The organism is Pseudomonas mendocina, from assembly GCA_037482215.1.
GTDB lineage: Bacteria > Pseudomonadota > Gammaproteobacteria > Pseudomonadales > Pseudomonadaceae > Aquipseudomonas > Aquipseudomonas mendocina_E.
In genome coordinates this window covers 2016855-2132197 of record CP148074.1, presented here as the reverse complement: position 1 = coordinate 2132197, position 115343 = coordinate 2016855, and the positions used below count along the sequence as shown (strand labels likewise).

The window sequence follows — 115343 nt, the reverse complement described above, 5'->3', positions numbered from 1 at the left end:
CTCAAGCCGCAAACAAACAGCCCCTCTGAGTGACTTAGCCCTTCTTTCTTATACCCACAAGGCCAGGCCATGTTGGTTTATTGAGTGGATTGACTTCGGCTGCAAACAGCTTTACGTTTACGTAAAGGTAAATACGAGCCAGTCTATTCATGTCTGCAGTCACTTATTCAATCTCCGAACTGGCCCGCGAGCTGGACATCACCACCCGCGCCATTCGCTTCTATGAAGAACAAGGCATGCTCAACCCCGAACGCCGGGGTCAGGAGCGCATCTACAGCGCTAAAGACAAAGTCACCCTGAAGCTGATTCTGCGCGGCAAGCGCATCGGCTTTTCCCTGGCCGAGTGCAAGGAGCTGATTGAGCTGTACGACCCGGTTCACGGCAACCAGAAACAGCTGAACACCTTTATGAGCAAGATTGCTGAGCGCCGCGCTCAGCTCGAACAGCAGCTGCTCGATATCCAACAAATGCAACTGGAACTGGATACCGCCGAAGAGCGGTGCCTGGCAGCGCTCGCAGAAATCACAAAACGCTAACCCTACTCCCCTATCCAATAACAATTTCGCAGGTGGAATCATGAACTATCCGTCCCTCAACTTCGGTCTTGGCGAAACCATCGACATGCTGCGCGACTCGGTTCGCCAGTTTGCCCAAGCTGAGCTTGCGCCACGCGCAGCTCAGATCGACCGTGACAACGAATTCCCCATGGATATGTGGCGTAAATTCGGTGACATGGGCCTGCTTGGGATGACCGTAAAAGAGGAATACGGCGGAACCGACATGGGCTATCTGGCCCACGTGATTGCCATGGAAGAAATCAGCCGCGCGTCTGCTTCAGTTGGCCTATCCTACGGCGCGCACTCAAACCTATGCGTGAACCAAATTCATAAAAACGGCACCGAAGCACAGAAGCAGAAATACCTGCCCAAGCTCTGCTCCGGTGAGCATATCGGCGCCCTGGCCATGAGTGAGCCGAACGCCGGTTCTGACGTGGTGTCGATGAAACTGCGCGCCGAGAAGAAAGGCGACCGCTATGTGCTCAATGGCAACAAGATGTGGATCACCAATGGCCCAGATGCCAACACCTATGTGATCTATGCCAAGACCGACATCAACGCCGGTTCTAAAGGCATAACAGCGTTTATCGTCGAACGCGACTTCAAAGGTTTCTCCCGTCACCAGAAGCTCGACAAGCTCGGCATGCGCGGCTCCAACACCTGTGAGCTGGTGTTTGAAGATTGCGAAGTGCCAGAAGAAAACATCCTCGGCGCAGAAGGCCGTGGCGTGGCCGTGCTGATGAGCGGCCTGGACTACGAGCGCACTGTGCTGTCGGGCGGCCCGACCGGGATCATGACCGCGTGCATGGACGTGGTGGTGCCGTACATTCACGAACGCCGCCAGTTCAATCAGTCCATTGGCGAGTTCCAGCTGATTCAGGGCAAAGTCGCCGACATGTACGCAGGTATGAACGCCTCCAAATCCTACCTGTACAACGTCGCCAAGGCCTGTGATCGCGGCGAAGAGTCCCGCAAAGACGCTGCAGCAGTGATCCTCTACACCGCCGAAATGGCCACCAAAATGGCCCTGGACACCATCCAGATTCTTGGCGGTAACGGCTACACCAACGAATACCCGGCTGGCCGTCTGCTGCGTGACGCCAAACTGTATGAGATCGGCGCAGGCACCAGCGAAATCCGCCGCATGCTGATTGGCCGCGAGCTGTTTAACGAAACCAAGTAAGTCACTGGTCTCGAAATCTGCACACGCAGAAGAACGCTAAAAGCTGGTGGGTGAGCGAAGCCTCACCCACCCTACGAAAAGACGGATCAACGGAGCCGTTTCATGGCCATCCTGCACTCCCAGATCAATACCCGCTCGCCGGACTTCATCGCCAACACTGAAGCGATGCAAGCTCAGGTAGACGACCTGCGCACCCTGCTCGCCCGCATCCATGAAGGCGGCGGCGAGAAAGCCCAACTGCGCCACACCTCTCGCGGCAAATTACTGCCCCGTGAACGCATCAACCGCCTGCTGGACCCCGGCTCGCCGTTTCTCGAAATCGGCCAGTTGGCAGCCTATGAAGTCTATGGCGAAGACGTCCCAGCAGCCGGTGTCGTGGCCGGGATTGGCCGCGTGCAAGGCGTTGAATGCATGATCGTCGCCAACGACGCCACGGTAAAAGGCGGCAGCTATTACCCGCTGACCGTTAAGAAGCACCTGCGCGCCCAGACCATCGCCCAGCAGAACCGTCTGCCGTGCATTTATCTGGTGGACTCCGGCGGCGCCAACCTGCCACGTCAGGATGAGGTGTTCCCGGACCGTGAGCACTTCGGTCGCATCTTCTTCAATCAGGCCAATATGAGCGCCATGGGCATCCCGCAGATTGCCGTGGTGATGGGCTCCTGCACCGCCGGTGGCGCCTATGTGCCGGCCATGGCTGATGAAGCGATTATGGTGCGCCAGCAAGCCACCATTTTCCTTGCAGGCCCGCCGTTGGTGAAAGCCGCCACCGGTGAAGTGGTCAGCGCGGAAGATTTGGGCGGAGCCGATGTGCACTGCAAAACCTCGGGCGTGGCCGACCATTACGCCGAGAACGACGAACACGCCCTGGCCATCGCCCGCCGTTGCATCGCCAACCTTAACTGGCGCAAGCTCGGCAGCCTAAATACCCAAACGCCAATCGCTCCGCTGTACAGCAGCGACGAGCTGTACGGCGTGGTCCCGGCCGACTCCAAGCAGCCCTTCGATGTGCGCGAAGTCATCGCCCGCATCGTTGATGGTAGCGTGTTGGATGAATACAAGGCGCTGTTCGGCACCACGCTGGTCTGCGGCTTTGCCCATATTCACGGCTATCCGGTGGCGATTCTGGCCAACAACGGCATCTTGTTTGCTGAATCCTCGCAAAAAGGTGCGAACTTCATCGAACTGGCCTGCCAGCGCGGCATTCCGCTGCTGTTCCTACAAAACATCACCGGTTTTATGGTCGGGCAAAAATACGAAGCCGGTGGCATCGCCAAACACGGTGCCAAGCTGGTGAATGCAGTGGCCTGCGCCAAGGTGCCGAAATTCACCGTGATCATCGGTGGCAGCTTTGGCGCTGGTAACTACGGCATGTGTGGCCGCGCCTACGACCCACGCTTCTTGTGGATGTGGCCGAATGCGCGCATCTCCGTGATGGGAGCCGAGCAGGCTGCTGGCGTGCTGGTGCAGGTGAAGCACGAACAGGCCGCCCGCGCTGGGCAGACCTTTAGCGCTGAAGAAGAAGCCAGCCTCAAGCAGCCGATTCTTGAGCAGTACGAACGTCAGGGCCACAGCTACTACAGCAGTGCGCGCCTGTGGGATGACGGTGTGATCGACCCAGCGCAGACCCGCGAGGTATTGGGCCTTGCCCTCTCCGCCAGCCTCAACGCACCGATTGAGCCGACCACCTTTGGCGTGTTCCGCATGTAAGGCCATAGACCATGACCGAATTCACGACTGTACAACTGGAAAAAGACTCTCGCGGCTTTGCCACCCTGTGGCTGAACCGTGCGGATAAAAACAACGCATTTAATGCTGAGATGATTCGTGAGCTGATCCTCGCCATCGACGAGATCGCCGCGGATAAGAGCCTGCGCTTTCTGCTCCTGCGCGGACGTGGCAAACACTTCAGCGCCGGGGCCGATCTGGCTTGGATGCAACACGCTGCGACGCTGGATTACAACGCCAACCTCACCGACTCCCGCGAGCTAGCAGAGCTGATGTACAACCTCTATCAGCTCAAACTGCCAACCTTGGCTGTCGTCCAAGGGGCAGCCTTCGGTGGAGCGTTGGGTTTAATCAGCTGCTGCGACATGGCCATCGCCGCCCAGGATGCACAGCTGTGCTTGTCAGAAGTGCGCATCGGCCTCGCCCCGGCGGTGATCAGCCCGTTCGTGGTCAAGGCCATGGGCGAACGTGCCGCCCGCCGCTATGCAATGACTGCCGAGCGTTTTAACGGCGTGCGTGCTTATGAATTGGGTTTGGTGGATGAGTCCTATCCGGCTGACCAGTTGGATCAGGCTGTCGAAGAGTGGATCAACAATCTGCTGCTCAACAGCCCGCAAGGTATGCAGGTGACCAAAGACCTGATCCGCGAAGTCACCAGCAGCACCCTGCCCCCGGCGCTGCGCCGTTACACCGAAAACGCCATCGCCCGTATCCGCGTCAGCCCAGAAGGTCAGGAAGGCTTGCGTTCCTTCCTCGATAAACGCAAGCCCAGCTGGCAGGAGCCATCCGCATGAGCCTGAAGCACATTGATACCCTGCTGGTCGCTAACCGCGGCGAAATTGCCTGCCGCGTGATGCGTACCGCCTCCGCCATGGGCCTGCGCACCGTGGCCGTTCACAGCGCCATCGACGAGAACGCCCGCCATGTGCGGGAAGCTGACGTGGCGATCAACTTAGGTGGTGCCAAAGCCGCTGAAAGTTATCTGCTGGTGGACAAACTGATCGCCGCAGCCAAAGCCAGTGGCGCTCAGGCGATCCACCCTGGTTATGGCTTTCTTTCGGAAAACGCAGGTTTTGCCCGCGCCATTGAGCAAGCGGGTCTGATCTTCCTCGGCCCGCCCGCCAGCGCTATCGACGCCATGGGCAGCAAATCAGCCGCCAAAGCACTGATGGAAACCGCAGGTGTACCGCTGGTACCTGGCTATCACGGTGAAGCGCAGGATGTGGAAACGTTCCGCGCCGCCGCTGCGCGCATCGGCTATCCGGTATTGCTAAAAGCTGCGGCTGGCGGCGGCGGTAAAGGCATGAAGGTGGTCGAGCAGGAAAGCGAGCTGGCGGAAGCGCTGGCCAGCGCCCAGCGTGAAGCGCAGTCCTCCTTCGGTGACTCGCGCATGCTGGTGGAGAAATACGTACTCAAGCCGCGCCACGTAGAGATTCAGGTATTCGCCGACAGCCACGGTAACTGCCTGTACCTGAACGAGCGTGACTGCTCGATCCAGCGTCGCCACCAAAAAGTCGTGGAAGAAGCGCCAGCGCCGGGTCTGTCCCCCGAACTGCGCCGCGCCATGGGCGAAGCCGCTGTTAAAGCCGCACAGGCCATCGGCTACGTCGGTGCGGGCACCGTGGAGTTTTTGCTGGACTCCCGTGGCGAGTTCTTCTTCATGGAGATGAACACCCGCTTGCAAGTTGAGCATCCGGTCACCGAACTGATCACGGGGCTTGATCTGGTCGCCTGGCAGATTCAAATCGCCCGTGGCGAGCCGCTGCCAATCACCCAGGATCAGGTACCGCTGAACGGCCACGCCATTGAAGTGCGCCTGTACGCAGAAGACCCGGACAACGACTTCCTCCCCGCCACCGGCACGCTTTCGCTGTACCGTGAAGCCAAAGCGGGACCTGGCCGCCGTATTGATTCTGGCGTGGCCGAAGGGGATGAGGTCTCGCCGTTCTACGACCCAATGCTGGGCAAGCTGATCGCCTGGGGCGCTAACCGTGAAGAAGCGCGCCTGCGCCTGCTGGCCATGCTCAAAGAGACCTGTGTGGGTGGCGTCAAAACCAACCTGGCGTTCCTGCATCGCGTACTCGCACATCCGGCCTTTGCCAGTGCTGAACTGGATACCGGTTTTATCGCCCGTCACCACGAGCAACTGCTGCCACCGGTAGCCGAGCTAAGCGATGAGTTCTGGCAACTGGCTGCTGAGGCGATGCGCCAAAGCAGCGACAACGCTGTGCGCACAGATGATGCCAACTCCCCCTGGAGCCAACACAGCGGCCTGCGTTTGGGCCTGCCAGCAGAGACGGATCTGCACTTGAGCTGTCAGGGCCAGCGCCAAGTGGTGCGTTTGCGCCATGCCGCGCCGAGCAACATCCAGCTCAACGGTGAACTGCTGCAGGTTGAACACAACGGCCTGCGCCAGCAGCATCTGGCCATCCGCCGCGGTGATGCGCTGTTTTTGCACTACGCCGGTGAGCTGCGCTGCGTGCAGGCTGTCGACCCGATTGCCGAGGCCGAAGCCAGCCATCAGCAGCAAGGCGGCCTCACCGCGCCCATGAACGGCAGCATTGTTCGCGTTCTGGTGGAGCCAGGCCAGATGGTTGAGGCCGGTACCGCGCTGGTGGTGTTGGAAGCCATGAAAATGGAACACAGCATCCGCGCCCCGCAGGCCGGTACCGTCAGCGCGCTGTATTGCAGCGAAGGCGAAATGGTCAGCGAAGGCACTGTGCTCGTAGAATTGGCCGACACCGAACCGGCCTGACGTTCGCGGTTAAAACCGCTCCCACAGACATAGTGTTTGTAGGAGCGGCTTCAGCCGCGAATGGCAAGATTGAACACCCTCTTGATGCAACAAATCCCGCATCAGGCCAGCAGCACACAACGTAGGGTGGATAAGCGCGCAGCGTTATCCACCAATATTTGGCAGGCAAAACGCCGTCTGCCCACGGAGAATCCAGATGTCCTTACCCAAACAAGTCCGCCTGGTCGAAGTCGGCCCCCGCGACGGTTTGCAGAACGAGAAACAACCGATCAGCGTTGCCGATAAGGTTCGTCTGGTGGACGACCTGACCGCCGCAGGCCTGAGCTATGTGGAAGTCGGCAGCTTCGTATCGCCCAAGTGGGTGCCGCAAATGGCAGGCTCTGCCGACGTATTCGCGCAAATCCAACAAAAGGCTGGCGTCACCTACGCTGCGCTGGCGCCTAACCTAAAGGGTTTTGAAGACGCCCTGGCCGCTGGTGTTAAAGAAGTCGCGGTGTTTGCTGCGGCTTCCGAAGCCTTCTCGCAAAAGAACATCAACTGTTCCATCAGCGAAAGCCTGCAACGCTTCGTACCGGTGATGGACGCGGCCAAACAGCATGGCATCCGTGTTCGCGGTTATGTCTCCTGTGTACTGGGCTGCCCATATGACGGTGACGTTGCGCCTGAACAAGTCGCGGCGGTTTCCCGTGAGCTGTTTGCCATGGGCTGCTATGAAGTTTCCTTGGGCGACACCATCGGCACCGGCACCGCTGGCGCGACCCGTACACTGTTTGATGTGGTAGGCCGAGACATCCCACGGGACAAGCTCGCAGGCCACTTCCACGACACCTATGGCCAAGCCATGGCAAACATTTACGCCAGCTTGCTCGAAGGCATCAGCGTGTTTGACAGCTCCGTCGCTGGCTTGGGCGGCTGCCCTTATGCCAAAGGCGCCAGCGGTAACGTAGCCAGTGAAGACGTGGTGTACCTGCTTAATGGTCTGGGTATCCACACCGGCATTGATCTCGACCTGCTGATTCAGGCTGGCAGCCGCATTTGCGAGGTGCTGGGTAAAGCCAATGGCTCGCGGGTTGCAAAAGCCAAACTGGCCAGTGCCTGATGCTGTAAAGACAGCCTGACAGGCTGTAAAGCACTGCGATCAGGCTGTGCCCATCAGGCCTGATCCTTGGTGTGTAGTTGCTACAGCAACGGCGCAGTGCCTCCTGTCAGAACAGCTAAACGAGTCGCCAGCCCCACGAAACCAACCGCTAGGCTGCGCAGCCAAACGCCATAACAAGAATTTGAGGATGCGACATGCAACAGCCCCTCTGGACGCCTTCCGCCGAGCGCATTGCCGCTACACAAATGGATCGCTTTCGCCTGTTCGTCAATCAGCGCCACACGCTGCAATTGGGTGATTACCCTGCCCTGCACCAGTGGAGCGTGGCGCAACGGGAAGCCTTCTGGCAGGCGATTGTCGACTTCTTCAACATTCGCTTCACCGCGCAGCCAACTCAGGTGCTTGAAGAAGGCAGCCAGATGCCCAGCGCCAATTGGTTTCCCGGCGCCACACTGAACTTTGCCGAACACCTGCTGCGCCGCCGTGATGACCACGTGGCCATTGTTGCCATCGGCGAAGACGGCAGCCGCGAGCAATTAACCTACGCCGAGCTAGCCCGCCATGTTGCCGGTCTACAGCGCAGCTTGAGGGCAGCTGGGGTTAGTGTGGGGGATCGCGTTGCCGCCTTTATGCCCAATACGTGGCAAACCTTGGTCGGCATGCTGGCCACCACCAGCCTCGGTGCGACTTGGTCGAGCTGCTCGCCAGACTTCGGCACACAAGGTGTGATCGACCGTTTCGGCCAGATCGAACCTAAAGTGCTGATCGCCACCGCAGGCTACCGTTACGCGGGTAAAAATCTCGACACCACCGCCAAGCTGAACGAGATCCTGGCGCGCTTGCCTGACTTGCAGCAACTGGTTGTTGTGCCCTACTCCAACAGCAAGGTCCGCGCTGAAGATTTCACCAGCAGCGCCAGCGTCAGTCTCTGGGAGGACTTCTATCAAGCCGGTGGCGAGCCTGAGTTCACCCCGGTTCCGTTCGCCCATCCGCTGTACATCATGTACTCCAGCGGCACCACCGGCGTGCCTAAGTGCATTGTGCACGGCACCGGCGGCACGCTGCTTCAGCACGTCAAAGAGTTGGGGCTGCACACTGACCTGACGGCTGACGACACCCTGTTCTACTACACCACCTGTGGCTGGATGATGTGGAACTGGCTGGTCTCCGGCTTGGCCATCGGCGCTACGCTGGTGCTGTTCGACGGTTCTCCCTTCCACCCTGAGCCGACTCGGCTCATTGACTTGATCGACAGTGAGCAAATCAACGTTTTCGGCACCAGCGCCAAGTTTATTGCCGCACTGGAAAAAGCCGGAGCGAAACCCCGCGAAAGCCACAAGCTCAGCAGCCTTAAAGCGATTCTCAGCACCGGTTCACCATTGGCCCACGAAAGCTTTGAGTACGTTTATCGCGATATCAAAACCGATGTGTGCCTGTCCTCGATTTCCGGCGGGACCGATATCGTCTCTTGCTTCGCACTGGGCAACCCGGTTCTACCCGTTTATACCGGCGAGCTGCAATGCAAAGGGCTGGGTATGGATGTGCAGGTGTGGAACGACGCTGGCCAGTCAGTAGTGGGCGAGAAAGGAGAGTTGGTCTGCGCCAAGCATTTCACCAGCATGCCAGTCGGCTTCTGGAACGACGCCAGCGGTGAGAAGTTCCGCTCCGCTTACTTCGAGAACTTCCCCGGTGTCTGGGCCCATGGCGACTATGCAGAAGTTACCGACAATGGCGGCCTGATCATCCATGGACGTTCAGATGCCGTGTTGAATCCCGGCGGTGTGCGTATCGGCACGGCGGAAATCTACCGTCAGGTAGAGAAAGTCGAGCAGGTACTGGAATCCATTGCCATCGGCCAGGACTGGCAAGGGGATGTGCGCGTTGTACTGTTTGTGCGGTTGCGTGATGGACTGCAACTGGATGACGCCCTGCGCGATCAAATTCGCAGCATCATCCGCGCCAATACAACGCCGCGGCACGTCCCAGCCAAAATCGTCCAGGTCGCGGATATCCCACGCACCATCAGCGGGAAAATCGTTGAGTTGGCTGTACGTAATGTGGTCCATGGCCAACCGGTTAAAAACACCGATGCGCTGGCCAACCCACAAGCCCTTGAGCTTTACCGTGGCCTGCCTGAGCTAAACGACTAATCCTTATTGCTGTGGCTTTATGCGCAGGCTTTTACCGGCCTGCGCTGCAACCTCAAGCGCCTGACCATCCCGCTGCTTGCCCTGGCGGGCCAACCCCACCAATTGCGGGATCAGATCGCCTTCGGTGAGGTGTTGCCAGAACCGCCCCGGCATATGCTGACGCATCACATTCGGGTTTAAACGGGCCGGATTGAAGATGTGGCGGTAGTAGGTGCGCCACAGCTCTGCACCGGGATCATCCGCGTTTTTTGCCCACTCGCGCCATTCGTCCGGACACTGGCGACGGTAATCGAATTCTCCGTCATAGCGGATACCGTCGCGGTGCGTCGCAATCAGCCAGCGCTGTTTGCCCAACCGCTCGGCAAAGTGCTCGCAGGCTTCGGACAAAATATCGTGGGCTGGCTCGTAATATGCGACCAGATCAAGCTGCAACCGATCTGCCAGATCGGCAGGCAGTGGTGTAAAGCGCACATACGCATGCAAGTGATGGGCTTCGCGGCGCACCTGTTTAATCCGCCGGTGCAATTCAGAACCCAGGCTGTCACCCGGTAGCATGGCGGTGCGATCACCATGGGCGACACGCCAGAGCACCTCATACAGCAGATTCCAACGCTGCTCGCCGTGATAACGGGCGGCGGTTTGCAGGAGGTTGAGCAATTGCGCCGGAACCTGAGTGCGGTATGGCCCACGGCCCTCCGGTAGCGTAGCAGGCACAGCCAGCAGATCGTTGATCAAGCCTTGCGACCACGTCACCTGGGACGGATCAATCCCATGGCTGAGCAGGCTTCGTGCCTGATCGCGCCACAGCTCAAAAGTGTCATCGCAATCCAGCTCAATCATCCCCACAACCCCATTTGCTCCGGCGCTTGCGGATCACGCAGCTTCGCCCGCAATAGATGGCTTGAGACCTCACCAGTACGCGGCCGGTAATCACTGGTGACGATAAAGGGCTTTGCCTTATCCAGCACACAACGCAGGTGGATCAGGTCGTCATAGCGAATCCGCCGTTCACGGCGCAACTCCACTAGGCGTTTCACTGAGCGCAAACCGATACCAGGGATACGAGCCATCACAGCCGGTTCCGCGCGGTTCAGGTCAACCGGAAACTGCTCGCGGTTGGCCAGCGCCCAAGCCAGTTTAGGGTCGATATCTAAGGCTAGATGGTTGTCCTCAGTTACCAGCTCACCGGCTTTGTAGCCATAACCACGCAGCAGGAAGTCCGCCTGATACAGACGGTGTTCACGCAACAAGGGCGGCGCAGCCAGCGGTACGGTGTTGGGGCTGTCCGGAATCGGGCTGAACGCTGAGTAATACACGCGACGCAGGCCATAGCCGTTATACAGCGACTCCGCGTTTCGCAAGATGGTGCGGTCGTCCGAACCGTCTGCTCCGACAATCATCTGCGTGCTCTGGCCTGCCGGCGCAAAGCGTGGTGCCCTCGCCTCACCTGCAACGGCCTGCTGCCCCAAATGAATAGTGCCCATCGCCTGGCGGATGCTGACTACCTTTTTCTCTGGAGCCAATCGCTTCAGCCCCGACTCACTGGGGAGTTCGATGTTGACGCTGAGTCGATCAGCCAGCCTGCCCGCCTCTTCAATCAGCAGCGGGTCAGCATCTGGAATGGTTTTAAGGTGAATGTAGCCACGGAAGTTATGTTCCTCACGCAGCAGCCGCGCCACACGAATCAGCTGCTCCATGGTGTAGTCCGCAGAACGGATAATGCCTGAACTCAAAAACAGACCGCTGATGCAATTACGCCGGTAAAAATCCAAGGTCAAGCGAACGACTTCTTCAGGCGTAAAGCGGGCACGAGGAACGTTGCTTGAACGGCGATTAACGCAGTACTGGCAGTCATACAAACAAAAGTTGGTCAGTAAGACTTTGAGTAGGGAGACACAGCGTCCGTCAGGGGTAAAACTGTGACAAATGCCCATTCCGTTAGTCGAGCCTATGCCATCCTTGCCCTTGGAGGTCCTTGTCTGTCCTCCACTGCTGGCACACGAAGCATCATATTTAGCGGCATCCGCCAGAATGCCGAGCTTGGCGATGAGTTGCATAGCACAATCCAGAATACTGATTATTTATACAGTATTAAGAATTACCTTACGACTCAAGCATTTGACTACACCTTTCGTCTATATTTAATGGGACTGAATTCCCAGTCAAAATAAGCTGTCATATGAGTGGGACAACGGGCGGGTTCCAATCCTCAAGCAGTGCGCCTACTTATGCCTACACTTGAAGGAACTGTACGGAGGATGTGGGATGCGACTCGTTCGATACTGCCTAATCTATTTGGGCTGTCTTTCCGCATCTGTCCAAGCAGCTGAGACCATCCAGCTGTTCATTCCTGATGCTCCTCCGCTGACCTTTCAGCAGCACCAGCTCGGCTACGGTATAGCAGGCGATATGACCCTCGCCGCAATAGGCCGTGCGGGCATGACGGCCAACCTTATCAACTCACCTTGGGCACGTGCACAAATTACTGTGAGCGCTGGGCGAGACCAATTAATCACCCCGCTTTCGCGAACACCCGAGCGTGAGGAAGATTACACTTGGATCGCACCAATCATGGCGCTGGAGCGGGCTTTTTTCTCTTTGGGCACCCCTGTCAGCAGCTTTGAGGATGCGCGCAAACGCTATAACCGTATTGCGGTAGGCCATGGTACTCCGCAGGAGGAAACTTTGCTTCAAGCGGGTATCAGCAGGGAGCAAATTGTCAGCCTCAAACTGGGTGAAATTCCTATCACCATGCTCAAGCGAGGCCGGGTCGACGCTTGGTTTACCGGCGTGCCAGAAGCACTCTTCTTATGGCCTGAAGGTGGCCCAAAGCTGCGCCGCAGCCCGGTGCTGAACTCATCTGATATCTACCTGGCCTGCTCCAAGGACTGCAACCCTGAATTGGTACAGCGCCTGAGACAGGTTATCGAGCAATTGCACAAAGAGGGTGAGCTTAAGAAAATCATGGCCGTGTACTTGCCCGAGCGCTAAGCGCCCGGGCGCCCAGTCAAATGCCTATCCGGCCTGGATCATCAGTGGACTGTTCTTCCTCAATTTCCTCCAACTTCAACTCTAGCCCCCACTCAGGCTTACTTGCTGCGGTTGGTTGAGCAGCCGCGGGGGTAGCAGCACCTTGCTCAGCGGCTGCAGGAGTCGCTGAACGACTATCGCGGTGTAGTTTGAGTTGCAGACGCACGTTGTTCGCGGAGTCGGCATTTTTGACGGCCTCCTCCTCAGTGATAGCCCCCTCATGCACCAGCTCGATCAAGGCCTGATCAAAGGTCTGCATGCCCAGGTTTCGGGACTTTTCCATGATCTCCTTAATTTCTGACAGCTCGCTGCGCTTGATCAAATCGCGAACAGTCGGCGTGCCCAGCAGCACTTCCACGGCAGCACGGCGTTTGCCATCGACGGTTTTAACTAAGCGCTGAGAAATAAAGGCCTTGAGGTTGTTACCCAGATCATTGAGCAACTGCGGACGGCGATCTTCTGGGAAGAAGTTGATAATGCGGTCCAACGCTTGGTTGGCGTTGTTGGCGTGCAGAGTAGAAATAGCCAGGTGGCCGGTATCGGCGAACGCCAGTGCATGTTCCATGGTCTCCCGGTCACGGATCTCGCCAATCAGAATCACATCCGGCGCTTGGCGCAGCGTGTTCTTCAGTGCTGCATGAAAACTGCGCGTATCCACCCCGACTTCACGCTGGTTGATAATCGACTTTTTATGACGGTGCACATATTCAACGGGGTCTTCAATGGTGATGATATGACCGCCGCTGTTGCGGTTGCGGTAGTCGATAAGCGCCGCCAACGAAGTCGACTTACCTGACCCTGTACCCCCTACAAACAGCACCAGCCCGCGCTTCTCCATCACGGTTTTGAGAAGTACTTCAGGCAGTTTCAGGTCCTCAAAACGGGGAATCTCCATTTTGATGTTCCGTGCGACAATAGAGACCTCGTTGCGCTGTTTGAAAATATTGATCCGAAAACGGCCAACACTGGGAACTGAGATCGCCAGGTTCATCTCAAGCTCGCGTTCAAACTCCTCACGCTGAGCACTGTCCATGACCGAATCGGCAATAGCTGCCACCTCTCCAGACTTTAAAGGCTCTGCACTGAGCGCTTTTAGGACACCATTAAACTTGGCACAGGGAGGAGCGCCCGTGGATAGATATAGATCAGACCCGTCCTGAGAGGACAGGATTTTGAGCATGGCGTTGAGATCCATAACAAAACATCCGGCAGAAAGGATTTATTATTTTTCGTACCACGGCCGCAAGCATCCACGCACTTGAAGCCGTTCACTGTCTAAAACGAAACATACTAGATAGTGGCACATTTATCCCACTTTAAACGAGGAGCCTGTCATGCCCAAGGCAATGGCCCGTCATATTCTTGTTAAGACTGAAGCTGAAGCTGCAGCCTTGAAAAAACGCATCGCCGCTGGCGAAGCCTTCGATGCCCTCGCCCGCAAATACTCAACCTGCCCGTCCGGTAAAAAAGGCGGTGACCTAGGCGAGGTTCGTCCAGGTCAGATGGTTCGGGCCATCGACCAAATCATCTTCAAAAAGCCCCTGCGCGAAGTTCACGGCCCGGTGAAAAGCCAGTTCGGTTACCATTTGGTTCAGGTTTTTTACCGCGATTAAATCTGCCGCCCTTCAGTTATCAAGGAACCATAGGATGTCCAACAAAATCCGGGTCGTGCTGTTGCACGGGGGCCGTTCCAGCGAGCACGCCATTAGCTGTGTCACGGCCAAAGAAGTCCTCAAGGCCATTGATCGTGAGCGCTTTGACGTTATTCCGGTCGGCATTACCAAAGCGGGCAATATGGTGCTCGTGGCCGAAGAGGATATGAACTACGCCCTGATTGCAGGCGCACTGCCAGAGGTCACTGACAATGGCAGCCGTTTCCGTTGGCCTGAATCGGCTGAAAGCCGCGCTATTAGCGTCACGGAGGCTGACGGCAGCGTTCGCTCCCTTGGCGACGTCGATCTGGCTTTCCCGCTGCTGCATGGTCCATTTGGTGAAGACGGCACGCTGCAAGGCATGTTGCAACTACTGTCAATCCCCTTCGTGGGCAACGGTGTGCTGTCCTCTGCACTGTGCATGGATAAACACTTCACCAAGGCAGTGCTGGCCGCTGCCGGTATTGGCGTTGCACCAGGTCGTTCGGTAAGCCGCGCACAACTTCAGCGCGACCCGGCACTGATTGATCAATTGGACAATGGCCTGCGTTACCCGCTGTATATCAAGCCTGCACGCTCCGGCTCCAGTATCGGCGTCAGTCGTGTAGCCGATGCCAGCGCTCTTCGTGCTGCAATAGATGAAGCCCTTAAGTCAGACGATGTCGTGCTCATTGAGTCCGGCGTTATTGGCCGTGAGGTAGAAATTTCAGTGCTCGGCGGCCGTTCTGGTAACAGCCCGCGCACGTCCAGTGTTGTCGGCGAAATCATCTGTGATGGCCGCGACTTCTACGATTTCGAAGCCAAGTACTTGGGGGCTGCCGGTGTCACACTTGAGTTGCCAGCCAGGGTCAGCGACAGTGAACTGAAACTGCTGCAGGACACAGCCATCCGCGCATTCGAAGCCACTGACTGTGCGGGTCTGGCCCGTGTCGACTTCTTCCTTACACCAGAGGGCGCTATCGTAAACGAGATCAACACCCTGCCCGGCTTTACCCCGATTTCGATGTACCCGAAACTCTGGGAAGCCAGTGGCCTGAGTTATACAGACCTAGTAACCGAGTTGATTGAACTGGCGCTTGACCCTCTGTCCCGAGCACGCTGACGCGCTTGCGGCCGGTTAAAAACACCGGCCGCAGCCAAGCAGGTTTAACCATGAATGCCGAACAAGTCCGCGCTTTCTGCCTATCACTGCCCGGTGCCCGCGAGGACATCAAATGGGGCGGCGCCAGGGTGTTCTCCATCGCTGGCAACAAGATGTTTGCCGTCCAGCACATTAATGGCACCCCGACATTGGGCCTTAAAGTGGATCAGGACTTGTTCCTCGGCTACTGCGACCGCCCCGGCATTCGCCCTGCCCCTTATCTTGCGCGGGCGCACTGGATAAGCCTCACAGAACCTTATGCCGCGTCAGAAACAGAATTGATGACTCTGCTGACGCGCTCTCACCAACTGGTCGTGAGCAAACTGCCGAAACTAAAAAGGCCTGGGCTTTTGCTCTAAACCTCAGCGCACGTTGTACGAGTAATGCGCGCATTCCTGTTCTCTCGCGAGACAAGGTTCTCGCGGAGAGAACTAACACCTGATTGCGCTGCTGAATAGATGCATCCCAACAGGATTCATGCCTACCGTTTTTAGCGTTTTTTCATCTACTTACAGATAATCGAAAATACAAATACGACTGGCCAATGACATCACTGTTACTCAGCTGTCCAGTTGCCGGCCATTGAAGCGTGTACGCCCACCATACAACTACCCGCGTAGCTATGAGACAATTGCCGGATGTCCGGCTGACTCCGCAATTTTTGTTCAGCTACTGAACACCGTCTTAATTAAATACAACTGGGCAACATGCACAGGGCTAATTGCAAAGCAATCAGCCCTCACCCCAGCTTTACCTTGCTGCAAGCCCCGAGGAATACAGGCTTTGATCTCCACCGCTAACATCACCATGCAATTCGGGCCTAAGCCCCTGTTCGAAAACGTCTCCGTCAAGTTCGGTAACGGCAACCGTTACGGCCTGATCGGCGCCAACGGCTGCGGCAAGTCCACCTTCATGAAAATCCTCGGTGGCGACCTAGAGCCCTCCGCTGGCCAGGTCATGCTTGAGCCGAACGTGCGCCTCGGTAAGCTGCGTCAGGACCAGTTCGCCTACGAAACCTTCACCGTGATCGACACCGTCATCATGGGCCACGAAGAACTGTGGAAGGTCAAAGCCGAACGCGATCGCATCTACTCCCTGCCCGAAATGAGTGAAGAAGAAGGCATGGCAGTTGCCGAGCTTGAGACCGAGTTCGCCGAAATGGACGGCTACACTGCCGAATCCCGTGCGGGTGAGCTGCTGCTGGGGCTGGGCATTCCGCTGGAACAACACTTCGGCCCGATGAGCGAAGTAGCGCCGGGCTGGAAACTGCGCGTGCTTCTGGCTCAGGCGCTGTTCTCCGATCCTGACGTGCTGCTGCTCGACGAACCGACCAACCACCTAGATATCAACACCATCCGCTGGCTGGAAAACATCCTCACGGCGCGTAACAGCACCATGATCATCATTTCCCACGACCGCCACTTCCTGAACAGTGTGTGCACGCACATGGCTGACCTGGATTACGGTGAACTGCGCCTGTTCCCGGGCAACTATGATGAGTACATGACCGCTGCAACCCAAGCCCGTGAGCGCCTGCTGTCAGACAACGCCAAGAAGAAAGCTCAAATTGCCGAGCTGCAAAGCTTCGTCAGCCGCTTCTCAGCGAACGCCTCTAAAGCTAAACAAGCCACTTCCCGCGCCAAGCAGATCGACAAGATCCAGCTTGCCGAAGTTAAGCCTTCGAGCCGTGTCAGCCCGTTTATCCGTTTCGAACAGGCGAAAAAACTCCACCGTCAGGCCGTTACCGTCGAGCACCTGAGCAAAGGCTTCGACGACAAAGTGTTGTTCAAAGATTTCAGCTTTACGGTTGAAGCCGGAGAGCGTGTTGCCATCATCGGCCCCAACGGCATCGGTAAAACCACTCTACTGCGTACCTTGGTTAATGACTTGCAGCCCGATAGCGGCAGCGTGAAGTGGACTGACAGCGCCGAAGTCGGCTACTACGCCCAGGATCATGCCCACGATTTTGAAGATGACTGCAACCTGTTTGACTGGATGGGCCAGTGGACTCAGGGCGGTGAGCAGCTGGTCCGCGGCACCCTTGGCCGCATGTTGTTCTCCAGCGATGACATCCAGAAGTCAGTCAAAGTCATTTCCGGTGGTGAACAAGGCCGCATGCTGTTCGGCAAGCTGATTCTGCAGAAGCCTAACGTGCTGGTAATGGATGAGCCCACCAACCACTTGGACATGGAATCCATCGAAGCCCTTAACCTTGCTTTGGAGAACTATCCCGGCACTCTGATTTTCGTCAGCCATGACCGTGAGTTCGTAGGTTCGCTCGCAACGCGCATCATCGAGCTATCAGAGAATGGTGTAAGCGACTTCACCGGCACCTATGATGATTACTTGCGCAGCCAAGGCATTATCGTCTGATTCGCGACTGATCTTTAAACGAAAAAAACCGGCATTAAGCCGGTTTTTTTCTGCGTGGGATAAGCTGTCCGTTCTTAAACAGACTTACTTGAACAGTACTGAAGCCTGCTCCAAAGCAGCCTTAATGGAGTTAGCGCGAGCCTCATCCCCGTATGCCAGACCTTCGGCGCGAACAACCTGAATGTCTGTGATACCAAAGAAATTGAGCATCAACTTCACGTACTCTTCATGAGCGTAGCCACTCGGCTGACCTACGTGCTGACCACCTGCGGAAGTCGCTACGATCACCTTCTTACCACCAGCCAAACCTTTAGGACCAGTTTCGGTGTAAGTGAAGGCTTTACCTGCAACAGCCAGGCGGTCGAACCATGCCTTCAGTTGGCTGGAGATGCTGAAGTTGTACATCGGCGCACCAATCACAATCGCGCCAGCTTCCAAGAACTCCTTCATGGTGGCCTCGGAAATTGCGGCCTCATACTTCAGCGCATCATTACGCTGATCAGCAGGTGTAGCGCCTGCAGCCAGAGTCAGACCGGAGAAATGGCTGATCGGCTCCGCAGCAAGATCACGGTAGGTCACTTGGGCATTGGGCTGAGCAGCAGTCCATGCATCAACAACTGCACGGCTCAACTGACGGGAGGCAGAAGCTTCACCAAGAATGCTGGAATCAATGTGCAACAGTTTCATTTAGTACTCCTCAACGAGGCTAGCAAGGATTAGTTGATGGAGTGATGATAATCCTTAGCCAATTCGAGCATTAGACGGTAATAATGCAATACTTTGTCCTATTTATAGAACAGTGCCGATATGAACGACCTTAACGATCTCTTTTATTTCGCCAAAGTTGTCGAGTGTGGAGGCTTTGCCGCAGCAGAACGAATGCTGGGCATCCCAAAATCTCGCTTATCAAGGCGCATCGCCGAACTTGAGAAGCGGCTGAATGTGCGGCTGCTCTCCCGCACGACCCGGATGCTAGCGCTGACTGAGGTTGGTCAGCGCTACCTGCGTCACTGCCAAGCCATGCTGTTGGAAGCTGAGCGTGCAGAAGAAACCATTGCCAGTCTGACTTCGGAGCCGGCTGGACGCCTGCGCATAAGTGCTCCTAGCGGGCTGCGCCTTGCAGAAGTCATCAGTAGCTTTCTGAGCAGTCACCCCAAAGTACAACTGGAGCTTGTACAAACTAATCGACGTGTCGACTTACTCAATGAAGGCATTGATGTCGCATTACGCATTCGTACAACGGATGACGAAGAGCCAGATTTGATTTGCAGGCGCCTTCAACCTTCACGGGAGTATGTGGTTGCTGCGCCGCAGTTGCTGCATGGCGCCAGTATCCAGACACCAGTCGATCTTCACCAACTGCCTGCACTGGGTTCACAACGTGCAGATCGAAAAATCCATCTACTTTTTCAAAACGAACAAGGCGAGCACTACGAAGCAGAACTCGAGCCACGTCTGGCCTGCGAAGACTTCAACATTCGCAAACAAGCCGCATTGGATGGGCTGGGCTTCACCATGCTCCCCGAAGCCTGGTGCCAGAATGAACTCGCCGATGGCCAGTTAATCCGCCTGCTGCCTGACTGGTTCCTGGCGTCAGGCAATTTGCAGGCCGTCTATACCCATCGCCGAGGCATGCTGCCGGCAGTACGAGCGTGGATTGAACACTTAACCGACAGCTATAGCAGCCAACTGCTACACACCCATCAGTAGCGCAAGACGCTTTGCAGAACCTCACCAAACAGGCGGCCATCCAGGACAAGCCAGTCAGCCCATACGACCTGGTGAGCAATAACAATCAACCAGAAAACAGCCTGAAAGGAAGCCTTTCGCGTTTTATGCCTAAACACCTGCTGGGCCACAAATGCCCCTGGCCATCCACCGGCTAACTCAACCACATGTAGAGCGTTTTCAGGCGTGCGCCAACGTCCTCCTCGAGCACTGCTTTTGTCATGCCAGTACTGGATAAAACTGATACAGCTCGCCACCGGATAGGCCAATAGCGCCCAGATGACCCCGCTTTTAGTAAACAGCGCTAGGGCGCCGAAAACGGGCAGCACACATAGCAGCAGTAGAAGCGAAAGCTTGCCAGTCATGTTGCGTATTCCGTGCGGCACTGCGCCCGGCTGTGACCGAGGACTCGCAACCTTACGGGCGACTCCAGGTTTACTTTCGGCTCTTGGCTTGCGCCGGATTGCGGGCCGATCCAAGCTCAACTCACCTGCAAGACGAACATGCTCTGCCCGATCTCTTCCACGCTCATCCTTGCCTTGCACATACATAACCTGATCGCCCTTCTGTGGTCGCCGGTCACCTCGCATAGCAGATATATGCGCGAAAACATCGGGCCCACCTTTCTCGGGTGTGATAAAGCCAAACCCCTTAGCGTCATCCCAGCTACGCACCACCCCACGGCGTTCCATCTACTCCCCCCACAACCTGATCGAGTCAGAAACAAAAACGGCAGACCGAAGCCTGCCGTAACACGATTATCCACAAGCTCATCAGCCTTGGGCTGTACTCCAGTCAATCCAACTCAATTGCCAAGTCGCCAGAATGAGCAGGCCGAAACCAATGCGGTACCAGGCAAAAACAGCGTAACTATGGTTGCCGATAAACTTCAGCAAGGCCCGCACTGCGATCATGGCAAAAATAAACGAGGTGACAAAACCGACTGCAAAAATCGGCAAGTCACTCATTACAAATATATCCCGATACTTCCAGCCGGAATAAACTGCGGCCCCGACCATGGTTGGCATTGCCAAGAAGAAAGAAAACTCAGTCGCGGCCTTACGTGACAGACCGAACAGTAACCCGCCAATGATGGTAGCTCCGGAGCGTGACGTCCCAGGAATCATTGCCAGGCACTGAGCAAACCCCACTTTCAATGCATCTTTCCAACTCATGTCGTCGACTGTTTCAGCATGTACCGCGTGGTTGCGGCGCTCAGCCCACAGCATGATCACACCACCAACTACCAGTGCAATTGCCACCGTAATTGGGTTGAAGAGGTACTCATGAATTTGATCAGCGAAAATAACCCCAAGAATTGCGGCAGGTAGGAAGGCCAGCAACAGGTTGCCCGTAAAACGCTGGGCCGAGCGCTGAGTAGGCAGACCAATAACGACATCCAGTATCTTGCGTCGATACTCCCAGACAACCGCCAGAATGGCTGCAAGCTGAATGATGATGTTGAAGGCAATTGCCCGCTCACCGCCAAAGCCAATCAGATCCGCAACAATGATCTGATGCCCCGTACTGGAGATCGGCAAGAACTCGGTTATCCCTTCCACCACGCCCAGAATGAAGGCCTGAAAAGCGCCCCAATAATCCATCACACTCCCCATTACGCGCCCTGATCGACGCGGATAAAAACACGATTTAAAATGCAACGCTTCTTAGTGCATGCAACATGCGTGCTGATGCACAGCAAAAGCTACGGCATTTGCAGGGGGGAAATCCTAACAGAGAACGCAGTTCACGTCGGTAATGTGACGAAACATCAGCATCATTTTGTCTTAAACAGACGCGAAACTTGGCAGCCAGTAATGGGCTTAGTACCAGAGGGAAAGGGGTTTTACAGGGATAGAGCACAGCCCTTAGGCTTGCTTGAAATGGAGGCGACCCCACCAGCCACACCCCGGCACTCGATGTCACCGCTACGGCTGCTCCCTTCCGGGCCTGACCGGGTTCACGGCTGATCAATGCGAGGGGACCGGCAGGGCCACCATAACGCGACTCACGATAAGTGAGCCGCGACATTGTACCGGCTTATGCTGAACTTACAACCGTTTCAATCACTTAGCTGCAAAATAGCGCATCAGACTCGGAACCTTGATACAAGTCGAGCCAGGTCACGGGACAAGTCCGATAGATGTCGGCTGGCTTGAGCACTGCGCTCCGAGGTTTGCAGCGCATCATTGGAGAGGTCACGAATATCGCTGATATTCCGTGCAATTTCCTCAGTCACACTGCTCTGCTCTTCACACGCTGTAGCAATCTGCGCTGTCATGTCGTTGATACGAAGCACTGAATCCCCCGTATCGGCAAGCGACTGATCAACACCTGCCGCCTGTTCAACACTTTGCCGCGCCTTAAGGCTACCAGCATGGGTTGCTTTGACAGCATCTTGAACGCCTAGCTGCAAGCGCTCAATCATCGTCTGAATGTCTTTGGTCGACTCCTGAGTGCGAGCAGCCAGTGCCCTGACCTCATCAGCGACGACAGCGAAGCCTCGGCCTTGCTCCCCGGCACGCGCTGCCTCAATGGCGGCATTGAGAGCCAAAAGGTTAGTCTGCTCAGCGATGCCCCTGATCACAGCTAGAACTGCATCAATACTGGAAGCTTCTTGCTCCAGTGCCTGAATCTTCAATGACGCGCCTTCAACTTCTTGTGCCAGTTGGCGAATCAACGTAATAGTTGCCCCTACAACCTCTGCGCCGTTACGTGATTGTTCCTCAGCATTGCGAGACGCATCTGCTGCAGATTGCGCATTGCGAGCAACCTCATGTACAGCAGAACTCATTTCTGTGGCCGCAGTGCTAACCTGATCAACTGCAGCATGTTCACGGCTGATCAAGCGGTCATTCTCAGCGGCCATTTCCGCAAGATGCTTGGCAGAAACCTCAACCTCACCTGTAACACGGCCAACCTCTTTAATAAGCGGTTGCAGCGTATCTAGGAATCGGTTGAAAGCGAAACTCACTCGCCCCACTTCATCGTCTGAAAGCACATCCAGGCGTGTACGCAAATCACCATCACCCTCGGCAATCTGGCTAATGCGTTCGAGTAAGCGATTTAATGGCCCGGTAACCAACAAAGGAACGCCCATCACGAGTAAAAGGCAGATACCCAGCCCCACAACAATGATGACACCCTGCTGCCAGGCAAGAGCCTCACCCAATTCAATCGCTGCTTGGCCCTCTGCATTCGCCTCGGAATCGTCCATCTCACCGAGCTTATCAATGACCGAACGGGTAGCCTGGAACTGATCTCTACTTTTGTTAAAACTAAGTTCTCGTGCTGCAAGCAAGTCTGTAGAGGACAGTCTCAGTACCTCTTGGGAGGTAACCTTCCAGCGCTCAAAAGTTGTGTCGAACTCGTCAACAAGCTTTAAGGCCTCAGCGCTAGGCTGCATTGCGGCAAACTTGTGAATACGCTCGGAAACTTGTGCTAAATTTTCTGCGTGTTCAGCACTTAAAATTTTGGTTCTCTCGCCGCCCTTAACCAGCAACAGGCTGCGCTCCGCCAGAAAAGCTTGATAGAGGTCCCTGTCTGCATTAAGCAGCAGACTAATCCCGGGCAAGTAGCGTTTGGTTAGTGTCGTGCTGGAACCGGCTACTTGATTGATGCCATGCATCGCCACCAAACCCATGGCGATAAAAAGTACGGCTAACAACATGATCGGCAATGCTATCTTCCACCTGAAACTCAGGTCGGAGAACTTCTTAAACATCACAACCCCCATAATGGCCATTTGGCATTTCTCAGAATACCTTAGTGAATAACCCCCGAGACATATTTACGGCAGAAGTTTTGGTTTCTATAGCTTCAGATCAATAGAATTATTTAAAACTAACTAGCTAGGTTTAACGACCTAACGCCTTAAGCAGGCTCCACACAAGGAAATGACATGCCCATCACTAAAGATCAGCTGATTAGCGATATTTCAGAAGCAATCGACAGCCCCAAAGCAACCGTACGCGCGGCCCTAGAGCAATTAAGCGAAATTGTGGCTGATGCTTTGGAAAACGGAGAGGAGATCACACTTCCAGGTATAGGCAAACTCAAAGTCACGGAACGTCCTGAACGTAGCGGCCGTAACCCGCAAACCGGCCAAGCAATAACCATCGCCGCAAAGAAAGTGGTTAAGTTTGTTCCTGCTAAAGCCCTTAATGACGCTATTAACTAAAGAGCCTGTAAGTAGCTCTTTCTAAGCAACATTATTCGACCGCAAAAGAAAACCCCCGCTCAGTTACCTGATCGGGGGTTTCGGTATAGGTGCTTGACGATGACCTACTCTCACATGGAGAAACTCCACACTACCATCGGCGATGCATCGTTTCACTTCTGAGTTCGGGATGGGATCAGGTGGTTCCAATGCTCTATGGTCGTCAAGCGATTCGTTGAAATACTGCCTAGGCACTACTTCGAAATCTTCAGACTTACTGCTTCTACTTAAAGTAAAACCCCCGATCAGTTACCTGATCGGGGGTTTCGGTATAGGTGCTTGACGATGACCTACTCTCACATGGAGAAACTCCACACTATCATCGGCGATGCATCGTTTCACTTCTGAGTTCGGGATGGGATCAGGTGGTTCCAATGCTCTATGGTCGTCAAGCGATTCAGCTGGGATATCGCGGTTAAGGCGCTATCCCGAATTGGGTATGTGATTGCTTTGTAGTTGCTGCAAATTTTCGGATGTTGTCGACTTCAACCGTCTGACACCACAAATTGTTTGGGCGTTATATGGTCAAGCCTCACGGGCAATTAGTACTGGTTAGCTCAACGCCTCACAACGCTTACACACCCAGCCTATCAACGTCGTAGTCTTCGACGGCCCTTTAGGGAGCTCAAGGCTCCAGTGAGATCTCATCTTGAGGCAAGTTTCCCGCTTAGATGCTTTCAGCGGTTATCTCTTCCGAACATAGCTACCCGGCAATGCCACTGGCGTGACAACCGGAACACCAGAGGTTCGTCCACTCCGGTCCTCTCGTACTAGGAGCAGCCCCTCTCAAATCTCAAACGTCCACGGCAGATAGGGACCGAACTGTCTCACGACGTTCTAAACCCAGCTCGCGTACCACTTTAAATGGCGAACAGCCATACCCTTGGGACCGGCTTCAGCCCCAGGATGTGATGAGCCGACATCGAGGTGCCAAACACCGCCGTCGATATGAACTCTTGGGCGGTATCAGCCTGTTATCCCCGGAGTACCTTTTATCCGTTGAGCGATGGCCCTTCCATACAGAACCACCGGATCACTAAGACCTACTTTCGTACCTGCTCGACGTGTCTGTCTCGCAGTCAAGCGCGCTTTTGCCTTTATACTCTACGACCGATTTCCGACCGGTCTGAGCGCACCTTCGTACTCCTCCGTTACTCTTTGGGAGGAGACCGCCCCAGTCAAACTACCCACCATACACTGTCCTCGATCCGGATAACGGACCAGAGTTAGAACCTCAAGGTTACCAGGGTGGTATTTCAAGGATGGCTCCACGCGAACTGGCGTCCACGCTTCAAAGCCTCCCACCTATCCTACACAAGTAAACTCAAAGTCCAGTGCAAAGCTATAGTAAAGGTTCACGGGGTCTTTCCGTCTAGCCGCGGATACACTGCATCTTCACAGCGATTTCAATTTCACTGAGTCTCGGGTGGAGACAGCGCCGCCATCGTTACGCCATTCGTGCAGGTCGGAACTTACCCGACAAGGAATTTCGCTACCTTAGGACCGTTATAGTTACGGCCGCCGTTTACCGGGGCTTCGATCAAGAGCTTCGCTTGCGCTAACCCCATCAATTAACCTTCCGGCACCGGGCAGGCGTCACACCCTATACGTCCACTTTCGTGTTTGCAGAGTGCTGTGTTTTTAATAAACAGTCGCAGCGGCCTGGTATCTTCGACCGGCGTGGGCTTACGTAGTAAATACTTCACCCTCACCGGCGCACCTTCTCCCGAAGTTACGGTGCCATTTTGCCTAGTTCCTTCACCCGAGTTCTCTCAAGCGCCTTGGTATTCTCTACCTAACCACCTGTGTCGGTTTGGGGTACGGTTCCTAATTACCTGAAGCTTAGAAGCTTTTCCTGGAAGCATGGCATCAACCACTTCGTCATCTAAAAGATAACTCGTCATCAGTTCTCGGCCTTGAACGCCCGGATTTACCTAAGCATTCAGCCTACAACCTTAAACACGGACAACCAACGCCGTGCTGGCCTAGCCTTCTCCGTCCCTCCATCGCAGTAATTAGAAGTACGGGAATATTAACCCGTTTCCCATCGACTACGCATTTCTGCCTCGCCTTAGGGGCCGACTCACCCTGCGTCGATTAACGTTGCGCAGGAAACCTTGGTCTTTCGGCGTGCGAGTTTTTCACTCGCATTGTCGTTACTCATGTCAGCATTCGCACTTCTGATACCTCCAGCAAGCTTCTCAACTCACCTTCACAGGCTTACAGAACGCTCCTCTACCGCTCAACTTACGTTGAACCCGTAGCTTCGGTGTATGGTTTGAGCCCCGTTACATCTTCCGCGCAGGCCGACTCGACTAGTGAGCTATTACGCTTTCTTTAAAGGATGGCTGCTTCTAAGCCAACCTCCTAGCTGTCTAAGCCTTCCCACATCGTTTCCCACTTAACCATAACTTTGGGACCTTAGCTGACGGTCTGGGTTGTTTCCCTTTTCACGACGGACGTTAGCACCCGCCGTGTGTCTCCCGTGCTGACACTTGCTGGTATTCGGAGTTTGCATCGGTTTGGTAAGTCGGGATGACCCCTAGCCGAAACAGTGCTCTACCCCCAGCAGTGATACACGAGGCGCTACCTAAATAGCTTTCGAGGAGAACCAGCTATCTCCGAGCTTGATTAGCCTTTCACTCCGATCCACAGGTCATCCGCTAACTTTTCAACGGTAGTCGGTTCGGTCCTCCAGTCAGTGTTACCTAACCTTCAACCTGCCCATGGATAGATCGCCCGGTTTCGGGTCTATACCCAGCGACTAAACGCCCTATTAAGACTCGCTTTCGCTACGCCTCCCCTATTCGGTTAAGCTTGCCACTGAATATAAGTCGCTGACCCATTATACAAAAGGTACGCAGTCACCTAACAAAGTAGGCTCCCACTGCTTGTACGCATACGGTTTCAGGTTCTATTTCACTCCCCTCTCCGGGGTTCTTTTCGCCTTTCCCTCACGGTACTGGTTCACTATCGGTCAGTCAGTAGTATTTAGCCTTGGAGGATGGTCCCCCCATATTCAGACAAAGTTTCTCGTGCTCCGTCCTACTCGATTTCATTGATAATGAGATTTTCGTATACGGGGCTATCACCCACTATGGCGGCACTTTCCAGAGCCTTCTACTAATCTCAAATCAACTTAAGGGCTAGTCCCCGTTCGCTCGCCACTACTAAGGGAATCTCGGTTGATTTCTTTTCCTCAGGGTACTTAGATGTTTCAGTTCCCCTGGTTCGCCTCTTACACCTATGTATTCAGTGCAAGATACTCAGCTTATGCTGAGTGGGTTCCCCCATTCAGAGATCTCCGGATCAAAGTCTGTTTGCCGACTCCCCGGAGCTTATCGCAGGCTACAACGTCTTTCATCGCCTCTGACTGCCAAGGCATCCACCGTATGCGCTTCTTCACTTGACCATATAACCCCAAGCAATCTGGTTACTGTCTCAAACGTGAAGACGACATTCGCCGAAAATTTGCAATTGAGAACTACAAATTTTGCCTTGACCAAACTAATCACCAGTGAAAGTAATTAGTCAGTCACTTCTATCACATACCCAAATTTTTAAAGAACGATTCTTCTAGCCAAAGACCAGAAATCAACATTTCATGCTAAGCATAAATGTTCATTTCTGAACTCTAGTAGAGAGTGGTGGAGCCAAGCGGGATCGAACCGCTGACCTCCTGCGTGCAAGGCAGGCGCTCTCCCAGCTGAGCTATGGCCCCAATGTCTTGAAGCCTGCGCCCCATGAACATTGGTGGGTCTGGGCAGATTCGAACTGCCGACCTCACCCTTATCAGGGGTGCGCTCTAACCAACTGAGCTACAGACCCAATCGTCTTCTGCAATGAATCAAGCAATTCGTGTGGGAGCTTATGAGAAAGCTGATGTCGTCGATTAAGGAGGTGATCCAGCCGCAGGTTCCCCTACGGCTACCTTGTTACGACTTCACCCCAGTCATGAATCACACCGTGGTAACCGTCCTCCCGAAGGTTAGACTAGCTACTTCTGGTGCAACCCACTCCCATGGTGTGACGGGCGGTGTGTACAAGGCCCGGGAACGTATTCACCGTGACATTCTGATTCACGATTACTAGCGATTCCGACTTCACGCAGTCGAGTTGCAGACTGCGATCCGGACTACGATCGGTTTTATGGGATTAGCTCCACCTCGCGGCTTGGCAACCCTTTGTACCGACCATTGTAGCACGTGTGTAGCCCTGGCCGTAAGGGCCATGATGACTTGACGTCATCCCCACCTTCCTCCGGTTTGTCACCGGCAGTCTCCTTAGAGTTCCCACCCGAGGTGCTGGTAACTAAGGACAAGGGTTGCGCTCGTTACGGGACTTAACCCAACATCTCACGACACGAGCTGACGACAGCCATGCAGCACCTGTGTCTGAGTTCCCGAAGGCACCAATCTATCTCTAGAAAGTTCTCAGCATGTCAAGGCCAGGTAAGGTTCTTCGCGTTGCTTCGAATTAAACCACATGCTCCACCGCTTGTGCGGGCCCCCGTCAATTCATTTGAGTTTTAACCTTGCGGCCGTACTCCCCAGGCGGTCAACTTAATGCGTTAGCTGCGCCACTAAAATCTCAAGGATTCCAACGGCTAGTTGACATCGTTTACGGCGTGGACTACCAGGGTATCTAATCCTGTTTGCTCCCCACGCTTTCGCACCTCAGTGTCAGTATCAGTCCAGGTAGTCGCCTTCGCCACTGGTGTTCCTTCCTATATCTACGCATTTCACCGCTACACAGGAAATTCCACTACCCTCTACCGTACTCTAGCTCGGCAGTTATGAAAGCAGTTCCCAGGTTGAGCCCGGGGCTTTCACTTCCATCTTACCGAACCACCTACGCGCGCTTTACGCCCAGTAATTCCGATTAACGCTTGCACCCTTCGTATTACCGCGGCTGCTGGCACGAAGTTAGCCGGTGCTTATTCTGTCGGTAACGTCAAAACAGCAAAGTATTAATTTACTGCCCTTCCTCCCAACTTAAAGTGCTTTACAATCCGAAGACCTTCTTCACACACGCGGCATGGCTGGATCAGGCTTTCGCCCATTGTCCAATATTCCCCACTGCTGCCTCCCGTAGGAGTCTGGACCGTGTCTCAGTTCCAGTGTGACTGATCATCCTCTCAGACCAGTTACGGATCGTAGCCTTGGTGAGCCATTACCTCACCAACTAGCTAATCCGACCTAGGCTCATCTAATGGCGCGAGGCCCGAAGGTGCCCCGCTTTCTCCCGTAGGACGTATGCGGTATTAGCGTTCCTTTCGGAACGTTATCCCCCACCACCAGGCAGATTCCTAGGCATTACTCACCCGTCCGCCGCTAAATCCAAGAGCAAGCTCCCTTCATCCGCTCGACTTGCATGTGTTAGGCCTGCCGCCAGCGTTCAATCTGAGCCATGATCAAACTCTTCAGTTCAATACTGCTTGGGTTTTGAGAAAACCCTAAACCTGGCTCAGCAATCGCAAAAAACTCTCGAATTCACGAGTGTTACTTGTGATGCTGATAATCTTTTGACTATCAGTCTTAACTCACAAGCACCCACACGAATTGCTTGATTCAGTTGTTAAAGAACGGTTGGTTAAGTCTTTCGTCTCAACCGAGGCGCGCATTCTACAGCAGCCTCTTTCTCTGTCAAGCGATTTGTGAAAATTTCTTTTCAACTTCAACCACTTGCGCTTTCGATCGCCATTCAGCATCTCGTCAGCGGGAGGCGAATTCTACAGCGTTTAAAAACCCTGTCAACCTGCCTTTCTCACCGCTTTCGATCCACCTGACCGAAGCCACCAACAGGAGTAAACCACCACACTGCCAGCCCGGCGCATTCTACTCAGCTTCCGCTGAATTGCAACCTCTTAATCTTCATAACTTATTGATTTATAAGAAATTTAATTAAGGGCTAGCGCCGAAGAAGGGGCGCATTATAGAGGCGCGCCGCTGAGCGTCAACAGAGCATTACGAATATCAGCACAACATCTGCCTATTTACTCCGACGCGCGACAGCACGCTCATAGATACGCTGACGAGCCATAATCATCGGATCGCCACTGTCTTCGATTCCATCACTGAGACGTGCAGGATTAAAGTCCAATGCCTGCTGCAGACGATCTTGGTCAGCCTCAGGAATCAGCGTGCTTAGAGTGAACAGACCTAGGTTCACCTCTTCATTAGTCTCAGGCCAAGGCTCCGATCCGTCAGTCACTGAATCTCCCGGCGCAGCCAACTGGGCGATCAACCTCAATTTCACTGGCCCTTTAAGGAGCCGGCGCTTTAATTCTGTTCGCAAATGATCCGGCTCCCACCCTTCAATCTCACGAACATCTGGGCTTTGTTCTCTGATCAGCGGCTCAATGCGATAGCGCACGGCCCGACGCTGATTGCTCTGATTGACGAGCACGAATGCATTGACGCCGTAGTATTCAAGACTGGCATAGCTTTGTGGTGCGGGTTTGGCAGCTTCGATAAATGCTTTTGCACGAGGATGGGACGAAAGAAACGCCCCTAGTTGCGCCGGATTCGCCTGATCTCCTCCAGCAGCGGCGATACCCCGGAGAAAGCTCAGGAACTCTTCAGGTGTCGCGACTGGAAATCCATTGAAGGAGTGACTGACAATATCCGTAGTCTTCCCATCAGGAAGCGTGAACCGAATAGCCAGTCCATGCGGACTGGCCGTCGGGTCTCCATCTACTGTTGATGGAATTCCACTGAAATTTGAAAAGCGTAGTACGACCGGAACAACCCCCCCCTGAAAATGGGGTGCTCTACTCAATCGCTTGGCCTCAGGTGAGGCTACAAAAGTGCCTTGCACCAGCACGCCCTTGGCATGGGCAACACGGAAGCCCGGATGCCTACCAAATGTCGCATACAAGGCATCCAGCAAAGCATCGTAGAGCTGGTTCTGCGTCATGGGGATCCCCCTCACTGATGGCTGCACATCATCCGCAGCGTTTACGAATGGTGCAGCCACCGCACTCAGGCTGGCCAGCACAGCCAAGACCAGCACTGAATGCCTACCCATGGAGAACTGGTCTTACTTCGACAGGAATGGATAGTCGGTGTAGCCCTTATCCGCGCCACCATAGAAGCTGCTTGGATCTGGCTCAGCCAGAGCGGCACCTTGCGCAAAGCGCTCTGGCAGATCAGGGTTGGAGATAAAATGCTTACCGAATGCAATCGCGTCGATCAAACCTGTATCAATCGTTTGCTGTGCAGTCTCTTGCGTATAACCGCCACATACGATGATGGTGCCATTGAACTTGTCACGCAGCTGCTGGCGGAACTCAGTTGTGTAGTTCGCCCCCGGCCATTCGGCAAGGTGGATATATGCAACATTGCGCTTACTCAGTTCCTCAGCCAGGTATAAGGTGATCTCACCGGCCTCACTGCTGAAGTCCATATCGTTAACAAAAGGCGGGCACCAAGGCGAAAGGCGAATACCCACACGCTGTGCCCCAAGCACTTCAGATACCGCGTCTACCACTTCCAAGGCAAAACGGGCGCGATTGGCAATCGAACCACCATACCCATCAGTACGATGGTTGGTGCTGACCGACAGAAACTGCTCGATCAAATAGCCATTGGCACCATGCAATTCAACCAGATCAAAACCGGCTGCATCTGCACGGCGAGCAGCCTGAGCAAATTCTTCAACGACCCTGGCGATGCCTTTTTCGCTAAGCAAATAGGGCTCATCACAATCCACCATGCCAGGATTACCTTGCTCGTCAAAAGCAAAGGTTTTGGCCTGTGCACGAATAGGAGAAGGTGCAACAGGAGGCTGACCTTCTGGCAATACCGAATGATGAGAAATACGGCCGACATGCCACAGCTGCGCAGCAATCAAACCACCCTTGGCATGCACAGCATCTGTAACCAGCTTCCAGCCGGCCTGCTGCTCGTCAGTGAATATACCCGGTGTAAAGGCATAGCCTTTTGCTCCCGGTGCAACAGGAACACCCTCAGTAATGATCAAACCAGCACTGGCACGCTGGGAGTAGTACTCAGCAGTAAGTGCATTTGGAATGTCCCCTGGCTGAGTTGAACGCGCCCTTGTCATCGGAGCCATCAACACACGGTTTTTGGCCGTAAAAGTCGAGAGTTTGAACGGTTGCAACAAGCTTTGTATATGACTCATAACAGCTCCATGTATGTCCGTCACTGGACAGGTAAAGCAGGCCTTCAGCTAAGCCGAAGACCTGGATTCAATGCGATGTGCTTGTACTCAATGAAATCATCCAGAGCAGCAACACCATTAAGGCGGCCTTGACCTGACTGCTTGAAACCGCCCTCTTCTATTTCGTCATAAACAACGGCCCAGTCATTGATCCAAACAGTGCCTGCGTCTACCGCACGAGCTACACGTAGAGAGCGATCAACATCTCGGGTCCAGATACTGGCTGCCAAGCCATATTCACTGTTATTTGCCAGCTCAACAGCCTCTGCCTCCGTATCGAACACTTGCAATGTCAAGACAGGCCCAAATGTTTCACGCTGAACAATCGACAGATTCGGATCAGTGATTTGCAACAGCGTTGGTTTGTAGAAAGCGCCTTTGGCCAGAGGCCCTTCAGTAACCGGACCACCTCGCAGCAAAACCTTGGCGCCTGATGCGATAGCTTCTTCAACCACCCGGTTAACCCGCTCGACATTCGGCTTATCTAGCAACGGCCCCATATCACTGGCATCATCCGCCGCCGGCCCTACACGGACTGCCCGCAAGCGCGCAGTCAGGCGTTCTGCAACGACATCCGCAACCTCACGCTGCACCAGCAATCGGGAACCAGTCATGCAAAACTGGCCTGCGAAAACCGTTAGGGCCTTTTCAAGACAGGGGACAGCTGCATCAATGTCGGCATCAGCAAAAACAACCATTGGCGTTTTGCCGCCCAACTCAAGCCCAAAGCGCTTCAGATGCTGGGCACCAGCCGCAGCAATTGCGCGCCCTGTTGCCGTACTTCCGGTAAAGCTGATGGTCGGTACGTCGGGGGATTCCACTAGAAATTTCGAACCCGCCGAGCCGTACTCACTGAAGATGTTGACGACACCTATCGGCAACAAAGCGACTTCGGAAATGATCCTAGCGACTAAGTTAGTGATTTGCGCACTTTGCCCCGGCATTTTGACGACCGCAGTGCAACCAGCAGCCAAAGCAGGCGCCAGCGAGCGGACCATAAGTACAATTGGGGAATTCCACGGGACGATAATGCCTGCAACGCCCAGAGGCTGACGCAACACCAATGAGATCTTACCTGGCTTAGGCTCAGCAACCCTGCCATATTCAGTACGTGTCAACGCCGCGTAGTAGCGAAGCTTTGACGGCACCATAGTGACCTCAAAAGCGGCTTCGCCTTTAATCTTTCCATTCTCTAAAGTGAGAATATCGATCAGGGCCTGGGTGTTTCTTTCAAAGGCATCCGCAAGATCCAGCAACACCTTTGAGCGCAAGGGCGCATCATCTTTCCACGGGGATTGCTCAAATGCCCGCCGAGCTGCAGCCACACCACGCTCAGCCTCAGCAACTCCTCCTTCAGCGTAGATACCGATGATGTTGTATGTCGCAGGATCGATCGACTCTCGATGATTACCGGAGTCAACCCACTCCCCACCAATCCAGTTCAGCGCAATTGCTTGATTCATACTCGACAACTCCCTGTCTTCAGGCGTAAAGACCTGCAATTTTTTCCGCAATAGCGATTACGGTAATGTTGGTGGCCACTGACGGCACATCCGGGAGGATCGAGGCATCCACCACGCGCAAACCTTGCACACCCAAAACTCGGCCCTGGAGATCAACAACGGCGTGTTTGTCACCTGGCCTGGCCATCGGAGCCGTTGAGGTTGGATGGTGATAGGTATCAAGCGTCGCTCTTGCACTTGCGAGTAGCTCCTCATCTGATGACGTACCCTTTCCCGGGTTCAGCTCGGAATCAATCAAGCCGCCAAGCGGTCTAGTGGCACCGATCTTTCGTGCTAAACGGATCCCCTCGAGCAAGCGCTCCCTGTCCTTCTCTTCGCCCAAAAAGTTCAGGTCAATCCTGGGTGCGCTATAGGGATCACTGTCAGCCAGAGTCACTTTGCCCCGTGACAGTGGACGAGTCAGTGCCACGGCTAAAACGAATCCCACCTTTGTAGGACTCTGTTCATGGGGGAACAGATGCGTGGCGGTAATGTGGATGTCTAAATCACCATTCTCTGCGCTGCTGCTGTGCGTCCAGAGCTTTGCGCCAATTACCGGAGACTGAGAGCCGATTTTGTCCGGTCGTGCCGCATAGGCGTTGTAATAAAACGGATGGTCCTGAAGGCGCTGCCCAACAGGCAGATCAGCCACAAGCGGAATGTTCAAATTATTAAGATCGTTTTTGGGTCCAATACCGGAACGCAAAAGAACTGATGCACTACCGTAGCTACCCGCCGACAGAATCACCTCATTAGCAAGAATCTTCTCGCCATTGGCCATCTGCACACCGACTGCACGCTGATCGCTGAACAAGACTTTATTGACCAACGAGTCCGGGCGAATTTGCAGATTGGGTCGTGCCCGGACTGCATCCGTCAGGTAGGCTATCCCCGTATTAACGCGAACGCCTTTGACTATATTCATCGGATACGGCGCCACACCATTGGCATCGATACCATCAAAATCAGCTACAACCTTGTAGCCGCTGGTGACGGTGGCATCTATAAAAGCCCGCTGCATGGGTGTGACTTCGTCGCGAGACAACTGATGTACCGGCAGAGGCCCATCGTGACCATGCAGCTCACTTTGACCGCCGCTGTGACTTTCGAGTTTTTTGAAGTACGGGAGAACCTCTTCATAACTCCAGCCCGGCAAATTCCAGCGTTTAAAGTCACTCGGACGCGAACGTATCGCCACCGCTCCATTGATAGCCGAACTCCCACCAATGACCTTACCGCGAAGCGCCCCGATGGGATGATCTATGTAACCGGCTAGACTCTTGTAACCCCACTCGAACTCAGGATTGCCATTAGCGCCAACGATATCGCTACTGGCCAAAATCCGCGGATAGCCCGCTGGCTTGAAACTATGCCCTGCTTCAAGCAACAGCACACGGCGTTTGGGGTTTTCACTCAAACGTCGCGCCAATACGGCTCCTGCGGAGCCTGCACCAACAATAATGACGTCCACAGCAGCCTGATCCGGCTCATTAATTTTCTCACGTGGAGAATGCTGTGCTGCATGAGACAAATGGCTGCCTACCGCTAGGGTTGCAACAGCAGCCACTCCACTGGCTAGAACCGTGCGGCGAGTCAAATCATTGCCAGAATTACGTTTATTGCCGTCCATATCTGTCTCCCTGTCAGCTGCTAATGAAGCAGCACATGAGAAACATGCTAACCGCCCAATGATTTATTGTTCAGTCACTAAAAACGGCTGGTAACCTTCGAAAAATCAGGAGCATTGACGGAGTTGTGAAAGTTCTGATATCGGTTTTTTTGCCCTTATAAATAGCCAGTAAATGCTCAGAAACTGGATAGCGTTACGCAGCCTATCAAGCTGATATCTAAGCAAATCTACAATTCGCTCTTAACCACTATCAGCCACTCAAGGCAGGTCAATCCTTGTGCTAACACGTCACAGGAACGGTGACAGCACTAAGTCAGGCACGGAGTTAGGGCAATACGATTGCAGTAAATACTTATCGCACCATATAAAAACCATATGCATTGGACTCAACTACTTAGCCTTGAGTCCTCAGGCATGTGAAACGCCGAGGCAAAACGCTCTGCCAGTGCGGCAATTGTAAGACTCGGATTAACGCCCACATTAGCGGCTATCGCACTGCCATCCACCACATACAACCCCGGACAGCCGAATACCTCGTGATATTTATCGACAACGCCTTCACTCGGACTATCAGCCATCACAGCACCACCTAATAGGTGGGCAGTTACTGAGAGGTTGCCTACGCTCTCAAGCAAAACGTTTTGTGGCTGACCGCCACTGACTTCGGCAAAAACTCTCGCCGCCTTGTTAGCCTGAGAAAGATAAGATGGTGCTCGCTGACCAGCTGCCAATCTGGACTTAAGCGCTCGTCGCCCCCCGCGCAAAACGCTGCGACCATATGCGAAGCTCAGTTGATTATCTGCCTGCTGCATAACCGTAAGCACCGACGCCCGCCGATGCCAGTCTTTGGTACGCCATGAGCGTGTAGAACGTAGCGGATGTATCAGCAGCTCAGCCACTACCTTCAATCTACGCTTCCACGGCTGAACGCCATCAACCAGTGGCCCCATATAAAAACGCATAAAGTTGTAACTGCTTGGAAAGCGGTTTTGCGTGATATGGGTCTGCGCGTCCGCATGAAAATGAGTTGAAATGGTAGTGCCTTCAGTGACATCGATACGGCGATCATCCGCAAGAATACTGACCACAGCTTCACTGTTAGTACGCACATGTGAGCCGAGAGCCGGTGATATGTTTGGCAGTGTGCGGTAATGGTCACGTGAGGCAAACAGGATTTCCAGCGTCCCAATCACACCTGCGGCGAGTACCACGCGGCGAGCCGACAGTGCGACTTGAGCCTGTCGCTTCCAAGGGTGATTACGTATGACACGGTACCCCGCCCCAAGAGGTTCGATATGACTGACACGCGACTGCTCAATAACTTCTACGCCCAACTGCTCAGCCAAATACAGATAGTTTTTATCCAGACTGTTTTTTGCCCCCTGAGAACAGCCAGTAATGCACTGCCCACATAGGTTGCAGCCTTTGCGCAAAGGTCCCTTCCCTGAAAAAAATGGATCGACTGAAACTTCGGCACCTCCAAAATAAATGCCCTGAGGTACTGAGCCGAACGTGTTTGCAACGCCCATTTTTTTCAGCAGTTTGCTGCAACCACTGATCCTGAATACCTCGGTATGGGTTAGTGGCAACGCCCAACATTCGACGCGCTGTCGCATAGTGCGGCGCTAGCTCTGCGGCCCAATCTTCACTTAAATCGCACCAGGCTGGGTCTTGATAGAAGCGCTCCCCGGGCTCCAGTAATACAGCGGCGTAAACCAAGCTGCCGCCACCCACACCAATGCCACGTACCACGCCCATATGCTGATAGACATCTTGAGCAAGAAAGCCGGTGCGACCGAGTGATGGCATCCAAGTCAGTGCATTAGCGTCCTGCCCTGCGCGGGCCATATCCTGTTCAGTAACACGCCGTCCTTGTTCGATCACCGCAACCCGCAGTCCCTGCTCAGCAAGGCGTAATGCGCTGACACTGCCGCCGAATCCTGAGCCGATCACAATCACGTCATAGTCGAAGCTCATGTTTCAGCACTCGCGTTGCAAAACGAATGGCAGCGCCAGACAGCGTAGCAACGGTAAGTCCACTACCGTCATGGCCAACCAGGTGTCGTCATCAAGCACCCTAAGCTCATCTCGAATCCAACGCCATGGAGGCGGTGCATCAGCCCCGTAGTTCAGCGCAACACCTCGTCGACCATCGACAGATGAAACACCTTCTTGGCACCCCATGCGTAACTTGTCTACCAACTCATCGCCCTTCTTCAGGACATTGGTTGCCGTTGACTCATCAATAAATCGCTTACCTTGCCACCCAGGCAAACCGCCCAGTACAAGTCCCGGTCCGGCACTGATTCGCAACCACCACGGACCTATAAAACGCGCCCTAAAGAACCCCCGCCGGGCGCAAGCTGGTACGGGCTCCAGCTTGCAGAAAACGCACTTTATTTCACTGAGCGATGCGGTAGACAAACCCTCGAGTGTCATTGCCTTACTCCAGTTAATGGACTCAGTGGGACAGTGCGGTTTTGTTACCAACTCGCATCATCTAAAGGCACCAGCAAACCGTCGTGTTGACTGGGTATATAGCCTGATGAACCTCACACCGGGGGTAAAGCCCAAAGTAGCGCGCGGAACTTGTACCGTGCTGATGATGACGACTGGATAGATGTTGACCTGCCACACTAGGTGCCATGGGCACACCACAATTGATTATTTGGCCGAACTGTAAATGCATCTTTTAAAGTAAAACAATCGTCCAAACAAAATGCCTTTTAGTTAGTCCGAACAGGCACTAGAAATAAAAAAGCGCGCGTACCGAATGTCGATACGCGCGCCTTTCAAATCACTCGGGTTTGATCAGAGAATATAGTCAGTGCTGATAAAGACTGACTCACGATTCAAGATGATATCGTTCAACAGTGCCTTGCTCTCTGCAGTGCCGCGACTTGCTACCAAAGTGCGGATCGAGAACACCCTCAGCGCATCGTGTACAGATAGCGTTCCTTCTGCCGAGTTTTTACGCCCGTTGAACGGATAGCTGTCCGGGCCACGCTGGCACTGCGCGTTGATGTTGATACGACCGACCTGATTGACAAAAGCATCCACTAGGCGCCCCACCTCTGCTGAGTTATTTCCAAAAATACTCAGTTGCTGGCCATAGTCAGACTCCTGCACATAGTCGATGACTTCCTGCACATCACGATAAGGCACAACAGGCACCAATGGGCCGAATTGTTCTTCGTGATAAATGCGCATGTCAGGCGACACAGGGCTTAACACCGCCGGATAGAAGAAGCTGTGACGGCTCTCTCCACCACCTGGGTTGACCACCTTCGCGCCTTTACTGACCGCATCATCAAGCAGGCCGTTGAGGTAATCGACTTTGCCCGGCTCCGGCAAGGGCGTTAGCGCTGCGGAAGCATCCCAAGGCATACCCGGTTTGAGTGTTGCTAGCTTGGCAGTGAACTTGTCCAGGAAACTGCCCAATACATTTTCATGCACGAACAGAATCTTCAAAGCCGTACAGCGCTGCCCATTGAATGACAAAGCACCAGTAATGGCTTCATTCACGGCATTATCCAGATCGACTTCTGGCAACACGATGCCAGGGTTTTTTGCATCCAGTCCCAACGCAGCGCGGAGACGGTGCGGACGCGGGTGTAGGCGCTTAAGATCACTGGCGCCTTTATGTGTACCGATAAAGGCAAACACATCAATTTTTCCACTGGCCATCAGTGCGCTGACAGTTTCGCGGCCACGGCCGTAAATCACATTGATCACGCCCGGCGGGAAGCTATCCCTGAAAGCCTCAAGCAGCGGACGAATCAGCAACACACCGAACTTCGCCGGCTTAAACACCACGGTATTACCCATGATCAAGGCCGGGATCAGCGTAGTAAACGTTTCGTTCAGCGGGTAGTTATAGGGCCCCATGCACAGCGCTACACCCAGCGGCACCCGGCGAATCTGGCCGATGGTGCCCTGCACCTGCTCAAAGCGGCTGGACTTGCGGTCCAATTCTTTGAGCGACTCAATAGTGTCGACGATGTAATCGCAGGTACGGTCGAACTCTTTTTCAGAGTCCTTTAGGTTTTTACCGATCTCCCACATCAGCAGGCGAACAACCGTCTCACGCTGCTCACGCATCTTTGCCAGAAAGGTTTCGACATGCTGAATACGCTCTGCCACACGCAGGTTTGGCCAAAGCCCCTGACCGTGATCGTAGGCTTTGACCGCGGCATCCAGCGCTACCATCGCAGCATCCGCATCCAGCAGAGGCGTACTGCCCAGCACCACCTGTTGATCATGCGCCTCATCCGCCAGATACACAGGGCTATATACGGTGGCAAGAGCTCCCTCCCAGCGTAGCAACTCGCCATTGACCAGATATTCACGCTGCTCGACGGGCTCTCCCAGCCGATACTGTTCGGGGATATCTTCAGCTCGTGGAAAAAGCGTATCCAGTTGGCTCGTGCTCATGTATTCACCTGTCCCTGTCTAAAAACTGAGCTGCTAAACGATAGGCTCAGCAGCCTGAAACCACTCACGGTTACCCGAACAGCTGCAAAGCCTCTTCAGTCGCTGTACGAATTCGCGCCCACTCACTGTTACGAATCCAGTCGCGGTTAATCATCCAGGTTCCGCCCACACACATCACATTGTTCTGTGCGGTGTACTGCTTGAGGTTCTCTGGCGTGACGCCACCTGTTGGGCAAAAACGTACATTACCGAAGGGGCCACCCAACGCTTTCAGTGCAGCTACACCGCCTGCCAGCTCAGCCGGAAATAGCTTGAAACGACGATAGCCAAGGGCATATCCAATCATAATCTCGGAGGCTGAACTGACGCCCGGCAGCAGCGGCAGCGGGCTGTACACGCCAGCTCGAAGAAGCTCACTGGTACTGCCTGGCGTGACGATAAATTGCGCGCCGGCTGCTTCTGCTTCGGCCAACATGCGCTCGTCCAACACCGTGCCAGCACCCACGCATAATTCCGGGCGCTGTTCACGCAATGTACGAATGGCAGTCAGCCCGTACGCAGATCGCAGGGTTATTTCTAACGTATCCAGCCCGCCTTCCGCCAATGCATCAGCCAGCGGCAAGATATCCTCTTCACGCTCAATGGTGATGACCGGCAGAATTCGCGCCCGTGCGCACAGGGCATCTATCAACTCAATTTTGTCGTCCATGCTAGGGACAGCGTCTTGCTTAGCGCGATGTTGAAAAACAGTATTCATTGTGGTGCTCCTTGTGCTCATGGGCACCAGTAGAGTTCGAGGGGGGCAGCTAAAAAGGCGCGTATTGGCATCCTTGCCACATCGGTATCAGCCAGCGCCTCACGCAGGGTGTCGGTTTTTGACTTGCCTTGCAGAAGCAGAAAGGTCTTTCGAGCATTGCTCAGAACGGGCAACGTCAACGTCAGGCGCTGACGTGGAACAGTTGGCGCCTGCATAGGCAGACAGCGGCTCTGGCCATCAGCCGTCAGTGCCAAATCAAGATTGATCGAACCGGGAAACAACGAGGCCGTGTGGCCATCCTCCCCCATGCCCAGCACCATTGCATCAATGGGCTGCGGCAGTTCAGCCAGTGCCTCATTGCTGCGCAGGGCTGCGGCTTCAAGCGTTTGTGCTGCTTGGTACAGACCAATAAAGCGCGCCTTGGCAGCCGCGCCCTGTAGCAGATGCGCCCGTACGAGCCCCTCGTTGCTGTCCGCATGGCCGATCGGCACCCAGCGCTCATCCGCAAGGCTTACCACTACACGACTCCAATCCAACTCCTGGCGCGCGAGGTGTCTGAAGAAACTCAGTGGCGAGCGGCCACCGGATACAACCAAGGTTGCAACGCCCTTCTCGACAATCGCACCGCGTAGTGTTTCTGCTACCTGAGCGGCCAATTCAACCGCCTGTTTTTCGGCATTTGTGAAGGTATGCACCTGCACATGCTCAGGAAATTTGAGATTAGTAATCGCCATACCAGTCCTTGCCATCACGAGATATCAAACCAATCGAAGCCAACGGCCCCCACGTTCCAGCTGCGTAGGGTTTGGGCGCTGCTCCCTGTCGTCGCCAGCCGGCAATCAATTGATCACACCACTGCCACGCGTATTCAATTTCATCTTTACGCACAAACAAGTTTTGGTTGCCTTTCATAACTTCCAGCAACAAACGCTCATACGCATCCGGCACGCGTGAGTTACGGAACGTGTCCGAAAAGTCCAATTGCAATGGACCGCTACGCAGCTGCATGCCTTTATCCAGCCCCTGCTCCTTAGTCATCACATGCAAGGTGATACCTTCGTCAGGCTGTAAGCGGATGACCAGACGATTGCTGATCAAAGGCCGCTGCTCCGGGGCAAAAATATGGTGCGCCGGGTCCTTAAACTGGATGACGATTTGCGAAACCTTTTGCGGCATACGCTTACCGGTACGCAGATAAAACGGTACACCCGCCCAACGCCAGTTGCGGATTTCCGCACGCAGCGCGACGAAGGTTTCAGTGTCACTTCTGGTGTTGCTGTTTTCTTCGTCGAGGTAACCCGGAACCGACCGACCATCAATGCTGCCGGCCACATATTGGCCACGCACGAGTTGCTGCCCGAGCTGCTCGCCACTAATAGGGGCCAAGGCCTTGAGTACTTTTACTTTCTCATTGCGGATGCTGTCTGCGGAAAGATCAGACGGAGGGTCCATCGCCACCAGACACAGCAGTTGCAGTAGGTGGTTCTGCACCATATCGCGCAGCTGCCCGGCCTGATCGAAATAGCCCCATCGCCCTTCAATGCCGACCTTTTCTGCAACCGTAATTTCCACATGCGAAATGTGGTTCTGATTCCATTGGGTTTCAAATAGGTTGTTGGCAAAGCGCAAGGCAATCAGGTTCTGCACCGTTTCTTTGCCCAGATAATGGTCGATGCGATAGACGCGTTCTTCCGGAAAATAACGCGCTACAGCCTCATTGACGGCCATCGAGGATTGAAGATCATGGCCAATAGGCTTTTCCAACACCACCCGTGTGCGCTCTGCGAGATTGACACTGGCCAGGCCTGCGCAAATACCTCCGTAAACCTTGGCTGGAGTAGCAAAGTAAGCAATAACAGAATCCACTTGCCCAACGCGTTCAGCCAAGGTGTGGTACGCCTCAGCATCCAGGAAGTCCATATACAGCCAATCTATACGGCTCAGAAACCGATCCAGAACAGGCTGCTCAAGCTCCTTTGCTGCGACATATTCATGCAACGCATTCGCCACCAGCGCACTAGGCTCAAGCCCCCCATCATCACGACCGAGTGAAATCACCCGGGTCTGAGCAGGTAGCAAACCAGCCCGATCCAGCTGAAACAGTGACGGGAACAACTTACGCAAGGCCAGATCACCAAAAGCACCAAAGATGGCGATCGTGCACGGCTCAACAGCATCAATGCTCATTTGTAGGCTTCCATAACATCGTGCGATATAAGTACACCCTGACCCTGATGTTTTCAAGACAAATGTAGTAATAAAACAACATTAATCTTAAAACCCAACATTCACCTCAGAGTTAACGGTAGTCGGACACCCAGCAGCCTTGTACGATAAGGCCAATTTTTCGCCTGCATGGAGCCCACATGAACCGACTCAGCAACCTGCTGGAAGACATCCAGTCTCGCGTCAGCGAACTTAATAAAGCCGAACGCAAGGTTGCAGAGGTCATCCTGCAAGCACCACATCAAGCGACCCGATACAGCATTGCCGCCCTCGCCCAGGCAGCCAAAGTCAGTGAACCAACAGTGAACCGCTTTTGCCGCTCTTTTGGTGTAGGCGGCTACCCAGAACTGAAGATGCAGCTGGCGCAGAGCCTGGCCAGCGGCGCGGCCTATGTTAGCCGGGCAGTCGAAGCTAACGACTCGCCCGAGGCCTATACGCAGAAAATTTTCGGCAGCACCATCAACTCGCTGGACAGCGCCCTCAAGCAGCTTGATCCACAGCTAATCAGCCAGGCTGTCGATCTGATCATTCAAGCCCGTCAGATCCATTTCTTTGGCCTCGGCGCCTCCGCCTCGGTTGCACTGGACGCACAACACAAGTTCTTCCGCTTCAATCTTGCCGTCAGCGCCCACTCCGATGTCCTCATGCAGCGCATGCTGGCCTCTGTGGCGCATACCGGCGATCTGTTCGTGATCATTTCCTATACCGGACGCACGCGTGAACTGGTTGAAATCGCCCGCATGGTTCGTCAGAACGGAGCATCCGTTCTGGGCATGACTGCAGCGGACTCTCCGCTGGCTCAAGCCTGCACCCTGAGTTTGAATATTCCGTTACCGGAAGACACCGACATCTACATGCCCATGACGTCACGTATCGTCCAACTAACCGTGCTGGATGTGCTCGCAACCGGTGTCACCTTGCGCCGAGGCCCTGACTTTCAGCCTCATCTGCGCAAGATCAAGGAAAGCCTGAACGCGTCACGCTACCCCCTCGAGGACTAGCGGCGCGTTCAGACAAACAACTTAGAAAGACGACTGAATTTTCAGGCCAGCAACCACGGCGTTATCCACTTGGTCAACGCCACCTGGGCTCTTGATGTATTGCACGTTAGGACGCACGGTCAGCCAGTTAGTTACGTGAATGCCGTAATACAACTCGGCGTTGTATTCACTGCGCTGTATTGGCAAGTAGGCCGGGTTCTCATAGTCAGAAATGCCATTTGCGGTATTGATCTGCTCAGCACGTTTTTTTACATCGTCATTGACGTGAATCCGGGCGACAGCCAGGCCGATGTCATCTTTAGGTCGGGCATTGAACGCGCCTTTGTAGACCATGCCGACCTGCTGATAGTTATCGACTACGTTGGTTGCTTGATCGTGCACCGTAAAGTTGGCGAACAGGCTCAAACCGCGACTGCTATCGCCTTCATGCGCAGTCACCTGCTGCTGCGCCACTACCCACCAGCCATGCTTACTGGAGCGTGACTTAAAGTCATTTCCAGTGATGCCCTGAGGCCGGCCGTTTACATCGTCGTAAACATCATCCGCTTTGGCATTGCTGTAGTAATAACCCAGTCGGTATTCCCCTGGCAGATCATTGACCTTAGGGGACCAGACCATCTCAACCGGAATAATCGCCCCTTTAGTACCGCTGCCACTGAGTTTGAAGCCATTTCCTGTTTCAAGATTGGAAGGGTTCTGTTCGTACGCGCCGACCTGCACAAAGAACTCAGGCGTAATGTTGTACTTGACCCGCAACGCCCACTGGCTAACCGGCCAGTTGTACCAAACACCCCCCACCCAGTTACCAACCTGTGAGCCGCAGAATGCCAAGTTCTGGAAGTCACAGGGGAAACTGTTGAAGTCTTCTCCTTCGCCAAACTGACCAAACTTGATGTCCAGCGCGCCATCAAAGTATTTCTGTTTGACCCACATCTGAGTCAGGCGCCACGTTTGGCCACGGCCCCAAACCTCCTGAGCCGAGCTGAGCTGCCCAGTGCGTGGATCAGCAATGCGATCATTGGATAGATTGCGACCACTGCGCTCGGTGATAGCCAGTTTGAACTCAGCATCCTGCCAGCCGAGAATTTTCTCCAAATCCAAATGCATACCCAGCGCGAATTGGTCACTATAACGGGCCGTTTTATCGTCGTTGTAACCTCCATGCAGATTGCCAGCGACTTCACCCACATAATCCACGGTGAAGTCATAGCCCTTCTCCAGTAACTCGGTGCGCAATCCGCCCCAGTCACCCGTCATCCATTTCGACTCCGAAGAAAAAGCCTCAGCAGCCAGCACAGAACCACTGCATGCAATGGCTAACAGGGTCAGCGCCCCTTTAGCCAGCACACGATTACGACATTCCATATCTTCACATCCTCTTGTTGTCATTGTTTCTGTTAAAGATTCGGTTTAAACGGCCTAGCTATTCGCCTGCAGCACGAATGGTCGAGCATCCGCCTGTTGGGCAGCTGCAGCCGACGGCTCAAGCATGCGCAGTCGCTCGCCCGTCGCAGCGTTAAACAGCAACAAACGTGACGGATCGAATTGCAAATTGAGAATTTCTCCCGGCGCCGGGACCTGCTCCGGTGCTAGACGACAACACACATGTGCGCCGTTGAGTGTGACGAAAGCCAAGGTGTCCGGCCCGGTGGGCTCGGTAACAGAGACAGCCGCAGTAAGCCCCGGCAGTGCAGCATCAATGCCAGTACGAATCTGTTCCGGCCGCACCCCTAACAGCACGCCAGCCCCTTGCATAGCAGCCTGCCACTGGCCAAGCACCAGCTCACAACGGCCCTGCTCCGACTCCAGAATTCCAACCGCCAGACCATCCTTCTGCTGTACCGGCAACGGGATAAAGTTCATTGGCGGAGAGCCGATAAAACTGGCCACGAACTGATTGGCCGGGTCGTTATAAATCTGTTGCGGTGTGCCGAACTGCTGGATGATGCCGTCCTTCATGACTGCGACCTTATCGCCCAGCGTCATGGCTTCAATCTGGTCGTGGGTGACATACACCGTGGTCGTTTTCAGACGCTGATGCATCAGCTTGATCTCGGTGCGCATTTCCACCCGCAACTTGGCGTCAAGGTTTGAGAGCGGCTCATCAAACAGATAAATCTTTGGTCGCCGCGCCAAGGCCCGCCCCATCGCTACACGCTGCTGCTGCCCACCTGACAATTGCCCAGGCTTGCGCGTCAGTAGGTGCTCGATTTGCAGGAGCTTGGAGACCCGGTCCACTTCAGCATTAATGGTTTCAGCCGGTAGCTTGCGGATTTTCAAACCGAAGGCGATGTTCTCCCGAACGGTCATAGTCGGGTACAGCGCATAGGACTGAAACACCATGGCGATGTCCCGTTCCTTAGGCGACTGTTTGCTGATATCCACGCCATCAACCAGGATCGAGCCACCAGTGATAGTCTCCAACCCAGCAATGCAGTTCATCAGGGTCGACTTACCGCAGCCGGAGGGCCCGACCAGAATCAGAAACTCACCGGAGTCAATCGATAACTCGATGCTCTTGAGGGTATCCGCCAGCCCTTCACCATACGATTTGTGTACGTTACGCAGTTCCAGGGTTGCCATTGCATCTCTCCACGTTTGTTCGCGTTACCAACCACCGCAATCAGAGCCTCAGCCCTTCACGGCGCCTGCTGTAAGTCCGCGCAGGAAGTACTTGCCCGCGAACACATAAACCAACAAAGTCGGCAGACCGGCGATCATCGCCGCAGCCATATCGACGTTGTATTCCTTAACCCCAGTGCTGGTGTTCACCAGGTTGTTCAGCGCAACCGTGATGGGCTGAGTGTCACCGCTGGCGAACACCACACCGAACAGAAAGTCATTCCAAATTTGGGTGAACTGCCAGATCAGGCAGACCATGATGGTCGGGACTGACATCGGTAGCAGGATGCGCCCAAAGATGGTGAAGAAGCCCGCACCATCCAGCCGCGCCGCCCGCACCAGCGCATCCGGCACACTCACGTAGAAGTTACGGAAGAACAGTGTGGTGAACGCCAAGCCGTAGACCACATGCACCAGCACAAGGCCCGATGTGGTATTGGCCAATCCCAGCTTGCCAAGGGTGAACGAGGCAGGCAGCAACACCACCTGAAACGGCAGGAAGCAACCAAACAACAGCATGCCGAAGAACAGCTGGGAGCCCCTGAAGCGCCACATCGACAGCACATAACCGTTGAGTGCGCCCAGTGCCGTGGAAATCAGCACCGCAGGAATGGCGATCTTCACCGAGTTCCAGAAATAGCCGCCCACAACATCCCAGGCTTTGACCCAACCTATCAGCGTGAAAACATCCGGCAGGCTGAGCAGGTTGCCGGTGCGGATCGCATCAGGGGTCTTGAAGCTGGTGAGCAGCATCACCAACAGCGGCACCAGATACACCGCGCAAGCCAGCAACAGCAGCGTGTAAATCACTACGCGATTGAGGGACTTAGTCATGACGTTTGTTCCTCAGCTCCGAATACAGATACGGCACAATCACCGCCAGCACTGCCCCCAGCATCAGCATCGCGCTGGCTGCACCGAGGCCCATCTGGCCACGGGTAAAGGTGTGGGCGTACATGAACATTGCTGGCAGATCCGATGCATAGCCCGGACCGCCCGCAGTCATCGCCGCGACCAGATCGAAGCTCTTGATTGCAATGTGGGCGAGAATCATCAGCGCACTGAAAAAAACCGGACGCAGACTCGGCAGAACAATGCGCAGGTAGATAGTTGCTGGGCTGGCGCCATCGACCTGAGCAGCGCGGATGATCGACTGATCGACACCCCGCAAACCTGCGAGAAATAGCGCCATAACAAAACCGGATGACTGCCAGACCGCCGCAATAACCAGGGTGTAAACCACCCGATCAGGATCGACGATCCAGTCAAAACGAAAACCGTCCCAACCCCAGTCACGCAGCAGCTTGTCCAATCCAAGGCCGGGATTGAGCAGCCATTTCCAGGCAGTACCGGTGACGATCATCGACAGCGCCATCGGATAGAGATAGATGGTGCGGATAAAGCCTTCACGACGAATCCGCTGATCCAGCAGTACCGCCAGCACCACACCGATAACCAGGCTGATCGCTATAAAAAGCCCACCAAACAGCAGCAGGTTCTTGCTCGCTACCCACCACCGATCGTTGTTCCACAAGCGCTCGTATTGCACCAGCCCAGCCCAGCTATAGGTCGGCATAAAACGAGAGTTGGTGAAGCTCAGAACAAACGTCCAGAGGATGTAGCCATAAAAACCTATCAGCACAACCAGCATGCTCGGCGCGAGAACCAGTTTTGGTAACCAGCGCTGAAGCACATCAAACGGCGAAGCTTTAGCAGCAAGCGCTCTCGACCCCATGGTTCACTCCCTGACACTCAGCCCGAAACCTGCGCACACACCTCCAAACACCTGCCCGGAGGCAGGTGCGGCGAGGTTTTCGGGAATTGGGCGGATCACCGCCAATACACAGCGCTACGACTGGCCTTAACAGCCACCCGGTTTACTGAACGGCCTGAACCGCCGCTGCCAATTGTTTGGCCGCTTTTTCCGGAGACATATCCGGGCTGTTGAAGAAGTTGGTTACCACATCAAACACCGCACCCTGCACATAGCTGGATGCGGCCATGTCATGGGACAGGCTCGGTTGCAGACCACCATCAGAGGCTGCCTGTTTGAAATCAGCCATGGACTGCTGAGCGCAACTGTCGAAGTTATCCATGCTCAAGTCCTGGCGTACTGGAATTGAGCCTTTGTTCTGGTTAAAGAACTCTTGGAACTTAGGCTCCATCATGGTGCGAGCCAGATCATCTTGAGCCTGCCGATTAGCTTCATTGCTCAGTTTGAACATCACCAACGAGTCCATGTTGTAGGCGAAACTACCTTGTGTTCCGGGGAACGGCACACACTGGTAATCCTTGCCTGCAATCTTGTTAGCAGCCGTCCACTCGCTCTTGGCCCAGTCGCCCATAATCTGCATGCCTGCCTTGCCGTTGATCAGCAAGCCTGTGGCAACGTTCCAGTCACGTCCGGCGGCATCAGGGTCTATGTAACTGCGTAGTTTGCGCAACGTGGCAAACGCCTCGACCATCTTCGGCCCGGACAGGGCAGACTGATCGAGCTCAACAAATGCCTTGTGGTATTCCTGCGGGCCGAGTATCGACAGCACAAAGTTTTCGAACACCGTGCCATCCTGCCAAGGTTGGCCACCGTGAGCGAAAGGAATAAATCCGGCAGCCTTGATTTTGTCAGCCGCAGCGAACAACTCATCCAGCGTAGTCGGCACTGCTGCACCGGCCTTCTTGAATACTTCCGGGTTGATCCACAGCCAGTTGACACGGTGCACATTCAGCGGCACCGCGACATAGTGGCCGTCGTATTTCACGACATGCGCAAGCTCTTCAGGCAGCAACTCATCCCACTTGCCCTCCTGGGCCACCGGAGTGAGGTCCGCGAGCAGTCCGAGCTGGCCCCACTCTTGAATGTTCGGGCCTTTGATCTGCGCAGCAGCAGGTGGATTACCGGAAACGGCGCGGGTCTTCAGCACGGTCATGGCAGCCTCACCACCACCTCCGGCTACGGCGAAGTCTTTCCAGACATGACCTTTTTCTTCAACGAGTTTTTGCAGGGTTTCTGCTGAGCGTTTTTCGCCACCGGATGTCCACCAGTGCAACACCTCAACCTCACCCGCGCTTGCAGTAAGAGGCAGTACAGAAACAAAAGACATGACTAAAGCCAGGCGTGAAATCGTGTGCATAGCGCTACCTTCTTGTTGTTATACAGCCGCAAGCTTGTGTGCTTGCCTGGTTATTGAGTCTATCCAGAAGGTTTTAAGGCTGAGTAACAAAGGGATGCCTGATTGTCACAGAACGGTTACAAAGCAAATCAGGTGCTTCTCCAGCGCGGCAACCATAGCGAGACTCGTAAGCCGCCTTCTCGCAGGTTCTGCAAGGTCACCTCACCGCCGTGGCTATGGGCCAAACTCCGTGCAATCCCCAGCCCAAGACCGTAGCCCTGCTGCCCTCCAGCAAGCCGGAAATGCGGCTCAAAGACTTGTTCCAGCTGCCGCTCAGGCACGCCAGGCCCTTCGTCATCCACATGCAGAACAAAGGCTTCGGCGCTGTCTTCAATAAGCAGATGGGCACGATTGCCGTACTTCAGCGCATTATCCAAAACATTCCCAATGCAACGCCGCAACGCCAATGCTTTACCAGCGTAGGTAGATTCCGCACGCCCCTGAAGGGTAACCCGCCCGTCAGCGAGGTAAGGCTCAACGAGACCATGCAGCAAATTGTTTAGGTCAATCTGCTCGATATTCTCGTGAATGTCGGTGTCTTTCACACACTGCAAGGCCCCTTTTACCAGAAGCTCTAGCTCATCTAGGTCGCGATTGAATTTGCTCCGAAGCAGCTCGTCATCAAGCAGCTCTGCCCGTAAACGCAACCGTGTGATGGGCGTACGCAAGTCGTGGGAAATAGCACTGAACAACTGGCTGCGCTCACCAAGATAACGACTGATACGCTGGCGCATGGTGTTGAAGGCTTTACCAACCTCTACCACCTCAGTACCACCTTCCTCAACCACCGCTTCAGTCGCGGAACCAAGTGACAACTCACGAGCAGCCTGAGCCAAGCGCTTAAGTGGCTGCGTCTGCCAACGTACCAGCAGCCCGATGAACAACAGCAAAAAACAGCTGGTAAAGGCGATAAATAACAGCTGATGCTCAGGCGTCTGTGCTTGGTCAATATTGGTATAGGGCTCTGGCAATAGTGAGGCCAAGTAAAGCCACTCATCCGGGCCGATGTGAATCTGCGTGACCAGTACCGGCGGGTTTAACGGCTCCAGTGTCAATGAGTAGTTGGCCCAAGACTTGGGCAACTCATCCAACTTCAAGCCACCATTAAAGACTCGCAAATCATCCGGTTTGACGAACTGCACTGAAAACTGCAAATCATTGCCCAAGCGCTCTTTAAGCACTTGTTCAATTTCGCTAAGAACCACCTGCGTCCGAGACGTCACGGGCAGCACCTGCATCGACAACGGTTGATTATTCAGTGAAACAAAGAACCGAGACCCGCCCATGCTGCGTAACTGCTCCAGCACCATCGGACGAAAGCCGAGGGGTAACGAGCGAAAGTATCTAACGCTTGCAGCGATTGAGAGTGCGAGGCTGCGAGCACTGCCTTGTAGCCCCTCCATTTGGCTGGTGCGAATCTGCGACACCCAGATCAGGCTCGATAAGCCTTGGGCCAGAAGCACTGCCAACAGCGTCAACAACAACATCCGCGCCAGCATTGAGCGCGGCACAGGCAACCAGCGCCTAAGCCCTGACATGGCGCTGTCTCGTCACATTAACCGCAAGCAGGTAGCCCGCACCGCGTACCGTACGTATAAGCCGTGGCGACTTACCGGTATCGCGCAGGCGCTGACGCAAGCGGCTGACGCCCATATCGACAATCCGCTCCAACGGCATTACATCGCGACCACGGGTCAGATTGGCGATAGTATCCCGATCCAGAATCTGCTGCGGATGATCCAGAAACAATTTGAGCAAGGCAAAGTCGGCTCCGGAAAGGATGACTTCATCGCCATCCTTGTGGAACAGGCGGTGGCTAACGGTATTGAGCCTCCACTCATCAAATACCAGCACTTCGTCGGCAGTGGGCTCTTCAGCAAAACCCGCACGGCGTAGCAATGCTTTGATACGCGCCTGCAGCTCACGGGGACTAAAAGGCTTGCCCAAGTAATCATCGGCCCCCAACTCAAGGCCTATGACCCGATCCACCTCGTCGGAGCTTGCCGTTAGCATAATGATGGGTACCCGGGAAAAGCTTTGATGCTGACGCACCCAGCGACACAAGCTAAAGCCATCCTCATCGGGCAGCATTACATCGAGAATAACCAGATCAGCACCAGAGGCCTCCATTTCACTGCGAAATGAAGCGCCATCAGCAACCGCCAGCACAGGAAATCCCGCTTTGCTCAGATAGGCCTGAAGCAGATCACGGATTTCCTCGTCATCATCGACCAGCAGAATGGTTTTTCCATTTGCGCTCATGCTCGCTATCCCTGCTCACCATATTGGTATGCACGAGCGCAAATGCTCGCGCATTACTGCACCATCAAATCTGCGTCAAAGCTACACCAGCTCCGACCAACCCTGGGTATTTAGCTGTCACCAGCCAGACAGGAATGTCATCAAAATACCGACTCATACAGCCTTTTTCGGCAATGGCTGTGTTGAATCCACTGCTTTGGAAGAACTCAGCAAAGCGAGGAACAACACCACCGACAATGTAGACACCGCCACGGGCACCTACGGTCAGCACGTTATTACCAGCAACACGCCCTAACCAAACACAGAACTGATCCAGCACCTTTTCTGCAAGCGGGTCACCGGCGATCGCAGCAGAGGTTATCTCTGCCGGTGTCGTCAGCTCAAGGTCGACTCCCTCCACAGCACACACCGCACGGTAGAGATTTACCAAGCCAGCACCGCTCAGCACATCCTCAGCTCTGACATGCCCGAGAAGCGCTTTAAGCTGAAGCCACAGCTCTGCTTCCCAGGCCGTGGCCACCGGCAGGTCAACATGACCACCCTCACCGGGGATCACCATCCAGCGTCCATTTTCCAGCGGCTGCAAGGTGCTGACACCCAGGCCTGTTCCAGCCCCGATTACCACCGCTGGAGCGCTTGGTTCTGCGACACCGGTACGAATCTGGGCAAGCTCATCCGGCTCGACTTGGGTCATACCCAATGCCATAGCCGTAAAATCATTGATCAATAATAGGCGCTCGGTACCCAGCGCCGAGCTAAATGTACTGCGACTCAACACCCAGTGATTGTTGGTGAAACGAAAAGTGTCACCACTCACCGGCCCAGCCACCGCCAGGCAAACTGAACTGATGTCGCCAGGCAGTACATTACGACCAGCCAGGTATTGCAGCACTGCTTGTTCGGGTGTCGCGAAAGCCGAGGTCGATAACACCTGGACACCGCTCAGGTGACCATCCTGCCAAAGGCCAAAACGCGCATTTGTTCCACCGATATCTCCTACCAGCGCCAGTGTCACTTCAAGTTCTCCAGCGATGTAGTGAAGGCGCTAGCACCCTGCTCTGCTGAGCTTATTGCTGCACGCATAAAGCCAAACAATTCACGACCGCAACCAACCGCCTGCTCGCTCGGCGCAGGTTCCGCCGCTCGTTGCTCCAATTCGGTAGGATCAATCAGTAATTGCAGCGTGCCAGTGGTGCCGTCTACGCGGACCAGATCACCCTCCTGCACTTTAGCCAAAGGGCCACCATCACTAGCCTCTGGACACACGTGAATAGCAGCGGGAATTTTCCCGGACGCGCCAGACATACGCCCATCCGTCACCAGTGCCACCTTGAAGCCGCGATCCTGTAATACCGCCAAATAAGGTGTCATTTTGTGCAGCTCGGGCATCCCATTGAAGCGTGGCCCTTGAAAACGCATGACCGCAACGAAATCGCACTCTAACTGCCCAGCCTTAAAGGCATCCGCCAGTGCTTGCTGGTCATGAAATACCTTGGCTGGAGCCTCAACCACTTGATGCTCGGGCGCGACAGCGGAAACCTTCATCACCCCACGACCAAGGTTGCCGCTCATGAGACGCAATCCTCCCTCGTGGGAAAACGGCTCGGAAACAGGTCGCAGAATGTTCGGATCCAGGCTTTGCAGGCCACCTTCACGCCACACCAGCTGGCCATTTTCAAGAAATGGCTCTTGTGTGTATCGACGCAGGCCACGCCCCATCACGGTGTTCACATCCTCATGCAACAAGCCCGCGTCTAGCAGTTGACGCACCAGATAAGCCACGCCCCCGGCCGCATGAAAATGGTTTACGTCAGCTTTGCCATTGGGATAGACCTTGGCAAGGGTCGGCACCACCTCGGACAAATCCGCCATATCCTGCCAGGTCAGCTTGATCCCGGCCGCCATCGCAATGGCTGGCATATGCAGGGTATGGTTGGTCGAGCCGCCAGTCGCATGCAGTGCAACAATCGAGTTGATCAACACGCGCTCATCGAGCAACTCGCCCAACGGTAGGAAATTGCCTCCCTGCTTGGTCAGGCGCACCGCCTGCCGAGCAGACTCCTGCGTCAGCGCATCACGCAGCGGCGTGTTGGGGTTAACGAACGAGGAGCCAGGCAGGTGCAGCCCCATCATTTCCATCAACATCTGATTGGTATTAGCCGTGCCGTAAAAGGTGCAAGTGCCCGGTGCGTGATAGGCCTTCATCTCGGACTCAAGCAACTCATCACGCGTTGCTTTGCCTTCGGCATAGCGTTCACGCACATCAGCCTTTTCTTTGTTGGAGATGCCTGAAGGCATTGGCCCTGCTGGAATAAACAGCGCAGGCAGATGACCAAAGCGCAGGGCCCCCATCAGCAGGCCTGGGATGATCTTGTCGCACACGCCCAGGAATACAGCTGCATCAAACATATTGTGCGACAAGGCAACGGCCGTGGACATCGCAATCACTTCGCGACTGGCCAAGCCAATTTCCATCCCCGGCTCGCCCTGTGTCACGCCATCGCACATGGCGGGTACGCCACCGGCCACTTGTCCGACTGAGCCGATATCGCGCAATGCCTGACGAATTTGCTCCGGGTAAGTTTCATAGGGCTGATGGGCCGACAACATATCGTTGTAAGCTGTGACGATGGCGACGTTGGCAGAGTCCATCAAACGCAAGCGTTGCTTGTCACTGCCACCACACCCCGCCACACCGTGGGCGAAATTGGCGCACTGCAGTTTGCCCCGCGCCGGCCCCTCACTGGCCGCAGCCCTGATCATGCGGAGGTAGGCTGAACGGGTGTCCCTGCTGCGCTCGATCAAACGCTCAGTGACCTCAAGAATCCGTGGGTGCATGGTGGGCTCCTGCCATTTTGTAGTAATTAAACAAACATTTTAAAAATACGACTCACAAAAATATAGAATACGCCGATTATTTGTAGTCTTAAACACAATACATGACAAAAAGCCTCACTCGCTGACTCTTCATAGCCCGTAGTTCTGTAATCAAAATAATCTGCTTACCGCGTACCGGGCTCGGTTCGTTGCTGCTTAGCTGATAAGATTTCCCTTTGTTCGAGGCCTGAAAGCCTTTCACCTGAGAGAATTGTTGTGGAACTGTTCAAAGAATTCATGTTTGAGGCTGCGCATCGCCTGCCTCACGTACCTGCAGGACACAAATGTGGACGCCTGCACGGCCACTCATTCAAGGTAGCCGTTTATATCCAGGGTGAGGTTGATCCACATACCGGCTGGATTCGCGACTTCTCCGAGATCAAAGCCATATTCAAGCCGATCTATGAGCAGCTTGACCACAACTACCTGAATGAAATACCCGGCTTGGAAAACCCCACCAGCGAAGTCCTCGCCAAGTGGATCTGGCAACAGCTCAAACCTTTGCTGCCCGAGCTCTCCCGTGTACGTATTCACGAAACCTGCACCAGCGGATGCGAATACCGCGGCGACTGAAGCCTGTTGGCCTGCGCACGCATAACGCGGCGCAGGCTAGACATTAGAGACCGTAGCCTTTCAGAGCTTGCAGGAACTGATCTTCGTCCAGCACGTTAAGGCCTAACTCGTTGGCTTTAGCTAGTTTAGAACCCGCTCCAGGCCCAGCCACCACACAGCTGGTTTTCGCTGAAACTGAGCCTGCCACCTTGGCACCAAGACTCTCGAGCTTTTCCTTGGCTACGTCGCGGCTCATGGCCTCCAGAGTACCGGTCAACACCCAGGTTTGTCCGGCCAACGGCAAGCCTGCAACAACCTTTTTCTCGCTCTGCCAATGCATACCGAAGTCACGCAACTGCGCTTCAATTGCCTGGGCTTTCTCAAGATTGCCGGCAGCAGCAAAAAATTCGCGAACAGCATTAGCCTGCTTCTCTGGCAGCGTCTGACGCATGTCCAGCCAATCGGCACGAGCAAGCGCCTCAAGGCTTTGGAAGCGCTCCGCCAGTTTCTGCGCTCCGCCAGGTCCGACAAACGGGATGTTGAGCTTATCCAGCAGGCCAGCCAGGGTTGCACAGGCAGTGAATCCTGCGCCTAGTTCTGACTGATCTTGTAATTCCAAGCCGCATTCGCCTAACAGGCTCGCAATAACCTGCTGGTTATGCTCGTCCTCGAAAAAGCTGTGAATCTCATAAGCCACCTCCAAGCCAATATCAGGCAGGTAAGTCAGGACCTCAGGCAGGGCTTTCTGGATACGCTCCAACGTTCCCAGGGAGCGAGCCAGCACCTTAGCAGTCTCTTCCCCCACATCCGGGATGCCCAATGCATAGATAAACCGGGCCAGAGCTGGCTTTTTACTGCTCTGAATCGCCTGCAACAGCTTATTGCTGGATACCTCGGCAAACCCTTCCAAACCGATAATCTGGGCGTATTGAAGCTTGTACAGGTCTGCCGGTGAAGCGATCAGACTCTCATCAACTAACTGCTCAATGGTCTTATCACCCAGACCTTCGATGTCCATCGCTCGCCGCGAAACAAAGTGAATGATTGCTTGCTTCAGCTGAGCCTGGCAGCTCAGGCGACCGACACAACGATAAACAGCCCCCTCACTGAGCGTTTCTTTACCTTTGCTACGCTTAACAAGTTGTGTGCGCTCCACATGGGAGCCACACACCGGGCACTGTTCAGGGATATGCACAGCACGGGCCTGTTCGGGGCGTTTATCTAACACCACCTGCACAACCTGCGGAATAACATCCCCTGCCCGGCGAATGATGACGGTATCCCCGATCATCAGCCCCAGTCGAGCAACTTCATCCATATTGTGCAGGGTTGCATTAGATACCGTTACACCAGCCACTTTGACCGGTTTGAGACGGGCAACAGGCGTTACTGCGCCGGTACGACCCACCTGAAACTCGACATCCAAGAGCTCGGTCATTTCCTCCATTGCCGGGAACTTGTGCGCGATTGCCCAGCGCGGCTCACGGGCACGGAAACCCAATTCACGCTGAGACTCCAAGCTATTGACCTTAAACACCACACCATCGATTTCATAGGCCAGCGACGCACGGCGCTCACCGATATCACGGTAATACGCCAGACATTCATCTACACCCTTGGCGAGCTTCAGTTCACGACTGATCGGCATACCCCATTTTTTTAAGGCTTCAAGAATGCCGATGTGAGTTGCAGGTAAATCACCCTCAACCAGGCCAATGCCGTAACAGCAAAACTCAAGAGGACGGCTCGCGGTTATTTTCGAATCAAGTTGCCGCAAGCTTCCGGCAGCCGCATTACGCGGATTAGCAAAGGTCTTAGCCCCCTGCTCCAACTGCCTTGCGTTAAGCGCCTCAAATCCCGCCTTGGCCATAAAGACCTCGCCGCGAACCTCCAGCACGGCAGGCCAGCCTTCGCCTTTGAGTTTCAGCGGTATATTGCGAATGGTACGCACGTTGGCGCTGATATCTTCACCAGTGGTGCCGTCGCCACGGGTGGCGCCACGCACCAATAGCCCATCCTGATACAACAGGCTAACGGCCAGACCATCCAGCTTGGGCTCACAGCTGTACTCAACTTCTGCGCCACCACCGAAAAGATCGCCAGCAGGCAGATCCAGCCCTTCGTGAACGCGACGATCAAAATCCAGAAGATCAGTCTCTTCAAAAGCGTTACCAAGACTCAGCATCGGTACTTCGTGCTTAACTTGGCCGAAGGCACTCAAGGCCATACTGCCAACACGCTGCGTCGGAGAATCAGCCGTAACCAGATCCGGATGCTCAGCCTCCAACGCTTTCAGCTCGTGATACAGACGGTCATATTCCGCATCGGGAATGCTGGGCTCGTCCAGCACGTGATAGCGGTAATTGTGCTCATCCAATTCACTGCGCAATTGCAGGATGCGCTGGGCGGCTACGGAGGCGTCGGTCATTACTTTTCTCTCAAACGAAAAGAGCAGCCTTGGCTGCTCTTTTTTATTACAGGTCAAATCAGCGCTTGGTGGTCAGCTGCTTGCGTTCGTATTCGACAATGCGCTGGCGATAATGCTCAATGGTTTGAGCGGTCAGCACACTGCGCTGGTCGTCTTTCAACTCACCGTTTAATTCATGGGCCAACTTGCGTGCAGCTGCCACCATGACATCAAACGCCTGCTTAGGATGGCGAGGCCCCGGCAAACCAAGGAAGAAGCTGACTGCGCGCGTGCTGAAACCTTCGATATCGTCCAGATCAAAAGTACCCGGCTTAAGTGCGTTAGCCATTGAGAACAACACTTCACCGTTACCCGCCATGCTTTCATGGCGATGGAAAATATCCATCTCACCGAAACGCAGTCCGCTCTCCAAAATATTCTGCAGCAATGCAGGACCTTTAAAGCCAGCGTCATCACGTGCAACCACGTTAATGACCAACACTTCTTCAACAGGCGGCAGCTCTTTGGGTTCTTCTTTCTTCGAACTCTTCGATGGTGAAGAGGCCTTAGCAGGCTTCTCTTCATCCACAGGATTGAGCAGAGTTGGAACCGGCTCATCCAAATCAAGATTCAAGTCACCTTGCTGTGGCTCGCCTGTACGGCGGCGATTAAGCTCGCGCGCACTTAGGGACGGCAAATCCTCTTCATCGAGTACGGGTTCTTTGCTGCGATCCACCACACGTGGTGGGCTTAATAGGTTTGGATCGTCCTCATCAGGCACGTTGGCAAAACTGCGATCAAGCTTGAACTTAAGCTTGCCTTTGCCGCCGCGCATACGGCGCCAGCCGTCAAAAAGAATGCCTGCAATTACAATGATGCCGATGACAATTAGCCACTCGCGCAGACCAAATTCCATGAAATACCCTGACCCCTGAAAATGAAAATGTAATGAAAAAAGGGTTTAAAACGTATTTTGCTAATTCTTTTACGTAACGCCAAGCCTGTGTGGCAATGATAATGCCTACAGACAATAGTCAGCCCAATAATAGTGCACATAAAACTAGCACGATGGCGGCAAACTTTACACCGCTTGTCACATTAAGACTCAACCAGTGCCAATGCCTCCTCGACATCCACAGCAACAAGGCGTGAGCAACCGGGCTCATGCATGGTAACGCCCATCAACTGATCAGCCATTTCCATGGCGATTTTATTGTGGGTGATATAAATGAACTGAACACTTTCAGACATTTCTTTGACCAACTTGGCGTAGCGCCCGACGTTGGCGTCATCGAGTGGTGCATCAACCTCATCCAGCATACAGAACGGTGCAGGATTCAGCTTGAAGATGGCGAATACCAATGCCAACGCGGTCAAAGCCTTTTCGCCACCTGACAACAGGTGAATGGTGCTGTTTTTCTTGCCTGGAGGGCGCGCCATGATGGTTACGCCCGTGTCCAACAGGTCCTCTCCGGTCAACTCAAGGTAGGCATTCCCTCCACCAAAGACTTTAGGGAATAAGGCCTGCAAGCCCGCGTTAATCTGATCAAAGGTTTCCTTGAAACGATTACGGGTCTCCTTGTCGATTTTACGGATAACGTTCTCAAGCGTTTCCAATGCCTCATCAAGATCAGCATTCTGCGCATCTAAATAGCGCTTTCGCTCTGACTGCTGCTGATATTCATCAATAGCCGCCAGGTTAATCGGCCCCAGGCGCTGGATACGCGCTGCAAGGCGCTCAAGCTCCTCCTCCCAGCCGGACTCACTGGCCTCAGCCGGAAGCGTGCTAAGCACACCATGCAGGTCATAGTTATCTTCTTGTAGCTGCTCTTGCAGGGTTTTACGACGCACAGTCAGTGACTGCCACTCCATGCGTTGCTGCTCAAGCTGGGTACGTAACATTTGCGCTTGCTGCTCGGCTTGAGTACGGCGTTTTTCAGCGTCGCGCAACTCACGGTCAGCATCTTCCATCGCAACCCGTGCCAAACGCAGTTCGTCATCGACGGCCATGCGCCTTTCAAGCTGTTCTTCCAACTTTAGGCGCAGCTCTTCAAGCGGCGCCTCACCCTCTTCAAGATTAAGACTGAGCTGCTCACGGCGCTCATGCAGGCGTTGCGCTTGTAGTTTCAGGCGCTCCAGCGCCTGTGCTGTAGAATCATGCTGGGCCCGCAATGAGCCCAAACGCACGGCCAGTTGATGCGCATGATCTTTATGCTGGCGAGCCTCCTGACGGAGACGGTCAAGACCTTCACGAATCTTGTCACGACTAACTAGCAGAGTCTCACGCAGTTCGTTGTCTGCTGCCATGGAGTCGAGAGCGTCCTGCAAAACCAGCCGGGACTCACCCAGCTGCTCGGTTTCTAGTGCTCGCTGTTCAGCCAACTCTTGCAACTCGTGATCCAGGCGAGTACGGCGCAGCTGTAGCTGCTCCATCTTTGCCTGCCCGGCCGATAATTGAGCCTTGTAATCCGCCAAGCTACGAGCCTGATCCTGCACCTGACGCCTAACGTGCTCACGACGCTCCTCAACCTGACGCAGTTCGTCACGCAACGCTTGCATGCGCTCATCCAGTACAGCTAATGCAGCCTCTCGCTCCTCTCTCTCAAGCGTTAACTGCTCAATTTCCTGCCCGCGAGCTAACAGGCCACTCTCTGCTTCACTGGCCCTGCGAACTCGTAGAAAATGACGCCCCACCCAATAACCATCACGGCTAATCAGGCTTTCACCATCCAGCAGGCTCGCACGAGCTTGTAGCGCCGCATCGAGACTCTCCACAGGCTTCACACTGCCCAGCCAGGGCGCCAGATCAAGTGCCGACTCGACCTTGTCCAGCAAGCTACCGGCAACCCGCGTGCCGCCCTTGGCTAAGCCCGCCAATCGCAGTTCGCCATGAGTGAAGGCCGAGAAATTCAATCCGCCGAAGTCTTCAAGCAGAACCGCCTGTAGATCGGCCCCCAACACTGTTTCAACAGCCAGCTCCCAGCCAGCCTCAACACGCAACCCTTTAGCAAGCCTAGGCCGATCCGCCAGGTTCTGATCTTTTAACCACTGACCAGCCCCCTTACCCGGATCAAGCGCCGCCTGCTGTAACGCCTCCAAAGAGGACAGCCGACCGCTGAGCCGCTGCAACTCACCCTGAGCCTGTTGTTGAGCTTGGCTGCTGCTCTGAATATCGGTGCGAATTTGCTCAATACGCTCGGCGAACTGTTGCTCTTCGAGTTGTAGCTCTTCGAGGGTGATTTCCCCCGCTGTAATCTGTTCGCCCAACTCAATAATGGCCGCATCCTCAGGGTCAGCAGCCAGTTGTTGCAACTCATCGGTAAGACGGCGCTGGCGCTCACTCAAGCGCTCCAGACTTTGCTCAAGCTGAGCGATGCGGGACTGCTGCACCTCAGCCTGACGACGCGGTTCAGCGCTGCGCAGGTTGAAGCTGTCCCATTGCTCCTGCCAGCCCTGCATCGCACCTTCGGACTCTTCCAGTGCAGCCGCTGACTCTTCAGCCGCAGCGCTGCTGAGCTCAAGCTCAGGCTCAAGCATGGCCAGCTCTTCAGCAAGCGTGGCTTGTAAGGTCGTATCATGACCAAGGTGGGATTCCGTTTCCTGGCGAGCACGCTCAGCCTCGCGCAGATCGTCTTGCAACTGACGCAGGCGCTGCTGGCCGTGCTGGATGCTCTGCTCAATACGGGCAATATCTGCCCCGACCGAATAAAAACGCCCCTGAATCAGATTAAAACGCTCGCTCAGCTCATGATGGCCATCACGTAAGCGCTCAATGCTGGAGTCAGCACTGCGCTGCTCGGCCACGAGCGCCTCGAAACTAACTTCCTGGTTCCCAATAACCGCTTCACGCTGGCCAACAAGCTCGTTCAAGGCTTGCCAGCGCAAAGCCGTCAGTTGTGCTTTGAGCTGACGCTCCTCAGCTTTGTATTCCTGATATTTCTCAGCAGCTTGAGCCTGCCGGTGCAGACGCTCCAGTTGACGCTCAAGCTCTTCGCGCAGGTCGGTCAGACGAGCCAAGTTTTCTTGAGTGCGACGGATACGGCTCTCAGTCTCACGGCGACGTTCTTTGTATTTAGAGATACCTGCAGCTTCTTCGATGAAGTTACGCAAATCCTCAGGCTTGGCCTCAATCAGCTTAGAGATCATCCCCTGCTCAATGATCGAATAGCTGCGAGGCCCTAGGCCGGTACCCAGGAAGATGTCGGTAATATCCCGACGACGGCACTTGGTGCCATTAAGGAAATAAGTGTTTTGGCCATCACGGGTGACCCGGCGGCGAATTGAGATTTCGTTGTAACCCGCATATTCCCCCGTGAGCGTGGCATCCGAGTTATCGAATACCAGTTCAATCGAGGCTTGTGTAACGGGTTTGCGGGTATTGGAACCGTTGAAGATGACATCGGTCATCGACTCGCCGCGCAAGTTCTTCGCCGAACTTTCGCCCATCACCCAACGAACGGCATCGATAATGTTCGACTTGCCGCAACCATTGGGCCCGACAACCGCCGCCATATTACTGGGGAAGGTTACCGTGGTTGGGTCAACAAAAGATTTGAAACCGGCCAGCTTAATGCACTTGAGCCGCATGTACCGCCTTCCTTAGGAGTCCTCCAGGGCTGCCAAAACCAACTGGCAATTATCTTCAGCATAACTCAGGAGCAACTGGCGGATTGCTTGCTTATCCCGGTTGACCAGTGCCTGTAGCAAGGATTCGAATGTAGCAAAAAACTTGCCCATCTCCCCCTTACGTTTTTCCAGCGACAGATGATATGTCCGAGTGATGGCTGGCACCAGATCTTCTACAGTTTGCTGCAAATAAGGATTACGAGCAAAAGGATATGTTTCGCGCAGCACTTGGAAGCTGCCATTGATAAAACCCTTTATGTCCTTTTGCTCAAGTGACGCAATCAGGCGGGCCTTGTGTTCAAAAAAGGGCTTCAGATCTGACTCGGTCTTCCAGTTTTCAGCAACTGCACATCCTAGCAAGATGTACAGCTCAACCACCAATGCATACAGGCTCTTTACGTTCTCAGCGCTCAACTCCGCAACATGAGCCCCACGTCGCGGCAAAATCACTACCAGATGGCGTCGCTCGAGAATAAGCAATGCTTCACGAACCGATCCACGACTTACATCAAGAGCCTGCGTAACTTTTTGCTCTTGAATCCTTTCCTTAGGCTTCAATTCTCCATAGATGATACGTTCTGTGATGTGACTTGCAATTTGCTCGGCGAGACTGTCCGGTGCCTTAAACATACGGGTATTCCTCAGGCTTATGGCGCCTGATTAAAAAGAGGTAAACGAGAGGGGGCATACAACCTGGATAAGCCACCGCAATCCTTGGCGAAAGCTTGGTAATGCAGAATCTCAGTGTAACACACAGTGCTTAAAGGCCAAAAGCCATGTGCTAGAGCCTTCGGCTGACCTTTTACACGTGCTTAAGCCTAGGTGTTAGGCTCTAAGAAAACACCTTTATTCCGGTAGTTTGAACGTATCGATGCCGGCGAATTTACAAGAGATAGCTGCTACCAATACCGGCACAATCACGGACAAAAAATGGACATACAGACTTGGCTTTTATTCAGCAGCGCAGCACTGGTCGTCATTCTGATACCCGGACCACTGACACTGTTAATGGTCAGCAACAGCCTGAACTACGGACTGAAAAACTCGGCACCCGCCTTCCTCGGCGGAGTTGCAGCGTCCCTATGCCTGCTTAGCGCCTCCGCGCTTGGGCTTGGCGCGCTACTACTGGCGTCTGAACAACTATTCAACTGTCTGAAGTTGATAGGCGCGCTTTACCTGTTCTATTTGGCCTGGCAGAGCTGGCAGGCATCAAGGGCCCCAAACCAACCTACCTCAAGCACCGGAGCCCCTCCTCCCCCACGTCCAAGCACTCTGTTTGGTAAGGCATTTGCACTGGGTGCCAGCAACCCCAAAGACATCCTGTTCTTTGCCGCATTTCTGCCGCAATTTATCACTGCTAATAGCCCTATCTACACGCAACTCGCCGTCATGATCGGCACATGGGCTTCGCTCGATCTGGCCTGCAAACTCTTCTATGGCTTGGGTGCGCAGTGGATGAGCCGATATTTACGCTCTGGAAACGGGCAGCGATGGTTTAACCGTATCAGCGCCGCCCTGTTTGGAAGTGCCGGTGCACTCTCACTCATGAGCAGCCACAACAACTAAGCGTTACACGGCGCGCCTGTACTGCCCCTGCTCAATCCCATACAGCAAATGCGTTGAGAGCGAGCTTTCAGGGTCCACATCTGGGTGCAAAAACGTCTGCTTAAAACTCATTCCCAGACGCCGCATTACTGCTTCTGAACGATGATTGGAATGAGCTGTAAACGCCACCACTTCAAGCAGACCTAGATCATCAAACGCATAATCCAGACAAACTATCGCTGCCTCAGTGGCATAACCACGCCCCCAAAATCGCCGATGCAGCCGCCAGCCTATTTCCGTACAGGGTGAAAATGAAAATTTTTCAGGCTGATGATGGAGCCCCGTAAATCCTACAAACTGGCCAGACGCTTTCTCTTCAATTGCCCAAAAGCCCCAGCCTTGGGACTCGATATATCCCTGGCAGCGCTCCGCCAGCGCATCGCTCTGCTGACGCGTCAGGCATGCAGGAAAATGACGCATCACCTGAGAATCTGCGTTCAACTCAGCAAATCCATCAAGGTCAGACTTGCGCCATAGCCGTAAAATCAATCGTGAAGTTTCCAGGTGCATAATGCCTCCGGATGAACGAGAGTTGATGTTCCTACCCCTTTTCGGACAAGGAAGTATTCAACTCAAAGGGGCTGCTACTGCGACGGTGATTACGATCTTCCCGCGGGGTTGCGCCAAAAAAATTACGATAAGCACTGGAAAAGTGCGGTCCAGAAGAGAAGCCACAAGACAAACCAATCTGAATAATCGACTTGCTGGTTTGCATCAGCAACTGTCGAGCCTTATTTAGGCGAAGCTCGAGATAATACTGGCTCGGAACACGATTGAGATATTGCTTGAAAATACGTTCCAACTGACGTCGTGACACGCAGACATGCTGAGCAATTTCGTCAGTAGTCAGTGGCTCTTCAATATTGGCCTCCATCAGTAACACGGCCTGGGTAAGCTTAGGATGGCTTGAGCCCAACCGGTTCTGAAGGGGTATGCGCTGGCGCTCCCCACCCTCCCGAATGCGTTCGACTACTAACTCTTCAGAAACAGCGCCAGCTAGCTCCGCACCATAATCGCGCGCCAGAATGGCTAACAGCAGATCCAACACAGCTAGACCGCCACACGCAGTTAGGCGGTCACGATCCCAGTCGAACAGGTGGTTAGTCGCAATCACCTTGGGGAATCGCTCGCTGAAATCATCCTGCCAGCGCCAATGTACGGCTGCCCGATACCCGTCCAGCAGTCCCATTTGAGCCAGCGGATACACACCAGCCGCAACGCCAGCAAGGACGCACCCAGAGCGGACCAATAACTTTAATGCTGAGCTAAGCGCAGCGGACAACGTTGCAGGAGGTTCGTCTGCTAACAGGAACAGTCGATCAAGGCTTTCCAACTTACCATGCCAAGCCTCCCCCGGCAGCTGCCAGGCTCCAGACTCAGGTGGCTCGGCTTGCAAGAACTGCAGCTCGTAGACAACTTCAGGGTGCACCCGATGAGCGACCTGGAGCGCCTCCTCTGCCAGCGCCAAAGTGAGCGGCCGGGTTCCCGGCCAGATCAGGAAACCAACTCGATGGACGTTCATGCTGACAGTCTAGGCATTGCTTCGATCCTTAAAGCTCAGTTTCCGACTACTTCAAACTGCCGGAAAGAAACTGCTGTAAGCGTTCAGATTTAGGACTGGCCAGGACCTCTCGCGGACAACCTGTCTCCTCAACTAGGCCTTTATGTAGAAATATCAGCTGATTGGAGACTTCACGAGCAAAACCCATTTCGTGAGTAACCACCACCATGGTACGCCCTTCCTGCGCCAAAACCTGCATAACCTTCAGCACATCCCCAACCAACTCAGGGTCAAGTGCGGACGTCGGCTCATCAAACAGCATGACCTCAGGCTCCATCGCCAACGCACGGGCAATGGCCACGCGCTGCTGCTCGCCACCACTCATATGAGCCGGATAAGCATGCTTGCGATGAGCCACTCCAACTTGGTTCAAGTAATGCTCAGCCTTTTCCAACGCCTCACGCTTGCTGATGCCCAACACATGCACAGGAGCTTCTATCACGTTCTCCAGCACATTCATGTGGGACCAGAGATTGAAATGCTGGAAGACCATGGACAAGCGCGAACGCATGCGCTGCAACTGCTTATCATCTGCCGCGCGCAAAGCTCCATCTTTGCCCGGCCGCAGCTTTAGCTCTTCGTTATTGAGCAGAATCCGCCCGCTGTGTGGCTGTTCAAGCAAATTGATACAGCGCAGAAAGGTACTCTTACCTGAACCACTGGAGCCGATAATACTGATGACATCACCCGCTTTAGCCGCCAGCGACACGCCCTTCAACACCTCATGGTCGCCATAGCGTTTATGCAGATCCTGTACTTCAAGTTTGTACATGGGTTTCACTCTATTGAATCAGTCGTAGACCGCACGACCCGGGCAAAATTCTTCACTCACAACACGCTCATGACTTACGCGGCGCCAGATAGGCCAACCAGCGGCGCTCTGCCAGTTTGAACAGTCGCACCAGAATAAGCGTCAGCAGTAGATAGAACAGCCCTGCGGTAATGAACGCCTCAAATGGCAAGTAGTACTGTGAACTCACGGTACGCGCAGCACCGGTGATATCGACCAATGTCACGATTGAGGCAAGGCTAGTGCCATGCAGCATCATGATCACCTCATTACTGTATTGTGGCAGAGCCCGGCGCAAGGCAGACGGGAGCAAAATGCGCCGGTAAAGCTTGCCACGGGACATCCCCATCGCCTTGGCCGCTTCAATTTCACCATAGGGCGTCGCCTTCAGGCTCCCAGCCAGAATCTCGGCGGTATAGGCACTGGTGTTGATGGCAAATGCCAAACACGCGCAAAAGGTCGCACTGGAGAAATAAGGCCACAGGCTGCTTTCCCGTACCAAGTCGAACTGAGCCAGACCGTAATAGATCAGGAACAGTTGCACCAACATTGGCGTGCCACGAATTACATAGGTATACAACCAGGCCGGAAAGTTGACCCACGCCGAGCGAGAAATACGCATCAGACCAAGCGGAACCGCAACCGCCAAACCTACAGCCAGAGAAATAGAAAGAATCTTAAGGGTGACCAACAACCCCTCAAAATAAAGCGGCAGGTTTTCCCAGATCACATTCACATCAAATATCATTGCTGCGCCCCCTCTTACAATTCAGCGGATCTAATGCCGACCGAATAGCGCTTTTCCAGGTAACGCAGTGCCAGCAGCGAGACACTGGTAATCACCAAATACAACGCAGCAACAGCAAGATAAAAGGTAAACGGCTCACGCGTCGCATCAGCGGCGCTCTTAGCCTTAAACATCATGTCCTGTAACCCCACCACCGAAATTAGCGCCGTAGCCTTAGCCAGAACCAGCCAGTTATTAGTAAAACCGGGGATAGCGAAACGGATCATCTGCGGCACAAGAATGCGGAAAAAAACCTGGCGGCTGCTCAAACCGTAAGCCAGGCCTGCTTCAGCCTGCCCTCTGGGGATTGCCATGAAGGCACCACGAAATGTCTCCGACAAGTAGGCCCCAAAGATAAAGCCCATGGTGAAGACACCCGCGATAAACGGATTAATATCAATGTAATCCTCATGGCCTAGCATCGGTGCAATTCGATTGACCATGTCCTGCCCGCCATAAAAGATCAGCAAGATCAGTACCAAGTCAGGAATACCACGGATCACCGTCGAGTAGGTCTCCCCCAAAAATGAGAGCCACTTTACCGGTGAGAGCCGACAGGCAGCCCCAACCAACCCCAGCACAATTGCCACCGCCATGGATGTCAACGCCAAAGCTAGAGTGACCCAGGCACCTTCAAGAATGGTCGAGCCATAGCCATTAAGCATGCACCGCTTACCTCATACAGGCACTGAGGTGCCCGAGCAGAATGAAAAAAGTGGCGCAAACCTGAAATTTCGGTTTACGCCACTTTCTATGCCATCAGAGAACTGGACGTGTCAGTTGCCGTATACGTCGAAGGAGAAGTACTTATCTTGTACTTCTTTGTATTTGCCATTGGCACGAATAGCCAAGATGGCGGCACTGATTTTCTCCGCCAGGGCCTTGTCACCTTTACGCACAGCGATGCCCTGCCCCTCACCGAAGTACTTCACATCAGTGAAATCTGGGCCAACAAAAGCAAAGCCCTTACCTGCATCGGTCTTGAGGAAGCCATCTGCAATATTCACCGAGTCAGCCAGCGTAGCATCTAGTCGCCCCGCATTCAGATCCAGGAAGATTTCATTCTGCGAGGTATAACGCACGATCTCTGCACCGTCCTTAGCAAAGACATCAGAGGCATACCGGTCATATACAGAAGAGCGCTGAACACCGATCTTTTTGCCCTTAAGGTCGGTTTTCACATCATTCAGCACTGCCCCCTCCTTCATGGCCAGCTTAGCCGGGGTAGCGTAGTACTTGCCGGTGAAATCAACTGAGCGCTTACGGTCTTCAGTAATAGACATGGAAGACAGCACCGCATCAAATTTGCGCACTTTGAGTGCTGGGATCAGGCCATCAAACTCTTGCTCGATCCATTTACACTCAACCTTCATCTCTTCACACAGCGCAACGCCGATGTCGTAATCAAAACCACTAATTTTTCCATCCGGAGTTTTGAAGGCAAACGGTGGATAGGCAGCCTCAATCCCAATACGCAGAGGCTTGGCCTCATCCGCGATAACCAGCGGAGACAGCATAGACAGCGCCAATGCGCCGAGCAGTGCAATCTTCTTCATTAGTAACTCCTTAAATGGGGTTCGCCCACCCTCATAGACTGGGGCGGATGCCATTAACCAAGCATGAATTATAGTGGGCGCCAGCCTGATTGCGCGAAGGCAAGGGGCTTTAGACGAGTGAGCGGCATTCTATCGACGACTGCAAAGCCGACATTTCTCGAATGCGACAACTAATTACAAAAGCCTCATAGCCCCTGCAGGAGCATATTGACACAGAATGCCGAAGATGCTTGAGGGAAAAAATAGATTAACCTGATAGACGAGCAAATAACACGCCAATCTTGCAATCCCTTAATTTCCTGCGGCCGTAGGGACCAACTCAGTATCTGAAGACCGTTTTCCGCCCTTTATAGTTACACACGTGTTTCCTAATGCCGCAACGTAGCGCACAAACGTAAGCGCCCCACACAGCTTATGGCTGTATGGGGCGCCTCATTTAATCAAGCAAGCCGATCAGGCTACGCTCATCTCACGATGTGTATCAATCAGGTGCTGGACTACACTTGGATCAGCTAGCGTGGAGATATCCCCAAGGCTGTCGTACTCAGCAGTTGCAATCTTGCGCAGGATACGGCGCATGATCTTGCCTGAACGGGTTTTTGGGAGGCCCGGCGCCCACTGGATAACGTCCGGCGTCGCGATCGGACCAATTTCACGGCGCACCCAGTTTTTCAGCTCCAGGCGCAACTGCTCGGAGGTCTGCTCGCCACCATTAAGGGTGACATAGACATAAATGCCCTGCCCTTTGATGTCGTGCGGCACACCCACAACGGCTGCCTCTGCCACTTTCGGGTGGGCAACCATGGCGCTTTCGATTTCGGCAGTGCCCATACGGTGGCCGGAGACGTTAAGCACGTCATCCACGCGTCCCGTAATCCAGTAATAACCATCTTCATCACGACGGGCACCGTCACCAGTGAAGTACATGCCCTTGAACGTTTTGAAGTAGGTATCCACAAAGCGATCGTGATCACCGTACAAAGTACGCGCCTGGCCTGGCCAAGAATCAATGATGACCAGATTCCCCTCAGTAGCGCCATCCAGCAGGTTACCCAAATTATCAACCAGCGCCGGTTGAACGCCGAAGAACGGACGGGTCGCCGAGCCTGGCTTCAGGGCGGTAGCACCCGGTAGCGGGCTGATAAGAATGCCGCCAGTCTCTGTCTGCCACCAAGTGTCAACGATCGGGCAGCGCTCCTGGCCTACAGTTTTGTAGTACCAGTTCCAAGCTTCAGGGTTAATTGGTTCTCCAACCGAGCCCAGCAAACGCAAGCTTGAACCGTTAGCGCCCTCAACTGCAGCCGTGCCTTCCGCCATCATGGCGCGAATTGCAGTCGGCGCAGTGTAGAGAATATTGACTTTGTGCTTGTCGACGATTTTGGAGACGCGAGTGATATCCGGGTAGTTAGGCACACCCTCAAACAAAACGGTGGTCGCGCCGTTGGCCAGCGGGCCGTAAACAATGTAACTGTGGCCAGTTACCCAACCCACGTCAGCCGTGCACCAGTAAACATCGCCAGGACGGTAATCGAATACACGCTCATGGGTCAGGGCTGCATACACAAGGTAGCCGCCAGTGGTGTGCTGTACACCTTTCGGCTTACCGGTCGAGCCAGAGGTATAGAGGATAAACAGAGCTTCCTCAGCCCCCATCTCCTTCGGAGCACAGTGGCTAGAAGCAACAGCCATCAAGTCCTCAAACCAGATATCGCGATGCTGGTTCCACTTGATGTTGCCGCCAGTGCGCTTGCAAACAATCACTTTCTGGATGCTATTGGTTTCCGGGTTAGTCAGTGCATCGTCGACGTTGGCCTTGAGCGGGGTTTTCTTGCCGCCACGTACACCTTCATCCGCAGTAATGACGACCTTGGATTTGCAGTCAATGATCCGACCCGCCAGCGCCTCAGGTGAGAAACCACCAAACACCACCGAGTGAATCGCACCAATGCGCGCGCATGCCAACATGGCAACTACGGCTTGTGGGATCATCGGCATGTAGATGGTGACAACGTCACCGCGATGCACATCTTGGCCACGCAGTGCGTTGGCAAACTTACACACTTGCTCATGCAACTGGCGGTAAGTGATTTCCTGATGCTCGGAAGGATCGTCCCCTTCCCAGATAATTGCGACCTGATCGCCGCGCTCTTCCAGATGGCGGTCAAGGCAGTTGTATGAGACGTTCAACGTACCGTCAGCAAACCATTTGATATCCACATGGTGATCGTCAAATGACGTCTGTTTGACCTTGGTGAAAGGCTTAATCCAGTCGATCCGCTTGGCCTGCTCACGCCAGAAACCATCGGGATTGATTACCGACTGCTGATACATGGCTTTGTAAGTCGCCTCATCAGTCAGCGACGCAGCAGCCACCTCAGGGCGCACGGGATACAAGGACGCAGCACTCATCTAAATTACCTCGGTGGGTAGTTGTTGTTCTACCGGTAATTGTGGCGCCAGACCCTCATAAACGGGCATTCGACCATGGTCTTATCACCTTGCGACGATAGTCCTAGCCTCATTGTCAGGCAAAAAAAATGGCGACCAAAAGGTCGCCATTAAGGTGTCATTCCAGGGGAGGAATTGACATATGTTCGCTCACAGATCACGCAGAACGTGAGTGGTTTAAGTCTTGCCGAATGGGCAAAAAGCCGCCATACAACCAAGGTCGTAGTCGACCTCAGCGCATCACGCGATTCATGCTCAATATCCAAGGTTCAAGACGCTTACCGAACGCTATTTTTGCAATGAAAGGCTTAACATCAGCTCGACTACCCTCCGTTTGATTTCGTACCAGTTCGGCTCGAAAACCTACAGGGAGATGAATCGCCCCATTCAACTGCGTCGCACTCGCATAAGGAACACAGAAACCGGACGCCCCTGCTGCCGCACGAATTCCAGGCCGTAGTTTCACAGGCAGTAGCACATACTTCGTTCGATCGGGATAAAGCGCCCTCAACTCGATCGGGTCTAAACCTGAGTCAACCACCATCAGGCGACTGGCATGCATGGTTTGATACTCAAGATCCTTGTCAGCTGTTTCAATCGCCCGTGCGAGCATCTTGCTTCCAGGCTTAGCCTTTAAACGCTGCCGCGCTACGACCTGAGCCTGACGCCCTCGCTCGACTTCAGCCCGGTAAGAATCGCCATTTAACTCCAACACCAGTAATGCTTTGCGCTCAGAAAACCTGGGCAGCAGAAGACTATTGCAGCTAGCAGGCTCCGGACTCACATCGAATCCTAACCTGCGCAGTTGATCTGCCCTTATCCCTTGCTCAGCGCCATCCACTGTGGGCCAACGATATCTAAGCCCCAACTGGGCCCCGGTATGGAAATCGTAACTACCACGACCAAAGGCGACAGCCAGCTCCCGCTCAGAAAGCTCTACAACACTGTCAGCGGGCATCTGCCGATTCAGATAGACCCCAGACAGAATTGCAACGTTTACAGCTGTAATAAGCCCTATGCCTAGAAACAACTGAGAACCTAGTTTCATCACGAACGACCGTATGCATAGCCACTGCGATTACGCAGGCGGCGCAAGACCAGTAAGACAATAACCGCAACCATCCCAACTAGGAGGAAGAAGAGGTAATTCGGTAGAAAATCCCAGAACCAGTCCACCATTTTCATGAACAAGAGCAGCACAAAAAAACCTATGCCAACGTTAAGCACATCCGCCCAGCCACGCTGTATCCCGAGGCAGATAACGGTCACAGCCAAGCAAAATCCAACTAACTGATATCCGCTCTCGACAATGAAAGGGACGTAGTTCAGATAACTCCCCCTCCCCAATATGAAAGACACAAAATCGGGATGAAAAGACCTAACAGACCTATCACTCGGTAAACTGCTGCAAAGCCATCGTATTTACGTTGATTGAACAGCAGGGGCAGGAAAAAAATCACTATCCCTGACAACAAAAAGCTCTCAGGGTGCTCGATAAACGAATCCCACGGAGCACCCGCAAGACTCCCTAGCCAGGAGGCCACGAATACACCTCCGCAAACCAACCCTAAAATCAACAACAATCGCGAGTTGCAGCTATAGGCAAGCAACAGCCCATATGCCGCCCAAGGCAGAAAAGCTCTGGCAGAGGGCTCGACATTGAAAATATCCCCCATCAAAACGACATTCAGCACCAGGCTGGTGAACGCGACCACCGCGGAAAGCTTGCAGAAATAGCCCGAACTGTCGAAGCGACGCAGCACGTAAGTCAAGCAGCAGGTCAATACACTGCTGCCGATCAGAATAACGACCTGACTTATCGTGGATAAATCACCCCAAAACTGGTTGAAGAGAAAGAACAGACTGGCGGCCAATGCCAAAGCACCTAGCAACGATGCCACACGCATACCTAGAGACAACTGGCGTGTCTGCTGGTCTCGATCTATGTCAAATGCCTCAAGATAGCCCTTGAGCAGTTGTTCCTGATAACGATGCAAATTGCCCCGCTGCTCATCCGAAAGATGCAGGACACCGGCCCCTTCGAGGCGCCCAAGCTCACGATTAAAAATACCGATATCATCAGCACGCTGCTGCGCTTCGGTCTTATTTACACTCGCCATATCTTTCCTTGTAGCGGCTGGGTTGCGGTAGCTGAAATGTAGTTGAGTCTGATGCGTGAATCTGAGTAACAGGTACGGTAGTTGTAAGTCAAAATCTACTGTCAGTACCGTCCAGATCAATGGCGCTTATGTTACCTAATACTGACTCCCACCCGTTTACGCCAGCGGTAAGTCGGCCATTCTTGCTAAACTGCTGGTAAAACAGCCGCAGAATATCGCGACGCGCCTTAGAGCGCCCGTTCCTGATGTATCAAAAGACCTCCTCTTAGACTGTCAGCATGCCCAAGCCAACCCCCTCATCGACACAAACCACGCGCCCTACACTGTCCCGCCGCTTTAGCGTTGCGCCGATGATGGATTGGACGGACAGGCACTGCCGCTACTTTCACCGCCAGCTGTCACAGCATGCGCTGCTCTACACAGAGATGGTCACGACCGGCGCAATCTTGCACGGTGATGCCGAGCGTTTTTTGCGACACAACACAGCTGAATACCCACTAGCCCTGCAATTGGGCGGAAGCACACCTGCAGATTTGGCAGCTAGCGCCAAGATGGGTCAGCAAGCAGGGTACGATGAGATTAACCTGAACGTAGGCTGCCCCAGCGACCGGGTGCAGAACAACATGATTGGCGCCTGCCTGATGGGACATCCGCAGTTAGTTGCTGATTGCGTGAAGGCTATGCAAGATGCCGTGGAAATCCCTGTTACGGTCAAACACCGTATTGGCATCAATGGCCGCGACAGCTATGCCGAACTGTGCGACTTTGTCGGCACAGTCAAAGAGGCTGGCTGCACCAGCTTCACCGTCCACGCACGCATCGCCATTCTTGAGGGACTCTCTCCCAAGGAGAATCGCGAAATTCCCCCCCTGCGTTACGACGTCGCAGCACGACTCAAACAGGACTTCCCCGAGCTTGAACTCATCCTTAACGGTGGTATCAAGACCCTTGCAGAATGCGAACAGCATCTACAGGTGTTCGATGGCGTGATGTTAGGTCGTGAGGCATACCAGAACCCCTATCTGCTGGCATTTGTTGATCAGCAACTGTTCGGATCGGAGCGCCCCGTATTGAGCCGATTCGAAGCCTTTAACAGCATGCGTGACTACATTGCGGCCCACATCGAAGATGGCGGCAACATGCACCATATCACCCGGCACATGCTGGGCATGGCCCAAGGTTTTAAGGGCGCGCGCAAGTTCCGCCAAATGCTTTCGGTCGACATCCACAAAACGGACAAACCTTTAACGCTATTTGATCAGGTTGGCGAATTGCTGCAAGGGCACTGACTCGGGTAATGTCGTTGCATTAGTAACGACAAGGCCGTGTCATGACATCCAAGCTGGAACAACTCAAACAATTCACCACAGTGGTCGCCGACACCGGCGACCTTGACGCCATTTCTCGCCTGAAGCCGGTTGATGCAACAACCAACCCCTCGCTGCTGCTCAAAGCAGCCGCTCTGCCCGGTTATAGCTCACTGCTGCAAAAGTCTATCCAAAGCGCCAGAGGCGATCTTGGCTTGGCCAGCGATCATTTCGGCGTCGCTGTCGGCAGTGAAATCCTTAAGGTTATCCCGGGGCGCATCTCCACAGAAGTTGATGCCCGGCTTTCCTTCGACACCCAGGCGACCCTACGCCGCGCCGAGCGCCTGATCGGCCTGTACGAAGCAGCCGGCATCGGCCGTGAGCGGGTGCTTATCAAGATCGCCTCCACCTGGGAAGGTATTCAGGCCGCCGAGCAACTGGAAAAAGCCGGTATTCAGTGCAACCTGACCTTGCTGTTCGCCTTTGCCCAAGCACAGGCCTGTGCTGACGCCGGTGTATTCCTGATTTCACCGTTCGTTGGGCGTATCTACGACTGGTACAAAAAAGTTGAGGGTCGCGACTACACCGCCGAAGAAGATCCAGGCGTGCAGTCCGTAACTCGCATCTACAACTACTACAAGGCGCACAGCTACCAGACCGTGGTAATGGGTGCCAGCTTCCGCAATATCGGCCAGATTGAACAACTGGCTGGCTGCGATCGCCTGACGATTAGCCCCGAGCTGTTACAGCAACTAGCCGATGATCAGCAGCCCCTCAGCCGTAAGCTCAACCCAGGCCACACAGCCGAGGGCAAGCAGACACTGACTGAAGCGCAGTTCCGCTGGGGCATGAACGAAGATGCCATGGCCACCGAGAAGCTCGCAGAAGGCATTCGCTTGTTCACTCGCGACCAAGAGAAACTGGAAAAGCTTCTCGCCAGCCTAGCCTAAATGAAAACAGGGCGCTCAATGAGCGCCCTTTTTCTTAATGAATTCGGTATTACTGATGCTCCAACGCATTAACCAGATCGTGGAAGGCCTCGCGGTTTGACTCATTGAGGCTCATCAGAATCCGATGCGCCTCCAGCACCTTGGAACGCACCACGTCTTCTGACTCGTCCTGCGACGGCAAGTCATCGAGACACTCCGGACACGGAACCGGTTTGTGGACGATATTGAAGACTTGATCAAAGCCCATGGACTGAAGCAGCCGAGTAATGTCGTCGTGGGTGGTGACAACTGTCGGCAGCAGCCCGATTTTCTGGCGCGAAAGAATAGACAGCTTGGCCAACAGGCCCAGCGTTGTGCTGTCGATACTGCGCGTTTCGGTCAGATCAATCACGATTGCCGAAAAGTCCAACGCAGTGAAAATCTTTTCAATAGTCGCATCCAACGCTGAACAAAGCGTCAGACGAACTTCACCGACAAACTTAAGAACAAAAGTCCCATCCTGTTCGGCAAATTGAATTCGACCAGGATTCATCCCAAGGCTCATGCAAGGTTCCTGCTTAACACCAGCAACGCAATATCATCCGGCATATCATGCAACTTGGCCAGCCCAAATGCTTCGCGCAGACCGTCCAAAGTTCCACCTGCAGAAGCAATTAGCTTGGGCAGCTCGGCTTCTTTGTCCTTAAGCGTTTCGCCAGGCAGCAGGTCGAAGATGCCGTCAGACAGCAATGTCAGGCTGAATGACTCCGGTAAATCCAGCTGCAAATCGGTGTATTCCGCCTCTTGGAACAACCCCACCGGCAGCCCCCTGCCCTCCAGATACTGCGCCTCACCATTGGCATAGAGTACTGGAAGCGGTAGATGCCCACCAATGCTGTAGGTCAGGCGGTTAGTCGTCTGGTCGATTACACCACCCAACATGGTGACATGTTTACCTAACTTGCAACTGATCAGTCCCCGATTTATGTGGCCCAGAACCTCGGACGGTTTAAAGTCAGGTAAAACACCAGCACGGCGGGACTCGTACAGCAGCCGAGTGGTCATAAACTTGAGCAATACGGTGATAAAAGCCGATGAGGCGCCATGCCCCGACACGTCCGCCAGATAGAAGGCGATGCGCGAGTCGTCAACACGGAAGTAATCGACGAAGTCACCTGACAGGTACAGGGAAGGGATGATCTGGTGAGCAAAGCGGAAGTCATCAATCTGACCAGGCGTTTCAGGCAGCATGTTCATCTGCACCTGTCGCCCTGCATTCTGGTCTTCCTGCAACAGATGCAGGCTGGCCTGAAGCTCACGGTTAGTGGACTCAAGCTGTTCCCGATAACGCTGGTTTTCTTTGCGCAGATTCACGCGATCCAAAGCGCGATTAACTGAATGCTCCAGCACGGCGAGATCGGCCAGCGGCTTGATCAGATAATCCACCGCGCCCAAACGCAACGCTTCAACTGCATCCGTCATAACGCCCGCGCCAGACACCACAATGACGGGGGTTTCAACCTGGAGTGCGTTGATCCGACGAATCAGCTCCAAGCCATCAATCTGCGGCATGCGCAGATCACAGATGACAAGATCCGGAGATTTGCTTTGAAAGACTTCCAGGCCCTGCAACGCATTCGCGGCCTGCAGTACGTGAAAACCACTGTCTTCAAGGTAGGCAGCCAGACTGGCTCGCACTACATCGTCGTCATCAATTATCAGCAGCGTGGCACTGGTTTTGTGCATGAGATTTCCAGACAAACTGCACCGGCCAAGTTGGTACTCCGCGCCAAGCGGCCAGAGCATGTGAACTCGGCACATATTCAGGCGCAGACGGTACTCCCATCCGCCCTGCGATTCAAGCTGATAACGGTTGTCCTATAGTGGCTTTCAGCCTTAAATAGGCGTGTTTAATAAGAAGGCTGCACCCTAAGACTAAAAGAGGAAACGCCCATGAACTCACCCGACCGAGCCTACAGTGAAAAGCGCGACTACATTCGCATGCGCCTGGAAGCTGCTGTCACCCTGCTCCACGAAGGTAATGAGGTCCCAGCTGTATGCCTTGATCTGTCTAGCACGGGCATGCAATTAGAGGCTGCCAGTGCAGTTAAGGTCGGCGACAAGGTGCAAGTCCACATTGCATCTGACCACAGCGAATTGAAAGGTCTTGATGCACAGGCTGAGGTCGTAAGGGTAAACCTGCTCGACGATGGCCGGCAGTCACTGGGCTTGGCCATCATTGAAATGCGGTAAATGTCCAGATACAAAAATGGCGGCACTAGGGCCGCCATTTTTATGGGCTGACGACTAAAAATCGTCTTCGACTTGGCCGTCTTTCACACGAAACTCACGGTTCTGCAAGTAGGCGTTGCGGACAAAGATGTACTTGTCCCCACTAACCAGGCGTTCAGCCTTGAGCAGATTGGCACGGACATCGACAGCCTGCACTGCAATCACGGTATTGCGTGTCGGCACATGATCAATAGCCGCTGGAGCGGTCAGATAGGCGTCCGGGACCTTGCCAAAGGCATCTCGTACGGTGCTTGGCCCAAGAAGCGGCAACACGACATAGGGCCCACTGCCGACACCCCATTTGCCCAGTGTCTGACCGAAGTCTTCATCACTGCGCTGCAACCCCATTTTGGTGCCCACATCAAAAAAGCCGAGCAAACCAAACGTTGTATTCACGATCAGACGGCTGGTATCAACACCCGCACTGTGGAATTTGCCTTGCAACAGGTCATTAGCCAAGTTGCCGACATCCCCGATATTACGGAAGACATTGTGTACGCCATCTTCCAAAAAGTCCGGCGTGACCGCCTGGTAACCCTTTGCAAGAGGTTTAAGTGTGTAGGTGTCAACGGTGTCGTTGACCTCAAACATGAAACGGTTATAACCCTCCCATGGGTCCTCTTCACTGGCTGTAGCCACAACTGGCAGCAATACAAAGCTTGCACAGGCGGCCACTCGGCTTAAGGGCTTAAGCCAGCTATTAGCGGTTACACGCATCAGGTTCACTCCTTCAATTGCCAGCAGCTTTTTACCTGCCATAAGGCTCCGAAGTATAAAGCGCGCAATCACTCTCAGCAGCAACAGGTTTGTAGAAATAATTTAAAAACGCCCCTATTTCGGCGGTTTCATCAGAAAAGCTCACACAGAATTACGTAACAAGACGTTCATCCTTTTTTCATAGTGTGTGAAAAGTCACCCACAGGAAGAAGCATGAACAAGCCTGCTATCAACACCGTCCTTTTCAGCCTAACAGGATGCCTGGTCGACTTTGGCGCCCGGTCATCCTTCCTTCAGCAGACGACGCCTTCCAACATCGCTGATGACCGTAATTCAGACTGTGCTCAGCTAACGCCCGGCGCTCGAGAAGCACTCAAATACCTTAAGCAGCATTCAATTACATGCGCTTGGGTCGAGCCTCTACCCGTTACGACGTGCTCAAAACTCAGCGCTCAACTGCCTGAAACAATATCGGGCACCGCCATTGCCGGCGAGCGCCCCCTCCCCGCACCTGATGCCATCTGGCAGGCACTGATCGCACTCAGAATTAAGCGTATTCAGGGCTGCATGCTCATCAGTGGCGACCCTCTTGTGCTTCAGGCGGCCCTTAACGCAGGGCTATGGACCGTCGGACTTGCTGTCTCAGGCCCTCTCTGCGGTCAACCGTTGGAGGAATGGAAGACACTGCCCCAAAGTCACCGCGACGCAATGCGCACGGAAGCAACATTGGCGCTGTATCGCATGGGCGTACACTCAGTCATCGATCAACTCACAGAGTTACCGGGATGCCTGGAGGATATTGCTCAACGTCGGCTCAAGGGCGAAAAACCATAATTCGTTTCAGTGCTTGATCCAAGACATGCAAAGCCTTGGGCCTTGAATTACCCTCTAACTATCCCTGCCTACCACACGCCGGGCAAACGGAATCAGAATGGACGGAAAGAGGTGAACGACATGCCTGCAACTCGCTTGCATCAGCAACTCCAAGAACTCCGCCAACAACTGGCTGAACAGTCTCCACTCAGCAAAGAAGACCGTACCGAACTGTTTATCTTGAGTCAGGAAATCGAATTACAGCTAGCCGAGCAGGCGGCTGCAGAACCCGATGCGAGCTTGGTAGATGGCGTCAATCTGGCGGTCGAGCGCTTCGAATGCAGCCATCCGACCCTAGCAGCAACCTTGCGCAACATCCTGCAAACGCTTGCCAATATGGGTATTTGAAGCACCAATAAAAACCCCAGCTGACTGGCTGGGGTTTGCTTTACTGACGCACCAAACGCCGATTATCAGGCGTGATTGATTCCGTGCTGCGATATGGGTTGATATCCAGCCCTCCGCGTCGAACGTATCGAGCATAAACGGTCAGCGATTTAGGTTTGATTAAACGCTGCAAATCCAAAAAGATACGCTCCACGCACTGCTCATGGAAATCAGCGTGCTGGCGGAAGCTCACCAAATAAGCCAGCAGACTACTACGGTCCAACGCCGCACCGTGGTACTTGATCACCACAGTGCCCCAATCCGGCTGTCCGGTGACAGGGCAGTTGGATTTCAGGAGGTTGCTGTACAAGGTCTCTTCGACCACCGCAGACGCGTCACAACGCAGCAAATCAGGTGCAGGTTGTTCGTAGTTGCTGATGGAAACATCCAACTCGTCAATACACGTCCCTTGTGGCAGCACTACACCTTCAGCCGTCACTTCGGACAGGCTACGGACACGCACTGCAACAGGTTTACCCGCAGCAGCAGACAGATCCTTGACCAAAATGGCCTGTAACAGCGCAGCATCGCTAAATACGGTTTGGTTAAGCGAGTTCAGGTAAAGCTTGAAGGATTTGGACTCAATGATATTGGGCGAATCAGCTGGAATCGCAAACTCGCCTATCGCCACCACTGGCTTACCGGATGGCAGCAACCAGGACAACTCGAAACAGTTCCAGAAATCCACGCCCTTGTACGGCAAGGTCTCGGCGGTGAGCCCCAACTCGGCCCATTTGGCCGCACGGGGAATCGGGAACAGCAGCGATGGCGTGTATGTGGAAACGTATTCGCTGGACTTACCCAGTGGCGAATCTTCTGCGGCGGGGTGCATATAAAACCTGCTCAATCAAATCCGGGAAAATATCAGCCCTTCAGGCCAGCTCTGCAGCAACAGCAGCCAACGCCTGAGCCGGGTTCGCAGCCTGGCTGATCGGGCGACCGATAACCAGATAGTCAGAACCTGCTTCAATGGCCTGACGCGGTGTCAAAATGCGTCGCTGATCGTCCTGCGCACTGCCTGCCGGACGAATTCCCGGAGTCACCAACTTCAGGCGCGGGAAAGCCGTTTTGAGTGCCGAAGCCTCCTGAGCCGAGCAAACCAAACCGTCCATGCCAGCCTTATCAGCCAGACCGGCCAGGCGTAGCACCTGCTCCTGAGGCTCGATATCAAGGCCAATACCGGCCAGATCCTCGCGCTCCATGCTGGTCAACACTGTTACACCAATCAGCAGTGGCTTGGCACCATTGAGTTTATCCAGCGTCTCGCGGCAGGCGGCCATCATGCGCAGGCCGCCAGAGCAATGAACGTTGACCATCCACACGCCCATTTCAGCAGCAGCTTTAACTGCCATCGCCGTGGTATTTGGAATATCGTGAAATTTCAGATCCAGAAAAACTTCAAAACCACGCTCAGCCAGTGTGCCGATGACATCTGCACCGCTGCTGGTGAACAGCTCTTTGCCCACCTTCACTCGACAAAGTTTCGGATCAAGCTGATCCGCCAGTGCCAAAGCGGCGGCGCGGGTTGGAAAATCCAGGGCAACAATGATCGGGGTCTGGCAAGCGGACATGGTACAGGCTCTCGGTTAAGCAAATTCGCCGCGCATTGTAGCGGATGCGTCGCCAGCGTGCCTGCTAATGCACGATCGGGCTCAGCCACTCAGTAACGCTTCAACTGACGCAGCACCCATGCATGGTTACCCACGAGCATGATGCCTGCCAAAACCAGCACTGCCCCGACAATAAAATTGGCTGTTAGCGGCTCATCCAGCACCCACACGCCAAACAGCACGCCATACATCGGCGTCATAAAGGCAAATACACCAATGTGCGAAGCCAAATAACGGCGCAGCAGCCAAAACCAAGCTAAATAACTCAGAAAAGAGACCAGAACACCTTGGTACAGCACACTACCTACGCTCAGGTAACTCCATTGCAAAGGCCTGATCTGTCCTGACAACACCGCATAAACCAACAAAAGCACAAACGCAGTGGCCAACTGATAAAACAGGGTCAGCTGAACCGGCCCCTCAGAAAGGCGCGAGCCACGCACCACAACCGTTGTGCCACCAAAAGCAACTCCGGCCAACAACCCGAGCGCATCACCTAAAAGCACTGTTCGATTGATCGTCGACCACTGAATGTCCCAGGCGAAGGCCACCACAATCCCGATAAAGCATATCCCCACGCCTAGCCACTGCAGCCAGCGCAGACGCTCATTGGGCAGCATCAGGTGCAGCCCGAGTGCCGAAAATATCGGCGCGGTATAGAGCAACACCGACATATGTGAGGCGGATGTGTATTGCAGCCCCTGCGCAATCAACAGGAACTCCATACAAAACAGCACACCGGCCAGTAGACCGGCCCGCCATGTGCTGCCCACCCACTCCATCCAATCACGACGCCATGCCAGCAGGCACGCTACGAGCAAGGCGGCAATGCCGGAGCGCAATGCCGCCTGCAGCATTGGCGCAATATCCTGCGCTGCCAGCTTGATCACAACTCCCTGCGAACCCCACAAGGCACACAACCCCACCATAAGGCCGAACAGAAACAGATCAGCCTCTTTACGAACTCCACTCATCACACCACTCATTCACCCGAACCGTCAGCCACTCCTTGCGGCTAACGCGACAGAGGATCATCCCAGAAAGGACGCTCACTTTCCTGCATTACATCCGCCCGGCTCAGTCCTAAGTCTTTCAATGCACACTCATCGAGCCTAGCCAACTGCCGACGCTGCCGGGCCAGTTCCCACCAGCGCAGCACACGCTTACCCGCATCACGGATTGCTGAGAACAGGCCACCCTCCCACTGAAGGCGCGCCTGCATAACATCACAACTGTGTTGACCATTCATCTCATCGCCCTCCTACAGGACATGACGAGAGTCTTGCCGGAGATTTAACATCAATCCAACGAATGTTTCTGATGCAACCCATTTTAGGTTTTGATGGATGAGCCACTACCCGAGTATCGACAGCGAACTGCTGCGCACCTTTGTCGCCATCGTTGATCATGGCGGTTTCACCCGTGCCGCCGAAGCCGTCAACCGCACCCAGTCTGCCGTCAGCATGCAGATAAAGCGGCTTGAGGATGATGTCTTACAGCGTGCACTGTTTATCCGTGATGGCCGGCAGATCAGCCTCACCGCAGAGGGGCAACTGCTATTGGGTTATGCCAGGCGCATCCTGAAACTTCACGCAGAAGTACTGAACAGCATGCGTGAGCCGCACATGGTTGGGACAGTGCGGATTGGCACCCCAGACGATTACGTCATGCGTTTCATGCCCAGCATCCTCATGCGTTTTGCCCAGGCCTACCCGCTGATCCAAGTGGAGATGCACTGCGAACCCACGATTCAGCTGCTCCAACGTCAGGATCTGGACCTGACCATCGTTACCCGAGAGCCGGGAAGCGAGAACGGCCAGCTGCTGCGACAAGAACCCTTTGTTTGGGCGCAGGCCCGCGGTAGCAACCTGCATGAACAGCAGACACTACCCCTGGCCCTCTTTACGCCACCCTGCTTCTGTCATAACTGGGTACGTAATGCTCTGGACGGTATCGGCCGTGACTACCGCATCGCCTACACCAGCGCCGGACTCTCAGCGATCATGGCTGTTACCAGTGCAGGGCTGGCGATTACTGCTCAACTGCAAAGCCTGATTACCAGTGACTTGCAGATACTGGGTGCCGCCGAATCCATGCCTGCCCTGCCCTCAGCCAGTATCGTTCTGCTGCGTAACCCGCGCAGACAGACACAGGTCAGCGAAACCCTGGCCGAGCACATCGTGGAAGGCTTCAGACTTTAAAAGCCAGCAGCACCGCACACACCAACAGAAACAGCGCAAACAGCCCGCGCAGACCCCGTTCAGGCAGCGCATGGGCAAGCTTTACGCCCCAGCTGATGCTCAGCAATCCACCGATTGCCAGTGGAATAGCCAGTGCCCAATCGACATGCCCATGCACTGCATAAGTCACCAGCGTTACCAGCGTGCTCGGCAGTGCCAGGGCCAGCGATAAGCCTTGCGCCATTACCTGCGTGGCGCCGAAAACCATACTCAGCACCGGTGTAGCCACCACCGCACCACCGACAGCCAACACCCCGCCGGTAAGGCCGGACACCGCGCCCAATAACGCCAGCCAAGGCCACGGATGACGCAAATCACCAGTAGCCATGACCGGCTTTGAATACAGCCGCAACACCGTGTACAGCGCAAGCAGCACTAAGAACACCACGAAGGCAATGCGCATCAGCTCTGCATCAAGGCTCACCGCCCAACGCGCCCCCAACAGGGCGAATAAAAAACCGCTGACGGCCAGCGTCAAGGCATTACGGACGTTGATGTGATTGCGCTGGTGATAACGCCACAAGGCCAGCATGACATTCGGCACCACCATCACCAACGCCGTGCCCTGCGCCAATTGCTGATCAAGCCCGAACAGAACACCCAAAGCAGGAATAGCGATCAAACCACCGCCAATCCCAAACAAACCACCCAGGCTGCCAAGTGCGGCCCCCAGAAGAACATTTAGAACAAAATCCAACACACTCATGCGCTCCCGCTCCAAGACCCGCATAGCCTAGATACTCGGTACTAGCAGCGAAACGCATAGCCACGCACAATGGCTTTGCATATTTCGCACAAGCAAAGCCGAAATGAATCCCGATACCCTTACTGATCAACTCAGCCTGTTTCTCGATGTTCTGGAAACAGGCAGCTTCTCAGCCGCCGCCCGCCGCCATCCTCTCACCCCTTCGGCCGTGGCCCGGCGTATAGACGCACTTGAGCGCTCGCTGGGCAGCACACTGTTCAGCCGCAGCACCCATGCAGTACGGGTAACACCTGCCGGGCTGGCTTTTGCAGAAAGGGCGCGGCGCATATTGGCCGAATTGCACCTGGCCCGCGCAGAAGCGGTATCCCTGAGCAGCGCGCCAGAAGGACTGATCCGCATCGACGCGCCTGCGCCGTTTGGTCGACGCCACTTGGCACCGGCCATAGCTGACTTTCTGGTCGCCTATCCGGGGCTGGATGTCCAGCTTCGGCTGATCGATAGTTTCGTCGACCTGCACGGCACGCACTTAGGCGAGGTGGATTTAGTCTTGCGCATCGGCCCGCTGGAAGACACTCGCTTGGTCGCCACAGCGCTTTCCCCCATGGTGAGAGTGCTCTGCGCCAGCCCGAAATACCTGCGTGAACGTGGTATTCCCCGCAACCCTACCGAGTTAACGGATCACGATGGCCTGGATTGGGACAGTCTTGCCCCACCATTTGCGTGGCGTTTCGAACATGAGGGAAAACTCCAGCATTTTCGCCCCAAGCGCCTGCGCATGACCGCCAACAACGCCGAAACGCTACTATTCAGTGCCCTCGCCGGGCTTGGCATTGCCCATCTGCCCACCTGGCTTATCAGCGACTACCTGCTGCGCGGTGAACTGGTGCCACTGTTTTGTGAAAACGGCCTGCCACCGCCAGAACCAAGCGGCATCTACGCCCTGCGCCTGGAACGCGAAAGCAGCCCGCGCATTCGCCTGTTGTTGACCTTCCTGCAGCAGCGCTTTGGCTTCCCTCCGCCATGGGATCAAGCGCTGCAAGCCTACTTACCCGCCGCGCTGTGATAGTTCTGCAGAAAATAAAAAGCCCGGCACATAGCCGGGCTTTTTGCAGCGGACAAGCGATTAAGCTTGTGGCGCCTGAGTACGGCCTTTGTAGGAACCGTCACGGGTGTCGATTTCGATCCAATCGTCGATCTCAACGAATTCAGCAACCTTGATTTCGGTGCCGTTGCGCAGCTTGGCAGGCTTCATCACCTTACCGGAAGTGTCGCCACGGGCAGCGTTCTCAGTGTAAACAACCTGACGCACGATAGTGGTCGGCAGGTCAACGGAGATCACTTTACCTTCGAAGAACACAGCTTCGCAGATGTCGGTCATGCCTTCTTCGATGAACGGCAGAACGCTTTCCAGGTCTTCAGCACGCAGCTCGTAAGAGTTGTACTCAGGGTCCATGAATACATAGTCTTCGCCGCTGATGTAGGACAGGTTTACTTCCTTGCGCTCAAGGATAACCGGCTCCATTTTGTCGTCGGCCTTGTAAACGGTCTCGGTCTTGGAACCGTTCAGCAGGTTCTTCAGCTTCATCTTAACGATGGCGCTGTTACGACCGGACTTGGTGAATTCAGCTTTCTGGATCAGCCAAGGTTGGCCATCAATCAGGGCCACACTGTTGGGCTTCATTTCTTGTGCGGTTTTCATACGAATATCCGGTTTTACATGGAGTGACAGAAATTTTGGTCGCGTATCATAGCCAATTTAGATAAAACTGCACCAGCGCTGTCGCAAGATCAGGCCGAGAAGCCTGCTCTAGTGCCCATTTCGCGGCATGCAAATCCAGTTCATCCCACACTTTTAGCGTTTGATTCCAGCTGTCAGTCATCTCACCACTGGTATTCCAGGCCCGCCATAAATCACACAGCGCAGCCCGCGCGTCATCTGAAAGCCCCTCAGCGTAAAGACTTAAAAACGCCTCAAGCTTCTCCAGATGCACACCCTCATCTTGCTGATAGATGTGCCACAGCAACGGCCGACCAGCCCACTGCGCCCGGACAAAAGAATCCTCACCGCGCACCGCATTAAAGTCACAGCACCACAAAAGACGGTCGTATTGATCTTGCCGCACGAACGGCAGCACATGCAGCTGCAAGGCGCCACGCTGCACCTGATCGCCCGCACGCAAAAGCTCACCACCAAGCCAAGCCTGCACGCTGCTCAACACCCTCCCTTCAGGCACCAACAGCTGGCTTACCTGAGAGCCCGCTGCCAGCGCGTCCAACCAGGACGCAAGCGCATCATTTTCATACGCGAACAATGAAATGAGGCGTGCGTTGCTGACCGGTTCCACGCCCAGGCTGCGCAAAAAATTGCCGCGTGCCTGCGCATCAGCCTGAAACTCAAGACGCTCCGATAAAAGCTTGTGCTCCCGCAACAAGCCGCCAGTGCCCGCAGTGAACCCCGGAAAGAAAAAGAACTTGGCCAGCCCGCCCGGCTGCATTGAAGGCAGACCATGGCATCCTTCAACCCAATCCTCGGCGCTGAGGTATTCGAGGTTCAGCCACAGCACCTTACGCTCACGCTTGGCCATGGCATCGACATACGCAGCCGGCAACTCACAGGCAAACGCCTCAACAACGACATCCGCTGGCTCTGCCGGCAACCAGTCAGCCCCCCAGAAACACACCTCAACACCCTGCTGCACTTGACGCAAAGCGGCTGAGTCAGCCTCCGGGCAAATTCGCGTAAATGGGGATAGATCATCCACCCAAAGGCGCACAGACACATCATGCTCGGCCACAAGCTGGCGGGCCAGACGCCAGGTGACGCCAATATCGCCGTAGTTGTCGACGACACTGCAAAAGATATCCCAGGTCACACGCATACAGGCGCTCCAGGAAATTCGCCCTCGCCTGAACCAATCGAAAGAGGCTCAGAAGCGCACAGGACTTTTTATAAAGCATAAAAGCAAAAGCCCCGCATTGCGGGGCTTTTGCTTTGGTGTATGGCGGAAGCGGTGAGATTCGAACTCACGGAAGAGTTTCCCCTTCGACGGTTTTCAAGACCGTTGCATTCAACCGCTCTGCCACGCTTCCGGCGTCTGCGGGCGGCAATCTTACCCGATAGTTACACGCTGTCAAACTCTTCGTGCAAGAAGTTGAAAAAGCTCTGCTATAGTCGCCACTATCCTTGGTATGGAAAGACCAGCAATCAGGAGTTTCAGCATGAATCAACACAACTACGCTCTGGACCACACCCAGGCGGAACAGCAGGAGGTAAGCCGCGTCCTGCGCAATACTTACGGCCTGCTGGCGATCACGCTCGCCTTCAGTGGTCTGGTGGCTTATTTCTCGCAACAGGCCAACCTGCCTTATCCGAATATTTTCGTGGTGCTGATCGGTTTCTATGGCCTGTTCTTCCTCACAGTTAAACTGCGCAACTCTGGCTGGGGGCTGGTTTCTACCCTCGCCCTGACCGGTTTTATGGGCTACACCCTTGGCCCAATTCTCAACCGTTACCTGGGCATGGCTAATGGCGCGGAAGTGATCAGTTCGGCCTTTGCCATGACGGCGCTGGTGTTCTGTGGCCTGTCTGCCTATGTGCTGACGACCCGTAAGGACATGAGCTTCCTCAGCGGCTTTATCACCGCCGGTTTCTTTGTCCTGTTGGGCGCGGTGGTTGCCAGCTTCTTCTTCCAGATTAGCGGCCTGCAACTGGCGATCAGCGCTGGCTTTGTTCTGTTCTCATCGGTCTGCATCCTGTATCAGACCAGCGCCATCATCCATGGCGGTGAGCGCAACTACATCCTGGCTACCATCAGCCTGTACGTGTCGATCTACAACCTGTTCGTCAGTCTGTTGCAGCTGTTCGGCATCATGGGCAGCGACGACTGATACTCAGCGCTCGCCCCCAAAGCCCTGCCCGGCAACCTCCGGCAGGGCTTTTTTGTTATCTGCGCTTTTGTGAAAGGCCCGGCAAGGCCTTATCATTTGCGCAAATGCATTTGTATGGCCTGCCATGAAATTCGCGATCGCTCTGTTTGCACCGCCTCACGCACCCTCTTCGCGCCGCGCCCTGCGCTTTGCTGAAGCTGCCCTGAATTCGGGGCATGAAATCGTGCGTCTGTTCTTTTATCAGGACAGCGTTCACACAGCATCGAGCAATATCGTTAGCCCGCAGGATGAGCTGGATATGCCGGGCGAGTGGCGCACGTTAATCGAGAAGCATCAACTGGACGCGGTCGTCTGCATTGCTGCGGCCCTTCGCCGGGGCGTGCTGAATGAGCAGGAGGCGCAGCGCTATAACCGCCCTGCGGCTAACGCTCATACCCCCTGGGAGCTTTCGGGCTTGGGTCAGCTGCACGAAGCGGCTCAGCTTGCCGACCGGCTTATCTGCTTTGGAGATAACTGAGATGGCCAAGTCGATGCTTATCATCAGCCGTCAGTCGCCCTGGAGCGGCCCCACCGCCCGAGAAGCACTGGACATCGCTCTGGCAGGTGGCGCTTTCGATCTGCCGATTGCCATGCTGTTTATGGATGACGGCGTATTTCAGCTCAGCGCCAATCAGCAGCCTCGCAGCCTTGAACAAAAAGACCTGAGCGCCAACCTGCAAGCGCTGCACATGTTCGGAGTCGAGGAGTTGTTCATCTGCCAGCACAGCCTGCAAGCCCGCGGCATCCTTGAAGCTCCGCTGGCCCTGCCCGCAGAGCAGTTGTCACCCGCTGATATCAGCGCCCTGATAGACCGCTTTGACAAGGTGATTACGATCTGATGGCTACTTTGCATGTACTTTCCCATTCGCCCTATGCGGATCGCAGCCTAGAAAGCTGCCTGCGTGTATTGGGCAAGCAAGATGGCTTGCTGCTAAGTGGCGATGCGGTGTACGCCCTGCAGGGCTCTGAAGCCAGCAACAGGCTCACGCAAGTCTCAGCCGCGCTGTATGCGCTGGACGAGGACGTTACAGCCCGCAATATCAGCGCTGCCCACAACGCCCAACTGGTGGATTACACCGCGTTTGTTGAGCTGTGCTGCCAGTACGACAAAGTGAATGCGTGGTTATGAGTACATTACAGATATCTGGGCGTGAACTGTCGCTGGATAAGGATGGCTACCTCGCCGAACTGACAGACTGGTCAGATGAAGCTGCCCAAGCCCTTGCCGCACAGGAGGGTATTCAGTTGAGCCCTGAGCACTGGGAAATCTTGCACTTGCTGCGCAAGTTCTACGACGAATTCCAGCTGTCTCCCGCTAACCGTCCGCTGATCAAATACGCGGCGTTGCACCTCGGCCCCGAGAAAGGCAACAGCCTGCACTTGAATCGCCTGTTCAATGGCACACCAGCCAAGCTCGCCGCCAAGTTGGCGGGGCTGCCCAAGCCGACCAATTGCCTGTGACGCATCAGGGCTCGCACGGAGCCCTGTTCAGCAGCCTTACAGCTGGGATTGAGCGCCTTCAAACCAAGCCAGCTTATCCCTGAGACTAACGACCTCACCGACGATAACCAGTGTCGGCGCCTTCACCTCATGCTCAGCCACCAGCTGCGGTAAGGTCTCCAGCGTGCCGGTGAAGACCCGCTGATTCTGCGTAGTGCCTTGCTGAATAAGCGCCGCTGGCGTCTCAGCGGAACGGCCATGGGCAATCAGTTGTTGGCATATGGACGGCAAACCAACCAGCCCCATGTAGAACACCAAGGTTTGCCCCGGCGCGACCAAATCATTCCACGGCAGATTGGTAGTGCCATCTTTCAGGTGACCGGTAACGAAACGCACAGACTGCGCATAATCCCGGTGGGTCAGCGGAATACCCGAATAGGCCGCGCAGCCCGAAGCCGCAGTAATGCCCGGCACCACCTGAAACGGAATGCCGTGGGACGCCAGCTCTTCGATTTCCTCACCGCCACGGCCAAAGATAAAGGGGTCGCCGCCCTTCAGGCGCAGCACGCACTTACCCTCTTTGGCCAGATCGACCAAACGCTGATTGATCTGATCCTGCGGCACAGCGTGCTCAGAGCGTTGCTTACCAACGTAGATGCGTTCAGCGTCGCGACGGCACAACTCGATAATGGCAGGCGCCACAAGGCGGTCATACAGCACCACATCTGCCTGTTGCATCAGTCGCAGCGCGCGGAAGGTAAGCAGGTCGGGATCACCTGGCCCTGCGCCTACCAGATACACCTCACCGACATTGCGCTCAGCATTGCCCGCCAATTTGCTCTCCAGCAGTTGCTCAGCTTCCTGCTGTTTGCCAGCAAACATGCGTTCAGCAATTTGTCCCTGAAAGACCTCCTCCCAAAACACCCGGCGCTGCTGGACGTTAGGCAATAGTGCCTTAACCCGATGGCGGAAGCGCCCGGCCAGACCAGCCAGATGGCCGTAAGTCGCAGGCAACCAGGTTTCGATCTTGGCCCGCACCAAGCGCGCCAGAACAGGAGCATCGCCACCACTGCTGACGGCGACCACAAGCGGCGAGCGATCGACGATAGCCGGGAAAATCACGCTGCACAGCTGCGGAGCATCCACCACATTGACCGGAATACCTTGCGCCTGAGCGTCGGCCGATACCTGTGCATTCAGCGCTGAATCATCGGTCGCAGCGATAACCAGCACGACCTTATCTAAATCAGCCGCCTGATACCCGCGTAACTGCAACTCGCCGCCAGTGGTACGAACAAGCTGCTCAAGCTCTCCCACAGCATCCAGCGCAACAACACGCAACGTAGCACCGGCATCCGCCAGCAGACGCGCTTTGCGCAGCGCCACTTCGCCACCACCAACAACCAGAACCCAGCGGCCTTGCAGCTTGTGAAACAGAGGGAGGAATTCCATGAAGCGCACACTCTATCGTTCAAAACAAAACGGGGCGGCCGCAGCCACCCCGTTGCGGCATCAGCAAAGGCTTAGCCGATAACTTCAATACCCGCCATGTACGGCTTGAGCACTTCCGGCACACGGATGCTGCCGTCGGCTTGCTGGTAGTTCTCCAGCACCGCGACCAGTGTACGGCCAACTGCCAGACCAGAGCCGTTCAAGGTATGCACCAGCTCCGGCTTACCAGTTTCCGGGTTGCGGTAACGGGCCTGCATACGACGCGCCTGGAAATCCCCACAGTTAGAGCAGGAAGAGATTTCGCGGTACTTGTCCTGGCTTGGAATCCACACTTCCAGATCGTAGGTCTTAACCGCACCGAAGCCCATGTCACCGGTGCAAAGCGCCAGCTTACGGTATGGCAGCTCAAGCAGTTGCAGCACACGTTCAGCGTTAGCGGTCAGGCTTTCCAGTGCCTCGAAAGACTTACTCGGCTCAACAACCTGGACCATCTCGACTTTGTCGAACTGGTGCTGACGGATCATGCCGCGAGTATCGCGACCGGAAGCACCGGCCTCGCTGCGGAAGCATGGCGTGTGTGCAACCAGCTTCAACGGCAGCTGTTTCACATCAAGAATCTCGCCAGCCACGATATTAGTCAGCGACACTTCAGCGGTCGGGATCAGGTACAGATCAGCCTCGCCTTCACGGGCAATCTTGAACAGGTCTTCTTCGAACTTCGGCAGTTGGCCAGTGCCCTGCAGAGCTGGAGCCTGAACCAGATAAGGCGTATAGGCCTCTTCGTAGCCATGCTCAGCGGTGTGCAGGTTGATCATAAACTGCGCAAGTGCACGGTGCAGACGGGCAATCGGGCCACGCAGCAATGCAAAACGGGCACCAGAGAGCTTGGCCGCGGTTTCAAAGTCCAACCAACCAAATTTCTCACCCAGTGCGACATGATCCTGCACCGGAAAGTCGAACGTGCGAGGAGTTCCCCAGCGGGACACTTCAACGTTGTCGTCTTCGTCGGCACCGACCGGTACAGAAGCGTCTGGCAAGTTAGGAATGCTCAGCAGCAGCTGATCCAGCTCAGTCTGAATGGCATCCAGCTGGCGCTTGCCCTCTTCCAGATCGTTACCCATCTGATTGACTTCAGCCATCAGCGGCGCGATGTCTTCGCCACGCTGCTTGGCCTGCCCAATAGACTTCGAGCGACTGTTACGTTCGGCCTGCAACTGTTCTGTGCGGGTTTGTACAGTTTTACGCTGCGCCTCCAGGGCTTCAATGCGCGCAACATCGAGGACAAAGCCACGGGTTGCAAGGCGCTCGGCCACTTCCTGAAGTTGGGTACGAACGAGTTTGGAATCGAGCATGTTTAGGGTCTCAACACTTCACAAAAGGGTTTGCATGGCAGCACCACGCAAGCAATGGCGCAGTTTAAGGCTTTAGATGGGCTTGTTGCCACATCACCAGGCGTTATTGATAAATACGTACCAGGGAGAAGCCCGCCCATACAGCCAGAATACCTGTCACAACACTGACAGCTAGGTACACCAGCGCTTCGGTTGTGCGGCCCTCTTCAAACAACTTGAATAGCTCAAGGCTGAATGAAGAAAAGGTGGTGAAACCACCCAGCACACCAACGATCAGGCCACTGCGCAGTTCAACCGGCAAATCGCTGCGCATCAGAAATAAGGCAGAGAGCAAACCAATACACAGGCAGCCCAGCACATTCACAGTTAAGGTGCCCAGGTAGAAATGTCGTGGCCACTGGGCCACTACCCACTGCCCAAGGAAAAAACGCAGCACCGACCCAACAGCGCCACCCAGGGCAATCGCCAATGCCAGTCGCATCATGGTTTACGTCTCTGCCGAGGGCTGTTGGCGTCCAGATTTTTCAGGTGCTTGAGCTTGTCACCAATTTTCAGCTCAAGCCCCCGTGGTACAGGCTGGTAATACTCCCGCGGCTCGAAGTTTTCCGGGAAGTAATCTTCGCCCGCCGCATAAGCATCAGGCTCATCGTGGGCGTAGCGGTATTCCTCGCCATACCCCAACTGCTGCATCAATTTGGTCGGTGCGTTACGTAAGTGCAGCGGCACCTCCAGGGAGCCATATTCAGCCGCATCGCGTTTCGCCGCCTTAAAGCCGGTGTAAACCGCATTACTCTTCGGCGCACAGGCTAGGTAGACGATGGCCTGCGCCACCGCCAGCTCGCCTTCCGGACTTCCCAGACGCTCCTGCACATCCCAAGCGTTGAGGCACAGCGTCAGTGCTCTCGGGTCGGCATTACCGATATCTTCGCTGGCCATGCGCACAACACGGCGGGCGATATAAAGCGGGTCGCAACCGCCATCGAGCATCCGCGCATACCAGTACAGCGCACCGTTTGGGCTGGAACCCCGGACAGACTTGTGCAGCGCAGAAATCTGATCGTAGAACGCTTCGCCGCCCTTATCAAAACGGCGGCGACTGTCACCCAGCAGATCCAGTAACAGCTCAGTACCGATTTCGCTGTCGTCTTCTGCCAAATCGGCAGCATTCTCCAGAAAGTTCAGGAGCCGGCGTCCGTCACCATCGGCTGCGGACATGAGGATTTTGAAACTTTCTTCCGGCAGCTGCAGGTGCCGGTCACCTAGCCCCTTGGATTCGGTCAGCGCCCGGTCTACCAGTTTACGCATTGCAGCCTCATCGAGGCTCTTAAGCACATAGACCCGAGCCCGCGACAGCAGCGCGTTGTTCAATTCAAATGAAGGGTTTTCCGTAGTCGCCCCGATGAAAATCAGCGTGCCGTCTTCTACATAGGGTAGAAATGCATCTTGCTGGGACTTGTTGAATCGGTGGACTTCGTCGACAAACAGAATGGTGCGACGGCCATATTGAGCAGCGTGCTGCTGCGCCACTTCAACGGCCTGGCGGATTTCTTTGACCCCAGACAGCACTGCTGAGATCGTCTCAAAATGCGCGTCCGTGACCTGTGCGAGCAACTTGGCCAGGGTGGTTTTTCCAACGCCTGGCGGCCCCCAGAAGATCATCGAGTGCAGCGCGCCTTGCTCCAACGCTTCACGCAGCGGCTTACCACGGGCCAGTAAGTGCTCCTGCCCGACATACTCGTCCAGACTGGTTGCGCGCAGGCGGGCAGCCAGTGGCTGTGCGACAGGAGCCTTACCGAATAAATCCATGACGTGCGTGCAATGCCTCGGGCTTATTCCTGAATGACGTCTGCGCCAGCAGGAATTTCAAAGGTGAACTGGGCGTTATCCTGTGGCTCATTCATCTTCACCCCCATAAACAAGATATTGGTGCGCTGACCAATGCTGTCGATCAACTGCATGTCGTTCAGCACGTCGTTGCGGAAAGACAGACGCAGGCTGTCAAACAGGCTGTCCTTGGCTTTGGGCTTGAGGATGAAATCCACCACGTTGCCACCTTCCTTATGGGTGATTTCGAAGTTCTCACGAATCTTCGATACATCCCCAGAGAGCAGCAGCGCCGGAGTGTGAGTCAGGCGTTGATCCAGCGACTGAATGGTGACTTGTTGCAGGTCCGGGTCATACAGCCAGACTTTCTCACCGTTGGAAACCAGCAGTTGCTCCATCGGCTGATCAGTGTGCCAGCGAAACAGACCGGGGCGTTTGAGGATCAGCTCACCGGAGGTTTCCTGCAACTGGGTACCGCCAGCATCCAGGCTGAGCTGGGAAAACCGAGCAGTCAACGTTTGCGCCTGGGTCAGCAACCCAGACAGGCGCTTGGCTGCCACTTCATCTGCGGTAGCAGTAACACTGGCGATACTCAGAACAGCCAGCAACATCATACGGATCAGACGCATGGGAATCCTTTTAATCTCGAATCGGGCCCGGCGCGATCACTTCACGCGAGCCATTGGTATTCATGGAAGTCACAACGCCAGCCATTTCCATGGCTTCAATCATACGCGCTGCGCGGTTGTAGCCAATCTTGAGCTTGCGCTGCACAGCAGAAATGGACGCCCGGCGGCTTTCGGTCACAAAACGCACAGCTTCGTCGTACAGCGGATCTTCTTCGCTACCCTCGCCACCGCCTTCACCACCGCCTTCAAAGCCACTGCCCGACTCTTCACCACCGGACAGAATATCCTCGATGTAGTCCGGCGCACCACGCTGCTTCCATGCCTCTACAACACGGTGCACTTCATCATCTGAAACAAAAGCACCGTGCACACGAATTGGCAAACCTGTACCTGGCGGCATATAGAGCATGTCACCATGGCCCAGCAGTTGTTCTGCCCCGCCCTGATCCAGGATGGTCCGTGAGTCGATCTTGCTGGACACTTGGAACGCCATACGGGTCGGGATGTTGGCCTTGATCAGGCCGGTGATCACATCCACCGACGGACGCTGAGTTGCCAGAATCAGGTGAATACCGGCCGCACGGGCTTTCTGGGCAATACGGGCGATCAGCTCTTCAACCTTCTTACCAACGATCATCATCATGTCGGCGAATTCGTCGACGATCACGACGATGGTCGGCAGCGGCTTCAGCAACGGAGCCTCGTCTTCCATGCTCTCACGCTTGTACAGCGGGTCAGAAAGCGGCTCACCAGCCTCGATGGCATCTTTGACCTTACGGTTAAAGCCAGCCAGGTTACGCACGCCCATCTTCGACATGAGCTTGTAACGGCGCTCCATCTCAGCCACCGACCAGCGCAGCGAGTTGGCGGCCTCTTTCATGTCAGTCACGACCGGGCACAGCAGATGCGGAATACCCTCGTAGATCGACAGCTCCAGCATTTTCGGGTCGATCATGATCAGACGCGCCTCTTCAGGCGTCGACTTAAACAGAATCGACAGAATCATAGCGTTAACGCCCACCGACTTACCGGAGCCAGTCGTACCCGCAACCAGCAGGTGTGGCATGCGCGCCAAATCAGTGATCACTGGCTTGCCGCCAATATCGTGGCCCAGAGCAAGCGTCACTGGCGACTTGGCTTCGTCATATTCTGCTGACGACAACACCTCAGAGAAGCGAACGATCTGGCGGTCTTCGTTAGGAATCTCGATACCAACCGTGGTTTTACCCGGAATAACCTCCACGACCCGTACACTGATTACCGCCAGCGAGCGCGCCAAATCCTTCGCCAAGTTGGAGATACGACTGACCTTGACCCCTGCCGCAGGCTGGATTTCAAAACGGGTAATAACCGGGCCCGGATGGACAGACTCCACCTGCACTTCAACACCAAACTCCTTAAGTTTGATCTCAAGCAGGCGGCTCATGCCTTCGAGGGACTCTGGCGAATAACTCTTCTGAATTTTTTCCGCTTTATCCAACAGCGAAATCGGCGGCAAGGTTCCAGCCAGAGCACTGTCCTCGAACAGGCTGACCTGTTTCTCTTTCAGTACACGCTTACTCGGCTCAGGAGCCTTAGGAACCTCAGGCGCAGCAATAACCGGAGCCGGGCGATTAACCCGTTCGCTCATGTGCTTATTCAGTGACTCTTCACGCTCAATCAGACGCTCTTTAACCTTGGCCTGCTCACGGCGATCTGAAACCACTGGCGCCGCTACCTCTGTCACGCGTTCATCCACTTCGCGCAGCTGGGCCACCAGTTGTTTGCGCTCCAGGCGGGCGCTCCACCAGCGATTGGCGAGCCCTTGTATCAACTCGATCAGATCAAGGGTGATCTTGCCGGTGAGGTCCATCACTTTGAACCATGACAAGTCGACAAAAATCGTCAGACCAAACAGGAATAGCGCAATAAACAGTAACGTACTTCCTTGGACATTCAGTGCGCTGATGCCAAATTCGCCAATACTTTCACCAATAGCGCCACCGGCTGATGCAGGCAGACTCGGCCCCGCTACGAAATGAATGTTGGCCAACGCAGCACCGGCAAGCACCAGAATCACCAGGCCAATCATGCGCCACGAGAACAACCAGCCACTCCACTGCCATGGCTGATGCCGGGTCTTGAATACCTGAATGGTCTTGAGCACCAGCAGTAGCGGGAAGACATAGGCAAAGTAGCCCAGCACCATAAACAAGATATCAGCCAGCCACGCACCGGCACGCCCGGCAGCGTTATGCACCTGATCAACCGTGCTGGTATGGGTCCAACCCGGATCGCCCGCATCGTAAGTCAGCAGGGCCATCCACATATATAGGCAGAGCGCACCCAGACCAATCAGCGCGCCTTCTTTTAGTCGGGAAGGAAGCTGCTGACGCCAGACCGGGAGAGCTTTGGGAGTTGAGCTAGATTTCTTCAAAACGCATCTGTTCCTGCACCATCGGTGCCGAATGAGTAATTAATGGCGAAATATGCAGCGATCGTACGAATTTAGCCAGGCTCTGACCGGCAGACTCAAAATAGCTGCCTGAGCATCAATACCCGACTCCCGTCGTACATTACTTCGGTGTAGCATAATCACCAATGTCGTCCGTGCTCCCCAATTTGAGCATGCATTTTCTTTTGTGACAAAGGCTTATGAGGTGTTTTTATGAGTGACGTCAAGCACACACGCTTGATCATCCTGGGCTCCGGGCCTGCAGGTTACAGTGCTGCCGTCTACGCCGCACGTGCGAACCTCAAGCCTGTAATCATCACTGGCATGCAGCCTGGCGGCCAATTGACTACAACCACCGAAGTCGACAACTGGCCCGGTGACGTTGAAGGCCTGACTGGCCCAGCCTTGATGGAGCGCATGCAAAAACACGCTGAGCGCTTTGAAACAGAGATCATCTACGACCATATCCACACTGCCGAGTTGCAGTCACGCCCGTTCACCCTCAAAGGTGACAGCGGCACCTACACCTGTGACGCACTTATTATCGCCACCGGCGCGTCTGCTCAATACCTTGGCCTGCCGTCAGAAGAGACCTTTTCCGGCAAAGGCGTATCCGCCTGTGCAACCTGTGACGGTTTCTTCTACCGCAACCAGGTCGTAGCCGTTATCGGCGGCGGAAACACGGCCGTTGAAGAAGCCCTGTACCTGTCCAACATTGCCAAAGAAGTACACCTGGTTCACCGCCGCGACAAGTTACGTTCCGAGAAGATTCTGCAAGACAAAATCTTCGACAAAGCGGCCAACGGCAACATCGTCCTGCACTGGAATCACGAGCTTGAAGAAGTGCTGGGCGACAATACCGGTGTAACCGGCGCTCGCCTGAAGTGCACTCAGACTGGCAACACCACCGACCTGCCGCTGGCAGGTGTATTCATTGCAATTGGCCACAAGCCCAACACTGATCTGTTCAAAGGCCAGCTGGAAATGCGCGACGGCTATCTGCTGGTTAAAGGTGGCAACGAAGGTAACGCGACAGCCACCAACATCGAAGGCGTGTTTGCCGCTGGCGATGTGGCTGACCACGTCTATCGCCAAGCAATCACTTCCGCCGGTGCTGGCTGCATGGCTGCTCTGGATGTAGAGAAGTACCTCGACCACAATTGATCCACCACCAGGGCGGCCTCTGCAGCCGCCCTGCCCTACTCCGGCCAAGCCCATGCTGACGTGGCTGCAACGCGACACATTTGATTTCCCCCCGCTATCGAAAGCCCTGCGCAACCCAAATGGATTGCTCGCAGCTGGCGGCGACCTCAACCCAGATCGACTGATACAGGCTTACCGCCATGGCTGTTTCCCTTGGTTTCAGGATGGCCAGCCGATTCTCTGGTGGTCGCCCGATCCACGCACCGTCCTGCTACCTGATGAACTGCATGTTTCCCGCAGCTTGGCCAAACTCATGCGCCAAGGACGTTACCGGGTCAGTTTTGATGAAGCATTCAGCGAGGTCATCCGCGCCTGCGCGGCCCCCCGCAGCTACGCAAACGAAACCTGGATCACACAGGACATGCAGGAGGCCTATATCACCCTGCATAAGCGCGGAATTGCTCACTCTGTTGAAGTCTGGCAAGACGACACACTCGTAGGTGGCCTTTATGGCCTTGCCATGGGCCAGCTGTTCTTTGGCGAATCCATGTTTAGCCGTGCGGACAACACCTCTAAACTCGCCTTCGCGACACTCGTGCAACACCTTAAGCAATGGGGCTTTGTTTTGATCGACTGTCAGATGCCAACCGAGCACCTGCTGAGCTTGGGCGCCCGCACGATTAGTCGCACCGAATTCGCCCGTTATCTTGAACATCACCTTGATCAACCCAATCAGGCTGATTGGGTTGCCTAGTCGAGCAAGCCAGCCTGGCTTACACTTAGCTCAAGCCTACGTCGAGAATTGACCATGACTGAGCTGGCCCGGCTGAAGTTTTATGCAACGCAACCTCATCCATGCAGCTATCTGGCAGAGGAACAGGCAGCAACCTTGTTCCTTGACCCCAGCCAGCCCATGGATGCTGGCGTTTATGCTGAGCTTTCAGAACTGGGTTTTCGCCGCAGCGGCGACCATCTCTATCGCCCACACTGTCAGCATTGCAGCGCTTGCATACCTGCGCGCATTCCTGCTGAACGCTTCACCCCCAATCGTCAGCAACGCCGCATTTGTAACCGCAACCAGGACCTCACCGTAACTCGGGCGCGCCCCAGCTTTACTGAGGAGTACTACACACTTTACGCGCGCTACATCGAACAGCGTCACGCTGACGGCGACATGTTCCCGCCCAATCGCGAGCAGTTCAGTACGTTCCTCGTCCGCGACCTGAGTTTTTCGCACTTTTACGAGTTCCGCCTGGCAGGACGCCTGCTGGCCGTCGCCGTAACCGACGCCCTGCCCAACGGTCTATCGGCGGTCTACACCTTCTATGACCCGGACGAAGAACGCCGCAGCCTGGGCCGCTTTGCCATTCTCTGGCAAATCGCGGAGTGCGCCCGCTTGGGCCTTGAGGCGGTCTACTTGGGTTACTGGATCAAGAACTGTCGCAAAATGAACTACAAGACCCAATACAGGCCAATTGAGCTCTTTGTAAACCAACGTTGGGCATCTCTTAACTGAAGCCCTTGGCGCAAGGGGCAGTTTTCGGGCACAATGCACGCCGCTTTGCCTGGGGCCAGTTGCACCGGGCCATTATCTGGATACCGAGGGCTTTACTGCATGTCGAAAGAAGACAGCTTCGAAATGGAAGGTACTGTCGTCGACACCCTGCCTAACACCATGTTTCGCGTGGAGTTGGAAAATGGGCACGTCGTTACTGCGCACATCTCTGGAAAGATGCGTAAAAATTACATCCGCATTCTGACGGGTGACAAGGTGCGCGTTGAGCTGACACCTTATGACTTGAGCAAGGGCCGTATTACTTACCGCGCCCGCTAACGGCTGACGGAGCCTGCCTCCAACAACCGTTACAGCCTTGCCAAGAAAAACGCCCGGCATTGCCGGGCGTTTTTGTGTGCCTGTCGATCAGGCCAACTCTGCGCTGGTCTCGAACTCGAAGGTCAGATCTTCGTTCTCGATGTCGACATGGACCACACCGCCATGGTCGGCAAGCTCGCCAAACAGGATCTCCTCCGCCAGCGGCCGCTTGATCTTATCCTGAATCAAACGCGCCATCGGACGAGCACCCATCTGCACGTCATAGCCACGCTCAGCCAACCAGCTACGGGCAGCCTCGCTAACTTCGAGGGTAACGTGCTTGTCTTCCAACTGAGCCTGAAGCTCGGTAAGGAATTTATCGACGATACTCTTAATGACCTCATGGCTCAGGCGACCAAACTGAATAATAGTATCCAGACGGTTGCGGAACTCCGGCGTGAAGCTCTTTTTGATCACTTCCATCGCATCAGAGGCGTGATCCTGATAGGTGAAGCCAATTGACGCCCGCGAGGCAGTTTCAGCACCCGCGTTGGTGGTCATGATAATGATCACGTTACGGAAATCAGCTTTACGGCCGTTGTTGTCGGTCAGCGTGCCATGGTCCATGACCTGCAACAGCAGGTTGAAGACTTCTGGGTGAGCTTTTTCGATTTCATCAAGCAGCAGCACACAATGAGGCGTCTTAGTGATGGCCTCTGTCAGCAGCCCCCCCTGATCAAACCCGACATAGCCTGGTGGCGCACCAATGAGGCGCGACACAGTATGTCGCTCCATGTACTCAGACATATCAAAGCGAATCAGCTCCACGCCCAGCGCTTTTGACAGCTGACGCGCTGCCTCGGTTTTGCCCACCCCGGTCGGACCGGCGAACAGGAAAGAACCGACGGGCTTGTCAGGCGCCTTCAGCCCTGCACGGGAAAGCTTGATTGCAGTCGACAATGAGTCAATTGCAGCATCCTGGCCAAACACCGTGAGCTTGAGGTCACGCTCTAGATTGCGCAGCAATTCTTTGTCAGAGCTACTGACATGCTTAGGCGGAATACGGGCAATCTTCGCGACGATATCCTCCACTTGAGGCACATCAATGCGCTCAGCACGCTTTTCTTGCGGCTGCAACTGCTGATAGGCACCTGCCTCATCAATGACATCAATGGCCTTATCAGGCATGTGCCGGTCATTAATGTAGCGTGCAGCCAGCTCAGCAGCCGAACGTAGCGCCTCATCGGTGTACTCGATGTTGTGATGCTGCTCAAAGCGTCCCTTCAAGCCACGCAGAATACCAATGGTGTCTTCCACCGACGGCTCCACCACATCGACTTTCTGGAAGCGCCGTGCCAGAGCACGGTCTTTTTCGAAAATCCCGCGGAACTCCTGGAATGTGGTCGAACCAATGCAGCGAATCTCACCCGAGGACAGCATAGGCTTAAGCAGGTTGGACGCATCCATCACCCCGCCCGATGCGGCACCAGCACCAATAATCGTGTGGATCTCATCAATAAAGAGAATGGCATTAGGCCGCTTGCGTAACTCGCCCAGCAACGCCTTTAAGCGCTTCTCGAAGTCCCCCCGGTACTTGGTACCCGCGAGCAAGGCACCCAAGTCCAGCGAATACACCACGCTACCAGACAGCAGGTCAGGCACTTGGTTATCGACAATACGCTTAGCAAGCCCCTCAGCAATGGCGGTTTTACCCACACCAGCCTCACCCACAAGCAGAGGGTTGTTTTTACGGCGTCGCGCCAAAATCTGCGCAACACGCTCAACTTCGTGCTCACGTCCGACCAGTGGATCAATACGCCCCTGACGTGCCAATTCATTCAGATTGCTGGCATAGGCATCCAACGGATTGCCCGACGAGCTGCTCTCGCCGCCCTCGTCATCCTGAGCGTCCTGATCGTTCTCGTTGTGGGCATCATGGCCGGGCACTTTGGAAATGCCGTGAGCAATAAAGTTGACCACATCAATCCGCGCCACATTCTGTTGCTTCAGCAGGAACACAGCCTGGCTTTCTTGCTCACTGAAAATCGCAACCAACACATTGGCGCCAGTGACTTCACGCTTGCCAGAGCTCTGCACATGAAAAACTGCACGCTGAAGCACGCGCTGGAACCCCAGCGTAGGCTGCGTTTCACGATCTTCATCATGCTGGGGAATTAGCGGCGTAGTGGAGTCGATGAACTCCTGAAGGTCATTACGCAGTTTGTCCATGTTTGCGCCACACGCACGCAAGACACTGGCGGCCGCCTCATTGTCCAACAGAGCAAGCAACAGGTGCTCAACTGTCATGAATTCATGACGCTTGCTCCGGGCCTCTTTGAAAGCCAGATTGAGGGTAACTTCGAGCTCTCGATTCAACATAGCTTCACCTCATGCCACATGGCCGGTATTAACCGTCCTTCTCTATTTCACAGAGTAGCGGATGCTGGCTCTCTCTCGCATATTGATTCACTTGTGTTGCTTTGGTTTCAGCTATATCCCGAGTATAAACCCCGCACACTGCCCTACCTTCCGTATGGACAGTGAGCATAATCTTAGTTGCCAGCTCACGATTCAGGTTAAAAAACGCCTCGAGCACTTCCACCACAAAATCCATGGGGGTGTAGTCATCATTTAACAAGAGGACTTTGTACATAGGCGGCCTCTGAAGTGCCGGTTTCGACTCCTGGACCGCAACACCAGAACTGTCGTCTTCATGCTCTTCAGGATGATCCTGATTGAATGTTAGTCGAATCTCGCGGTCTTCATGCATGCTGGATAGCTTCATTAATGGGCAAACTGACTGTACGGACAGGCTTAGCTTGATCGGCGTCAAAACCATTCAATGCACTGCCTTGACTATCGGCCAAAGGATGTTACAAACAATGAATACCCGGTGGGGTATTAAGGTGCTTCACAATTTGTCCGGCACAGCCAGCCGAATTGTGGATCGGAAGTGGATGATACTCCAGTGATGGAGTCCTTGCAGAGGGATATCAGCATGGTTAGCGGTAAGGTCAAGTGGTTCAACAACGCCAAAGGCTACGGTTTTATCCTGGCCGACGGTCGAGATGAGGACCTGTTCGCCCACTACTCCGCCATTCAGATGGATGGCTACAAAACGCTCAAGGCTGGACAGCCCGTGAGTTTCGATATTATTCAGGGTCCCAAAGGGCTCCACGCAGTTAATATCAGTGCTCCAAGTGCTGCTGCAGAGCAACCCGACCCCGCCCAGGGAGAGGCATAGCCCACCCCTGACACGTAATAAAAAGGCCGGTCATTTGACCGGCCTTTTTCACGCCTTACATGTGTTCGATAACGGCTTTACCGAACCCAGAGCTGGATACCAGCGTTGCACCGTCCATCAGACGCTCAAAATCGTAAGTCACGGTTTTGGCCGCAATGGCGCCGTTCATTCCTTTGATGATCAGATCAGCGGCCTCCGTCCATCCCATGTGCCGCAGCATCATCTCGGCAGACAGAATCAATGACCCAGGGTTGACCTGATCCTTACCCGCATACTTCGGCGCGGTACCGTGTGTCGCCTCAAACATAGCCACCGAGTCAGACAGGTTGGCACCAGGAGCAATACCGATCCCCCCCACCTCAGCCGCCAGCGCATCAGACAAATAGTCACCGTTCAGGTTGAGTGTGGCGATCACGTCATATTCAGCAGGACGCAACAGGATCTGCTGCAGCATGGCATCGGCAATCGCATCTTTAACGACAATGTTCTTACCGGTTTTCGGGTTTTTGAATTGCATCCATGGACCACCGTCCAGCAATGTCGCCCCAAATTCTTCAGCTGCCACCTCATAGGCCCACTCTTTGAAGGCACCTTCGGTGAACTTCATGATGTTGCCTTTGTGGACGATAGTTAACGACGAGCGGTCATTATCAACGGCATATTGCAGTGCTTTGCGCGCCAAACGCTTAGTGCCCGCTTTGGATACTGGCTTAACGCCAATACCACAGTCTTCATCAAAGCGAATCTTGGTGACACCCATTTCCTCTTTAAGGAATTTAATGACCTTATTCGCTTCAGATGAACCGGCCTTCCATTCAATTCCGGCGTAAATATCCTCAGAGTTCTCGCGAAAGATGGTCATATCCACATCCCCCGGCTTCTTCACCGGACTCGGAACACCTTCAAACCAACGCACCGGGCGCAGACAAACGTAGAGGTCAAGCTGCTGGCGCAAGGCCACGTTCAGAGAACGAATACCGCCCCCTACAGGAGTGGTTAGCGGCCCCTTGATCGACACCACATAATCTTTAACGGCATCCAGCGTTTCCTGCGGCAACCAAGTGTCAACATCGTAGACCTGGGTAGCCTTCTCGCCAGCGTAAACCTCCATCCAGGAGATCTTGCGCTGACCGCCGTAAGCTTTTTTAACAGCGGCATCAACCACATCAATCATGACGGGGCTGATGTCTACACCAATGCCATCTCCCTCTATATATGGAATGATGGGATTATTAGGAACATTCAGGGATGAATCTTTATTGACGGTGATTTTGTCACCGGTGGCAGGCACCTGGATCTTTTGGTATCCCATGCTGGACTCCGTTTTCGTGTTGTAAAAAACAGCAATCTCATCACCGAGAGTAGCGAAATACGCCCTCTTCAACCATAGAAACATATCTCTTTTACAAGAACACTCTGCGACAAGCCACCGCAGTGGTATACTGCGCCCATGACTAACAAGTCATAAGGGGCCACCGTCTCGCACGAGACTCAGACCTCTTGTAACAGTTGACCAATATCATGGCCCTCCTGTTCGAAATGCTCGACCCTCTACTGGTGCATCCATCATCACCGCGGCGAGTCCTCGATGTGTGTTACTGCTACCCGCAGACCTCTGTGCTTACCAGCGCCGTCGAGTTTCTGTGCACGCACAGCTAAGAAGAGAGTTATCCCTACATGTCCACCCCTTCGAAGATTGTTTATACATTCACCGACGAAGCTCCAGCCCTTGCAACTTACTCGCTTCTTCCTATTGTTGAAGCCTTCGCCGCATCGGCAGACATCTCTGTAGAAACCAGCGACATCTCGCTTGCTGGACGAATCCTGGCAGCCTTCGCCGACCAACTACCCGCTGAGAAGCGCGTTGATGACGACCTGGCCAAGCTGGCCGTCCTGGCTACACAGCCTGAAGCAAACATTATTAAGCTGCCGAACATCAGCGCCTCAGTACCACAGCTCAAAGGCGCCATCGCCGAACTGCAGGCTCTGGGTTACAACATTCCTGACTTCCCGGAAGACCCGCAGACCGACGCCGAGAAAGAAACCCGCGCTCGGTATGCCAAAATTCTGGGCAGCGCTGTAAACCCTGTTCTGCGTGAAGGTAACTCTGACCGCCGCGCACCAGCGGCAGTTAAGGCGTACGCGCGCAAGCACCCGCACTCCATGGGCAAATGGAGCATGGCTTCTCAGTCCCACGCTGACTACATGCGTGGCGGCGACTTCTTCTCCAGCGAACAGTCCGTCACTATGGACAAAGCCGGTGACGTACGCATCGAATTCGTCGGCAAAGACGGCAAGGTTGAAGTTAAGAAACAACTCTCCCTGCTGGAAGGCGAAGTACTCGACAGCATGTTCATGAGCTGCCGTAAGCTGCGCGACTTCTTCGAGCGCACCCTGCAAGACTGCAAAGAGACCGGCGTCATGTGGTCCCTGCACGTCAAGGCAACCATGATGAAGGTTTCTCACCCCATCGTGTTTGGCCACGCAGTAAGCGTGTACTACAAGAGCGCTTTCGAGAAGCACGGCAAGCTCTTTGAAGAGCTGGGTGTTAACCCAAACAACGGTATCAGCAGCGTCTACGACAAAATCAAGGTACTGCCAGCTTCCCAGCAGGAAGAAATCCTCCACGACCTGCACGCCTGTTATAGCGAGCGTCCGGAAATGGCAATGGTTGATTCCGTCAAAGGCATCACCAACCTGCACATTCCAAGTGACGTAATTGTCGACGCCTCCATGCCTGCCATGATCCGTAACTCGGGTCAGATGTGGGGCAAAGACGGCAAGCAGAAAGACACCAAAGCGGTAATGCCGGAAAGCACTTACGCCCGCATTTACCAAGAAATGATCAATTTCTGCAAAACCAACGGCGCGTTCGACCCGACCACAATGGGCAGCGTACCGAACGTCGGCCTGATGGCACAGAAAGCTGAAGAATACGGCTCTCACGACAAAACCTTCGAAATGACTGCCGACGGCACTATGCGCGTTGTTCTGGCAGACGGCACCGTGCTGATGCAGCACGAAGTCGAAGCTGGCGACATTTGGCGTGCCTGCCAGACCAAAGATGCCCCGATCCGTGACTGGGTGAAACTGGCCGTAAACCGCGCCCGCCAATCCAACACCCCGGCCATCTTCTGGCTGGACCCAGAGCGCGCTCACGACCGCGAACTGCAGAAGAAAGTTGAGCTGTACCTGAAAGACCACGACCTGACTGGTCTGGATATCCGCATGATGGGCTACAACGAAGCCATCCGCGTATCCATGGAGCGTATGATCCGCGGCCTGGACACCATTTCCGTGACCGGCAACGTACTGCGCGACTACCTGACTGACCTGTTCCCGATCATGGAGCTGGGTACTTCCGCCAAAATGCTCTCCATCGTGCCGCTGATGGCCGGTGGCGGCATGTACGAGACAGGTGCGGGTGGTTCTGCACCGAAACACGTACAGCAACTGGTGGAAGAGAACTATCTGCGCTGGGACTCGCTGGGTGAATTCCTGGCTCTGGCCGTCTCTCTCGAAGAAACCGGCATTAAAACCAACAACGAAAAGGCCAAAATCCTCGGCAAGACCCTCGACGAGGCCACTGGCAAGCTGCTCGACAACAACAAGTCGCCAGCTCGTAAAGTTGGTGAGCTGGACAACCGCGGCAGTCACTTCTATCTGGCACTGTACTGGGCACAAGCCCTGGCCGCTCAGAACGAAAATGCTGAACTGAAAGCTCAGTTCACGCCGCTGGCCAAAACACTGACCGAGCAAGAAGCTACCATCGTTGCCGAACTGGCCGCTGTACAAGGCAAGCCAGCCGACATCGGCGGTTACTACCGCTCGAACCCAGAGAAAACCAGCCAAGTGATGCGCCCTAGCGCCACCTTCAATGCTGCCCTGGCATCACTGAAGTAACGCGATCGCAACACAACAGAAGCCCCGGCCCAGCGCCGGGGTTTTTGTATGTGAAACACACACGGAACCGACTATGAACTGGAACCCGCACATCACCGTAGCAACGGTCGTGGAACAAGACGGCAAATTTCTGCTCGTTGAAGAGCTAAAAGCAGGACGCCTGGTTCTTAACCAACCTGCCGGACACCTTGAGGCCAACGAAACCCTTCGCGAGGCAGCCATTCGCGAGACACTTGAAGAAACAGGCTGGGACGTAGAGCTTACTGGCCTGCTCGGGATTTATCTGTATACCGCCCCCAGCAACGGCGTAACCTATCAACGCGTGTGCTTTACCGCCAAAGCGCTTAGGCATCACCCGGATCGCCAGCTGGATGAAGGCATCACCCGCGCCCTGTGGCTAAGCCCTGAAGAACTTGCAGCAGAGGCCAGCCGTTGCCGCAGTGAGCTGATTATTCGTTGCGTGGATGACTACCTGAACGGCAGTCACGGATCTTTGGATCTGGTGCGAAACTGACACTAGCCAAACGCTTGCCCCGAGCTTTCTGATAAACTGAACAGCTTTCAGGCTTCATTCACAGATCCTTATGCAAGCACCTAGCACTCAACGCGTGATTGTCGGCATGTCCGGCGGCGTCGACTCGTCTGTTTCTGCCCTTCTGCTTCTCGAACAGGGCTATCAGGTCGAAGGCCTGTTCATGAAAAACTGGGATGAAGACGACGGCACCGAATACTGCACAGCCATGGATGATCTGGCTGACGCTCAAGCTGTCTGCGACAAGATTGGTATCAAGCTGCATACCGCCAACTTTGCCGCCGAATACTGGGACAATGTGTTTGAGCACTTCCTTGCTGAGTACAAGGCCGGGCGCACGCCGAACCCAGACATTCTGTGCAACCGCGAGATCAAGTTCAAAGCCTTCCTTGATTACGCCCTATCGCTGGGCGCAGACCTGATCGCCACCGGCCACTATGTGCGCCGACGCGATACGGGTGGCCAAACACAACTGCTAAAGGGCCTTGATCCCAACAAGGATCAGAGCTACTTCTTGCACGCAGTGGGTGGCGAACAACTGGCTAAAACCTTGTTCCCTGTTGGTGAACTGGAAAAGCCAGAAGTTCGTGCCATTGCCGAGATGTACCAACTCGCCACTGCCAAAAAGAAAGACTCAACCGGCATCTGCTTTATTGGCGAACGGCGCTTCAGCGACTTCCTCAAGCAGTACCTACCCGCCCAGCCTGGCAATATCGAGACCACTAAAGGTGAAATCATCGGTCGCCACCATGGCCTGATGTACCACACCATTGGCCAACGGCAGGGGCTCGGTATCGGCGGCATGAAAGATGCCAGTGACGAACCATGGTACGTCCTGCACAAGGACCTTGAGCGCAACGTACTGGTCGTCGGCCAAGGCAATGATCACCCTTGGCTTTTCAGCCGCTCCCTGCTTGCCTCGGACATCTACTGGGTCAACCCAATCGACCTGTCCAGCCCCAAAGCGCTGACGGCAAAAGTACGTTACCGCCAGCAAGATCAAGCCTGCACCTTGGAAAAAACCGAAGCAGGATACCGCGCTGTCTTTGCCGAACCGCAACGCGCAGTCACCCCCGGCCAGTCCGTAGTGTTCTATGACGGTGAAGTTTGCTTGGGTGGCGGCGTTATCGAGACCGCTGAGCCTTGGTACGACCGGGATCAAACAGCATGAGCCAGATTCGTGAGCAACTGATAGCCCTCAGGGCTGTATTTCAGTCCGCTACTATGGTCGACAAACTGGCCCGCACAGGCCAAGTCAGCGAGCCTGCGGTTATCTGCCTGATCAACAGCCTGCTGATACGCAACCCAGACAGTACCCTCGACGTTTTCGGGGGTGACGACCTGTATCTGCGCGATGGCTATCGTGCCTTGGTCGGCGCGCTCGAACGTGACCCCGCCAGTCTTCAGCGGGCCCCGCTTCGCTACACGCTGGCCCTGCTCACACTCGAACGCCAACTGAGCAAACGCAACGACTTACTACAACTGATGGGTAACCGTCTGGATCAGATTCAGCAACAGGTTGACATGTTCGGCCCGGCACACGAAAACGTCATCGCCAATTGTGGCAGCCTGTATCAGGACACCATCAGCACCTTTCGCCAGCGCATTCAGGTGCAGGGTGACATGCGCCATTTGCAGCAACCACACAATGCAGCAATGATCCGCGCCCTGCTTCTTGCTGGTATCCGTTGCGCCCGCCTGTGGCGCCAACTGGGTGGTAGCCGCTGGCAAATGGTGTTCAGCCGCAACAAGCTGCTAAAAGAGCTTTATCCACTTATACGCAGCTAATCATGACAACTCGTACATCAAAGCCTGTTCAGGGCGCGGCCTTGCTCGCCCTGTCAGCCCTATTGTTTGCCCTAATGGGCGTTGGCATCCGCGAAGTCTCAGAGCACGTCAACAACGAAACTGTTGTATTTGCCCGTAATTTGGTCGGCGTTTTATTTTTTCTGCCACTGGTCATGATCAAAGGCAGACGAGCCCTTAAAACGAAACGCCTCAAATCCCACTTATGGCGGACGTTTTTCGGCCTAGCGGGCATGTACTGCTTCTTCTATGCGCTGGCGAACCTTCCTCTGGCCGACGCCATGCTCTTCACCTATGCAGCCCCTGTTTTCACACCGCTGTTCGCCTACCTGTGGCTGAAAGAGCCCATTACCAAGCGGATGATCGCGACCAGCGTGATCGGACTGTTCGGCGTTTTATTAGTTGCCAAACCTTCATCGGCCATTTTTGACGCCCAGGCCTTAGTAGGACTGGCCGCAAGCATGCTGGCCGCTTTTGCGTTTGTGTCTATACGCGAAATGAGCGACACCGAGCCGGCCTCTAGGATCGTCTTCTACTTCGCGCTGTTCAGTGCTCTGATTTCAGCGATCCCCGTCACGTGGGCATGGCAACCCATCAGCACAGGCAGCCTTACGCTATTGCTTGTGATCGGGCTTCTGGCCACAACTAGCCAACTGATCATGTCCAAAGCATACAGCCTCGCTCCACCAGGCGTGATCGGACCGGTGTCGTATATAGCCATTGTGTTTGCCGGCATGATTGCATGGCTGCGCTGGGGTGAAACCCCTGATATCAGCTCACTGATCGGCGCAGGATTAATCTTCGCCGCAAGCCTGCTGTCAATTAGTCGCACTAAACGCAGCCAAACGGCTTAAGCCAATCCGGTCACGCGTATCGATTTCATGTACAATATGCGCCCTTTTCTATGGCCGATTGTCCGAGAACGCCTCCCATGCAGCTTTCCTCGCTCACCGCGGTTTCCCCTGTTGATGGCCGCTATGCCGGTAAAACCAGCGCTCTGCGCCCAATTTTCAGCGAATTCGGTCTGATCCGTTTCCGCGTACTGGTTGAGGTCCGCTGGCTCCAGCGCCTCGCTGCCCATACAGGCGTAACTGAGGTTGCCCCTTTCTCTGCCGAAGCTCAGGCTGTGCTCAACCAGCTGGCGGACAACTTCACCGTTGAACACGCCGAGCGCGTCAAAGAAATCGAGCGCACCACCAACCACGACGTAAAAGCCGTGGAATACCTGCTTAAAGAGCAGGCCGCAAAATTGCCAGAACTCAATGCTGTAAGTGAGTTCATCCACTTCGCCTGCACCAGTGAGGACATCAACAACCTGTCCCACGCACTGATGCTGCGCGCTGGCCGTGATGAAGTCCTGCTGCCGCTGATGCGTCAGACAGCTCAAGCTATCCGCGAACTGGCTATCAAATTTGCTGACGTTCCTATGCTCTCCCGTACCCATGGTCAGCCAGCTTCGCCGACGACTCTGGGCAAGGAGTTGGCCAACGTCGTCTACCGCCTTGAGCGCCAGATCGCTCAAGTAGCAGCAGTACCACTGCTGGGCAAGATCAACGGTGCCGTGGGTAACTACAACGCTCACCTGTCTGCATATCCGCAGATCGACTGGGAAGCCAACGCCCGCGAGTTTATCGAACAAGACCTGGGCCTGCAGTGGAACCCGTATACCACACAGATCGAGCCGCACGACTATATTGCCGAGCTGTTTGATGCTGTCGCCCGCTTCAACACCATCCTGATCGACTTTGACCGTGATGTGTGGGGCTACATCTCCCTCGGCTACTTCAAGCAGAAGACTATCGCGGGTGAAATCGGCTCCTCGACCATGCCGCACAAGGTCAACCCGATTGACTTCGAAAACTCCGAAGGCAACCTCGGCATCGCCAACGCCTTGCTGCAGCACTTGGCCAGCAAACTGCCGATTTCTCGCTGGCAGCGCGACCTGACCGATTCCACCGTACTGCGCAATCTGGGCGTAGGCCTGGCTCACAGCGTTATCGCTTACGAAGCTAGCCTCAAAGGTATCAGCAAGCTTGAGCTCAATGCTCAGCGCATTGCCGAAGACCTCGACGCCTGCTGGGAGGTGCTCGCTGAGCCCATCCAGACCGTAATGCGCCGTTACGCCATCGAAAACCCCTACGAGAAGCTCAAAGAGCTGACTCGTGGTAAAGGCATCAGTCCGGAAGCCCTGTTGAGCTTCATCGACGGCTTGGAAATGCCCGAAGCCGCAAAAGCCGAACTTAAGCAACTGACGCCTGCCAGCTACATCGGCAACGCTGTTGCGCAGGCCAAGCGCATCTAAGGCTACAGCCTTGCACACGCCCGGCTGAGCCGGGCGTTTTCATTTATGGGTTTCTAATAACTTCAAAGGCTTAGGTATGAATCCTGATGCTCCGCTGCAACTGTTGGGTGGCCTCACTCCACGCGAGTTCATGCGTGATTACTGGCAGAAAAAACCACTGCTAGTTCGCCAGGCCATTCCCGGCTTTGAGAGCCCGATTTCTCCTGACGAACTGGCAGGCCTGGCCCTGGAAGACGAAGTCGAATCACGCATTGTGATTGAGAATGGCGCCCACCCTTGGGAACTGCGCCGCGGTCCATTCGCCGAAGACACCTTTTCGCAACTCCCAGAGAAAGACTGGACCCTGCTGGTTCAAGCTGTTGACCAATTTGTACCTGAAGTCGCCGAACTGATCGAAGACTTCAAGTTCTTGCCGAAGTGGCGCATTGACGACGTCATGATCAGCTACGCAGCGCCAGGTGGTGGCGTTGGTCCGCACTTCGACAACTACGACGTATTCCTGCTTCAGGGCTACGGCAAGCGCCGCTGGCAGATTGGCCAGATGTGCGACTCGGATAGCCCGATGCTGAAACATGCGGATCTTAAGATCCTTGCTGAATTTACCAAGACTGATGAATGGGTCCTGGAACCTGGCGACATGCTGTACCTGCCGCCTCTTCTGGCCCACTGTGGCACCGCTGAGGATGATTGTATGACGTATTCCGTAGGCTTCCGCGCACCGAGCGCCGCTGAAGTCCTCACCCATTTCACTGACTTTCTCGGCCAGTTTCTGCCCGATGAAGAGCGCTACAGCGACGCCGACGCGCAGCCAGCTGTGGACCCAACACAAATCCAGCGTGATGCACTCGAGCGCCTGAAAAAGCTGCTCAACGAACACATGAACGATGAGCGCCTATTGATGACTTGGTTTGGCCAGTTTATGACCGAGCCGCGCTATCCGGAACTCATCAGCGGCATTGAGATTGAGGAAGAAGAGTTTCTTGCCACGCTGCAAGACGGCGCAATCCTCATCCGTAACCCAAGTGCCCGCCTGGCCTGGTCTGAAGTCGGTGAAGACCTCGTCTTGTTTGCCAGCGGCCAAAGTCGCCTGTTCCCCGAAAGCTTCCGCGAGTTGCTCAAACTGGTATGCGCAGCAGACGCACTGCACAGCGAAAACCTCAGCACCTGGCTGCAGGATGAGAACGCACGCTGCCTGTTGCTTGAGCTGACCAAACAAGGAAGCCTGGAGTTCGCTGATGAATAATCTGCAGATTCGCCTGGCCGATTGGCACAAGGACAATGCCGAGCTGCGTCGTATCCGCGAAACTGTATTCATCACTGAACAGGCTGTACCACCTGAGCTGGAGTGGGATGCTGAAGATCCAGAAGCCGTGCACTTTCTGGCTACAGATGGCGACTACGCAATAGGTACTGCCCGGCTGATGCCAGACGGCCACATCGGCCGCCTTTCAGTCCTCAAAGACTGGCGTGGCCTCAATGTCGGCGCAGCCTTAATCAAAGCAGTGATTGCAGAAGCGGAAAAGCGCGGGCTTAATCAGCAGATGCTAAGCGCGCAGGTACACGCCACTGCTTTCTATGAAAAGCTGGGCTTCACGGTGGTCAGTGGCGAATACCTAGACGCAGGTATCCCGCACGTTGATATGGTACGCAGCAGTACATAGGTACAGTGATGATCAGCACAAACGCCCCGAGCGGACAACCCGACAGCCAAGAGCCCGCAGAGCTCCCAGCCATCGAGTTTCATTCGCCGGGGCGTTTTGCCATTCTCAACCCCGAGCCGCAAGCGACTGACGGACCATTGGCTGAGCCTGCGCCTTTCATACTGGGTGATCACGACAGGCTCGAACGCTTTAGCCAGCCCGAACACGCTCGCGCCCATGCCCTGGCAATGATGCTTCAAGCACGACGCACGCTGTGCATCTACAGCCATGACCTGGAGCCTTGGTTGTATCACCACAGCAGCGCACAAGACGCGTGCACACGCTTCCTGCTGAGTCATCCCCGTAACCAATTGCGCATCCTATTACGCGACTCCAGTCGAGCCATTAAAGACGGCCATCGATTACTTGGGCTGTCCAAACGTATTTCTAGCAACCTGCATATCCGCAAGCTGCATCCCGACTATCCTTCTGAACAAGTCGCTTTCTTGCTGGCAGATGACCGTGGCCTGCTGTTCATACCCGAAACAGGTAATCCCAGCGGATATGCTTTGTATCAGGATGCCGCTCGCTGTAAAAAACGGCGCGCACAGTTTGATCAAGCCTGGGACACCAGCATTACCGATCCGGACTTACGGAGTTTTTTGCTATGAGGCTTCGCCACATCTTGCTCGCCAACCTGCTGGCCCTCAGCCTGCCCCTTAGCGCAGCAACCGAGGTCATACCACTGAACTACCGCACAGCCGAGGATGTATTGCCTATCGTGCAGTCGACACTGGGCGGACAAGGTCGTGTTAATGCATACGGAAACCAGCTGATAATCAATGCTGATCCGGCCATGATGAGCGAAATTCGTAACCTACTCACGCAGCTCGACACCGAACCTAAGCGCTTACTGATCACCGTCGACACCAGCGAATCAGGCTTCGGCAATAACCAAGGTTTCCGCGCTGACGGCAGCATCAGTTCAGGTAACGGCCAGATCCAGATTGGCCAGGGCGAGGTGCATGGACGTGATCAGGTCAGGATCATCAATCGCTCCACCACCAGTCGTAGCGGTGGGACTCAGCAAATACAAGCAACCGAAGGTTACCCGGCGCTAATCCAGGTAGGTCAGAGTGTTCCATTGACCACCTACGGACATGACGGTTATGGCCAAACCTACCGCAACACCCAGTACCGTGATGTCACCCGAGGCATGTACGTAACCGCCAGCGTAAGCGGTGAAATGGTTCATCTGAACATCAGCACCAACAACGACCGCATGAGCCAGAGCCAGCCAGGCGTCGTCAATGTACAAGGCACCGACACGCGAGTCAGCGGTCGCCTTGGCGAATGGATCAACCTGGGCGGCGTCAGTGAACAAAGCAACGGCACAAACACCGGCATAGTCCGCTACCAGAGCACCCAGGGCCGGAATGATATGAGCTTGCGGGTAAAGGTCGACCTCCTTCAATAGCCCAGGCCTGGAGCGATCCAGGCCGCTCGCTCGCCCCACGCTCTACCCTCCACACATGCCCTGAGCAGGGCATTGCATACCCTTCTTCTTCCGTCTAGCTAGTGACCCACGAGTCGCTATTCAACTTTTGTAGTAGCCGAAAAAAAACACTACAAAATAATTGACGAACCCTTTAACCGGAGGCATGATGGCCTCGCTCCCGCTAATCAGAGGTTCCGAAAGGGTCCTCCAAATCGCGCTCCACTTACCGTACGAGGCGATTTGCGTTGTGAAGCTCACAAGGCTGTTCGATGAGATTGCGACTGGAACGAAGTTGTCCTGAGGGACGGGGAAGCGTTTGACAGCAAGACCGAAGTAGTTAATTCAGGATGTATTGCTTGATGGCAACCACGAGCCGGATAGCAGCAGACCAAAACGTCTGCACCCTGCACACCTACCTCCTGCTGATATCGTCACCCTCCTCCCGGATACTCTCCGTCTCAAGTCGACATCTCGACGTCCTGCAAGTGAGCAGCAACAACCCGGCAACACAGGTATTAAGTGGGAAAGCCGGTGCTCAACCAAACACACTCTTTGAAGGATTGACCATGTCAGCTTATCAAAACGATATTAAGGCCGTAGCCGCTCTGAAA

105 protein-coding genes, 3 tRNA genes, 4 rRNA genes, 1 other RNA gene and 2 pseudogenes (2 of these 115 cut by a window edge) are annotated in these 115343 nt (G+C 54.7%); 46 read left to right on the top strand and 69 right to left on the bottom strand.

Annotated features, from left to right (window positions below; all coding sequences use genetic code 11):
• From WG219_09670 to WG219_09635, 8 genes are all read left to right on the top strand, one after another.
• Positions 1–29 carry the final stretch of a LysR family transcriptional regulator gene (locus tag WG219_09670; GenBank protein ID WXL27692.1) on the top strand. 883 nt of this gene lie to the left of the window's left edge, so 29 of the gene's 912 nt are visible here — the last part of the coding sequence; the start codon falls outside the window, past its left edge; it ends in the stop codon at positions 27–29.
• A 120-nt stretch (positions 30–149) separates the two neighbouring features.
• Positions 150–536 carry a MerR family DNA-binding transcriptional regulator gene (locus tag WG219_09665; GenBank protein WXL27691.1) on the top strand — a complete coding sequence of 129 codons (387 nt, stop codon included), beginning with the start codon at positions 150–152 and terminating at the stop codon, positions 534–536.
• Positions 537–576: 40 nt separating this feature from the next.
• A complete protein-coding gene (locus tag WG219_09660) occupies positions 577–1740 on the top strand; it encodes an isovaleryl-CoA dehydrogenase (GenBank protein ID WXL27690.1) in 1164 nt (387 codons plus the stop codon).
• Between the two features lie 102 nt (positions 1741–1842).
• The gene (locus WG219_09655) at positions 1843–3450 is read left to right on the top strand and encodes a carboxyl transferase domain-containing protein (GenBank protein WXL27689.1); all 1608 of its coding nucleotides are present in this window, start codon (positions 1843–1845) and stop codon (positions 3448–3450) included.
• Positions 3451–3461: 11 nt separating this feature from the next.
• Positions 3462–4262, top strand: a complete 801-nt coding sequence (locus WG219_09650; GenBank protein ID WXL27688.1) for a gamma-carboxygeranoyl-CoA hydratase — start codon at positions 3462–3464, stop codon at positions 4260–4262.
• Positions 4259–6223: an acetyl/propionyl/methylcrotonyl-CoA carboxylase subunit alpha gene (locus tag WG219_09645; GenBank protein ID WXL27687.1), complete on the top strand. Its 1965-nt coding sequence runs from the start codon at positions 4259–4261 to the stop codon at positions 6221–6223. The genes WG219_09650 and WG219_09645 overlap by 4 nt, the downstream gene beginning before the upstream one ends.
• A 196-nt stretch (positions 6224–6419) precedes the next feature.
• Positions 6420–7322 carry a hydroxymethylglutaryl-CoA lyase gene (locus WG219_09640; protein ID WXL27686.1) on the top strand — a complete coding sequence of 301 codons (903 nt, stop codon included), beginning with the start codon at positions 6420–6422 and terminating at the stop codon, positions 7320–7322.
• 194 nt (positions 7323–7516) lie between these two features.
• Complete coding sequence (locus tag WG219_09635) at positions 7517–9472, top strand: acetoacetate--CoA ligase (GenBank protein ID WXL27685.1); 1956 nt, start codon at positions 7517–7519, stop codon at positions 9470–9472.
• 3 nt (positions 9473–9475) lie between these two features.
• Here the strand turns inward: WG219_09635 and WG219_09630 are convergent, their stop codons facing one another.
• Entirely contained in the window at positions 9476–10318 is an 843-nt protein-coding gene (locus WG219_09630) for a TIGR03915 family putative DNA repair protein (GenBank protein WXL27684.1), read from the bottom strand.
• Positions 10309–11529: a putative DNA modification/repair radical SAM protein gene (locus tag WG219_09625; protein ID WXL27683.1), complete on the bottom strand. Its 1221-nt coding sequence runs from the start codon at positions 11527–11529 to the stop codon at positions 10309–10311. The genes WG219_09630 and WG219_09625 overlap by 10 nt, the downstream gene beginning before the upstream one ends.
• A gap of 208 nt (positions 11530–11737) precedes the next feature.
• Between WG219_09625 and WG219_09620 the strand changes: the two genes are divergently transcribed.
• Positions 11738–12463 carry an ABC transporter substrate-binding protein gene (locus tag WG219_09620; GenBank protein WXL27682.1) on the top strand — a complete coding sequence of 242 codons (726 nt, stop codon included), beginning with the start codon at positions 11738–11740 and terminating at the stop codon, positions 12461–12463.
• Between the two features lie 16 nt (positions 12464–12479).
• On the opposite strand, the gene WG219_09615 is transcribed toward WG219_09620, so the two are convergent.
• Positions 12480–13697, bottom strand: coding sequence for a PilT/PilU family type 4a pilus ATPase (locus tag WG219_09615; GenBank protein ID WXL27681.1), 1218 nt, complete (start codon positions 13695–13697; stop codon positions 12480–12482).
• Between the two features lie 139 nt (positions 13698–13836).
• Here WG219_09615 and WG219_09610 point away from each other — a divergent pair, with 139 nt between their 5' ends.
• The 4 genes from WG219_09610 (at position 13837) to WG219_09595 (ending at position 17668) form a co-directional block, all read left to right on the top strand.
• The gene (locus WG219_09610; GenBank protein ID WXL27680.1) at positions 13837–14115 is read left to right on the top strand and encodes a peptidylprolyl isomerase; all 279 of its coding nucleotides are present in this window, start codon (positions 13837–13839) and stop codon (positions 14113–14115) included.
• 34 nt (positions 14116–14149) lie between these two features.
• Positions 14150–15256 (top strand): D-alanine--D-alanine ligase family protein, encoded by a 1107-nt coding sequence (locus WG219_09605; GenBank protein ID WXL27679.1) that lies wholly within the window; start codon positions 14150–14152, stop codon positions 15254–15256.
• 50 nt (positions 15257–15306) lie between these two features.
• Entirely contained in the window at positions 15307–15654 is a 348-nt protein-coding gene (locus WG219_09600) for an MmcQ/YjbR family DNA-binding protein (protein ID WXL27678.1), read from the top strand.
• Positions 15655–16078: 424 nt separating this feature from the next.
• Complete coding sequence (locus tag WG219_09595) at positions 16079–17668, top strand: ABC-F family ATPase (protein ID WXL27677.1); 1590 nt, start codon at positions 16079–16081, stop codon at positions 17666–17668.
• An 84-nt stretch (positions 17669–17752) separates the two neighbouring features.
• On the opposite strand, the gene WG219_09590 is transcribed toward WG219_09595, so the two are convergent.
• On the bottom strand, positions 17753–18355 hold the full coding sequence (locus tag WG219_09590; GenBank protein WXL27676.1) for an FMN-dependent NADH-azoreductase: 603 nt from the start codon (positions 18353–18355) through the stop codon (positions 17753–17755).
• Between the two features lie 120 nt (positions 18356–18475).
• Here WG219_09590 and WG219_09585 point away from each other — a divergent pair, with 120 nt between their 5' ends.
• Positions 18476–19378 (top strand): LysR substrate-binding domain-containing protein, encoded by a 903-nt coding sequence (locus WG219_09585; protein ID WXL27675.1) that lies wholly within the window; start codon positions 18476–18478, stop codon positions 19376–19378.
• Here WG219_09585 and WG219_09580 read toward each other — a convergent pair.
• From WG219_09580 to WG219_09560, 5 genes and pseudogenes are all read right to left on the bottom strand, one after another.
• Positions 19372–19761: a DUF1294 domain-containing protein gene (locus tag WG219_09580; protein ID WXL27982.1), complete on the bottom strand. Its 390-nt coding sequence runs from the start codon at positions 19759–19761 to the stop codon at positions 19372–19374. The genes WG219_09585 and WG219_09580 overlap by 7 nt on opposite strands.
• A 192-nt stretch (positions 19762–19953) precedes the next feature.
• Positions 19954–20088 (bottom strand): annotated as a pseudogene (locus WG219_09575) (cold shock domain-containing protein).
• Positions 20089–20169: 81 nt separating this feature from the next.
• A complete protein-coding gene (locus WG219_09570) occupies positions 20170–21000 on the bottom strand; it encodes an undecaprenyl-diphosphate phosphatase (protein ID WXL27674.1) in 831 nt (276 codons plus the stop codon).
• A 289-nt stretch (positions 21001–21289) separates the two neighbouring features.
• An RNA gene (ffs, locus tag WG219_09565) (signal recognition particle sRNA small type) lies at positions 21290–21386 on the bottom strand.
• A 99-nt stretch (positions 21387–21485) separates the two neighbouring features.
• A complete protein-coding gene (locus WG219_09560; protein WXL27673.1) occupies positions 21486–23120 on the bottom strand; it encodes a methyl-accepting chemotaxis protein in 1635 nt (544 codons plus the stop codon).
• A 177-nt stretch (positions 23121–23297) separates the two neighbouring features.
• Here WG219_09560 and WG219_09555 point away from each other — a divergent pair, with 177 nt between their 5' ends.
• Positions 23298–23576 (top strand): HU family DNA-binding protein, encoded by a 279-nt coding sequence (locus WG219_09555; GenBank protein WXL27672.1) that lies wholly within the window; start codon positions 23298–23300, stop codon positions 23574–23576.
• A 91-nt stretch (positions 23577–23667) separates the two neighbouring features.
• Here the strand turns inward: WG219_09555 and rrf (WG219_09550) are convergent.
• From rrf (WG219_09550) to zwf, 17 genes and pseudogenes are all read right to left on the bottom strand, one after another.
• Positions 23668–23783, bottom strand: a 5S ribosomal RNA gene (gene rrf / locus WG219_09550).
• 109 nt (positions 23784–23892) lie between these two features.
• A 5S ribosomal RNA gene (gene rrf, locus WG219_09545) occupies positions 23893–24008 on the bottom strand.
• Positions 24009–24136: 128 nt separating this feature from the next.
• Positions 24137–27027, bottom strand: a 23S ribosomal RNA gene (locus WG219_09540).
• 233 nt (positions 27028–27260) lie between these two features.
• Positions 27261–27336, bottom strand: a tRNA-Ala gene (locus WG219_09535).
• A 30-nt stretch (positions 27337–27366) separates the two neighbouring features.
• Positions 27367–27443, bottom strand: a tRNA-Ile gene (locus WG219_09530).
• A gap of 65 nt (positions 27444–27508) precedes the next feature.
• A 16S ribosomal RNA gene (locus WG219_09525) occupies positions 27509–29044 on the bottom strand.
• The 16S, 23S and 5S rRNA genes sit together here with 2 tRNA genes alongside, the layout of an rRNA operon.
• A 562-nt stretch (positions 29045–29606) precedes the next feature.
• Positions 29607–30533: a catalase family peroxidase gene (locus WG219_09520; GenBank protein ID WXL27671.1), complete on the bottom strand. Its 927-nt coding sequence runs from the start codon at positions 30531–30533 to the stop codon at positions 29607–29609.
• 123 nt (positions 30534–30656) lie between these two features.
• Positions 30657–31760 (bottom strand): alkene reductase, encoded by a 1104-nt coding sequence (locus WG219_09515; GenBank protein WXL27670.1) that lies wholly within the window; start codon positions 31758–31760, stop codon positions 30657–30659.
• Between the two features lie 44 nt (positions 31761–31804).
• Positions 31805–33262, bottom strand: coding sequence for an aldehyde dehydrogenase family protein (locus WG219_09510; GenBank protein WXL27669.1), 1458 nt, complete (start codon positions 33260–33262; stop codon positions 31805–31807).
• A 19-nt stretch (positions 33263–33281) separates the two neighbouring features.
• Positions 33282–34931: a GMC oxidoreductase gene (locus tag WG219_09505; GenBank protein WXL27668.1), complete on the bottom strand. Its 1650-nt coding sequence runs from the start codon at positions 34929–34931 to the stop codon at positions 33282–33284.
• A 386-nt stretch (positions 34932–35317) separates the two neighbouring features.
• Complete coding sequence (locus WG219_09500) at positions 35318–36460, bottom strand: GMC oxidoreductase (protein ID WXL27667.1); 1143 nt, start codon at positions 36458–36460, stop codon at positions 35318–35320.
• Positions 36461–36803: 343 nt separating this feature from the next.
• Positions 36804–36908: pseudogene (locus WG219_09495) on the bottom strand (FAD-dependent oxidoreductase).
• A gap of 3 nt (positions 36909–36911) precedes the next feature.
• The gene (locus WG219_09490; GenBank protein WXL27666.1) at positions 36912–37244 is read right to left on the bottom strand and encodes a hypothetical protein; all 333 of its coding nucleotides are present in this window, start codon (positions 37242–37244) and stop codon (positions 36912–36914) included.
• Between the two features lie 498 nt (positions 37245–37742).
• Positions 37743–39365: an NADP-dependent glyceraldehyde-3-phosphate dehydrogenase gene (locus tag WG219_09485; protein WXL27665.1), complete on the bottom strand. Its 1623-nt coding sequence runs from the start codon at positions 39363–39365 to the stop codon at positions 37743–37745.
• Positions 39366–39435: 70 nt separating this feature from the next.
• Positions 39436–40122, bottom strand: coding sequence for a bifunctional 4-hydroxy-2-oxoglutarate aldolase/2-dehydro-3-deoxy-phosphogluconate aldolase (locus tag WG219_09480; protein ID WXL27664.1), 687 nt, complete (start codon positions 40120–40122; stop codon positions 39436–39438).
• 17 nt (positions 40123–40139) lie between these two features.
• Complete coding sequence (pgl, locus tag WG219_09475) at positions 40140–40856, bottom strand: 6-phosphogluconolactonase (GenBank protein WXL27663.1); 717 nt, start codon at positions 40854–40856, stop codon at positions 40140–40142.
• Complete coding sequence (gene zwf / locus WG219_09470; GenBank protein ID WXL27662.1) at positions 40843–42309, bottom strand: glucose-6-phosphate dehydrogenase; 1467 nt, start codon at positions 42307–42309, stop codon at positions 40843–40845. Before zwf ends, pgl begins: the two co-directional genes overlap by 14 nt.
• 179 nt (positions 42310–42488) lie before the next feature.
• Between zwf and WG219_09465 the strand changes: the two genes are divergently transcribed.
• Positions 42489–43349 carry a MurR/RpiR family transcriptional regulator gene (locus tag WG219_09465; protein ID WXL27661.1) on the top strand — a complete coding sequence of 287 codons (861 nt, stop codon included), beginning with the start codon at positions 42489–42491 and terminating at the stop codon, positions 43347–43349.
• 21 nt (positions 43350–43370) lie between these two features.
• On the opposite strand, the gene WG219_09460 is transcribed toward WG219_09465, so the two are convergent.
• The 9 genes from WG219_09460 to edd form a co-directional block, all read right to left on the bottom strand.
• On the bottom strand, positions 43371–44714 hold the full coding sequence (locus WG219_09460) for a carbohydrate porin (protein ID WXL27660.1): 1344 nt from the start codon (positions 44712–44714) through the stop codon (positions 43371–43373).
• Positions 44715–44768: 54 nt separating this feature from the next.
• Complete coding sequence (locus WG219_09455) at positions 44769–45932, bottom strand: ABC transporter ATP-binding protein (protein ID WXL27659.1); 1164 nt, start codon at positions 45930–45932, stop codon at positions 44769–44771.
• Between the two features lie 48 nt (positions 45933–45980).
• Positions 45981–46805 carry a carbohydrate ABC transporter permease gene (locus WG219_09450; protein WXL27658.1) on the bottom strand — a complete coding sequence of 275 codons (825 nt, stop codon included), beginning with the start codon at positions 46803–46805 and terminating at the stop codon, positions 45981–45983.
• Positions 46798–47706 carry a sugar ABC transporter permease gene (locus WG219_09445; GenBank protein ID WXL27657.1) on the bottom strand — a complete coding sequence of 303 codons (909 nt, stop codon included), beginning with the start codon at positions 47704–47706 and terminating at the stop codon, positions 46798–46800. The genes WG219_09450 and WG219_09445 overlap by 8 nt, the downstream gene beginning before the upstream one ends.
• 142 nt (positions 47707–47848) lie before the next feature.
• Positions 47849–49102: an ABC transporter substrate-binding protein gene (locus tag WG219_09440; protein ID WXL27656.1), complete on the bottom strand. Its 1254-nt coding sequence runs from the start codon at positions 49100–49102 to the stop codon at positions 47849–47851.
• Between the two features lie 128 nt (positions 49103–49230).
• Positions 49231–50679: an ATP-binding protein gene (locus WG219_09435; GenBank protein ID WXL27655.1), complete on the bottom strand. Its 1449-nt coding sequence runs from the start codon at positions 50677–50679 to the stop codon at positions 49231–49233.
• Entirely contained in the window at positions 50666–51403 is a 738-nt protein-coding gene (locus WG219_09430; protein WXL27654.1) for a response regulator transcription factor, read from the bottom strand. The genes WG219_09435 and WG219_09430 overlap by 14 nt, the downstream gene beginning before the upstream one ends.
• Positions 51404–51467: 64 nt before the next feature.
• Entirely contained in the window at positions 51468–52418 is a 951-nt protein-coding gene (locus WG219_09425; protein WXL27653.1) for a glucokinase, read from the bottom strand.
• A complete protein-coding gene (edd, locus tag WG219_09420) occupies positions 52415–54241 on the bottom strand; it encodes a phosphogluconate dehydratase (protein WXL27652.1) in 1827 nt (608 codons plus the stop codon). The genes WG219_09425 and edd overlap by 4 nt, the downstream gene beginning before the upstream one ends.
• Before the next feature lie 255 nt (positions 54242–54496).
• Here edd and queD point away from each other — a divergent pair, with 255 nt between their 5' ends.
• Complete coding sequence (queD, locus tag WG219_09415; GenBank protein ID WXL27651.1) at positions 54497–54853, top strand: 6-carboxytetrahydropterin synthase QueD; 357 nt, start codon at positions 54497–54499, stop codon at positions 54851–54853.
• A gap of 43 nt (positions 54854–54896) precedes the next feature.
• Here queD and ligA read toward each other — a convergent pair whose 3' ends face one another.
• From ligA to WG219_09395, 4 genes are all read right to left on the bottom strand, one after another.
• Complete coding sequence (gene ligA, locus WG219_09410; GenBank protein ID WXL27650.1) at positions 54897–57260, bottom strand: NAD-dependent DNA ligase LigA; 2364 nt, start codon at positions 57258–57260, stop codon at positions 54897–54899.
• 58 nt (positions 57261–57318) lie between these two features.
• Positions 57319–58155, bottom strand: a complete 837-nt coding sequence (zipA, locus tag WG219_09405) for a cell division protein ZipA (protein WXL27649.1) — start codon at positions 58153–58155, stop codon at positions 57319–57321.
• Positions 58156–58337: 182 nt separating this feature from the next.
• Positions 58338–61826 carry a chromosome segregation protein SMC gene (gene smc, locus WG219_09400; GenBank protein ID WXL27648.1) on the bottom strand — a complete coding sequence of 1163 codons (3489 nt, stop codon included), beginning with the start codon at positions 61824–61826 and terminating at the stop codon, positions 58338–58340.
• Between the two features lie 12 nt (positions 61827–61838).
• Positions 61839–62495, bottom strand: a complete 657-nt coding sequence (locus tag WG219_09395; protein WXL27647.1) for a GntR family transcriptional regulator — start codon at positions 62493–62495, stop codon at positions 61839–61841.
• 300 nt (positions 62496–62795) lie between these two features.
• Here WG219_09395 and WG219_09390 point away from each other — a divergent pair, with 300 nt between their 5' ends.
• On the top strand, positions 62796–63431 hold the full coding sequence (locus WG219_09390) for a LysE family translocator (GenBank protein ID WXL27646.1): 636 nt from the start codon (positions 62796–62798) through the stop codon (positions 63429–63431).
• Between the two features lie 3 nt (positions 63432–63434).
• On the opposite strand, the gene WG219_09385 is transcribed toward WG219_09390, so the two are convergent.
• From WG219_09385 to WG219_09340, 10 genes are all read right to left on the bottom strand, one after another.
• On the bottom strand, positions 63435–63980 hold the full coding sequence (locus WG219_09385) for a GNAT family N-acetyltransferase (GenBank protein WXL27645.1): 546 nt from the start codon (positions 63978–63980) through the stop codon (positions 63435–63437).
• 31 nt (positions 63981–64011) lie between these two features.
• Positions 64012–64992, bottom strand: a complete 981-nt coding sequence (locus WG219_09380) for a GlxA family transcriptional regulator (protein WXL27644.1) — start codon at positions 64990–64992, stop codon at positions 64012–64014.
• A gap of 46 nt (positions 64993–65038) precedes the next feature.
• Entirely contained in the window at positions 65039–65803 is a 765-nt protein-coding gene (locus WG219_09375; protein ID WXL27643.1) for an ATP-binding cassette domain-containing protein, read from the bottom strand.
• A 67-nt stretch (positions 65804–65870) separates the two neighbouring features.
• Entirely contained in the window at positions 65871–66569 is a 699-nt protein-coding gene (locus tag WG219_09370; GenBank protein WXL27642.1) for an ABC transporter permease, read from the bottom strand.
• A gap of 14 nt (positions 66570–66583) precedes the next feature.
• Entirely contained in the window at positions 66584–67273 is a 690-nt protein-coding gene (locus WG219_09365; GenBank protein WXL27641.1) for an ABC transporter permease, read from the bottom strand.
• 111 nt (positions 67274–67384) lie between these two features.
• The gene (locus WG219_09360; protein ID WXL27640.1) at positions 67385–68164 is read right to left on the bottom strand and encodes an ABC transporter substrate-binding protein; all 780 of its coding nucleotides are present in this window, start codon (positions 68162–68164) and stop codon (positions 67385–67387) included.
• Positions 68165–68617: 453 nt separating this feature from the next.
• Positions 68618–70573 carry an acetate--CoA ligase gene (gene acs / locus WG219_09355; protein WXL27639.1) on the bottom strand — a complete coding sequence of 652 codons (1956 nt, stop codon included), beginning with the start codon at positions 70571–70573 and terminating at the stop codon, positions 68618–68620.
• Positions 70574–70844: 271 nt separating this feature from the next.
• Positions 70845–71660, bottom strand: coding sequence for a DUF4824 family protein (locus WG219_09350; protein WXL27638.1), 816 nt, complete (start codon positions 71658–71660; stop codon positions 70845–70847).
• The gene (locus WG219_09345) at positions 71660–71887 is read right to left on the bottom strand and encodes a hypothetical protein (GenBank protein WXL27637.1); all 228 of its coding nucleotides are present in this window, start codon (positions 71885–71887) and stop codon (positions 71660–71662) included. Before WG219_09345 ends, WG219_09350 begins: the two co-directional genes overlap by 1 nt.
• A 50-nt stretch (positions 71888–71937) precedes the next feature.
• A complete protein-coding gene (locus WG219_09340; GenBank protein WXL27636.1) occupies positions 71938–72732 on the bottom strand; it encodes a DUF2157 domain-containing protein in 795 nt (264 codons plus the stop codon).
• Between the two features lie 278 nt (positions 72733–73010).
• On the opposite strand from WG219_09340, the gene dusA reads away from it, so the two are divergent.
• Positions 73011–74021 carry a tRNA dihydrouridine(20/20a) synthase DusA gene (gene dusA, locus WG219_09335; GenBank protein ID WXL27635.1) on the top strand — a complete coding sequence of 337 codons (1011 nt, stop codon included), beginning with the start codon at positions 73011–73013 and terminating at the stop codon, positions 74019–74021.
• 41 nt (positions 74022–74062) lie between these two features.
• Positions 74063–74989 (top strand): transaldolase, encoded by a 927-nt coding sequence (tal, locus tag WG219_09330; protein WXL27634.1) that lies wholly within the window; start codon positions 74063–74065, stop codon positions 74987–74989.
• 49 nt (positions 74990–75038) lie between these two features.
• Here the strand turns inward: tal and rssC are convergent, their stop codons facing one another.
• Together rssC and rssB are read right to left on the bottom strand one after the other, a co-directional pair.
• The gene (gene rssC, locus WG219_09325; protein ID WXL27981.1) at positions 75039–75521 is read right to left on the bottom strand and encodes an anti-sigma factor antagonist RssC; all 483 of its coding nucleotides are present in this window, start codon (positions 75519–75521) and stop codon (positions 75039–75041) included.
• Between the two features lie 8 nt (positions 75522–75529).
• A complete protein-coding gene (gene rssB, locus WG219_09320) occupies positions 75530–76714 on the bottom strand; it encodes a two-component system response regulator RssB (GenBank protein ID WXL27633.1) in 1185 nt (394 codons plus the stop codon).
• A gap of 207 nt (positions 76715–76921) precedes the next feature.
• On the opposite strand from rssB, the gene WG219_09315 reads away from it, so the two are divergent.
• The gene (locus WG219_09315; protein ID WXL27632.1) at positions 76922–77221 is read left to right on the top strand and encodes a PilZ domain-containing protein; all 300 of its coding nucleotides are present in this window, start codon (positions 76922–76924) and stop codon (positions 77219–77221) included.
• 54 nt (positions 77222–77275) lie between these two features.
• Here the strand turns inward: WG219_09315 and WG219_09310 are convergent, their stop codons facing one another.
• Positions 77276–77977 carry a VacJ family lipoprotein gene (locus WG219_09310; protein ID WXL27631.1) on the bottom strand — a complete coding sequence of 234 codons (702 nt, stop codon included), beginning with the start codon at positions 77975–77977 and terminating at the stop codon, positions 77276–77278.
• Positions 77978–78190: 213 nt separating this feature from the next.
• Here WG219_09310 and WG219_09305 point away from each other — a divergent pair, with 213 nt between their 5' ends.
• Both WG219_09305 and WG219_09300 read left to right on the top strand, forming a co-directional pair.
• On the top strand, positions 78191–78811 hold the full coding sequence (locus WG219_09305; GenBank protein ID WXL27630.1) for an HAD family phosphatase: 621 nt from the start codon (positions 78191–78193) through the stop codon (positions 78809–78811).
• 120 nt (positions 78812–78931) lie between these two features.
• Positions 78932–79198: a DUF4404 family protein gene (locus WG219_09300; protein ID WXL27629.1), complete on the top strand. Its 267-nt coding sequence runs from the start codon at positions 78932–78934 to the stop codon at positions 79196–79198.
• Positions 79199–79238: 40 nt separating this feature from the next.
• On the opposite strand, the gene queF is transcribed toward WG219_09300, so the two are convergent.
• The 4 genes from queF to WG219_09280 all read right to left on the bottom strand — a co-directional run bounded on the left by queF (position 79239) and on the right by WG219_09280 (position 82069).
• Positions 79239–80069, bottom strand: coding sequence for an NADPH-dependent 7-cyano-7-deazaguanine reductase QueF (gene queF / locus WG219_09295; protein ID WXL27628.1), 831 nt, complete (start codon positions 80067–80069; stop codon positions 79239–79241).
• Between the two features lie 40 nt (positions 80070–80109).
• Positions 80110–80808 carry an orotidine-5'-phosphate decarboxylase gene (gene pyrF / locus WG219_09290; protein WXL27627.1) on the bottom strand — a complete coding sequence of 233 codons (699 nt, stop codon included), beginning with the start codon at positions 80806–80808 and terminating at the stop codon, positions 80110–80112.
• An 89-nt stretch (positions 80809–80897) separates the two neighbouring features.
• Positions 80898–81821, bottom strand: a complete 924-nt coding sequence (locus WG219_09285) for a DMT family transporter (GenBank protein WXL27626.1) — start codon at positions 81819–81821, stop codon at positions 80898–80900.
• Positions 81822–81862: 41 nt separating this feature from the next.
• Positions 81863–82069: a DUF1127 domain-containing protein gene (locus tag WG219_09280; GenBank protein WXL27980.1), complete on the bottom strand. Its 207-nt coding sequence runs from the start codon at positions 82067–82069 to the stop codon at positions 81863–81865.
• Positions 82070–82193: 124 nt separating this feature from the next.
• Between WG219_09280 and WG219_09275 the strand changes: the two genes are divergently transcribed.
• Positions 82194–83048, top strand: a complete 855-nt coding sequence (locus WG219_09275) for a LysR substrate-binding domain-containing protein (protein ID WXL27625.1) — start codon at positions 82194–82196, stop codon at positions 83046–83048.
• Here WG219_09275 and WG219_09270 read toward each other — a convergent pair.
• Positions 83038–83787: a sulfite exporter TauE/SafE family protein gene (locus WG219_09270; GenBank protein WXL27979.1), complete on the bottom strand. Its 750-nt coding sequence runs from the start codon at positions 83785–83787 to the stop codon at positions 83038–83040. The two genes, WG219_09275 and WG219_09270, sit on opposite strands and share 11 nt — an antisense overlap.
• Positions 83788–83896: 109 nt before the next feature.
• Here WG219_09270 and WG219_09265 point away from each other — a divergent pair, with 109 nt between their 5' ends.
• On the top strand, positions 83897–84856 hold the full coding sequence (locus WG219_09265) for a LysR family transcriptional regulator (GenBank protein ID WXL27624.1): 960 nt from the start codon (positions 83897–83899) through the stop codon (positions 84854–84856).
• A 60-nt stretch (positions 84857–84916) separates the two neighbouring features.
• Here the strand turns inward: WG219_09265 and efp are convergent, their stop codons facing one another.
• From efp to WG219_09250, 3 genes are all read right to left on the bottom strand, one after another.
• On the bottom strand, positions 84917–85492 hold the full coding sequence (gene efp / locus WG219_09260) for an elongation factor P (GenBank protein ID WXL27623.1): 576 nt from the start codon (positions 85490–85492) through the stop codon (positions 84917–84919).
• A gap of 46 nt (positions 85493–85538) precedes the next feature.
• Positions 85539–86672, bottom strand: coding sequence for an elongation factor P maturation arginine rhamnosyltransferase EarP (gene earP / locus WG219_09255; GenBank protein WXL27622.1), 1134 nt, complete (start codon positions 86670–86672; stop codon positions 85539–85541).
• Between the two features lie 121 nt (positions 86673–86793).
• Positions 86794–86883, bottom strand: a tRNA-Ser gene (locus WG219_09250).
• Between the two features lie 129 nt (positions 86884–87012).
• On the opposite strand from WG219_09250, the gene WG219_09245 reads away from it, so the two are divergent.
• From WG219_09245 to WG219_09225, 5 genes are all read left to right on the top strand, one after another.
• Entirely contained in the window at positions 87013–87681 is a 669-nt protein-coding gene (locus WG219_09245) for a Bax inhibitor-1/YccA family protein (protein ID WXL27621.1), read from the top strand.
• Between the two features lie 124 nt (positions 87682–87805).
• Positions 87806–88198, top strand: coding sequence for a sulfurtransferase complex subunit TusD (tusD, locus tag WG219_09240; protein ID WXL27620.1), 393 nt, complete (start codon positions 87806–87808; stop codon positions 88196–88198).
• Between the two features lies 1 nt (position 88199).
• Positions 88200–88559, top strand: coding sequence for a sulfurtransferase complex subunit TusC (gene tusC, locus WG219_09235; GenBank protein ID WXL27619.1), 360 nt, complete (start codon positions 88200–88202; stop codon positions 88557–88559).
• Entirely contained in the window at positions 88559–88849 is a 291-nt protein-coding gene (tusB, locus tag WG219_09230) for a sulfurtransferase complex subunit TusB (protein WXL27618.1), read from the top strand. The genes tusC and tusB overlap by 1 nt, the downstream gene beginning before the upstream one ends.
• Complete coding sequence (locus WG219_09225; protein WXL27617.1) at positions 88846–89181, top strand: TusE/DsrC/DsvC family sulfur relay protein; 336 nt, start codon at positions 88846–88848, stop codon at positions 89179–89181. The genes tusB and WG219_09225 overlap by 4 nt, the downstream gene beginning before the upstream one ends.
• 36 nt (positions 89182–89217) lie before the next feature.
• Here the strand turns inward: WG219_09225 and cysG are convergent, their stop codons facing one another.
• The 6 genes from cysG to ftsK form a co-directional block, all read right to left on the bottom strand.
• Positions 89218–90612, bottom strand: coding sequence for a siroheme synthase CysG (gene cysG / locus WG219_09220; GenBank protein ID WXL27616.1), 1395 nt, complete (start codon positions 90610–90612; stop codon positions 89218–89220).
• Positions 90613–90683: 71 nt separating this feature from the next.
• Positions 90684–91964, bottom strand: a complete 1281-nt coding sequence (serS, locus tag WG219_09215) for a serine--tRNA ligase (protein ID WXL27615.1) — start codon at positions 91962–91964, stop codon at positions 90684–90686.
• Between the two features lie 103 nt (positions 91965–92067).
• Positions 92068–92448 carry a fluoride efflux transporter CrcB gene (crcB, locus tag WG219_09210; GenBank protein ID WXL27614.1) on the bottom strand — a complete coding sequence of 127 codons (381 nt, stop codon included), beginning with the start codon at positions 92446–92448 and terminating at the stop codon, positions 92068–92070.
• The gene (locus tag WG219_09205; GenBank protein WXL27613.1) at positions 92445–93770 is read right to left on the bottom strand and encodes a replication-associated recombination protein A; all 1326 of its coding nucleotides are present in this window, start codon (positions 93768–93770) and stop codon (positions 92445–92447) included. Before WG219_09205 ends, crcB begins: the two co-directional genes overlap by 4 nt.
• A gap of 23 nt (positions 93771–93793) precedes the next feature.
• Positions 93794–94417: an outer membrane lipoprotein chaperone LolA gene (gene lolA, locus WG219_09200; protein ID WXL27612.1), complete on the bottom strand. Its 624-nt coding sequence runs from the start codon at positions 94415–94417 to the stop codon at positions 93794–93796.
• Between the two features lie 10 nt (positions 94418–94427).
• Positions 94428–96833 (bottom strand): DNA translocase FtsK, encoded by a 2406-nt coding sequence (gene ftsK / locus WG219_09195; GenBank protein ID WXL27611.1) that lies wholly within the window; start codon positions 96831–96833, stop codon positions 94428–94430.
• 231 nt (positions 96834–97064) lie between these two features.
• Here ftsK and trxB point away from each other — a divergent pair, with 231 nt between their 5' ends.
• The 4 genes from trxB to infA all read left to right on the top strand — a co-directional run bounded on the left by trxB (position 97065) and on the right by infA (position 99828).
• A complete protein-coding gene (gene trxB, locus WG219_09190) occupies positions 97065–98015 on the top strand; it encodes a thioredoxin-disulfide reductase (GenBank protein ID WXL27610.1) in 951 nt (316 codons plus the stop codon).
• Positions 98016–98067: 52 nt separating this feature from the next.
• A complete protein-coding gene (gene aat, locus WG219_09185) occupies positions 98068–98748 on the top strand; it encodes a leucyl/phenylalanyl-tRNA--protein transferase (protein WXL27609.1) in 681 nt (226 codons plus the stop codon).
• A 54-nt stretch (positions 98749–98802) separates the two neighbouring features.
• Positions 98803–99510, top strand: a complete 708-nt coding sequence (locus WG219_09180; protein WXL27608.1) for an arginyltransferase — start codon at positions 98803–98805, stop codon at positions 99508–99510.
• Positions 99511–99609: 99 nt separating this feature from the next.
• Positions 99610–99828, top strand: coding sequence for a translation initiation factor IF-1 (infA, locus tag WG219_09175; GenBank protein ID WXL27607.1), 219 nt, complete (start codon positions 99610–99612; stop codon positions 99826–99828).
• A gap of 87 nt (positions 99829–99915) precedes the next feature.
• Here infA and clpA read toward each other — a convergent pair whose 3' ends face one another.
• Entirely contained in the window at positions 99916–102186 is a 2271-nt protein-coding gene (gene clpA, locus WG219_09170; GenBank protein ID WXL27606.1) for an ATP-dependent Clp protease ATP-binding subunit ClpA, read from the bottom strand.
• Between the two features lie 28 nt (positions 102187–102214).
• Positions 102215–102577, bottom strand: coding sequence for an ATP-dependent Clp protease adapter ClpS (gene clpS, locus WG219_09165; protein ID WXL27605.1), 363 nt, complete (start codon positions 102575–102577; stop codon positions 102215–102217).
• 228 nt (positions 102578–102805) lie between these two features.
• Here clpS and cspD point away from each other — a divergent pair, with 228 nt between their 5' ends.
• Positions 102806–103051 (top strand): cold shock domain-containing protein CspD, encoded by a 246-nt coding sequence (gene cspD / locus WG219_09160; GenBank protein ID WXL27978.1) that lies wholly within the window; start codon positions 102806–102808, stop codon positions 103049–103051.
• 55 nt (positions 103052–103106) lie between these two features.
• Here the strand turns inward: cspD and icd are convergent, their stop codons facing one another.
• Positions 103107–104363: an NADP-dependent isocitrate dehydrogenase gene (gene icd / locus WG219_09155; GenBank protein ID WXL27604.1), complete on the bottom strand. Its 1257-nt coding sequence runs from the start codon at positions 104361–104363 to the stop codon at positions 103107–103109.
• Between the two features lie 365 nt (positions 104364–104728).
• On the opposite strand from icd, the gene WG219_09150 reads away from it, so the two are divergent.
• The 11 genes from WG219_09150 to WG219_09100 form a co-directional block, all read left to right on the top strand.
• Positions 104729–106954: an NADP-dependent isocitrate dehydrogenase gene (locus WG219_09150; GenBank protein ID WXL27603.1), complete on the top strand. Its 2226-nt coding sequence runs from the start codon at positions 104729–104731 to the stop codon at positions 106952–106954.
• A 73-nt stretch (positions 106955–107027) separates the two neighbouring features.
• The gene (locus tag WG219_09145; protein ID WXL27602.1) at positions 107028–107468 is read left to right on the top strand and encodes an NUDIX hydrolase; all 441 of its coding nucleotides are present in this window, start codon (positions 107028–107030) and stop codon (positions 107466–107468) included.
• Between the two features lie 70 nt (positions 107469–107538).
• Entirely contained in the window at positions 107539–108657 is a 1119-nt protein-coding gene (mnmA, locus tag WG219_09140) for a tRNA 2-thiouridine(34) synthase MnmA (protein ID WXL27601.1), read from the top strand.
• A complete protein-coding gene (hflD, locus tag WG219_09135; protein WXL27600.1) occupies positions 108654–109274 on the top strand; it encodes a high frequency lysogenization protein HflD in 621 nt (206 codons plus the stop codon). Before mnmA ends, hflD begins: the two co-directional genes overlap by 4 nt.
• Positions 109275–109276: 2 nt before the next feature.
• A complete protein-coding gene (locus WG219_09130; protein WXL27599.1) occupies positions 109277–110146 on the top strand; it encodes an EamA family transporter in 870 nt (289 codons plus the stop codon).
• A gap of 77 nt (positions 110147–110223) precedes the next feature.
• Positions 110224–111594, top strand: a complete 1371-nt coding sequence (gene purB / locus WG219_09125; GenBank protein ID WXL27598.1) for an adenylosuccinate lyase — start codon at positions 110224–110226, stop codon at positions 111592–111594.
• Positions 111595–111670: 76 nt separating this feature from the next.
• The gene (locus WG219_09120) at positions 111671–112837 is read left to right on the top strand and encodes a cupin domain-containing protein (GenBank protein WXL27597.1); all 1167 of its coding nucleotides are present in this window, start codon (positions 111671–111673) and stop codon (positions 112835–112837) included.
• Positions 112830–113255 (top strand): GNAT family N-acetyltransferase, encoded by a 426-nt coding sequence (locus WG219_09115; GenBank protein ID WXL27596.1) that lies wholly within the window; start codon positions 112830–112832, stop codon positions 113253–113255. The genes WG219_09120 and WG219_09115 overlap by 8 nt, the downstream gene beginning before the upstream one ends.
• Before the next feature lie 8 nt (positions 113256–113263).
• Positions 113264–113905, top strand: a complete 642-nt coding sequence (locus tag WG219_09110; protein ID WXL27595.1) for a histone acetyltransferase HPA2 — start codon at positions 113264–113266, stop codon at positions 113903–113905.
• Complete coding sequence (locus tag WG219_09105; GenBank protein ID WXL27594.1) at positions 113902–114711, top strand: secretin N-terminal domain-containing protein; 810 nt, start codon at positions 113902–113904, stop codon at positions 114709–114711. Before WG219_09110 ends, WG219_09105 begins: the two co-directional genes overlap by 4 nt.
• Positions 114712–115298: 587 nt before the next feature.
• Positions 115299–115343, top strand: partial view of an isocitrate lyase gene (locus WG219_09100; GenBank protein ID WXL27593.1) — the 5' portion only. The gene runs 1551 nt beyond the window's last position; 45 of the gene's 1596 nt are visible here — the first part of the coding sequence; it begins with the start codon at positions 115299–115301; its stop codon lies off the right edge, out of view.

What these genes read in the sequence shown, in the direction of transcription:
- WG219_09665 (WXL27691.1), top strand. Translation starts at nt 150, where the DNA reads ATGTCTGCAGTCACTTATTCAATCTCCGAACTGGCCCGCGAGCTGGAC.
- WG219_09660 (WXL27690.1), top strand. Translation starts at nt 577, where the DNA reads ATGAACTATCCGTCCCTCAACTTCGGTCTTGGCGAAACCATCGACATG.
- WG219_09655 (WXL27689.1), top strand. Translation starts at nt 1,843, where the DNA reads ATGGCCATCCTGCACTCCCAGATCAATACCCGCTCGCCGGACTTCATC.
- WG219_09650 (WXL27688.1), top strand. Translation starts at nt 3,462, where the DNA reads ATGACCGAATTCACGACTGTACAACTGGAAAAAGACTCTCGCGGCTTT.
- WG219_09645 (WXL27687.1), top strand. Translation starts at nt 4,259, where the DNA reads ATGAGCCTGAAGCACATTGATACCCTGCTGGTCGCTAACCGCGGCGAA.
- WG219_09640 (WXL27686.1), top strand. Translation starts at nt 6,420, where the DNA reads ATGTCCTTACCCAAACAAGTCCGCCTGGTCGAAGTCGGCCCCCGCGAC.
- WG219_09635 (WXL27685.1), top strand. Translation starts at nt 7,517, where the DNA reads ATGCAACAGCCCCTCTGGACGCCTTCCGCCGAGCGCATTGCCGCTACA.
- WG219_09625 (WXL27683.1), bottom strand. Translation starts at nt 11,529, where the DNA reads ATGCAACTCATCGCCAAGCTCGGCATTCTGGCGGATGCCGCTAAATAT.
- WG219_09620 (WXL27682.1), top strand. Translation starts at nt 11,738, where the DNA reads ATGCGACTCGTTCGATACTGCCTAATCTATTTGGGCTGTCTTTCCGCA.
- WG219_09615 (WXL27681.1), bottom strand. Translation starts at nt 13,697, where the DNA reads ATGGATCTCAACGCCATGCTCAAAATCCTGTCCTCTCAGGACGGGTCT.
- WG219_09610 (WXL27680.1), top strand. Translation starts at nt 13,837, where the DNA reads ATGCCCAAGGCAATGGCCCGTCATATTCTTGTTAAGACTGAAGCTGAA.
- WG219_09605 (WXL27679.1), top strand. Translation starts at nt 14,150, where the DNA reads ATGTCCAACAAAATCCGGGTCGTGCTGTTGCACGGGGGCCGTTCCAGC.
- WG219_09600 (WXL27678.1), top strand. Translation starts at nt 15,307, where the DNA reads ATGAATGCCGAACAAGTCCGCGCTTTCTGCCTATCACTGCCCGGTGCC.
- WG219_09590 (WXL27676.1), bottom strand. Translation starts at nt 18,355, where the DNA reads ATGAAACTGTTGCACATTGATTCCAGCATTCTTGGTGAAGCTTCTGCC.
- WG219_09585 (WXL27675.1), top strand. Translation starts at nt 18,476, where the DNA reads ATGAACGACCTTAACGATCTCTTTTATTTCGCCAAAGTTGTCGAGTGT.
- WG219_09580 (WXL27982.1), bottom strand. Translation starts at nt 19,761, where the DNA reads ATGACTGGCAAGCTTTCGCTTCTACTGCTGCTATGTGTGCTGCCCGTT.
- WG219_09570 (WXL27674.1), bottom strand. Translation starts at nt 21,000, where the DNA reads ATGGATTATTGGGGCGCTTTTCAGGCCTTCATTCTGGGCGTGGTGGAA.
- WG219_09560 (WXL27673.1), bottom strand. Translation starts at nt 23,120, where the DNA reads ATGTTTAAGAAGTTCTCCGACCTGAGTTTCAGGTGGAAGATAGCATTG.
- WG219_09555 (WXL27672.1), top strand. Translation starts at nt 23,298, where the DNA reads ATGCCCATCACTAAAGATCAGCTGATTAGCGATATTTCAGAAGCAATC.
- WG219_09520 (WXL27671.1), bottom strand. Translation starts at nt 30,533, where the DNA reads ATGACGCAGAACCAGCTCTACGATGCTTTGCTGGATGCCTTGTATGCG.
- WG219_09515 (WXL27670.1), bottom strand. Translation starts at nt 31,760, where the DNA reads ATGAGTCATATACAAAGCTTGTTGCAACCGTTCAAACTCTCGACTTTT.
- WG219_09510 (WXL27669.1), bottom strand. Translation starts at nt 33,262, where the DNA reads ATGAATCAAGCAATTGCGCTGAACTGGATTGGTGGGGAGTGGGTTGAC.
- WG219_09505 (WXL27668.1), bottom strand. Translation starts at nt 34,931, where the DNA reads ATGGACGGCAATAAACGTAATTCTGGCAATGATTTGACTCGCCGCACG.
- WG219_09500 (WXL27667.1), bottom strand. Translation starts at nt 36,460, where the DNA reads ATGGGCGTTGCAAACACGTTCGGCTCAGTACCTCAGGGCATTTATTTT.
- WG219_09485 (WXL27665.1), bottom strand. Translation starts at nt 39,365, where the DNA reads ATGAGCACGAGCCAACTGGATACGCTTTTTCCACGAGCTGAAGATATC.
- WG219_09480 (WXL27664.1), bottom strand. Translation starts at nt 40,122, where the DNA reads ATGAATACTGTTTTTCAACATCGCGCTAAGCAAGACGCTGTCCCTAGC.
- pgl (WXL27663.1), bottom strand. Translation starts at nt 40,856, where the DNA reads ATGGCGATTACTAATCTCAAATTTCCTGAGCATGTGCAGGTGCATACC.
- zwf (WXL27662.1), bottom strand. Translation starts at nt 42,309, where the DNA reads ATGAGCATTGATGCTGTTGAGCCGTGCACGATCGCCATCTTTGGTGCT.
- WG219_09465 (WXL27661.1), top strand. Translation starts at nt 42,489, where the DNA reads ATGAACCGACTCAGCAACCTGCTGGAAGACATCCAGTCTCGCGTCAGC.
- WG219_09460 (WXL27660.1), bottom strand. Translation starts at nt 44,714, where the DNA reads ATGGAATGTCGTAATCGTGTGCTGGCTAAAGGGGCGCTGACCCTGTTA.
- WG219_09455 (WXL27659.1), bottom strand. Translation starts at nt 45,932, where the DNA reads ATGGCAACCCTGGAACTGCGTAACGTACACAAATCGTATGGTGAAGGG.
- WG219_09450 (WXL27658.1), bottom strand. Translation starts at nt 46,805, where the DNA reads ATGACTAAGTCCCTCAATCGCGTAGTGATTTACACGCTGCTGTTGCTG.
- WG219_09445 (WXL27657.1), bottom strand. Translation starts at nt 47,706, where the DNA reads ATGGGGTCGAGAGCGCTTGCTGCTAAAGCTTCGCCGTTTGATGTGCTT.
- WG219_09440 (WXL27656.1), bottom strand. Translation starts at nt 49,102, where the DNA reads ATGCACACGATTTCACGCCTGGCTTTAGTCATGTCTTTTGTTTCTGTA.
- WG219_09435 (WXL27655.1), bottom strand. Translation starts at nt 50,679, where the DNA reads ATGTCAGGGCTTAGGCGCTGGTTGCCTGTGCCGCGCTCAATGCTGGCG.
- WG219_09430 (WXL27654.1), bottom strand. Translation starts at nt 51,403, where the DNA reads ATGAGCGCAAATGGAAAAACCATTCTGCTGGTCGATGATGACGAGGAA.
- edd (WXL27652.1), bottom strand. Translation starts at nt 54,241, where the DNA reads ATGCACCCACGGATTCTTGAGGTCACTGAGCGTTTGATCGAGCGCAGC.
- ligA (WXL27650.1), bottom strand. Translation starts at nt 57,260, where the DNA reads ATGACCGACGCCTCCGTAGCCGCCCAGCGCATCCTGCAATTGCGCAGT.
- zipA (WXL27649.1), bottom strand. Translation starts at nt 58,155, where the DNA reads ATGGAATTTGGTCTGCGCGAGTGGCTAATTGTCATCGGCATCATTGTA.
- smc (WXL27648.1), bottom strand. Translation starts at nt 61,826, where the DNA reads ATGCGGCTCAAGTGCATTAAGCTGGCCGGTTTCAAATCTTTTGTTGAC.
- WG219_09395 (WXL27647.1), bottom strand. Translation starts at nt 62,495, where the DNA reads ATGTTTAAGGCACCGGACAGTCTCGCCGAGCAAATTGCAAGTCACATC.
- WG219_09390 (WXL27646.1), top strand. Translation starts at nt 62,796, where the DNA reads ATGGACATACAGACTTGGCTTTTATTCAGCAGCGCAGCACTGGTCGTC.
- WG219_09385 (WXL27645.1), bottom strand. Translation starts at nt 63,980, where the DNA reads ATGCACCTGGAAACTTCACGATTGATTTTACGGCTATGGCGCAAGTCT.
- WG219_09380 (WXL27644.1), bottom strand. Translation starts at nt 64,992, where the DNA reads ATGAACGTCCATCGAGTTGGTTTCCTGATCTGGCCGGGAACCCGGCCG.
- WG219_09375 (WXL27643.1), bottom strand. Translation starts at nt 65,803, where the DNA reads ATGTACAAACTTGAAGTACAGGATCTGCATAAACGCTATGGCGACCAT.
- WG219_09370 (WXL27642.1), bottom strand. Translation starts at nt 66,569, where the DNA reads ATGATATTTGATGTGAATGTGATCTGGGAAAACCTGCCGCTTTATTTT.
- WG219_09365 (WXL27641.1), bottom strand. Translation starts at nt 67,273, where the DNA reads ATGCTTAATGGCTATGGCTCGACCATTCTTGAAGGTGCCTGGGTCACT.
- WG219_09360 (WXL27640.1), bottom strand. Translation starts at nt 68,164, where the DNA reads ATGAAGAAGATTGCACTGCTCGGCGCATTGGCGCTGTCTATGCTGTCT.
- acs (WXL27639.1), bottom strand. Translation starts at nt 70,573, where the DNA reads ATGAGTGCTGCGTCCTTGTATCCCGTGCGCCCTGAGGTGGCTGCTGCG.
- WG219_09350 (WXL27638.1), bottom strand. Translation starts at nt 71,660, where the DNA reads ATGAAACTAGGTTCTCAGTTGTTTCTAGGCATAGGGCTTATTACAGCT.
- WG219_09340 (WXL27636.1), bottom strand. Translation starts at nt 72,732, where the DNA reads ATGGCGAGTGTAAATAAGACCGAAGCGCAGCAGCGTGCTGATGATATC.
- dusA (WXL27635.1), top strand. Translation starts at nt 73,011, where the DNA reads ATGCCCAAGCCAACCCCCTCATCGACACAAACCACGCGCCCTACACTG.
- tal (WXL27634.1), top strand. Translation starts at nt 74,063, where the DNA reads ATGACATCCAAGCTGGAACAACTCAAACAATTCACCACAGTGGTCGCC.
- rssC (WXL27981.1), bottom strand. Translation starts at nt 75,521, where the DNA reads ATGAATCCTGGTCGAATTCAATTTGCCGAACAGGATGGGACTTTTGTT.
- rssB (WXL27633.1), bottom strand. Translation starts at nt 76,714, where the DNA reads ATGCACAAAACCAGTGCCACGCTGCTGATAATTGATGACGACGATGTA.
- WG219_09315 (WXL27632.1), top strand. Translation starts at nt 76,922, where the DNA reads ATGAACTCACCCGACCGAGCCTACAGTGAAAAGCGCGACTACATTCGC.
- WG219_09310 (WXL27631.1), bottom strand. Translation starts at nt 77,977, where the DNA reads ATGCGTGTAACCGCTAATAGCTGGCTTAAGCCCTTAAGCCGAGTGGCC.
- WG219_09305 (WXL27630.1), top strand. Translation starts at nt 78,191, where the DNA reads ATGAACAAGCCTGCTATCAACACCGTCCTTTTCAGCCTAACAGGATGC.
- WG219_09300 (WXL27629.1), top strand. Translation starts at nt 78,932, where the DNA reads ATGCCTGCAACTCGCTTGCATCAGCAACTCCAAGAACTCCGCCAACAA.
- queF (WXL27628.1), bottom strand. Translation starts at nt 80,069, where the DNA reads ATGCACCCCGCCGCAGAAGATTCGCCACTGGGTAAGTCCAGCGAATAC.
- pyrF (WXL27627.1), bottom strand. Translation starts at nt 80,808, where the DNA reads ATGTCCGCTTGCCAGACCCCGATCATTGTTGCCCTGGATTTTCCAACC.
- WG219_09285 (WXL27626.1), bottom strand. Translation starts at nt 81,821, where the DNA reads ATGAGTGGAGTTCGTAAAGAGGCTGATCTGTTTCTGTTCGGCCTTATG.
- WG219_09280 (WXL27980.1), bottom strand. Translation starts at nt 82,069, where the DNA reads ATGCAGGCGCGCCTTCAGTGGGAGGGTGGCCTGTTCTCAGCAATCCGT.
- WG219_09275 (WXL27625.1), top strand. Translation starts at nt 82,194, where the DNA reads ATGAGCCACTACCCGAGTATCGACAGCGAACTGCTGCGCACCTTTGTC.
- WG219_09265 (WXL27624.1), top strand. Translation starts at nt 83,897, where the DNA reads ATGAATCCCGATACCCTTACTGATCAACTCAGCCTGTTTCTCGATGTT.
- efp (WXL27623.1), bottom strand. Translation starts at nt 85,492, where the DNA reads ATGAAAACCGCACAAGAAATGAAGCCCAACAGTGTGGCCCTGATTGAT.
- earP (WXL27622.1), bottom strand. Translation starts at nt 86,672, where the DNA reads ATGCGTGTGACCTGGGATATCTTTTGCAGTGTCGTCGACAACTACGGC.
- WG219_09245 (WXL27621.1), top strand. Translation starts at nt 87,013, where the DNA reads ATGAATCAACACAACTACGCTCTGGACCACACCCAGGCGGAACAGCAG.
- tusD (WXL27620.1), top strand. Translation starts at nt 87,806, where the DNA reads ATGAAATTCGCGATCGCTCTGTTTGCACCGCCTCACGCACCCTCTTCG.
- tusC (WXL27619.1), top strand. Translation starts at nt 88,200, where the DNA reads ATGGCCAAGTCGATGCTTATCATCAGCCGTCAGTCGCCCTGGAGCGGC.
- tusB (WXL27618.1), top strand. Translation starts at nt 88,559, where the DNA reads ATGGCTACTTTGCATGTACTTTCCCATTCGCCCTATGCGGATCGCAGC.
- WG219_09225 (WXL27617.1), top strand. Translation starts at nt 88,846, where the DNA reads ATGAGTACATTACAGATATCTGGGCGTGAACTGTCGCTGGATAAGGAT.
- cysG (WXL27616.1), bottom strand. Translation starts at nt 90,612, where the DNA reads ATGGAATTCCTCCCTCTGTTTCACAAGCTGCAAGGCCGCTGGGTTCTG.
- serS (WXL27615.1), bottom strand. Translation starts at nt 91,964, where the DNA reads ATGCTCGATTCCAAACTCGTTCGTACCCAACTTCAGGAAGTGGCCGAG.
- crcB (WXL27614.1), bottom strand. Translation starts at nt 92,448, where the DNA reads ATGATGCGACTGGCATTGGCGATTGCCCTGGGTGGCGCTGTTGGGTCG.
- WG219_09205 (WXL27613.1), bottom strand. Translation starts at nt 93,770, where the DNA reads ATGGATTTATTCGGTAAGGCTCCTGTCGCACAGCCACTGGCTGCCCGC.
- lolA (WXL27612.1), bottom strand. Translation starts at nt 94,417, where the DNA reads ATGCGTCTGATCCGTATGATGTTGCTGGCTGTTCTGAGTATCGCCAGT.
- trxB (WXL27610.1), top strand. Translation starts at nt 97,065, where the DNA reads ATGAGTGACGTCAAGCACACACGCTTGATCATCCTGGGCTCCGGGCCT.
- aat (WXL27609.1), top strand. Translation starts at nt 98,068, where the DNA reads ATGCTGACGTGGCTGCAACGCGACACATTTGATTTCCCCCCGCTATCG.
- WG219_09180 (WXL27608.1), top strand. Translation starts at nt 98,803, where the DNA reads ATGACTGAGCTGGCCCGGCTGAAGTTTTATGCAACGCAACCTCATCCA.
- infA (WXL27607.1), top strand. Translation starts at nt 99,610, where the DNA reads ATGTCGAAAGAAGACAGCTTCGAAATGGAAGGTACTGTCGTCGACACC.
- clpA (WXL27606.1), bottom strand. Translation starts at nt 102,186, where the DNA reads ATGTTGAATCGAGAGCTCGAAGTTACCCTCAATCTGGCTTTCAAAGAG.
- clpS (WXL27605.1), bottom strand. Translation starts at nt 102,577, where the DNA reads ATGCATGAAGACCGCGAGATTCGACTAACATTCAATCAGGATCATCCT.
- cspD (WXL27978.1), top strand. Translation starts at nt 102,806, where the DNA reads ATGGTTAGCGGTAAGGTCAAGTGGTTCAACAACGCCAAAGGCTACGGT.
- icd (WXL27604.1), bottom strand. Translation starts at nt 104,363, where the DNA reads ATGGGATACCAAAAGATCCAGGTGCCTGCCACCGGTGACAAAATCACC.
- WG219_09150 (WXL27603.1), top strand. Translation starts at nt 104,729, where the DNA reads ATGTCCACCCCTTCGAAGATTGTTTATACATTCACCGACGAAGCTCCA.
- WG219_09145 (WXL27602.1), top strand. Translation starts at nt 107,028, where the DNA reads ATGAACTGGAACCCGCACATCACCGTAGCAACGGTCGTGGAACAAGAC.
- mnmA (WXL27601.1), top strand. Translation starts at nt 107,539, where the DNA reads ATGCAAGCACCTAGCACTCAACGCGTGATTGTCGGCATGTCCGGCGGC.
- hflD (WXL27600.1), top strand. Translation starts at nt 108,654, where the DNA reads ATGAGCCAGATTCGTGAGCAACTGATAGCCCTCAGGGCTGTATTTCAG.
- WG219_09130 (WXL27599.1), top strand. Translation starts at nt 109,277, where the DNA reads ATGACAACTCGTACATCAAAGCCTGTTCAGGGCGCGGCCTTGCTCGCC.
- purB (WXL27598.1), top strand. Translation starts at nt 110,224, where the DNA reads ATGCAGCTTTCCTCGCTCACCGCGGTTTCCCCTGTTGATGGCCGCTAT.
- WG219_09120 (WXL27597.1), top strand. Translation starts at nt 111,671, where the DNA reads ATGAATCCTGATGCTCCGCTGCAACTGTTGGGTGGCCTCACTCCACGC.
- WG219_09115 (WXL27596.1), top strand. Translation starts at nt 112,830, where the DNA reads ATGAATAATCTGCAGATTCGCCTGGCCGATTGGCACAAGGACAATGCC.
- WG219_09110 (WXL27595.1), top strand. Translation starts at nt 113,264, where the DNA reads ATGATCAGCACAAACGCCCCGAGCGGACAACCCGACAGCCAAGAGCCC.
- WG219_09105 (WXL27594.1), top strand. Translation starts at nt 113,902, where the DNA reads ATGAGGCTTCGCCACATCTTGCTCGCCAACCTGCTGGCCCTCAGCCTG.